The sequence below is a fragment of the Leptolyngbya sp. FACHB-321 genome (assembly GCF_014695975.1).
Taxonomy (GTDB): Bacteria; Cyanobacteriota; Cyanobacteriia; order Leptolyngbyales; family Leptolyngbyaceae; genus Stenomitos.
The window spans coordinates 173014-288356 of record NZ_JACJPI010000081.1; the positions used below are offsets into that span (position 1 = coordinate 173014).

Genomic DNA, 115343 nt, shown 5'->3' on the forward strand with positions numbered 1-115343 from the left:
ATCAGCACATTAACAATTACAGCCGTCCAAGCTTTCTTCATGTCTTTCTGAAAGCATTCTTTCGGCAAAGTCTTGAGAATGTCCTTCAGGCGTAGGGCGGGGCTCAAGGTGGCGGCTGTAAGGCTTTTGGGGCGTACGATCGATACAGTCATGAATAACTTCTTTTTTCCAGATGTAGGTTGTTGAGCAAAAAGGCATGAAAAAACCTGCTACAGACCAGCAGTAAGCAGGCAACGCGTCGTTACGAATGTTGTAGCAGACAACACAAAAAATAGAAGGGGACGATCACAGTCTGCATCTAGCGACAGTATGATTTAGTAACAAACCTCAACATTTATATCATACCCGCCGCTTAGTATGCCCGCTCCCGCTTTTAGCAAATAACCGATGATCTCTCTACTGCTTTCATCATTATTTACATGATTAGTAGCTAGAGCAGCCTTCGTAACTGTAGCTTGCTTCTCATGCGGTAGCTAAAGGCTGACAGCCCTAATACCAGAAATCAGACCTTCTGACTGTCCTTCCAACCTTTACTAAACATCCCTTATCCTTCATCCTTCATCCTCCTTTCTCGAACACCTCTCCAACTGCTAACCGAGTACCGTTGGCAAAGTCCCAGCCAGACTGCGGGCGCTTGCCAGGTAACTGCACGGTTCGCAGCAGCAAGACACCATCACCCGTTTGGACGATCGCGCCTTCTCCTTTAAGGATGCCGACCACTTCACCAGGTTGCGCTGCTTCCGAAGGGTTTGACCAGGCTTGGGCGATCGCGCTCAATTGTGAGGGCAGTTGTGTCTCAAAGGCTTCACTAAGGGGCGCGGTTGCGACGATTTTGATGGCTTCATCGCGAAAGGTGGCGCTACAGGAAGGGAAAAAGCCTCGAATTTGGTTATGAAGGGCGATCGCACTGCGTGACCAGTCCAGCCAATAGTTATCTTTTTTGATCAGCGGTGCGTAGGTTGCCTGAGACTCATCCTGTGTCATGGGCTGAATTGCTCGCTGATCAAGCTGAAGCAGGGTTTCTGGAAGCAGATCTGCGCCAATGTGTGCCAACCGTGTTGCCAGATCTTCAAAGTTGTCTAGCAGTGCGATCGGTGTGCGGGCTTCTAGCAGCATGGGTCCTGTATCCATGCCAGCGTCCATGAGCATGGTTGTGATGCCAGTCTCTGCTTCACCGTGGTACAAACTCCATTGAATGGGAGCGGCACCGCGATACCGTGGCAGTATTGAGCCGTGAGCGTTGACGCAGCCAAGACGAGGCAGGTCGAGAATCGCCTGAGAGAGAATCTGTCCATAAGCAACGACGACAAACGCATCTGCCTGGGCGTTTTTCAGATAATCTAAGGTCGCCTCATCTTTTTTGACACTTTTAGGCTGATACAGCGGCAGATTGTGTGATTGGGCGATCGCCTTTACTGGTGATGGGATCAGTTGACTGCCTCGCCCTCGTCGTTTGTCCGGCTGAGTCACGACTGCCAGCACGTTAAAAGCTGGATGAGACAGCAAGCGTTCCAAGCTGGGAACGGCAAAGTCAGGCGTGCCGAAGAAGATGATGTTCATATCGTTGCGGCTATAAAAGCGAGGAAACAGCAAAGCGAAACAGGCATTGCGTCAGGATTCAGTGACACTCTTGCCTGCCACGTGCTTTTACTGCCCGTCCTTTCTGCTAATCCCTCTGACCGCGCCAGGGGCTAACTTCGAGCTTACCATCCGGCTTGAAAACCACTTTGAACAGAGCGAGTGGATCTTGACCCACTCCAGTATCACCGTCTTCAGCAAGTTTTCCTAAGTTCGGCAAGGGAATTTCCTTAGCGAACTCAGCGGCAACTTCGCTATCGGGCTTATAGTCAGCGATCGTGCCGTCTCCTTTCACCCGTACGCGAAAAACAAGATCTTTTTCAAAGCTTGGCTTGTCTTTCCAGTTTTGATCGATCTGGTCGTAGAGCTTTGGTTGCAGCTCTGAAATTTGGTCAGAGTCAGTAATTTCTGTAATGCCTGTGATGGGGCTTGCCATGGCGTTTTGCCAGGGAGATACGTCAAGCACGCCGTTAGAGGTGAAAACCACTTTATACTGAGCGATCGGTTCTGACGATGGCTGTGAGCCAGCTGCCGGAATATAGAGCAGGTTCAGTAACGGCGTTTGTTGGGTGCTGGTTTCTGCAGCTGGATTGATAGGCTTGTAGCCAACAATGGCACCATCTTTAGCAACGCCAACGCGGTACTCCAGGTCTTGCGTCACAGCTGGACGATCTTTCCATGCCTGGTCAAGCTGCGTAGACAACTTCTCCTGCAACGCTTTGACTTGAGCTGGGTCAGTGATTTCCGGTGCCGCCGTCAGTGCTGCTTCTAGCTTAGTCAAATCAGGCTGGGCAGCCGTTGTTGAGTTAGGAGTCGTAGCGGCACCAGGACTGGTAGTAGGGCTAGGCGAACCACTGGCAGTCGGCGAAGGTGGCGGTGCAGCGGGTGCTGGTGAACCTGTTGTGCTGGAGGTTGTATTGGTCTTAGGCACCAGATCGTCTGGTTGGCGCACCTGAGGTGTAGGAATGAAAAAGAAGGCGATCGCTGCTAGTGCTAAACCAGAAGCGCCGATCGCAGCCGGTATGGCTTGTTTGGCAACCGGTTCGCTGCGACGGACGTAGCGTTTGGCAAGAGGCGCAACCTGAAAAGTTAAATCCGGTAAGGTCTGGGTATCTGCAAAGAACTGATCTACCGCTTCCACCAAATCAAACAACTGCACTGTAGTCAGGTCAACCTGCCGGGTGAGATGGGTAGCGATGCCAGAACCTGGATCGGCATCAGGTGGTAACACGCTCAACCGATGATGGTTATCATCCAGACGCTGTAACTGCACAAGCTGCGACGTGGTCTGAGGTGACTTGAAGGTACGAATGCCGCTCAACAGCTCTTGAGCATAAAGGCTGACAGCAGCAGTTAAACTTTCAAAAAACTCGCGTCCGCCGGACAACGGTTTTTCTTCCCCTACCAGATGGAACTCGGCGCTTGTCAGCTTGGACATAAGGGGACGTGCTTCTGTTTGGTTGGCGACAACCATATCGCCCCATCCTTCCAGTACCAGAGTGCAGTTAGGCAAACTATATTGACGCTGAATACTCATGCCACTTCTCCATCAAACAGGCTTGCCCAAAAGCGCTGCATCCCATGTGTGCCCGTGCAAAAGAGCAGTTGAGTCAGCAGATTGAGTGCCAGTTCATCTAATTTTTCGTCGGAGTTATAGGCAGCCACGATCGCCCGTTTGGGGTTCATGCGCGATCGAAAATGGGCGCGAAACCGCTCCAGATACTCACTAAGCCGAAAGTGGTGTTCCATAGAGAGCTGCTTATCGCTGAGTTGTTGGTATGCCAGCAAGAGCTGCCGAATGAGCACCGTCAGCCGCCGTGCCAGATAGCAACCTACCATTACTAAGGCTTTTGCTTCTGTCAGGGTTAGGGGACGACGCTGGCTGTAGCGCCGCAGTGGGTTTGTACTACGTAACCGCCATAGCGACACTCGATTTTTGATAATACTTTGAAGCTCCAACTCATTTGCCACAATCAGAATCGCTTCTGACCCGCTCAAGTCTAGCGCTTCGATCGCCAGCAGCAGCAAATCAATCTCTAGCCTGGCACGTCTGGGGCAGGCTTCATCCGCGAGCGCTGGGGTTGGCAGGCTCTCAAGAATCAAAGGCGTTGCGGGCGGACTATTTAACTGCATTACACTCACGGAAACATCCATTCCAACTGGCTTAGGTAGTGAATTGAACGCAGCCGCCGACGCTGGCACTGGCTCAACGCAGCAACGCTGGTTCTAGCACTCATGCACGTTCTGACTTTTACTTGTCTGGCTTAATATTCAGCCACATCTTAGCGAAATCAGGATCGTCAAAGCGAACAACCGAACAACAGACAGGGTTTTGGAGAAGTGCGATCGCGCTCTAAAGCGTTATTACACTATCCAGACCATGCGATCTTATAGTGTACGCTTTCCCTGCCTTTTGATACATCACGCTTGAGATTTGTCGAAAGTTCCCAAAGCAGAGGCAGGGGACGGAAGCATAAAGGCTAAAGGAGAAAGGCTAAAGGATAAATCGAAGCCCTTGCTTAAAGGACGTCTCAAGGTTGATGTCTGTCCTAACATTCTCTTCGACTCCTATACCAAAGCGTTCTCCCTTACTTTTCCCCCTTCCCTTTTTCCCCGCTTCCCTTTTTCCCCGCTTCCCTTTTTCCCCGCTTCACTCTTTTACTCCTTCACTCTTCCACCCCTTCACCCTCTAACTACCAATGCCATTCGTCGGCAGTTCAACAATAAATGTGGTCAGCCCTGCCTTGCTTGTGACCCGGATGCTTCCCCCTAGCGTTTCAACGAGCTTTTTTGTTAAGGCAAGTCCTAGACCTGTACCGCCGTGCTTCCAGGGATCATTGTTGGGGATGCGGTAGAACTTCTCAAAGACGCGATCGCGATCACTAGCGGCAATTTCAATGCCCGTATTGCTGATCTCAAACCGCACGTTCGTTGACTCTACGGCGACAACGATAGCAATCTGTCCATGAGCAGGTGTGTACTTACAGGCATTGCTAAGTAGTTCTGTGATAATGCGCTCCAGGTAGGATTGGTCTGTCGTTAGGGGCGCAAGTGTAGTGGGAATAACGACTTCCAGGTGTTGTTGTTGACTGTTAATGCGCTCGCTAAAGGGTTTGACAATATTGGGTAGCCAGCTTTGGAGGGACAGTGCTGTTAGAAAGAGCGGTTCTGTAGCCATTTCTAAACGGGAGAGGTCAAGCAGGTCATTGATGAGCTTAATTTCGCGCTGGCACTCACTATTTAAAATTTGAAAATACCGTGGCAGCGAACCGGCATCAGCATCCAGAAGCTTGTCACGACGCAGCACGATTTCTAACATCTGCGCTGCCATTTTGATGTTTGCCATCGGCGTTCGCAGTTCGTGAGAGACGGTGCTGAGAAAGTCGTCTTTGAGGCGATTGAGCTTTTCTAACGCTTCAACCTGCGCCTGTGATGCTTGATAGAGACGCGCTTGCCGCAGGGCGATCGCGCATTGATTTGCCACCTGCTGCACTAGCCGAATATCTTGCTCGGCGAAGATGCGCTCATTATTGCTGACTAGCCAGAGATCGCCTAATACACCCTGATCATCCAGAATGGGGCAAGCAAACATTGCTGACCTGCCCCGCTCTGAGTTTGGCAGAAGCGAACAAAACTGAAAGTACTGTCCCTGCAAGAGCTGACCGTACCCTTCCTTGAAGTTGTCCATCTGCACGATCCGTCCCTGAATAGGCGCTACGGACGTAGTGTATTCATAGCGAACAGTAGAGGTGCGCTGCGTCAGATCGTAGAGGGCAGCATTACAGCTTCTGACCTTAATCGCGCCTGCTAATTCCCGTACTGCTGTTTGCAAAATTTGGTCTTCGTCGAGACTATCGCGGACGCGATCAGCAATGCGTTTTAATGTTGCTTCAAAATTAAATGCCAGTTGCAGTTGAGCCGTCCGTGTCTGGACCTGTTGCTCTAGTTCAGCATTAAGGCGCTGCACTTCTTGATATAACTCTGATTGCTGGATGGCAATACTGACCTGGGCAGCTAACTGTTTGAGCAAATCTGTTTCCCAGGTTTGCCAGTGGCGGGGTTCGCTACAGTGGTGAGCAATCAGCAATCCCCAGAGTTCATCGTTCTGCAAGATTGGCACCACTAACTCAGCATTCACTTGAAAGCTGGCGAGCATTTCGGCGTAGCAGGATGACTGGTGGTACTCGGTACGGATATTGGAGACGGCGCGCGTGTGCCCATCTCGGTATTTGCAGACGTACGATTCTGCAAAGCAGGGATCTACAATATTTTCGCCTTGAATTGATTTCCAGTCAGTACCGACCGATTCTACGAGGACGATTCCACTCCAGTCAGATTCAAAGCGAAAAAACAGGACTCGATCGGTTTGCAAGAGTCGTCGCACTTCTGTCACAGTTGTCTTTAACACATGAGACAGGTCAAGGTGGCGGCGAATTTCTTGCACGATCGCGGCAACTAAACGTTCTCGTTCTGTCTGTTGCCAAAGCGTTTCTTCTGCCTGTTGTCGCTGCGTAATATCGGTAGTGGTGCCAACGTAACCGCTAAGTGTGCCATCTGAGTCATAGTTGGCTACCACCTGCACGAAGACCCAAACGGTGCTATTTGATCGCTGAAAGCGGTAGCGCGACTGAAAGCACTCTAACGGTACACTCTGCGTTGCCTGCTGCCATTCGGTCGTAACCCGTTCGCGATCGTCCGGGTGAATAGTTTGTAGCCAATCAGAGCCATGGGCTACCGTAACGCCCGTAATTTCACACCAGCGCTGATTAACATACGTTATTTGCCCCTCCCCTGTAGTGCGAAAGATACCTACAGGGGAAGCATGATCCAGCAAACTAAGCCACTCCTCATTAGGTTTCAGTGGCGTAGCAGCGTGAGTTACGCGAGGCTCTAAATCAGTTGGGTTAGGCTCTCTATCATTCAAAATCTGTACATTAAGTTCGATGATGGTAGGCAATTAATGAGTCTGCTTGTATCGTTAAGCATCTGTTACGTTACCTAATGTGCCCTAAATTACTTTCTTTAATTCGTTATTTGTTGCGTGCACCTCAGGTATCGATTTCATCACCGCATAAAATTTGAGTGATTCTCTGTCGGCACTCTATTGATTGACCCCAGCTAGAGGTAGGTGCCTACTGATTGGTCTAAAGCTCGCCCTAGGTCTAAAGGCAGAGGCTAAGTGCTAGTAAAGCGCCGCAGAAGTGAGAGAATAGGTCAAAGTCAGCGCGGGGCGATCGCTGCCCTTGCTGCCTACAAGACGGCTAAGGGGAAATAGAACTGATGCTTAAACGAATTCTAGCGATACTTCTGGTGGTAGTCAGCCTCAGTTTGCAAGGATGTGTGACACCGACTGCTGGCTTAAATATCTATACGGATACTATAGATGGCTACAAGTTTCTCTATCCTAACGGTTGGCTACCAGTCAGCGTTACAAGCGGACCTGATGTAGTGTTTCATGACATTGTGGAGCAAACCGAGAATGTGAGCGTTGTCATTAATCCAGTGACTGACAAGAAGACGCTAGCTGATTTGGGTAGCCCTGGCGAAGTGGGTTACCAATTGGGCAAAAGCGCGATCGCTCCACCTAATTCTGGGCGCAAAGCCGAACTGGTGAATGCCGAAGCCCGCACCGTTGGCACTAAGCTCTATTACCTGCTGGAATACGCTGTTAAAGTTGGCGATCGCGAACGCCATAATCTCGCAAGTGTGGCAATTAGCCGGGGCAAACTCTACACTTTTAATGCCTCTACACCAGAAGCCCGCTGGGCTAAAATGCAACCGTTGTTAGAACGGACGGTCAAGTCATTCTCAGTGGATTAATAAAACAGGAAATTAATAGAACACGAAGCTCATTCAAGACAAACGAGCACCCAAGTCCACGCTCTCTACCCATGTAAAAGGAGGCTAGCGGATGAGTACGCTCACAACGCAGGATGGTACACAGATCTACTACAAGGATTGGGGTACAGGGCAGCCTATTGTCTTTAGCCACGGTTGGCCCCTTAATGCGGATAGTTGGGAAGCTCAAATGTTTTTCCTGGCATCCCACGGTTACCGCTGCATTGCTCATGATCGGCGTGGACACGGGCGATCGAGCCAGCCCTGGAACGGCAACGAGATGGACACCTATGCTGATGACCTCGCAACGCTCATTGAAACACTGGATCTAACGGATGCTATCCTGATCGGCTTCTCTACAGGTGGTGGTGAAGTTACCCGCTATATTGGTCGTCACGGTACAGCACGGGTTGCCAAAGCGGCGCTAATCTCTGCTGTCCCGCCGTTGATGCTTAAAACGGCGGCTAATCCTGATGGGCTACCAATTGATGTGTTTGATGGTCTTCGGGCTGCCTCGCTCACCGATCGCTCGCAGCTCTACAAAGATCTCGCCAGCGGACCGTTCTTTGGCTTCAACCGTCCGGGTGCCAACGTTTCGCAGGGCATGATCGACTGGTTCTGGCTTCAAGGGATGCAGTCTGGACATAAGAATGCGCTCGATTCGATCAAAGCCTTCTCTGAGACAGACTTCACCGAGGATCTCAAAAAATTCGATGTGCCAACGCTGATCCTTCATGGTGACGACGATCAAATTGTGCCGATCGGTGCGGCGGCTCTTGCCTCAGCGAAACTTGTCAACAACGCAACATTGAAGGTCTATCCAGGTGCGCCTCACGGCTTAACTGATACGCATAAAGAACAACTTAATACCGACCTGCTGGCATTTCTCCAGACCTGAAACGGTTTTGCCAGCTAAGGATTTTTGACAGGTGGAGGGAAGTAAACCCCAACTTGGGGGCAAAGCGTCCTACCTCCTTCTTACAAGTAATGAGGGCTATTTATCTTCGATGGGCGTACCACAGTTTATTCTTGCATCTGCGTCTTCGGCACGGTTACGGCTGTTGCGAAGTGTTGGCATTGAGCCGATCGTCTGCCCTAGTGCGTTTGATGAGTCTCAAGTGCAACTGTCTGACCCCGCAGCACTAGTGCAAGCGTTAGCGCTCAACAAAGCAACTACTGTCGCGACCCAGCTCGATCGTCATGCCTCTGTCGATCGCCTGGTTCTAGGGTGTGATTCTGTACTGGCAGTGAATGGCGAGATTCACGGTAAACCCGCTGGCACCGAAGAGGCGATTGAACGCTGGCAACAAATGCGCGGTCAGGTGGGTCGCCTTTACACGGGACACGCTTTACTCGTGATCCCGCCGACACCCCACACTCCAAGCCCTACACCGCTCGTCCGTTGTCAGATTACCCAAGTTTATTTTGCAACTGTGAGCGATCGTCAAATTGCTGCCTATGCTGCAACTGGTGAACCGCTCCACTGCGCTGGAGCCTTTGCACTGGAGGGTAAAGGCGGTTTGTTTGTCGAAAAAATTGATGGTTGCCACAGCAACGTCATTGGTTTGAGTCTCCCGCTGCTACGGCAAATGCTGGACGATCGGGGCTATGATGTAACCGCTTTTTGGTCGATCGATCCGCAGAGGTAATCGATAAGGGAGACGCATTAAAAACGTCCTGTTAAGAACCCCGGCGGCATTGCCCAGAGTTTAAAGATTTCGTTCATGCCCCCAGGTTTATTCTTACACTGAGGACAGATTGGTAACTGAACCTATCCTTACTTGAACTGGTTTTTAGGCGAAGGCTTGATTGGACGATAGACTCCACGATGATCGCGCTTTCAGTTCCAGTCAGCTACCCCTTACCGCTTCTACCGACTCTGCTTTTTCTACCAACTCTTGCATCTACCGTTGTCGGCTTACTGGTATAAATGCTACAAGCCGATCGAAATGTACGTAATCATTTGGCTCTCTGATGAATCGTTCAGTGACTGATCTATCAAACTTTCGTGCTGATGTGCACGAGCAAACGCGCTTGGGGCAGCTGTGCGGGACAGAGCAGCGCTTTTTCGATCGCTATGAAATTCTCAAAATTCTTGGTCGGGGTGGTTTTGGCATCACCTTTTTGGCGAAAGATGTCTTTCTGCCCGGTCAACCACTTTGCGTCATCAAGCAACTTTGCCCAAAAGTGAATGATGCTGCTGCGCTACAACAAGCACGCAAACGCTTTGAGCAAGAAGCTGCCACGTTAGCTAAGCTCGGCAATCACGCCCAAATTCCTCATCTGCTGAACTACTTTGAAACGGCTGGTGAGTTTTACCTGGTGCAGGAATATATTCGAGGCTATACGCTGACAAAGCTGGTCAAGCGCCACGGACCCTTCTCTGAGACTGGGGTAAAGCAGTTTTTGCGCGAATTTTTACCGTTGCTGCAATATGTACATAACAACCGCGTTATCCATCGCGACATCAAGCCACCGAACTTGATTCGCTGCCGCGATGATGGTCGGCTGGTGCTGATTGATTTTGGCGCTGTGAAGGAACATATTGTGCAGGGCAGCGATGCCAGTGCAAAGCCAATTACCACGCAGTTTGTGGGCACGGTTGGGTTTGCGCCACCCGAGCAGCTTGCGTCTCGTCCCATTTACTCAAGCGATTTGTATGCAGTAGGCGTTACCTGCCTCTATCTTTTGTCGGGCAAGCCGCCGCTAGAGTTTGACTATGATTTTTTGACTGGGGATGTACGCTGGAGTGACCATATTTCGGTGAGCGATCACTTCGGTACGGTGTTGAGTAAGCTGCTGCGGGTTTCGCCCCAAGAGCGGTTTCAGTCGGTCGGCGAGGTAATTCGATCGCTCGAGTTAGAGCCATACTTTGACAACCTTGTGCATTGTATGAATATTAAGCCCAAGCCCTTTTTGACTGCTAGCTCTAGCGAACCGGAGGCGGAGGGCTACATTTCGCCAACGACGCGCACAGCGATGGCAATTCGAGACTGGCAAGCCAAACTGAAGGCAAGACGGGTGCGCGATCGCCTCTACCAGCCTCAAGTTACTTACAGTGGTTCGGGCTACTTCCAGTAAGCAAATCGATCAGCAAAACCGGACGCGTTGCCACTTATGGTTAAATGGCATCATGCCTGTTCTTGCGTTTAAACGAAAGACCTTGCCTCAACTGCAAGTGAATGTAGAATGTCATGACCTCTGAATGGTGACCGAACCACCCTCACATGAAGCTGCGCTGCTGATTCGAGTTGCTCAGCGCGACCAGGCGGCACTGTCAGAACTGTACGATCGTTACGCGCGAGTGCTTTACGCCGTTGCTTTCAAAAGTTTGAGATCCGCAGAAGAAAGCGAAGAAGTTGTTTTAGATGTCTTCGCTCAAGTCTGGCGTACTGCTGATCGGTATGACGTTGGCAAAGCACGCGTCGATACCTGGCTATTTATGATGACCCGCAGCCGTGTCCTCGATCGCTTACGTACTTTGCAGCGTGTAACTAAAGTTACGGTCGCCTCAGAGAATTTTGCAGAGATCCAAACCCCCACTCCTGGCGTAGATCCCCTTGAAAACGTCCTGATCTCAGAGCGCCGCGATCGAGTGTTAGCCGCCCTCAGCCAACTTCCCGAAGCGCAACGTCAGGTTATCGAACTCGCTTACTACAAAGGACTCACCCAATCAGAGATTGCAGCGCAAACGAACCTTTCCCTGGGCACAGTTAAAACTCGCATTCGATTAGGTTTAAGTAAGTTGCGGGTTGTCCTCGGTAACTGGGAGCCAAGCTAGGATAGGAATCTAGACCATTTATTAACGTAATGAACGCTGAAGACCGCTGTTTCTGTGAGCTGGCTCCGCTGTATGCGCTCGATCTGCTTAACGACGACGATCGTCACTGGGTGGAGGCGCAGGCGATCGAGTATCCAGAGCTGGCAGCAGAACTGGCAGAGCATCAGTTGACTGTGAATGTGTTACCTTATGCTCTTCCGGCGGCATCAATAGCGGCTGACCTTAAGGGGCGGTTGTTTCAACGGTTAGCACAGGAGCCGCCCGCAGCAGTAGAAACACCGTCACCACTGCCACTGTCGGTATCCGCTCTGCCCGATCGATCGCGCTCCAATGATCGGACTGCCACTGCTGCTCCTGTACCTGTAACGGTTCGCCGCTATCGCCGTACTGTAATTTGGTTCCAAGCGGCTGGTGCGATCGCCGCTCTAGCTGCGATCGCGCTTTTGGCAGACAACTTTCGTCTTCGCCAAACGCTTCAGGCTGATCAGGCGATCGTTGCCACACTTCAGCAACCCGATAGCGTAATCTACTCGCTCAAGGGCACTGAAAACGCTGCGCAAGCCTCCGGTAGCCTGGTTGTAAACCCCGGAGATCAGACTGCTATCGTACTGGTGCAAAATCTGCCCGCCTTGCCAGTTGGTCAAGCCTATCGTCTTTGGGCAGTTGCCAAAGGGGCAACCAAACCTGCCTATTGTGGGCAGTTCAACAATCATCGCACTGGTACGGCACGCTGGTCGTTACCAGAAGGCGTTTGTAGTGCCAGTGTGCCGCAAATGCTGATTACAGCTGAATCCGCAACCGCTCCTCCAGTGCCACAAGGAACATTGGTAATGAAGAGTAAGGGGTAAGGAGTGAGGGGTGAGGGGGGGAAGAGGTGAAGAGTAAGGGGATGAAGGGTTTTTTAGTTCATTCTGCCTTCTGCCTTCTGCCTTTTGCCTTTCTCCTTCTCCCTCCTGCCCTTCTTTACCGCAATGTCCAGGCTAGAAAGCGTTCGGTGTAGTAAAGTGCTAGCTGATTGCTCACGCCATTGAACACTTTGTCAAAAGCGTGTTCTGCCCAGGGAATTTCGAGCCAGACTGCACGGCTACCTGTTGCCTGTAGACGATCGTAGAGCGATCGCCCAAACTTCGCCTGCACCAAATGATCGCGTCCACCATAGACAAGCAGTGATGTAGGCAAAGGCTTGTTGATTAGCTCTGAGGGCGATGCCTGTCGGTATAAGGCTGGAAATTGTTCAGGGCTACCACCGAGCAGAGCCTTCAGTACGGCGCGACTATTGATTGGGTCAGGGTTGGGTAAATCATAGTAGCCCTTCGTCAGGTCAACGGGTCCGTAGTAATTGACGACAGCTCGAATAGCAATGCTGCTAGGTTGATATGCCGCCAGCATTGCCAGATGCGCTCCTGCCGATCGCCCCATTAACGCCAACCGTGTCACATCTACTTCTAACGCTTCAGCGTGCTGCTGGATGTATGTGAGCGCCGATCGCACATCCTCAAGCTGTGCCGGGAAGGGGTAGCGCGGTGCATGACGGTAATCAATCGCCACCACTGTATAGCCCCGCGCTGCCATATAACGGCTAAACGGCGCATCATCATTGGGGCTACCGCGCTGCCATGCACCACCGTAGATGGCTACGATCGTTGGATGTTTGCCAACCTGGGGCGGATGATAGACCGTCAGCGTTAACGGCTCTCCATTCGGTGCAGCGAACTGTATGCCTGCTGTTGTGCGTACTGGCTGCTCTGGAATCCCCAGGAATGCGTCACGCAGCACAAACGGCTTGGGACGCATCTGAGCTTGGAACGTGGGGGCAATTTGCGCTAGATAATTGGTTCCGAGCGCGGCTTGCATACTGGCTTCTGCTCGCTGATTGGCAGCCGGAAACTGGCTCAACGGTAAGGTACTGATGACCAGGCTAAAAAGACTACAGGCAAGCACAATCCGTTGCCAGCGCTTACGAACAAACCGTAAGGCGAGTAGAACCGCGATCGCATTAGCCCCCATTAACCAGGGGCTTACCTCTGGCGCACCCACGCCCAACGGCAACAGTGCAAACGTGGGCGCAGGCACAACAATCCAGGCAGTGAGAAAAAAAGCCACTCCACCAATGAGCAGCGTTAACCCTTCCAGCAAGGCGTTAAACAGGTTGGGCATTTAAGACGGCTCAGTAGGGTGCTAATGCGACCAATTTTGGCTTAAAACGAGTGGTTGAGTTGATCTTGTGTAGTGGTTTTACAGATACCGCTCTCACTTTGGCGCTAAAATTCTGTCGCTCAGCAGATTGATGTAGAGTCATGTCCTCTTTCAGGTTGTGGTGGCGCATGGACAAAGCAAGCGATCGCACAAAAGGTCTTTTTAAGAACGTTACAGTAGCTGCTCTTTGGTGGCTGGCAAGCGGGTCAGCGATCGCGGTTGCTGCCCCAGCAGATGTGTTTATGCCACACCTCGATCGCATCCGTCAGAACCTACCGCCGAACGTTGTTATGCGCCTGCCCTCACAGATTCGGCTGAGTTATCCCGCTGATGAAGAGTTTATTCAAACCTTAGCAGTGCGAATTAGTACGTCAGATTCGCCACCGCGCATTACGGTTGGTCTATTTAGCTGTGAAGATGATTCGCCTTTTTGCCGCATTGGCACTTTTTCGGCAGTCAATACGGCGATTGCTCAAGCGCAGCAAGACTACCAGAAACACATGGCGGCTGCCGCTCCAATCCAGCTTGCCAGGACAATTCGCGGCTATTTGCTCATGGGTACTGCCAAACAACCACCCTCTGAGTTTTCATCCATTATGTGGCAACAAGATGGGATGTTTTATACCGTCAGCCTTGCTAACCCAGAGCGCCAAAATATGCTCTACATGGCAGTCTATATGGCAAATGAGGCTCCCTTTACCAATAACACCGCTTTGAGAAAAGCACCGCTCAAGTCAGCACCCTGAAAAAGACTGCGAGGCAATCGCTTTGATTGCCAATTAAAAGTATAGGCAAGGAGCCTTAAGGCTCGGATCTAGGCATTGCTAGCGCGATCGCTTCTAGCTTCATCCCACAGTGCTTACAAAAAACGGCATCGGCATCATGGAGCGCTAGCTGGCAGTTTGTACAAGTTCTCTGTACCTGATTGGCAGTTTTTACCAGCCGCTTCACTAAATCGCCCAACTGCCAGGGAATAAGCGCAATGCCCGTTAAAATCATGAGCACGGTTAAGAGGCGACCCGCTTCTGAGATAGGCGTGACATCACCAAAACCCACCGTCGTCATCGTGGCAACCGAAAAATAAACGGCATCAAGAAATGTCCGAAAGGCTTGAGCATTCGCTGGATGCTCGACCTGATAAATTAGCCCAGAAAAAACGAAAATGATAATAAACAGCGTCAAAAAGATACGAGCGAAAATGGCGCTGTCTTCTGTCGTGACATAACCAAAGATCGTTCTACCTTCGATAAAGCGAAGGAGCCGTAGAATCCTAAACCAGCGGAAAACACGAATAAAGCTGAGATTAAAAATGCCAATTAAAAGTGGCAAAATTGCTAGCAGATCAATCAGAGAAAGAAGATTGAAGCAAAAGCGGATCTTGTTTTCAGCACACCAAAAGCGCAGCAGATATTCGATCGCAAAAATGACCAGAATGCTTTTGTCGATCGCATCTAACGTCAGCCGTAGTAGCTCTGGAATCGGATACGTCTGGGCAACGAAAATGGCTGACGACAGCAGCACCAAACCTGTAACACTTAAATTAATCGCCTTGCCAATCGGCGTTTCAATGTCGTCCAGGTAAAAGCTGATTTTTTGCTGTAGCGACATGGAACTAAGCAGCAGGTGAGAGGCGGCAGATGTGTTGGAGCGTTTGAGCATTATATCGTTCACTTTAAGCCTTTCGGGTTTACTCTAGCTGCTTGGCAAGGGTTAAGATGCGGTTGTTGGTCTGTCAGGCTAACTCATAAAGATGGTCTAAATGTATGTCCCAAAAGATCTCGATGGGCGATCGCGTTCGTCTCGTTGCTCTTCCTAGCTTCATCAAGACGGCTGATCCCATGCCAATGTTGCGTCCTCCGACAGTGCTATCGATCGGTGCAGAAGGCGTTGTCGTCAACCAGCGTCCTGGCAACTATTGGAGCGTACGCTTTGCTAATGGCACCTTTTTACTCGAGCCGCAGTATTTGCAACCGATCGGTATTGAGTAGTAACCAACAGCAATATTGGCAAACTGCCCTACCTTGCAGTGATTGGCGATTGCCTCTTCTTGACGGCTCAAACCATGACTAGCAGGCTGTTGGTCCTTGATTGCCACCCTGTCGCTTTCACTTTCATAATTGGCATTATGGGCGCAGAACGGTTTGAACTCTAAGCCTATGGTGAGAAAGTTGTCTTGTGGGCGGTGGCTTATCAAGTTGAAGTGATTCAATAGAGAAGAGTGCAACGGCAATTTGCCTGTCGTTTAGAAGTGTGACGATGACTCCCAACGCTCCTGATTCAAATGTGCCACTGAACGAGACGGCTCGTGCTGAGGGCGACGGTCTAGCCACCAGCAACGGTAATGGCTTGGGTCATAGTGCTGCGTCCCCTGTCAATGTTTCTGCGGTGAATCAGTCGGTGCCATCGCTTCTCCCGTCTGTTGTCCCTGGTCCGATCGCGCAGTCCAATCTTTTTGAGTCACCTCGCCGCGTGTCCTCTACCGCGATCGTGCTGGGTGCAACGGCTGTAATGGTCGTGGGTTTGGTGTTTAATCTAAGTTGGTTGGGGTTTATCGGTGCCACGATCGCCCTAGTTACGTCTTTTCGTGTGCTTTGGCTTCCGTTTCTGCGTCCTTTTATTAGTGAGCTGTTCTCCAGTCAGGAAGTTGCGGTGCCGATCGCCTTCGTGGGTGGCTTTATTGCCCTGGTTACGCTATTAAAGTTTATTGGGGTCGATCGCTGGTTTGGCGGTTTGCTGGCTCAGGCAAACTGGGATGCGGTCGGCGCTCTGGGTGAAGTGTTTGGTGCGGTCGGACAAATTTTGATTGCGCTGTTGGCGGTTTACATTGCGTGGCGACAGTACGTGATCGAAAAGGACCTGACCATTCAGCAAAACCTCATTACGCAACAGCAGACGATCGACAGCTTTTTTCAAGGTATTTCTGACCTGGTGCTGGATGAAGACGGCTTGCTAGAAGACTGGCCGCAGGAACGTGCGATTGCAGAAGGACGCACTGCCGCTATTCTCAGTAGCGTTGATGGCGGCGGCAAAGCCAAAATTATTCGCTTTCTCAGTCGTGCCCGCCTACTAAGTCCGCTAAAACGCGACCAACGGCTGGGGCGGGCAATTTTGGATGGTACGGGTGGCTATGAAGAAGATCGCGTGTACGGCGTGCGGGTGATTGATCTGGGTGTAATGCTAGCAGGAGCCGTCCTATCAAATTCCGATCTACGCTGGACTGACTTGAGTGAAACAAACCTGATTCGCGCTGACCTGAGCGGCTGCGATCTGGTTAGAACTAACTTTTCCGGTACGATTCTCTGTCAGGCAAGTTTGCGTGGCTCGGACTTAAACGGCACCCGTTTCTTCTACGGCAAAGCGGCAACAGCTAGCCCCCGTAGCAAAACTGAACTGCCCGATTACCGCACCGGAGCCTATACCGGGGCTGTAGTGGAAAATGCTGATTTCACAGGCGCTGTCCATATGTCTCAAGAACAGCGCGAATATTGTTGTGCTTGGGGAGGTGCCAAAACTCGCAGTTCGATTCCGGGTGGCTGTGAGGGCATTCCAAATAAGCTAGGGCAATAGGGGCAGCGGCTTTGAGCAGATGCTGTGCGTCTAGTAGGTGCCAGGTGTAGAGTAAGTGGACGTGAGCGTTAGGCTAGCGATCGCCTGACAACACACCTTCGCTCTTTTGTTTTTTCAGCCTTCTCAGCCTAAACCTTGTGCGGCACTTAAAAATCAGCAGAATCAGCCTTCTCCTTACCGTTGGCGGCATTGCGGCAATGGCTTTGATACTGTCTGTGCTGGGACGCATTGACATCGTGCAACTTCAGGGATGGTTGCAATCGGCGGGCGTTTGGGCACCGCTGCTTTACATTCTGCTGTATACGATCGCGACCGTTTTCATTTTGCCTTCGACGCCGCTAAATCTATTGGGTGGGGCACTGTTTGGTCCCTGGCTAGGGACGCTGTGGACAAGTGTGGCAGCGATGATTGCCGCGATCGCCACTTTTGCCTTTACCCGTACTATCGGACGTAAGGCGATCGCTCGTAAACTGTCTGGACGCTGGCAAACACTGGATGTCGAAATTCGTCGAGGCGGTCTGTTCTACATGATTGCGATCCGTTTGGTGCCGTTTATGCCCTACGGGTTACTCAACTTTGCGGCGGGGCTTACCTCTGTCAGCTACCGTGATTATTTGCTTGGTACGCTGCTCGGCACGACTCCTGGCATTTTGCCCTATGTGTTGCTGGGTAGTTCTGGTCTAAGAGCCGTCCGCACAGGTGACTTGCTGCCCTTAGTAGGAGCGTTGGCTCTGACTGGTATCCTGATTGGAGGTTCCACCTGGTACCGTCGGCGACGCTCTTCGCGTGCAGCCAGTCCGCCACCTGATGCGCCCTCAAAGCGACTTGATCCGCAGGATAGATAACTATGCAGCCTACCTATTCGTTCATCGTGCCCGTCTTTAATGAGGAAGCCACGCTACCGGAACTGTATCGCCGTTTGAGTGTGGTGATGGACAGTATGGATGGTGCTGTCGAGCTAGTTTTGGTGGATGACGGCAGCAGCGATCGCTCACTGGCAATGATGCGTGAGCTACACGATCGCGATCACCGCGTTTGCTACCTCAGCTTTGCCCGTAACTTTGGGCATCAGATTGCGGTCACTGCGGGACTGAATTTTGTCCGTGGGCAGGCAATCGTGGTGCTGGATGCTGATTTACAAGACCCGCCCGAACTGATTCCTGACCTGGCAGACGAGTGGCGACGGGGCTATGAAGTGGTTTATGCCCAACGAGTGCAGCGCCATCGGGAGGGCTGGTTTAAGCGCCTGACGGCATATGTTTTCTATCGGTTGCTGCGCCAGCTTGCGGATGTTGATATTCCAACCGATACGGGCGACTTTTGCCTGATGGATCGGCGCGTCGTGGATGCCCTCAATGCTATGCCAGAGCGAAATCGGTACATTCGAGGGCTACGATCGTGGTTAGGCTTTCGGCAAATTGCGATTCCGTTTGAGCGCGACGCTCGCTTTGCGGGTGAGGTAAAGTATACGTTCCGTAAATCGCTATCACTGGCGATTGATGGCTTGGTGTCATTCTCTAAAATCCCTCTTCGCATTTCCACCTACGTAGGGCTATTTGCGGCAGTGATGGCGATCGTAATGGCGGCTCTAGTACTCTACTGGCGCTTTTTCTCACCTGTTTCACCGCTTACCGGCTATGCCACGATCGCTGTTGCCATCTTTTTCTTAGGAGCCGTGCAGCTTTTTAGCATTGGTATTCTGGGTGAATACATTGGACGCATTTACGAAGAAGTCAAAAATCGTCCTGTTTATATTCTGAGAGAAGTGAATGGGTTTGAGCCTGTTGCTGCTAGACAAGGAGTGCCCACTAGTTGGAATGCGTCAGCCCGACCCTGATGCAAACTTGCCAGGAGATGCATAATTTACAGTGTGGGATATGCGGATATGAGAGGATGAATTGCTCGATACAATAGCAATTGCTTTCTGATCGATGCTAGTAGAAGCGTTGCTAAATAGCAGGATGTTTTTCGTCCTTGCTACTCTTTTAGGACAGCGCTTTGTTCAGGAACGCTATGAGTGGGTTGGCGCGATCGGGCAGCAGTATAGATTCAGCAGTACAGATTATCGTAGGGAGTGAGAGTGTGCCAAAAGCCGCCAGATACTTATTAATTGGATCGACCGAAGCCTATAGCGGCAAGTCCGCAACGGTGCTTGGCATTGCTCATTACTTAAAAGCACAAGGGCTAGATTTGGGCTATGGTAAGCCGCTAGGAACCTGCTGGAGCAAAGACGCAACCAGCATTGAAGAAGATGTACAGTTTGTTGCTGATGTGCTCCACTTGCCCGCCGATCGCCTGCAACCAACCATTTTGGCGCTGGATGAGCCGACGATTCAAAGGCGCATTCGAGGTGACGATCGCGTTGACTATCCGCAGGCGCTCAAAAAATATCTTCAAATGCGGGGTCCCGATCTGGTACTGCTCGAAGGTCCAGCGAATCTGGAGGAAGGCAGCCTGTTTGACCTCTCGTTGCGGCAGGTGGCAGAAGGTGTGAATGCCAGAATTTTGTTGGTGGCACGCTTTCACTCACTGCTGATTGTCGGCGCACTCATTTCTGCAAGACGACGCTTGGGCGATCGACTTCTGGGTGTGTTGATCAGTGACATTCCTGAAGACCGTTTTGAAGAAGTCAAAACAACTGTACAACCGTACTTAGAAGAGCGGGGTATTCCAGTTTTTGGGCTGCTACCGCGCAGCGCTTTACTGCGTAGTGTCAGCGTAGGTGAACTGGTCAGCCAGCTTAAAGCCGAGGTGCTGTGTCGTGGCGATCGGTTGGATCTAATGGTCGAAAGCCTCAGCATTGGCGCGATGAACGTCAATTCAGCGCTGAAGTATTTTCGCAAAGGGCGCAATATGGCGGTGGTTACTGGGGGCGATCGCACCGACATTCAGCTTGCCGCGCTGGAAACCTCCACTCAATGCCTGATCTTGACTGGACAAATGCCTCCTTCACCAGCCATTCTCAATCGTGCTGAAGATCTAGAGATTCCTATTCTGTCAGTTGATTTAGATACACTGACAACCGTTGAGATTGTCGATCGTGCCTTTGGTAAAGTGCGCGTCAAGGAACCCGTTAAAGTCGAGTACATCTGCAACTCAATGGCAGAAAATTTTGATGCTGCACGGTTGATGACAGAACTGGGGCTAGAACCTGCGGTGACGGTATGAGAGTGGGAAGTGTGAAAAGGTGAATGACTGAAGAGGGAGCTTTTGCCAGCCGTCTTTCTAATTCACCCTTTATCTCTTCCTCCTCACCGTTGTTGCACTGCCATCGTCACAAGACTAAATAACTCCTGCGGATCGCCAGTACTGCCGAAGGCTCCCTGTTCGCGTGCTTCAAACTTTAAGCGGGCTTCATTCGAGCTACCGTAGACGATGACGGGTGTCTTGACACCGAGGCGCTGCAACTCCTGAAGCAGCAGATAGCCCGCCGAGTTGGTGCCTGTTTGCCGCATATCAGAAACGATCGCGTGATACGGCATAAGCCGAATTTTTTCTAGTGCGTCCTGTACCGATGGGCAGATGGTAAACGCAATGCCGAGTGCCTCAAGCGATCGGATTTCGTGGGCATTGTCTGCGGGATGATCGTCAACCCAGAGCACTGAGGCAGTGGCAAGCTGTTGGGCTACTTTGGGCTTCATCGTTTGGCTTACCACTGTAGCGATTTCCTTTGCTTCGTTGGCACCTGGAAGCTGGGGTTGATTATGCGTTGCGTCGCCCGATTTGATAGCGGCGGCTGACCCTAACAACACACCTGCTTCAATGCGCCGTTTTGCTGTTGCTTCTAAACCGGATGCACCGGCTCTAAAGGTGAATTCGCCTAGGTTGTTGACGAAATTCCGTAGTGGCGCACCAAAGTAAACCAGGATGAAGAGAATCAGCAGTTGCCAGCTTAGTGCCTGCACCAGTGAAATCAGCACTTGTAGCAATTTGGTCAGGTCGTCGATCGTCATCAGCGTTTGCTAGCCTTTCGGGCGATAAAGGTAGCCGTTGCGAAGCTGCACTGCTGGATGGTTGGAGAGGCGAATCAAGCTTTCATCATGGGTTGTGACGATCACGGTAATGCCCACTGAATTTAGCTTTTTGAGAATTTTGATGACCTGCCAGGAGTTTTCTGGATCAAGGTTTCCGGTTGGTTCATCTGCTAGCAAGATGGGTGGTGTGCCTACGATCGCCCGTGCAATGCTGACGCGCTGCTGTTCTCCACCCGACAACTGCTCTGGAAAGCAATTTGCTTTATGCGTTAAACCCACCATTTTGAGGGCGGGCTGCAAGCGACGATGAATTTCTTTGCGCGGTAGCCCTTGTGCCCAGAGGACAAACGCTACGTTTTCCAGCACGGTACGACGGGGAATGAGCTTGTAGTCCTGAAAGACAATACCAATACGACGGCGCAGTTGAGACAGACGATCGCCTCGTAATGTTGTTAGATCATAGCCGTCTACCCTTACATCACCATCATTGACACGTTCTTCGCCGTACAGCAGCTTCAGCAGTGTTGATTTCCCAGAGCCAGACGGACCTGTGATGAACAAGAAATCGCCCCGCTTAATTTCCAGGTTGAGATTTACCAGTGCCTGACTGCCGTTGTCATAGGTCTTGGTTACTCCTTGCAGCGTGATGATCGCATCTCGCAGCGTGGCACGATCGCCCCCATTGGCAGGGCTGGTATGGGCTGTGGGGATGGCACTACCTCTGGTAGCTTGACCGTTCAAAACCTGAGTCATATGCTATCAACACTCGCAGAATCCACCTATTACACCACAAAAGTCAAAGGATTGGGCTTTCTCATTGATAGTCCGTAATGCCTAAACCGTGGTGAATGATCTCTGAGCGTTCACTCTAAAGTCTCTGAATTCTATGGAAAGAACAGTAGGTTTGCACCATTGCCCTGTGTCCTTGTTGGTATAGCATGATGCAAAAACTCAGTAGTCCAGATTAATCCAGGTAATCCTGGTCTAGGTGTGTCAAATCATGGTACGCGCTAATCCAGGGTCTGATCTTTGTTTGCCACTTTTCCCGATCGCCGGGTTGTAATTGTTCTGCCTGCGTAATCTGACGATAGGCTTCAATATCTGATGATCGATCCGTTGTTTTCACTAGCTTGCCCTGCTCAAAGGTCAGTTCGTAGACGGTTTGATAGCGCGTAGAAGGGTATGTGCCTCGGTATGGAAGTAAAGCCGGTTTGCCATTATCAAGCACGACGCTAATTGTCATCTCTTCTCCAACGAAGCCGTCACAAAGCAGTAGGCTACCTGTAAAGGGTACTGGTTGACTGCATGTATTAGTCATGAAAGACCATGTTTCAAGGCTTACAGTTGTAGTCCTGGTGATGAGTTCGCGGCTAGTACTGAAGAAGCTAGTTCTTCTGGTGTACGAGTTAAGGACAGTGATCGTAGGTCTCTGCCCCAAAATGCTAGGTGCTGCTATATGGGCTGTTGACGAGTCTTTTTCTAAGACAAGAGCGAGCCTGATTAGAAAAAGCGAAGCCCTCACGATCGTGTAGGTGCAGCGACAGCGACACTCCAAATGCTGAGGGACGATCGTCGGTCTAAGCCCCTGTCTTGTAGGATCGATTAAGCCTGATCCAATCTTGCCTGAGAGTATATAGGTGTGTCCCTGGTAAAGCACTAGATCGCTGTGCTGAATGTCTTCCAGTTCAACCACTGTATTTTCCATTGGCTACTTTCTAAGCATGCCCTTGCGTCACCCGATACACTAGCGATCGCCAGGCAAATTGGGGTAACGCTAGCATCCGTCGCCAGCGCCAAGGTTCTTGATACAGGCGATAAACCCATTCCAAATGATTGTCGCGCAGCCACCCAGGAGCGCGAGTTTTGACGCCTGCCCAGATATCGAAACTGCCACCCACGCCAATCCAAATTGCGTTGGGGCAAAGGTGACGATGTTCAGCGATCCAAAACTCCTGTCGGGGCACACCCAAGCCAACGAGAATGAGTCGAGGCTGAGTCTCCTTTAGCATTTGTAGAAAGCGTGGAGTGTCGTCGGCAGTGAGGTAACCGTGCTGGGTGATGGCGATCGCCAATCCAGGCATTCGCGCCTGCAACTTTTCTGCCGCTTGCTGCGTGACTCCTGGTTTCCCGCCAAAGAAGGCGACCGTACCGAGCGAGGGCGATCGTCCAAACTCGCGCAGCAGTAATTCTGCCAGTTCAATCCCCGGACAGCGTTGCGTCGATCGACCATACAGCTTCAGATACAGCACAATCCCCGCACCATCAGGAATCACCAGATCCGCTTGCCGAATGATGGTTGCTAACGGCAGATTTTGCTCGGCTGCCATCGTCATTTCCGCATTCAACGTCACCACATGACAGCCCTGTTGCTGCTGTGCACATGAAACCAGCCACCCGGCATAATCATTTAGCAAATGAACAGGCAAACCCAATACTGCAAACGGCTCTGGTGCTTCTAATGGAACAAACTTCTGCACAATGCTGCCTCACGCACTTAGAGATAATTTTCAAACACTAGATTTTACCGTAGAAGTTGTTTGCATCAGGCAGGTTTAACTTTTGGGTTTTGACTTCTTCTATCGCTACTGCCCCTGCTTTGCTTGTCGCGTTTACAACGTTATACTCCTGAGTTTTCGCCTTCAGCCCTCAGCCTTTATCCCATCTCCTTCGGCACCATGCCCAGCCGCTGCAACAACTGTTCATCCTGTGTGGTTTCAGGGTTTGGAGTGGTTAACAGCACTGGTCCTGTGAAGATAGAATTAGCTCCCGCTAACAGGCATAGCGCTTGCAGTTCATCGCTCATTTGCAAGCGTCCGGCAGAGAGGCGAACGATCGCCTGTGGAAACAAAATCCGCGTGGTCGCCACCATCCGCACTAGCTCGATGGCATCCACAGGGGGCGTATCTTTGAGCGGCGTTCCGGCAACAGGCACCAGACAATTGATGGGAATCGACTCTGGCACCGGATCAAGCTCTGCCAGTGCTGCTAAAAGGGCGAGGCGATCGCTGACCGATTCACCCATGCCAAGAATGCCACCGCAGCAAACCGAAATACCAGCGGCGCTAACGGCTTGAATGGTTTCCAGGCGATCTTGATAGGTGCGCGTGGTAATCACCTTGCCGTAGTAATCCGGTGAGGTATCGAGATTGTGGTTGTATGCCGTCAGTCCCGCTTCTTTCAAACGTTTCGCTTGATGGGGTTTGAGCATTCCCAACGTGCAGCAGACTTCCAACTCCAGTGCCGCAACCTGACGCACCATTTCTAGCACTCGCTCAAATTGGGCACCATCCTTCACCTCTCGCCAGGCAGCACCCATGCAAAAGCGGGTCGATCCATGTGCCTTCGCGGCTTTCGCTTCAGCCAGCACCGTTTCAATATCGGCTAATGGCTGTGGCTCTAGCTCTGTTTTATTGTGAACGCTTTGAGAACAGTAGGCGCAGTCTTCAGGACACAGCCCCGTTTTGATATTGCAAAGGGTACAAAGCTGCACCGCGTTGGGATTGTGATGCTCTCGATGGACTTGCTGCGCCTTAAAAAGTAAATCGGGCAAAGGTTGGTGATAAAGGCGATCGATCCGGTCATGCAGCGTCTCTGCGGCAGCATTTAAGGGGTTAGACAGCGCTGTAGTCATAAAAAATCCTATACATTCCTGTAAGGACGGTGTAATGTCCCTACGCGATCGCTTTCGTTAGATTACACCGTCTCCAGGATCTGTGGATAGAGAAATTGATAGCCTGCCTCGCGCAGCTTTTGATTCGACACTCTAGCGTTATACGGGCGAGTGCTAGACTGCGACACATTCCACGTCACGTTGGGCAACCCGTGAGTCGCAAACAGCCGCTCTAGCAAGACTCCTGTTGTAGTTGGCACCGTCCCTACCAGGTTGTAGACTCCCGTTAATGACTGCTGCCGCGCAAAGTCGATCGCGCCCACAATGTCATCCAGATGTACCCAGTTGGCGGCATCCTCTCCGTTTCCTGGTCGTGTAGTGCCTGCTGCTCGCCCAAAAATTTTGGTCAACTCGCGCCCCGGACCATAGATACCACCCAAACGCAAAACGCAAACCTTAAGCACATCACTGGCAGCAAGCAAAATTTGCTCTGTCTCTGCTAGAAGCTCACCATTACGGTTTGCAGGCACAATGTCTGAAGTCTCATCGACCCAACCACCTTGCCGATCGCCATACACCGCATAACTGCCCGTATAAATTACCTGCTGCACTGTTGGAGCATCTTTGAGCGCTGCTACCAATGTTTTTGCCGTTTGCAGATAGGTTTCCTCATAGGCATTCGCATTTGGCGCACCGATACTGAGTAGGACGATCGCTTGATCTTGAAGGAGCGATCGCACTCCTGCCTCATCGTTTCCTTTCACCACTTGCACCCGCTGTGCTACTGACTCTAGGTCAGCCACGCGATCAGGCGTTGTCGTCGTTGCCGTTACTGTCAACGTCGATCGCCACCGTTGAGCAACCGCTTTGCCCACATAGCCACAGCCAATAATTGTTGCGTTTGTCAAAAGCGTTACCAGTTATTCAAAAGGCAGAAGGATGAAGGCAAAAGGCAGAAGATAACGGCTGTATGAACTCAAAGCGTCTTTTGCTTCCCCTGCCTCCTTGCTTCCCCTACTCCCTACTCCCTACTCCCCATTCCCTAAACTCCCGACACTTTCCGCTTCGGTGTTAGCAGTCGTGCTGCCAGCACACCACCCAAAAAGCCGAAGAGATGCCCTTCCCAGGAAATGCCCATCTGTGTGGGTAGTACACCCCAAAGGAGGCTGCCGTAAAGGGTGCCGACAAAGAGCGACATGGCGATCGACGTCATGCTGCGCTCAAAATAACCCCTTGCTAACAGGTAGCCCAGATACCCGAAGACCACGCCACTCGCGCCAATGTGGATTGCAGAAGAGCCAAACATCCAGGTGCCTAAACCGCTGACAAAGGCAGAGACAAGGCTCACCCAAAAGAAATCGCTGGTTTCGCGCAGCATAATCAGCCAACCCAGCACCAGAAACGGCACCGTGTTGCCAATGAGGTGTGCAAAGTTGCCATGCAAAAAGGGCGCAAACAGAATGCCTCGCAAACCAACAACATTACGTGGATAAATGCCGTAAATATCCAGCGTTTGGCGAAGCCCCGCCCGAAACACAAACTGATCAAGAATCTCGACTGCCCACATTACGACAACCAAGCCGCCCAAAATCCAAAGCTGAGTCTTGATCTCCTGGGCAATTGCCTTTTCTTCGCCGCTACTGCTCATGCTCTGCCTCTTGCGTCATACGTCTGTAAGTATTCTCGATCGATCTACACCCGTAGCCAACTACTCTCCGCTATTGTACAAACTCTGCCCAACGATCGCTGTGCTTACAAAACACTCTAGATAGTGATGGCACTGGAAAAAGGGCAGTTGAGTTGATTATCGTGTGTACAGCGATTAATCTCTGAGGCATACACATGGCAGGTGAACCAACCGTTACGCTTACGATCGCCTTTAACGACCTGGAACTGGACAGCGAGGAACTAGAAGCACAAGCCCAAAACCTGCTGGCAAATCATTTGCTCACACTACGTTTCTCGATGATCCACCACTGGCTAGGCAAGTTCTTTACCGAAACGCATAAGCGGATCCTAGAAAAACTGTATGCCCTGCTTTTTTGCTGCCGTGATCGCCTTTACCCCAGAGGCTGAGGACACGGACAGACGATCGGTCATAGTAGAGTGGTAAGCATTCTGTCACCGTTTGTGTGATTGATTTAAAGGTGTTCAAAATGTCTCAGCGCGATCGCCAAATGTGGGATGCCGGACGCTTTTGGCAAACCCTCACTTACTTTGAAACAATTCCTGTTGTTAGCTGGTTCCAAAAAATGGTGTTTGGCTCAACTCCGCTTCCCAATCTGCAACCCCAAGCCGATGTGTTGTTTGACTTTCGCCAACCCAATGCTGCCCTTAACCAAACGTGGGGTGCCCTTGATGATGTTGTTATGGGTGGGGTGAGCAACAGTTCCTTTCAGCTAAACGAAGGGGCAGCAAGCTTTAGCGGCATCGTCTCGACCGCTAATTCTGGCGGCTTTGCCTCCGCTCGTACTCGTAATTTTGAGCCACCGCTAAACTTAGCTGCTTATACAGGTGTGGCACTGCGGGTTAAAGGCGATGGACAGCGCTACAAGCTACTACTGCGTGACGAAGATAGCTGGGATAGCCTTGCCTATGCTTATTCGTTTGACACGATCGCCCAGGAGTGGGTGACGATTCAAATTCCCTTCGTGCAGATGGTGCCGGTATTTCGGGCTAAAACTCAGCCCACGGCGCGATCGCTTAACTCGGCTCAGATTCGCTCCTTGCAACTGATGTTGAGCAAGTTTGAATATGACGGAGCATTGAATCCGCACTTTACACCTGGCGCGTTTTGCTTGCGTGTCGAGGCGATCGAGGTTTACAAATAGCCTCAAGGCACTGCATCCATTCCAGGCATGAAAAAGAGCCAGAAGCCAGAACGTTTCTGTAGGCTCTTATTCCAATCCGTTAGTGTTAATCCACTTAAACTAGGGCTGACTTAGCTCAGCAAATTAACGGCACTGGGATTAAATAGGAGCACAATTATTGGCACTTGATACCGATCGAACCCGCCCGCATGACAGTCTCAGACTGCTTTTGCTGGGTAAATTTTCTGTGGGGCGAGTGGTGCGATCAGTCCTTTTCATTTACCTGGCGCTCGGTGCTTATGCCTTCTTTTTTGCTGATCGCCAGATCTTTCAACCGCAGCCTTCGAGCTATCAGGACGATCGGACAACGCTCAAGCTTGCCAGCGCCCCCAATATACAAATCTCTGCCGTCTATCTACCTCACCCCAAGGCAACCTACACTATCCTTTACAGCCACGGTAACGCCGAAGACCTGGGAGATATTCGTCCGCGTCTGACACAGATCCAGGCGATCGGTGTGAATGTTTTTGCCTATGACTATCGGGGCTATGGCACTAGCCAGGGTAGTGCTTCCGAACAGGCTGCTTATCAAGATATTGACGCTGCCTACCGCTACCTCACGACAACGCTAAAGCAGCCACCCAACCGCATCATTGCCTATGGGCGATCGGTGGGCAGCGGTCCTAGCATTGATTTGGCGACCCGTCAGGCTGTGGCTGGGTTAGTGGTTGAAAGCGGCTTCAAATCTACATTTCGGGTGCTTACCCATGTCCCTCTTTTTCCCTTCGACAAGTTTCCCAATATCAACAAAATTGGTGCTGTTCCTTGTCCTATGCTCTTCATTCACGGCACTCGCGATCGCACAATTCCGCTTCAGCATGGGCAAGCACTCTTCGATCGTGCCAATCAACCTAAGACATTTCTCATAGTGGACGGTGCAGACCATAACGATGTCGAGCAAGTTGCCGGAGAGCGCTATACTCAGGCACTACGAACCTTCATCCAAACACTTGATCAGGCTGCACCATACCCAAAAAACTCTCAATAAAAAAGCCCGACGTGAATCGGGCTAGTCACTACTCTCTCATATCCGAAAAACGTTCAGGCAAGTACAGCGTTAAAGCAACTGACACGACTCATTTACAACGTGTGCAGTCAAAAAGCAGGTACTTGCAGAAAGAAAGCTGTTGCTCTAGAGATCGCCACCACTAGCTGCCAGCAGAAAAATTACAACAGGACCAGCGATAACGACCGCGGCTAACATCGCAAGCTGAATGATCGATTCCATGTCCTTACTCCCTATCAGTCACTAAAATAAACTTGATGCGCGGACGTAACTTTTCCGCAACAACCAAATCTTATCTGGCTGCTTATGCCAGTTCTAAGAAAGTTAACAAAAGTTAAAATAGCAATCAAGCTTGAATCGGTGCACTCTCAGGCGCTCGAACCGTTAAGCTCGACGAAGGGCTATGTGGATAGATTGAGTTGTCAACCGTCAGCCTCAACTCCGCACTCAAAACGTGCCAACCTCGAAACGTTCTAACATAAATAGAGGGACGCAAAACCTTACTTTTAGCCATCTTTAGGTACACAAGCCCTCCTTACTCTTCTCCCCTTACCCCTCACTCTCATGCCAACTTGGCGCTGTGTAAAGCAGTGTGGTGCCTGTTGCCACCTAGACCCAACCGATCGACCCGATTTAGAAGACTACCTTTTACCCACAGAACTGGCGCTTTACCTGAGCATGGTTGGTGATGATGGCTGGTGTGTGCACTTTGACAAAGCCACCCGCGAATGCAGCGTTTACAACGATCGCCCCCGCTTTTGTCGCGTTGAACCAGACGTTTTTCAAGATCTGTTTGGGGTGGAACCAACTGAACTGAACGACTTTGCGATCGCTTGCTGCCAAGAGCAGATTGAAGGTGTCTATGGCGATCGCAGTCTGGAGCAACTCCGCTTCGAGCGTGAGGTTGGCATCGGACCCATTAGCAACATTGACCTTTAGCAATAAGTTGAAGATAATGAAAAGAAAATGAAAGCCAATTCCTTTTCTTTTTAGAGTTGCCGTGGAAGTTTCATCGTCTGCTGTTGACATCACTCCTTTGCTAGAAACGACTCATCTGGTTAAACCGTTTAGCAAAGCTTATCTTTTGACGGAACCAGTATTGATCGAACCAGAACCGTTGCCAAAGACTGAAGGCACGCCCCATCATCAACTGACTGGCAGCACGATCGCGCCGACTGTTGCCCCTTCTGCGGTGGCTGCACCCTCGTCGATCGCTAAAGATGGTGCCAACTCCCAATGGAAAGTGTTTGGCACTACCTTTATCACGATCTTTTTGGCTGAGTTGGGCGACAAAACTCAGGTGGCGACGCTCCTGATGTCTGCTGAGTCTCATGCGCCGTGGATTGTGTTTACAGGGGCTGCTGCTGCTTTAGTGACAACAAGCCTGCTTGGTGTTCTCGTTGGTCAATGGCTATCATCCCGCGTCTCGCCCAAAACGCTCGATACCGCTGCTGGCATCATGTTGGCGTTCCTCTCCCTCTGGCTCTTTCTGGATGTTATGAGGATGTAGGGAAGGATTGCGACATGGATTGAAACTCAAAACTTAAAACTTAGAACTCAAAACTTAGAACTCAAAACTCAGAACTTAAAACTTTCTATGGATTGGCATCTTTTAGGCATCAGCTTTATCACGGTTTTTCTGTCGGAGTTGGGCGACAAAAGCCAACTAGCAGCGATCGCCCTCAGCGGCAACTCAAAAGCGCCTCGCACCATCTTTTTTGGCACGGCTGCTGCTCTTTTATTGGCAAGTCTGCTGGGTGTCTTCGTTGGCGAAGGTACTGCTTACTTTCTACCAGCGCGTCTGGTCAAGCTTACAGCAGCACTTGGGTTTGCAATGATGGCAATTCGGCTCCTGTTGCCCAAGTCAGATGCTTCTGAAACGTTAGAACGTGTTCCCGAATAGGCTTAGTCTCTACGTTTTTCATCTTCACGCCCTAAAATGAAGACTGAACGCTGGAGTTGAGAAACCTATGGCTGCTAACGTCGAGATTTATACCTGGAGTACTTGCCCCTTCTGCATTCGGGCAAAAGCACTGCTCGATCGCAAAGGTGTCGAGTACACCGAATATTGCATTGATGGCGATGAACCAGCGAGAAGTAAGATGTCTCAACGCGCAAACGGTCGACGTTCTGTACCGCAGATCTTTATTAATGATCAACACATCGGTGGGTGTGATGATATGACAGCGTTGAATGCACAGGGCAAGCTCGATTCACTCCTACAAGCTAGCTAAACGGCAAGCTAGCTAAACTTGTTACCGTTTCCAGCCTACAGTCCGCCTACTAACCACGGCTCGACTAATGCTGCCATCTGAATCATTGACCACTGACAAAGGTTAAACCCTGTGAAATTTGCATTCATCATCGACCCGATCCAGCGACTTGACCCTGGGCACGATACCAGCGTTGCCTTAATGGAAGCCGCACAGGTGCTCGGGCACGAAGTCTGGATAACGCAGGCAGCACAACTGAGTGTTGTGGACGGCAAAGCCTTGGCACCGTTAGAGCGTGTTGACCTTACACCAGTAACACTTGTTGAGGGTCTGTGGAGCGCGGCTAATCCCTGGTTTAAGGTGAGTGATCGCGCCCTCTTACCATTAGAGGCAATGGATGCCGTTTTTATGCGGACTGATCCGCCTGTGACAGTGCCTTACCTTTACGCCACGTATATTTTGGACTATATCGATCCTGCTAAAACGTTGGTGGTCAACTCTCCCGCAGGCATTCGAGCCGCCAACGAAAAAATGTACGCGCTGCAATTTGCTGATGCGATTCCAGAAACAATTGTGAGCCAGGATAAGCAGGTGATCCGGCAGTTTGTGGAGCGCAAAGGCGTGGCAGTTTTGAAGCCCCTGGGTGGCAAGGCAGGAGAAGGCATTCTCATCTTGGAAGCGGGCGATCGCAACATTAATTCACTGGTCGAAATTAGTACCAATCAGGGGCAAGTCCCTGTGATGGTGCAAACCTATTTGCCAGAAGCAAAAGATGGCGACAAACGCATTATTTTGCTGGATGGTGAACCAATCGGGGCTGTCAACCGGATTCCAACTGGCAACGAATTTCGGGGCAATATGGCAGTAGGCGGCAGAGTTGCTCAAACCACCATCACCGAAAGAGAGCTTAAAATCTGCGCTCAACTTGCGCCCACGCTGCAACGTGATGGTCTGGCGTTTGTTGGCATTGATATTATTGGCGGCTACCTGACCGAAGTGAATGTCACTAGCCCTACAGGTATCCGTGAGATCGATCGTCTGGACGACATTCGCTTGGGGCAACAGGTTATCGAGTGGGTTGTCCGCACTCAACAGGCTAGTAATAAAGCGGTCGCAAAAACGCTGGCGTAAATGCTGCTTAGGCAGCCGAAATTTGCGCGATCGCTGTTGATGTATTCTTTAAGCCCCAAAACGAATCACCTCTCAAAACAAGATGGACAGCAACAAGCCCCCCGTTGCTGTCCATCTCGCTTGTCTCTTGGTGTTGGTGTCTAAGTGACCCAACCTGTTTCTACGGTAGCGAGCGGAAGAGACAAATAGGTAAAGTCGCTATAAAGGGAGGCTAGAAACACGTAAGGCTTTTGTGTCTTTTGCTACTAACTGCTCCTATGTCTGGCGCTAACTAATGCCTGTGCCTGTAAACGGAGTGCCCCAAAAAGCCCAGTTTTCCTTATTGAATGGCGACCGCCACTTAGAAATCAGTGCAGACTCTAAGCGTTGGCGATCACGGGTCTGCGTTGGTGCCAATGACCAAAACGCGATACCTAGCAAGGTTTCGAGCTGATTTTGGTAATGAACCTGCCGATAGTTCAGCAGATAACGCTTGCAATCATGTTCGCCTTTCCATCGCTGTCCAGATTTCACCGTCTCGCCAACGTAGAGCAGAATTGGCAGCGTGTAGTCAATGACAAAGTAAAGTGCTGCTACACCATGATCGCTCGCTTTCCAGCGCCAGAATTCTGTATTCTGCTGCGACAAGCTAAACGGATCAAGACTATCTGGGTCTGCCTTCGGAGCAGGCGCGTCAAATAACGTGCCTTGCTGTAAGGGTGGCGAGATCGTCACCTGCTGCTGATAGTGAAAAAGCCGCTGTTTCCATGTCTGCAAGGCTTCAGCGCTAATTTTCAACCCTTCTGCTGGCTGGGTAGCGTAGCCCAACGTCTTTTGCTCAGACACTGAAAAAAGCGAAAGCTGCTCACGATACTTTGTCAAATCAACTGCTACCTATAGCGTTCTTCTTGTTAAGGGTACGCTACTAGTGAAAAAAAGGCACGCAAAGCGCCAAATTTACGTCAAAGTAGGAGCCTTCGCTACACAAGGAAAATTTGAAAAGCTCCTTTTTCGTTAGAGTATGCCTATTTCCCAAAGAGAGTTCTGCAAAGCCATTGCTACGATCGCTCTGCTTAACAGTACGCAAACGAAAACAGACTGCCCAAATTAAAGCAGTCTGCGGCTGTATGATTCCCAGCAAAACAAGTTAACCTAACTCGCAATGCCTCTCGGTACGCCTTCTAGTGCCTCTTGCTCAGTTTCAAAAATCTCAAACACCGAGTCCATCATCGTCACTTCAAACACTAACTTCGCTTCAGGATGGACGTTGCAAATGCGGAAGCTGCCGCGTACTTTGTCGGCATCGCGCATTCCAGCAACAAGCGATGTTAATCCAGAGCTATCAATAAAGTTAACCTGACCCAGATTGACGACTACATGGTGGCTGAGCTTAGAAATAGATTCCTGTAGCTTTAACCGAAACTGCCATGCCGTTGTAATGTCAAGCCGCCCCGTAGGCGTTAAAACGATGACAATCGTCCCGTCTTGGGTCGTATGGGTTTTTTGCTCCATGTGAATTGATTTTTGCTCCATAGGGAACACTTACCCTCTCCTAAGAACGGTGGTTATGTTGGCGATTTTAACCGAAGCTTTGCGCTGTGTCTCGACGATCAAGGTCTGTATCAAGCTACATAACCCCTTCAAGCAATAGTTCCCTAGAGAAAGGCAATAACATCGCCCTTTAAGCATGACCTGACACACATTACAGGCGTAAACGAGTTAAGTGTGACCATCACACAGCTTGCAATATGGGTGCAAAAAATATCCTACCAGTAGTTTATCCTAGACTTCTTGGGATGGTAATGTCCAGTTGACCCAATCTTGTGGTTTCAAGAAGGTTTCGTAGAGGGTAGCTTCTGGAGTGTTGGGTTCTGGGGTATAGCCATATTCCCAACGTACAAGCGGGGGCAGCGACATCAGAATCGACTCAGTGCGTCCGTTAGTCTGCAAGCCAAAGATGGTGCCCCGATCGTACACGAGGTTAAATTCGACGTAGCGTCCACGCCGATAAAGTTGAAAATTGCGTTCACGTTCGCCATATTCGTGTGAACGCCGCCGTTCAACAATTGGCAAATAAGCAGGCAAAAAGGCTGTACCGCAGCTTTGGATAAAACCAAAGAGATCGTCCCAGTTGCGGTTATGGACTGTACCAACAGACTGGCTATGGCGAGCTGCTGCCGTATCGCTTTGAGAACCGGGGTAAGCAACTGGGTAGAGAATGCCCTGCGTATCTTGGTAGTCAAAGAAAATACCGCCAACGCCACGTGTCTCCTGACGATGCTTCAAGTAGAAGTATTCGTCGCACCAGAGCTTGAATGTGGGGTAATACTCTGGATGGTGGCGATCGCACGCTTGCTTCAGCGTTTGGTGGAAGTGAACCACGTCTTCCGCAAAGGGATAGTAGGGTGTGAGATCAATCCCCCCTCCAAACCACCAAACAGGACCAGCTTCAAAGTAGCGATAGTTGAGGTGAACTGTGGGGATGTAGGGATTGCGTGGATGTAAGACCATCGACGTGCCCGTGGCATAAAACTCATAGCCTCTGGCTTCGGGGCGCTGCATGACGATCGAGGGCGGCAGATCTTTGCCCCATACTTCCGAAAAATTGACGCCACCCTGCTCAAAAACGTCGCCTTCTCGCATCACGCGCGATCGACCACCACCGCCATCTTCACGTACCCAGCTATCTTCCTGAAACGTTCCTTTGCCATCAACTTGTGCTAAACCCTGACAAATCTGATCTTGCAAGCTGCGAAGAAACTGGCTGACGCGCTCGCGCGAATCGGAGGGTGGAAGCGTGGTCGAGGTCGCCGACTCAGAGGTGGAAAAAGCAGTCATAGTCAATTTCGATCGCTCTAAATGCTTTCTTAGCGTACCGTGAATTGTACCTGTAACCAAGACAGTTGAAGATGTGTGAATTAGTGTGAAGGAAAGCGGGAGAAGGATGAAGCGGTGGAAGGGCAAAGAGCAAAGAGTGGAAGGGAAAGCAAAGAGGTTTTTGAGTTCATTCTGTCCTCTGCCTCTACCTTTCGCCTTCTGTCTTCTACCTGCCTTCCCCGCTCAGTTCACTAAGCGCTCTAAGTACCGCTCAATTAACAAAATGGCAACGATGTCGTCGATTGGGCGTGGGATGGTACGAAATGATTGGGGAATGAGACTGGTTAGCCCCTGAGCTGGGTACATTTGCCAGTAACGATCACGGGCTTCTAGGCTGCTGTGTCGTTCATCCACCATGATGATGCGAAGTGGATCGGTGAAAGCCTGACCGAGTTTTTGCTTCCAGTCTTTGGCAGTGGTTTGGTCGCCCATAATCAGCAGTGAAATCGGAAATTGGCGACGCAGTGCTTGAATGGTGTCGATCGCTGTCTCTGCTTCAACGACTTGATGGTAGCGCAACGTGCGATCGACACCAAGCACAGCTAGACCACATTTGCGTCGCCCTGGATCAAAGCCCAAGATCACGGGTTGGTCAGACGCAGGTGGTTCAGTTGGCGCAGAGGAGCTAGAGTGCATGGCATTGTGGAACGACAGAAGAACATCAAAGCAGAGCATTGCAGCACTAGGCGTTAGGGTTTTTGCCTATCAGTCGTTGGTGTATCAGTCGTTGATGTACCAGTCGTCGGTGTATCAGTCGTTGGTGTATCAGTTGTCGGTGTTAAGTTTTTCGTGCGGAGTATCACTCGCCCGTTTTGAACGGCAACTAACTCAAGGTTAAGTGGTCCAGCCGTATAGATTACGTCTGCGGCAACTGCCTTTAACTCAACTGTTTGTTTGTACTGCTTTAACTGCTCAACAAAGGTAATGACATCTTGAATGCGCCCGATTTGCACCGAATCAGCTAAAATTCCGAGGTTGCGAGCACGGAAATTAGCACTGGCAAGGAGTTGGTTGATTCGCTGTTGAAGCTCAGCATCGGGTGTCGCTGATGGATTAAGTGAGGTGCCAGCCACAACGTCCCCAGCTAAAAAAACAACCCGATTACGCACGGCATCGGCAAAAACCTGAATCAACTTTTCACCTACCAGGTAGTTTGCGCTTGAGTAGATGCGAACAATGTAATCTTGTCCATCATCAATTTGTTCAATTAGTTGTTTAACCTCGGCATTCGTAATTTGCACTACTTGTTCGGAGGCTCCTGGTCGCACGGAGCGAAGCGCTGCCTGGTTTGCCTCTCGTAAGATTTGATCAACCGCTTGTTTGGCGGTCGCTGAGTTTGTTGTCCGAATGGCGACAGACGCAAGCACTTGACCACGCTGAATCGCAACATTGCCGATGCGTAAGCCCTCTGCCGTTAACCGCAACCGTTGGACATCTTGGACTAACGCTTCTTGCTGCTGTTCAAGGTCTTTAAGGCGGGCTTCACGCTGTTGAATGATCTGGTCTCTTGCTCGCACTTCTTGTTCACGTTGGCCAATGACCTGATCGCGCTGTGCCTGCAATTGGCTAATTTCTGACCGCAGTCGGAGTGCCTGTTGTGAGACGATCGTCAGCCGACTTTGGGTGCTGCTAAGTGCAGCCTGCGTTTTGGCTGTTTCTGCCTGGGCACGCGATCGCTCAGTGATCGCCCCTTTTAGTGATTGATTGGTCTCGGTCAGTTGCTTCTTTGCCGTGGTCAGTTGCTTCTTTGCCGCTTCGCGATCGGTACGCGATTTTGTTAGTTCGCTCTCAACTTGCCCTTTCTGGCTTCTAGCTTGCTCTAGCTCAGTGCGAGTATTTCGCAAACGGCGTTGAATAGTGCCAAGCTCAAAAAGACCGGTTCGCAGTTGGTTGCTGGCAGCAATCAAAACCCCTAGCGTAGAAGCTGAAATGAGAATACCCGTCATGATAGTAACAAGCGTGGCGGTCTTTCGAGGACGCAGCTTGAATAAACTAAGGCGAGCTTTGCCCACACGAGTACCGATGCGATCGCCCAATGTGGCAATTACCGCACCAAGTATCAGCACTGCCACAATCAGAATTTCGCCGCCGGACACACTTATACTCCCACAAGCCCCACTTCTACAGCACTATGAAGCTGTTGGGACGAATTCACATACAGCGTACCTTAACTCGTTAAATTCTGTAGCGCGTTGTGAAATTCGTAACTGTGAAAGATGTGAGGAGCAAGAAGTGAGGAGGAAGGTGATCATGAGGTAAAGCAATGAGGGTTACAAGGCTTAAACAAACACCTATCAGTCCTCCCGTGCTGGTCTTTCCCTGCAAATCGATCGCTTCTGACAGGTTGACTCCTCTGCTAAGAACTAAGTAAATTGCTGACTCAGCGTCACTGGGTTATGCACCGTGATTTTCTTCTTGTGGATTGAAATCATTTTGTCTTGTCGCAGATCTCCGAGTAAACGAGTCACTGTTACGCGGGTTGAACCGATCGCCTCTGCAATCGCCTGATGGGACAATTTGAGGTCGATCGTAATGCCATCATTTGTTGGCATACCAAAATCGCGGCACAGAATCAGCAAAAAGCTCACCAAGCGAGACCCCATATCTCGATGTGCCAGCGTTTCAATCATCATCTCCGTTTGCAGGATGCGTGAGGAGAGGCCACGGAGCAAAATCATGGATAGCTCAGGGTTATCCTTTAGCGCTTTCTCGACCTGCTCGATCGGAACTGAAAGCAGTTCTACAGGTGTAAACGCAACAGCATGATAAAAGCGATCGGACTTATGCCCCGTGATGAGCGACAGCACACCAAACACGCTATTTTCTCGTAGCAACGCGACCGTGATTTCCTCACCCGCTTCGTACACTCTAGAAAGCTTGACCGCACCGCGCACCAGAAAATACACACGCTCTGCCGGGTCGCCTGGAAAGAAAATAGTCTTACCCCGTTCAAATGTTTCAACAACGGGTGGAAAAGCACCACCACCCATTTGTCGAAATACTGATGCCAGCGGTCTATCTTGCGTCACTACCATATCCCCTTACCTGGTGCTCCCACATTACCCGCTCACACTGTCCAGCCCATGCCGTCCAGCCCACACGACAGAAGACAAATTGAGACGATCAAGAGTTTGTAACTTAGAACACTTAAACTCACTCCAGTCGGCTTTTTTGTGCCTGATGTTACACATTCTTCTGTAGGCAGTCACATTAAGCGCCTGATAGCCACTTAGCGGGCTCCCTACGCCAGTGTGAACGCAAAAGCAGCGATCGCTTCAAATTACCCTAACAAGAACAAAATAACTCAACAAATTTCAGCGATCGACGACCGTTCAGCGGCTCACTACCCTTGATGCTCCATCTTTGAGTATTCTTGAAGCACTCGAAGTTGCTGTTGAAGATAGATCGCCATGCTAGACCTGACCGGAAAAAATGCCCTTGTAACTGGCATAGCCAACAATCGCTCGATCGCCTGGGGCATTGCCCAACAGCTTCACAAAGCAGGCGCAAACATTGGCATTACCTACTTACCCGATGACAAAGGACGCTTTGAAAAGAAAGTGGCTGAGCTGGTAGAACCATTGCAGCCCAGCCTCTTTGTACCTTGCAACGTTCAGAATGATGCTCAAGTCGAAGAAACATTTGCCACTGTCAAAGAGCAATGGGGCAAACTCGATATCCTCATTCACTGCCTTGCCTTTGCCAATAAGGAAGACTTAACTGGACATTTCGTGGATACGTCTCGTGACGGCTTTGCTACAGCGTTAGATATTAGCGCTTACTCATTAGTCAAGCTCTGTGCAGCAGCAAAACCATTGATGACAGAGGGCGGCAGCATCGTCACGTTGACTTACCTGGGCGGCGTGCGGGTTATCCCAAACTACAACGTGATGGGCATTGCCAAAGCCGCGTTAGAAATGAATGTGCGCTATCTTGCTGCTGACCTTGGCGTTCATAACATTCGTGTCAATGCCATTTCAGCCGGACCTATTCGCACCCTTGCCTCCTCAGCCGTGGGTGGCATTCTCGATATGATTCACCATGTTGAGCAAGTAGCCCCCCTGCGCCGGACGGTTACACAGATTGAGGTTGGCAACGCTGCCACATTCCTTTGTAGCGACTTGTCAAGCGGCATTACCGGGCAGATTCTTTATGTTGATGCTGGCTATGAAGTGATGGGAATGTCGGAAGCCAAGGGCTAGGCAAGCAAAGGATAAGGGCTGGAGGCTAAAAATTAGCCCTTATCCTTCAGCCTTCAGCCTTTTTTCTAAAACCCCATTGCCCGCGCTACTGTATCCAACACTGGCTCAATGCCCAGACGAAGCTGGTTTTGGCTATGCTTGATGGCAGTATCAGGATCTTTGAGTCCATTGCCTGTAAGAACGCAGACGACCGTAGCGCCAGAGGGAACTTGCTCTTTGACCTTTAGCAGTCCAGCTACCGAAGCCGCGCTAGCAGGTTCACAAAAAATACCTTCCTCAGATGCCAGTAGGCGATAAGCGTCCAAAATTTCAGCGTCAGTAACGGCAGCAAAACTGCCCTGGCTCGCGTGCTGTACCGCGATCGCCCGATCCCAGTTCGCTGGATGCCCAATCCGAATGGCAGTAGCAAGAGTGTCTGGTTGTTCAACAGGCCGCCCAGTGACAAAGGGCGCAGCTCCAGCAGCTTGGAACCCCATCATGCGAGGTAACTTGGCGCAGCGCTGTGCCTGGTGATACTGGCAAAAACCCATCCAGTAAGCAGTGATGTTACCTGCATTGCCAACTGGGATACAGAGCCAGTCTGGTGCGTCTCCCAACGCATCCACAATTTCAAAAGCGGCAGTTTTTTGCCCTTCTAAGCGATAAGGGTTTACCGAATTGACCAACGTAACGGGATAGTGCTCAGACATCGTTCTCACAATGCTCAACGCCTGGTCAAAATTGCCCTTAATTGCTAATACCTCTGCACCATAGAGTAACGCCTGCGCCAATTTTCCTAGCGCTACGTAGCCCTCAGGGATCAAAACGAACGCTTTCATGCCACCGCGACGAGCGTAAGCAGCAGCAGCAGCGGAGGTATTGCCTGTGCTGGCACAGATCACCGCTTGCGCGCCTGCTTCTTTTGCTTTAGAGATCGCCATTGTCATGCCCCGGTCTTTGAAGCTCCCGGTGGGGTTTAGACCGTCGTACTTTACGAGAACCTTTACTTGCCTGCCAATTTGGGCCGCGATCGCAGGCGCAGGGATCAATGGTGTATTGCCTTCATGCAGTGTCACTACGGGCGTTTGGTCAGTAACAGGCAGATAGGGGCGATATGCTTCAATTAACCCGTGCCAGCCTGCTTTTGCTGCTTGAGCAACAGGTCCAGAGTGAGCAGATGGCTGTGCGGGAGAGCGATGGGAGTCAGCAGGCAAAACAGTGGTCACAGGCTTTACGCGATCGAACTAAGCGGGTTTGCAGATGACAATCCTAGCGGCTGTTAACCCTACCTATGGCGATCGACGTTGCGTTGATCGAGTATGGTTTGGTCAGTCGAAAGTGACGTCAATCTCAGTTTACCCCGAACGCTCCTTTTACCTCGATCGCTAGCGTTCGTGGTTACGACATCTTCCTTTCAGGCGGGGCGGCACTAGTGCTTCTGCAATGGTTTTTGACTGTTAGGCAATTGTCAACTGTCAAAGATGTGCCCAGCAGTAAGCTTAGACGTCTTCCAAAAAAACAAGGGTTGCAGTTGGTGTCGTCTCTGCTAACATTTTGTTTCCGTAATTTTGCCAGTTTCAAAACTGACTCCTGTGATTACAGTTTGCGGAGGGCATTGCTAAAATTTTGTAAAGTTTGGGTTAAGATTATACCTGCGGTGTGAGTAAGTACAAATGACTAGCCAAATTCTAACTAGCAACAGTTCAATACGTGTGCCTGCCTCCGAAGCAGAGCAACTTCAAGCACAGAAGGCTGAAGCAGCCGTTGTCGATCAGCATCGTTCACGCTTGATCGAAGCAATGAAGTCTCAGTACCAGTTGGACCAGCAAGTTGAGTTTCTTCATCTTCAAGCAGAAGCCGATTTGCTTTTACAGCAGCTACAGGCACTTAAGCAGAAACGTGCAGCATCCTCAGCACAGTAGTTTGCTTGGTGCAGTAAAAGATTTTTTCAGGAGCAACCTATCCCTAAAGTGAGTTGTAAACCAGGCGGGCTAGAAAGGGATGGCGTGCTTCAGCGATCGCCCCATTCTCTAGCAATCGCTGAAGCAAATAACACTATGAATTAGCAACGCAATCGGCGATCGTACTGTCAAGTCTTTCAAGTTTGCCGTGCGATCGTCCTATTACCAGACTCGTTACTCAATTAACGGCTCTAGGCAAACAGCGCTTTGCTAGTACGTCCAGGCTTTCATTTCCAAAGCTTAGGTTGCGTCAAGCTTTATACTTGGCATGGCTTCATCGGTTGACGTTGCTTATGCGCTCTTTCTGGTTTGACCCTTACCTTTGGATACACCTTGCGGGGTTAGCAGCACTCCCCATTTTTCTGGAGATCTGTTTGGTCGGGTTCGCGATTGGTGATCCACTCCTACCAGTGTGGCTAGAGGTCCTGCTGGTAGGAGTAGTGGGTGCTGCTCCTGTCTTGTGGATGCAATGGCAGCGTCCGTTCTACATTTTTAGTGTGATGGCAGTAGCAGTGAAGCCAGAGCAACTCACTGATGACCAACGGCGGCTGTTAGTTCTGTTTAAATCGCAGCGCAATCGTGTGTTGGCAGCAGTGGTGCCAGTCTTCTTAGTTTTTCTGTTGTGGAAGATCTACGCTATTGCTCCGATCGCCGCACCTGGTGTTTCGTTTCTTCCTAAATGGCGTTTCTTCGGGCTACTGCTGGCTGCAGGTGCCTTTCTTGGTAGCAATCTCTTTATGCAGGTGCCTATCAGCGTCGCTAGCGTCATGTTAACCACTGAATCAGCATTTGCCGCTACGCCCCCTTATCCGTTGGAGTCAATCCGACGTAGTTTTACACTGGTGGGTTTACGGGTCAATCGGTTTTTGCCGCCTCTTCGTCCTGACGTAAAGCTAGCATTGGTCGAAACGGTGCCATTAACCGCTACTCAAGCTACGCCTCCCCCTTCGCAAGCGTCACCTGGTAATGATCCCCTTGCTAGTGATTTATGGGTAGAGTCAGAAACCCCTGTGGTCACAGCATCGGCAACCGACAGTGATGCTGTGACATCCGTTGCCAGCGATGAGGCAACAGGCAGCAATGCAGATAAGCTTGCATCAGAACAAATAGACTCTTAGTCAGTAGATGTTGATACTGGCAATCTCTTTGGGGATCGCTGTTCTCCTTGGCTCTTGCTAGAGGCTCAAACTTCACGCCTACAATAGAGTGAGTACCCTTTGGCTTTGCTATGAGTAATGATTTAGGGTCGCCCCAACGCTTTCCCAGGGTGCCGAATGATCGCCGGGTGGCAGCTTTTGCGATCGACTTTGGCGCAGCATCTCTATTAAGTACTCTGGGTGGAGCCAGCGCTGTTATTCCTCTCTTTATCTTGAGCTGGTATGGGCTACGAGTCATTCTTGTTGTCAAAAACCAGGGGCAAAGTTTAGGACGGTGGGCGCTAGACATGAAAGTGCTTGACCCGAAGTATCGGGCTTTGCCAGGTTTGGTTGAGCTAACTAAACGAGAAGCACTGACGGGCGGCGGTAGCCTGTTACTGTTGCTTAGTATTGTGAATCTCAGCCCCACCAATGGCTTAATTTTGATCGCGCCGATCCCGTTGCTGGTGGATTGTGGTTTAGCATTCCTGGATAACGACTTTCGGCAAGCATGGCACGATCGCATTGCCCGCACCGTAGTGATTCAGACCCGCCGGGGCTACTCACTCGACATCAAGCTTAAAAAGATGTTTGCTCAAGTGAGCGATCGTGTGAAATAATGGATGTTTGTGTATATTTCGTCCTTCTTCACTGATTTGTAGGATTATGGCTAAGGGTAAAGGTGTTCGCATTGTAATTACGCTGGAATGTACCGAGTGTCGCACCAATCCCGACAAGCGATCGCCAGGGGTCTCCCGCTACACATCCACCAAAAATCGTCGCAATACCACTGCGCGGATTGAGCTAAACAAGTTCTGTCCTCACTGCAATGGGCATAAGGTTCACAAAGAGATCAAGTAAATCGCTATCAATAGCGTCTAGTCGGCAGTCCGAATTATTATGACGCTGACCTTTACTAACCCTGTAATTTACTGACCACTGACTACCGATCAACTACCATGACTTACTTCCGTCGCCGGGTTTCGCCCGTTAAGCCCGAAGATCCCATTGATTACAAAGACGTTGATCTGCTCCGCAAATTTATTACCGAGCGCGGTAAGATTTTGCCACGCCGGATCACGGGTTTGACTGCCAAACAGCAGCGTGCGCTTACACAGTCTATTAAGCGTGCCCGCATCATCGCCTTGTTGCCCTTCGTGAACCAGGAAGGGTAGGTTAAAGCATAGGGTATAGGGTTCAGGTCTTTTAAGGTTTAGCCTCGGCGGCTTGAAGATTTTGTCTCATTCTCTTCACCTGCATCCTGTACCCAGTTTTAACCGTATACCCCCATACTTTAATGGAGAAGGGCACCCTTGTTGAATTTCGGCTTGGCAGTGAGCGTCGCCTTGCTGTTGTAGAGCGTCCAGAAGGCAAAAAACACTGGATTGCCACTGACAATCGCGGTCAGTCACACACGCTTCACCCCCGCCAAATCACTTACGAAGTGGAGGGGACCTATAAGCCAACAGATATTACTCCTTTTTTAAAGGAAATTCAGCCTTATTTAGACCCGTCTAACCTGGAAATTGCCTGGGAATTTCTGGCTGAAGACGGTGAAGCCGCTGATCCTGCGAAGATGGCACTGTTGCTCTTCTCGGATCAAGCGCCACCTCTGAGCTATGCCGCTCATTGTTTGCTGAGTGAAGATAAGCTCTACTTCAAGCTGAAAGGCGATCGCTATGAGCCTCGCCCTCAAGCTCAGGTGTCGGAGCTGAAGCATCAGTTAGAAATGGAGGCACAACGTCAACAGGAATGGCAGAGCTTTTTAGCACGGGTAGAAGAATCTTTAGCAGGAAAGCCTGTCGAATGGCAGCCTAGCGATCGCCCTCGTCTTGATGCCCTTGAGCGCTTTGCTACGTTTGGTGAAGAAGCGACCCACCGCGCACCCGCTTTGGAAACCTTGTTACACTTGAAGCGATCTGAGACATCTCAGGCTGCGTTTCAATTACTGGTCGAGATGGGGCTGTGGAGTGCCCACGAGAACTTGGCGTTGCGGCGTAGCCAGATTCCAGTTCATTTTCCTCCCAGGGTATTGGATGTGGCACATCATTGTTTGACCTCTCCGCCGCCTGACCTCAACGCCGATCGCCTGGATTTAACTCATCTCAAGGTTTATACCATTGACGATGAAAGCACACTTGAGATCGATGATGGTCTCAGTCTGGAATATCTCGAAGATGGTGTGCAGCGATTGTGGATTCACATTGCCGACCCAACTCGCTGGCTGTCACCTGGTGATGAACTAGATTTAGAAGCCCGTCGCCGCATCACAACGCTGTACCTGCCGACCGGCATGATTTCAATGTTTCCGGCAGAGCTAGCCACTGGACCGATGAGCTTGGTGCAGGGGCGGGTTTGTTGTGCACTAAGCTTTAGCGTTATTTTGAGTCCAGAAGGCGCAGTGCAGGACTATAGCATTTATGCCAGTCTCATTAAGGCAACGTATCGCCTTACCTATGATGATGTGGATGAAATGTTGGAGCTTGGTGTACAAGCGGAGTCAGAATTAGAGGCGATCGCACGGTGGGCAAAACGCCGCCAAACCTGGCGGCAGTCACAAGGTGCGATCAGCATTCATATGCCAGAGTCGTCCATTAAAGTCTATAACGACGAAATTACGATTCAGGTATTGAACGATTCGATGGCACGCCAGTTGGTAGCCGAGATGATGATTCTCGCTGGTGAAGTTGCTGCTCGTTATGGTCAGGCACATAACTTGCCCATCCCTTTCCGCAACCAACCACAGCCAGAATTACCGTCTGAAGAAGAGTTGCTGCAACTGCCATCGGGTCCGGTGCGCTCGTGCGCGATTCGGCGATGTATGCCCCGTAGTGAACTGAGTATTACTCCAGCTCGACATGCCAGCTTAGGATTAGATACGTATACTCAAGTTACGTCACCCATCCGACGCTATAGCGATCTGCTATCGCATTTTCAGATTAAGGCGCATCTTCGTGGTGCCCCCCTTCCCTTCTCGGCTGAAGCCGTAAAGGAGCTAATCCTTAGCATTAGTTCTGCTGCCTACGAAGCCGTTCTCGTGGAACGTCAGACCAACCGCTATTGGGGGCTTGAGTTTCTACGGCGCAATGCGGATGAAATTTGGGATGCCCTCATGCTGCGTTGGCTAAGGGAACATGAAAATCTTGGGCTGGTGCTGCTAGAAGATCTGGGTATGGAGCTACCGATGCGTTTTACCCGACCAGTTACTCCGGGCGATCGCCTGGAGCTTAAGGTTAGCCACGCTGATCCTCGTCAGGACATTATTCATTTTCAAGAAATGATGTATCAAGAAGCCCAGGCAAAAAGTTAGAAGAGAGGCCGTCGGTGGCTTTTTAGCCCTTACCTACTGCCTCTCGATAACAACTGCCTGTATCTATCCCACCTGTGTCTCCTGGCAAATAGGTTTGTGTACCCCAAACCCAGAGATAAAGAACTCAAAGCGGGTATAGCTCAACTCCACTAAATCGCCATCGTTTAGAAGCCGTTGTTCTAACGCAGGCAAGCGTCGACCGTTGAGGAATGTACCATTGCTACTGCCTACGTCCATAATGTAAAAGCCGCGATCGGGACAATGCCCAATCACTGCATGGCAGCGAGAAATGGATGAGCTTTTAATAGAAATAGCACATGTACTGTTGCGACCAATCAACCAGCTTGCACCGACTGATGTTACCTGGGTTGCACGATCGTCCGGTAGATTAGTAGTTAAAAAAGCGGTACGGCCCGTACTGACTGCCTGAATATAGAAAGAACTAACTTCACAACGGCTAGAAGCATTTAGAACAGGTTCAATAATGGTTGCGACTTGACTAAGATTTGGACCACAGTCGTCAAGCAAGCATTGGGAGAGGGACGGATTTTTCTCCAAAAAATTAAGAGTGCGTCGATCAGAGTCACTAGAGGGCTTCAGATTCAACATAATTCCTTTCTGGATTAAACAACTTCTTTGCGAAAATAGTCAAAGCCTGAGCCGTCTACTACTTGAAGCACTGATTACGGCAGAGTAATCATTACAGCAGCAGTCAACGCTCAAGGGAAACACAGGCAACACGAAGGTTCTGAGACTAGATGCTTACTTATCTATTTAGTTACAAACTATTTAGTTGCGGAATGCTGTGCGTAAACGATGTAGCCTATAGCACTGCTATCCTGGGTCGTTGGCTGTGCTCTACAGTTGATGTTGCCTCCTCAACTTCGGTTAGTATTGCCCCTGAATCCTGATTAATAAACGGTTATAGCTGCTGGGCTTCCAGTGGTATCACCCTTAGGGGGGATGCACGTTGCTATGTAAACTAAACAACACAGTCGAAGCTGATGACAACCGTGAACTAAAACAACTTGTCAGATGCTTTACATAGCTACGTAGGTTTACAGATCTTCTTGAAGGTGATGTTAATTTTTCTTTACGTAGGTTAAAGTCGAACGCTTTATAAAGCGTCGATGACAGGCGGCAGTGAAAAGCGCTCTAGATGCTTGGAACGCCAGTGATAGCACTTCCTGCACTCATACCTCACAGAGTTTTAGGAGTGGGTTGAGGCGGACGATCGTGGCGTTGTAGAGGTTGGAACACTCGTGTCGTAACATCAACGCAGTGGAGCGCTGGTTTCTGATACCGCGAGGTGGCGTTACAGGCTTTTTGAGAAAGTCGTACACGGCGTTCCAGTTTTTAGTAGCGCTACAGTCTACGCCTTTAGGAAAGATGATGTTTAAGCCAAAAGGCAAGTAACGGCATCGTGATGCGATAACCGTAATCTGGTCCATAAACCAAACCTTTTTGTTCTAGGCTGGCTAAAGCACCCTGAAGTCCACCGCCTCTCGACAGCTTGTGTTTCTGAATATACTCCCGTGAGTGTGGGCTGTCTGTGGGGTCAAGCGCTAAACTCTCAAGCACCCGTACCTGACTAGGCGGTAGCAGCAAAATGAGTGATTCAAAGGTCAAGGATAAGTCTTCCACCAGTGCTAGCGTGCTGCGGTAAACATGATGAGGATAAACTGTGTGTGCTTTGAGCTGTTTTGAGGCTGGCTGGTCAGTGCTAGAAGTCGCTGCTGAAGTGCATCCATTCTCAAACATATGGTGATCGAGCCAAAGACGACGTGCAAGGGCGATCGCGTCTCCCACATGCCCTTGAACAACGGTCAAAAACAGTTCCAGAGCCTCACTTTCAGGTTCAATCTGTAGCCCTTCGGTTGCCATTGCTGCCACAATCCAAGGGCGCAAGGCTGCATCCTCAAGGGGACCCAGGAAGACAACCTGTACGTTGCTGTCTTGCACCCAACTCTCTGCCACAGTAGCTATGAGGGCGTAACTCACCTGTGTCTGCTGCTGAATTTCTTGCCGTAGGTAGCGCTGCCACTTGCCTGACCGATCCCAGGAACGAATATGGGCAAAGTTGAGAAAAACAAGCACCACGCGGCAGCCAAGCCCTTCTGCCATTGCTTGTGGCAGTGCCAGCAGACTTTGAAACAGTAGCCATTCATCTTTCGGCGCAGAATGCCAAACAAGCCGTGCTTGCCCACTAGAGAGTGTCTCTAAAATAATGGGTTGCTTTTGGCTCCACTGTTGCAGCAGTGCTCGATCGGCTGCGGCCTGGAATGCTACGGCAACACCTTCGGCTAGCAGTTGAAGAAACCGATTACTATCGGTCGCACGCAAACAGTCAATCTCAATTACTCTAGCCCCAACGATTTGGGCTGCATGACGCAGCAGCGTCTGCCGACCGCTGCCTGGTACTCCTGCAAGCAGCAAATCACCATCTGTAGCCAAAATTTGACTGACCTGTTGCAACTCCCTTTGTCTGCCAAGGAGCGTTTTTGGCGTAAACGGATTCACAACCATTGTGAAGAAAAAAGGGGGCGTGAGAAAGGGTTTAGGTGGTGTATGATCGCTTCACACTATTTAATAGTGCCGATAATTTGCTTTAGGCACTATGATCAAGTGCTGTAGGTGTTATAGCATTCTCTGCCATTCACTATGACTGTTAAATCCTCTTCACCCGGTCCCGCATTAACCTGGCATACTCTTGGTGTGCGGCAGACTTTAGAACAATTTCAAACCGATCGCCAGTCTGGCTTGACTTCTCAGCAAGTGACCGCCCAATTGGAGCAATACGGCACCAATGAACTGATTGAAGCGGGTGGACGTAGCACTTGGGAGATCTTATTAGACCAATTCACCAACATCATGCTGCTGCTGCTGATTGCAGTGGCACTGATTTCTGGAGTGCTAGATTTCTTTGATTGGCGAGCCGGTAAGCTTAGTCCGGGCGAAATTCCCTTCAAGGACACGATCGCCATTATTGCGATCGTTATCTTAAATGGATTGCTGGGCTACTTTCAGGAGAGCAAGGCAGAAAAAGACCTGGCAGCTTTGAAGAAACTGGCATCGTCAAGGGTGCGAGTGATTCGGGATGGCAAGACGATCGAAGTAGACTCGAAAGAGTTGGTTCCTGGCGATGTCATGCTCTTGGAGGCGGGCGTACAAGTGGCAGCCGATGGTCGCCTGATAGAAGCTTCCAACTTGCAAATTCGGGAGTCGGCGTTAACGGGTGAGGCGCAAGCAGTCAGTAAGCGCGTCGAGACGGAATTGCCAGCAGAAACGCCGCTGGGCGATCGCATCAATCTGGTGTACCAGGGCACGGAAGTACTACAGGGTCGGGCAGCAGCCATTGTTACTGGCACAGGTATGCAGACTGAGTTAGGGCGTATCGCCACCATGTTGCAGTCTGTAGAGGCGGAAGCCACACCGTTACAAAAGCGCATGGCACTCCTCAGCAAAGTACTGGTAACGGGTGCGTTGCTTTTAGTTGCCCTTGTAGTCCTTGGCGGCATTGGTTATGCCACCTGGCAAAGTGGAAAGAACTTGCTGGAAGTGGCGCTGAGTGACGTCGGCAAAGAGTATCTGGAAGTATCGCTCAGTATGGCAGTAGCGATCGTTCCCGAAGGTTTGCCAGCCGTTATTACAGTCACGCTAGCGTTGGGAACGCAGCGGATGGTTAAACGACAAGCGCTGATTCGTAAGCTGCCTGCCGTTGAAACCCTTGGCTCGGTAACCACCATCTGTTCTGATAAAACAGGGACGCTGACGCAAAATAAAATGGTCGTGCAGTTGCTCCACACCAGCAGCACCTCTCTCCGCGTCACTGGGGATGGCTACAGCCCTACTGGTGCGTTTGCGCCTGTTGAAGCCAACGCTGCCACAGTTGATCCGCAAGAGCAACCAGAACTATTGAATCTGCTGACTGCCTGCACAGTTTGTAACGATGCTGTTTTGCAGGAAGAGAAAGGCTCATGGATTATTTTGGGCGACCCTACTGAAGGGGCATTGCTGACCTTAGCAGGCAAGGCAGGGTTTGAAAAAGATCAATGGGCGAGCAAACTGCCGCGCGTTGCTGAGTTCCCCTTTTCTTCTGAGCGCAAGCGTATGAGCGCGATCGTCGAAGTGTTGGACACTGATCCTACCCTCACTAGCGACGGCTCACACTACATCATGTTCACAAAAGGCTCTCCTGAGCTGATTCTAGAGCGTTGTACACAGATTCAGGTGGGTGATGCGGCACAGCCGATCGCCGAGGAGCAGCGCCGCAAAGTTCTGGAACAGAATAACCAGATGGCAGGGCGTGGGCTGCGCGTTTTGGGTTTTGCCTGCAAGCCGTTAACTGCCATTCCTCCTGAGGGGTCTGATGAAGTCTCAGAGCGTGAATTAGTTTGGCTGGGGCTGGTAGCCATGCTGGACGCTCCCCGTCCAGAAGTGCGTGATGCCGTTGCTCGTTGTCGCTCTGCAGGGATTCGCCCTGTCATGATTACTGGTGATCACCAACTGACGGCACAAGCTGTAGCAGAAGATCTAGGTATTGCTAAACCAGGCGATCGTGCCCTTACTGGCAACCAATTAGAGCATCTTAGTCTGGAAGAGTTGGCGAATGAGGTGGAAGATGTGAGCGTCTATGCCCGTGTCGCCCCTGAGCATAAGCTGCGGATTGTGCAAGTGCTGCAACGCAAGGGGCACGTCGTAGCCATGACAGGTGATGGTGTAAACGATGCGCCAGCTCTTAAGCAAGCCGATATTGGTATTGCGATGGGCATTACCGGTACGGATGTGAGCAAAGATGCCAGCGATATGGTGCTGCTGGATGACAACTTTGCCACGATCGTCGCGGCAACTGAAGAGGGGCGCGTCGTTTACACCAACATTCGCCGCTTTATCAAATACATTCTGGGTAGCAACATTGGTGAACTGCTCACGATCGCAGCCGCACCGCTTCTTGGTCTTGGTGGTGTACCGCTATCACCCTTACAAATCCTCTGGATGAATCTGGTGACAGATGGTTTACCGGCGCTAGCGCTGGCAGTCGAACCGGCAGAGCCTGACGTAATGAGGCGTCCGCCCCACGATCCGGGCGAGAGCATTTTTGCGCGTGGGCTAGGCGCTTACATGATTCGGATTGGGATTGTGTTGGCTATCCTGGCGATCGCGCTGATGTCATGGGCTTATGGCTATACACACGCCAATCCTACGGCTGAAGATCCGAGTGGCGATCGCTGGAAAACGATGGTTTTTACCACACTCTGTATTGCCCAAATGGGTCATGCTCTGGCAATTCGTTCGAATACGCGCCTGACGATTGAACTCAATCCGTTGACTAATCCCTTTTTGTTAGGAGCGGTGGTTGTAACTTCACTGTTGCAGCTAGCATTGGTCTATGTCCCCTTTCTACGTAGCTTCTTCAACACACATTACTTAAGTGGTTTTGAACTCGGTGTTTGCCTGGGTGTCAGCGTACTGATGTTTGTGTGGGTAGAGTTAGAGAAGCTCGTGTTTCGGTGGTATGCCAAGACGAAGAAGTAGCAAATTTTGAGTTTTGAGTAGCGCTTTGCGCCGCTACGCTAGAGAGTTTTGAATTGCATCTTTAACTCAAAACTCTTAATTCGTAACTCATTACTCTACCCATGTACCTCAAAAGGCTTCACCTTCGCCAGTTTCGCAATTACCTGGATCAGACAGTAGAGTTTGATGCGCCTAAAACTATCCTTTTAGGCAATAACGCTCAGGGCAAATCTAACTTGCTGGAGTCGGTGGAGTTACTCTCAACGTTGCGATCGCACCGGACGTCTCGCGATCGCGACCTCATCTACACAGGCAAATCGAGTGCTCAAGTCGCGGCACAGCTAGAACGAGATGTTGGCTCGATCGACCTCGCGTTTACCCTGCGCCTTAATAGCCGTCGTACTGTTGCCATTAATAGCGAAACGGTACGACGGCAACTTGATTTTCTGGGCATTGTGAACATGGTTCAGTTTTCGAGCCTGGATCTCGATCTGGTTCGTGGTGGTCCGGAGCAGCGACGCAACTGGCTGGATGGTCTGTTAATTCAGCTAGAACCTGTTTATGCTCACATCTTGCAGCAGTACAATCAGGTGCTGCGACAGCGCAATGCGTTGCTGAAAAGCAAGCAGCGCTCAACGTTCAATGGTCAGCAAGCAGGACAACCAGAACAGCAATTTGACTCAAACCTGGCACTCGAGATTCAACCTACTGACCCATCCCCAGCACCTGACAACCAACCTCCCCAAGACGAACTTGCCCTTTGGGATGCTCAGCTTGCCGCAACTGGTACGCGAGTAATTCGGCGGCGTGCCAGGGTTTTGCAGCGACTGGCTCCACTGGCACAGCGCTGGCATCGTGAAATCAGCGGTAGTACAGAAGAGTTGACCATTAACTATGCGCCCAACGTTGCGTTAGAGCAAGATGAGCCAGCCTTAATTCAGCAGGCATTTCTGGCAAAAATTCAAGAACGGGCGATCGCCGAGCAGTACCAAAACACGACGCTAGTCGGACCCCACCGCGATGAAGTTGCCTTCACCATCAACGAAACCTCAGCACGACAATATGGTTCTCAAGGACAGCAGCGTACTTTAGTGCTGGCGCTGAAACTCGCCGAACTCAAGCTGATTGAAGAAGTTATTGGCGAACCGCCCCTGCTGCTGCTTGACGATGTGCTAGCAGAACTTGACCTCAGCCGCCAAAACCAGCTTCTCGAAACGATTCAAGACCGTTACCAAACGCTGATTACAACGACGCACCTCGGTTCTTTTGACGCACAATGGCTGTATTCTTCACAGATTTTTTCGGTCAAGCAGGGGCAATTAGCAGAAAGGATTTAGGCATTAGCTGTTCGCTAATTTTTCAATGTCCAATGCTTTGTCTCAGCCGCCAGCCACCAGCGTAGGATTCAAAGCTGATAGCTGACCGCTGAACGTTAAGAGCTAGGCGGCATCTTTCAACTCAGCCGTTTGTACAGGCAACTGTTTGGTGATGTCACCGCGCAGCACTTTAACCTGCAATGTTTGACCCAAGCGGCTGTTTTCCACGATCGTCTGTAGCTGTTCTGCTGTCGTGATTGCCTGCTCGTCAATCTGAGTGATCACATCCCCACGCCGTAGCCCTGCTTTAGCGGCAGGTGTATTAGGCAGCACCCGCACGACAATAACGCCATTGACCTCTGGCACTACAAAGGCAGAATTGGGATCACTGTTGTTCTGTCTGGCAAGTTCCGGGGTCAGCAGGGTCATTTGCACACCCAGGTAGGGGTGGATAATGCGCTCACCCTTTGCCAGTTGATCTTTAATTGCCTTCGCTTTGTTAATGGGGATAGCAAAACCAATGCCCATTGCGTCGGCTCGGATGGCAGTGTTGATGCCAATCACTTCACCCTGATCGTTGACTAAGGGACCACCAGAGTTCCCAGGATTAATCGCAGCGTCTGTTTGAATAAAGTCCAGGCGCTTATCAGGAATACCAACTTGAGCGCTTGAGCGCTTAAGCGTGCTGACAATGCCCAGCGTGACGGTGTTGTCTAAACCTAAGGGATTGCCAACAGCGATCGCCCAGTCGCCTACTTGAATCTGGTCAGAATTGCCGAGCGAGGCAACAGGTAGACTGCCACCGTCGATTTTTACAACTGCCAGATCTGTGACGGCATCGGCACCGCGCACCTTGCCTTCAAAGATTCGTCCATCTTTTAGTGTGACTGTTACTTTGTCAGCACCATTCACCACATGGGAATTGGTTAAAATAACCCCGCCACGGTCAATAATGAAGCCCGATCCTTGTCCCCGCAGATGTTCTTCACGAGGCGCTTGGGGAAAGCCATCTTCACCAAAAAAGCGACGAAAGAAGGGGTCTTCTAGCATGGGGTCGGGGCTGCTGCGGCGAGTCACCGTTCGCTCTGTATCAATACGGACGACGGCTGGTCCTACCAGGTTCACTGCCTTTGCTACAAAGCTACCCTTGCCAGCGGCTTCTGGTATCTGTTCTGGTTTAATCGCGGTGACGGATGGCGACAAGGTACTTGCCTGAGCTGGCAATATGGGCAGCGCCAAAGCAACCATGAGTATGATCACCAGAACATCCACAAAAAATGGGCGTAACAAGCGGGAAGTTGAGAATCTCATAGCACCGACCTACAGGTATCAAATGTAGCTGTTTTGTTTCTTCACCTATTTTGACAGGCTAAACTCTAAACTGTAGCTATCATACGGACCAAGCTTTAACCTGGGCTAGAATCAGGAGTACATATAGTGGATAAGCCAACTTCAATGGCAACTTCTGAACGCCCCCAGAACCGAGAAAGCAATCGCTTGGAAGAACCCCACCTCCACAGCCATGAGCATGACGCTTCTACTCACCCTCATGTGCATAGTGATGAATCGCTCAAGCGTGTTGTCAATCGCTTGTCTCGCATTGAAGGGCATATTCGAGGCATCAAAATGATGGTACAGGAAAGCCGTCCTTGTCCTGATGTGCTGGTGCAGGTGGCGGCTGTACGTGGAGCGATCGATCGTGTTGCCCGCATCATTCTGGACGAACACTTGACGGAGTGTATCGGTCGAGCTGCCAAAGAAGGCAACATCGAAACGGAGATTGAAGAATTAAAGGCAGCCCTTGATCGCTTTTTGCTTTAGCAATGCCGACGGACGCCTTAGATAGGTGTTAAGGCACTAAATCATCAATCGTTCTAGAGCATGCGGGTCGGGAATAGTGAGGGTATCGCGATCGCGCATGATCAGTCCCTTCTTCTCTAGCTTGCTCAACACACGTGTCACTGTCTCCCGTGCTAGACCGCTGAGGCTACTCAACTCACGGTGGGGCAGATTGGGAATTTCAGTGCCAGTTGAAACCTTCTTGCCCTGTCCATCTGCCAGAAACAAAAGAATGTCTGCCACTCGTGAGGTGCTATCAGACTCACGTAACCGCAACCGACGATTGACCTGACGCAGGCGACGCGCCATGAGCTGTGCTAGCCGAATGCCAGATTGCGGCTCTGTATGCAGTAGGTTGACAAAATCTTGCGCAGGCATATTGCCAATAACAGTTTGTGCGAGGGTGATCACATCGGTCGATCGTGGCACTTCGTCTAGGGGTGCCATTTCACCAAACAACTCGCCTTTGCCCAAGATATTAAGCGTGATTTCTTTGCCATCAAGGTTGTAAGTGCGAATCTTCACCCAGCCATTCAGGATGAAGTATACCGAGCTACCCCAGTCATTCTCCAGCAGAATGACCTGATTAGCTGGATGGCTCCGCATGACAACGTGTGCAGTGGCTTTGTCAACGGCAGCTTCCGGTAGCCCTTCAAAAAAAGGAGCCGAACGAATCGATATATTGGCGTGCGTATCTCTAGGACTATACCGATCTTCCATGTGGCTGCCACGTCATAATGCTCGATTCAGGGTAAATGATAGTGCAAGGGTGAAAATCTGGTTGACAATCTTGGAAACGAAGTCGCTAGCTGCAAAATTGGCTGTTTGCTGTAAACACTAAACTTTTGTGCTTAAGAGCGCTCTTCTTACCAACTATCAAGCTCTAAAATGACCAAGTGTCTTTATCAAACCCCTAGCAGGTAGGCTCTTAGCTGCTAGATTCGTGCCTTAATTTCATGTTGCTAGAAAGCCGGAAAGTGACCAGAACATACCCTTGAAGGGCAGATATACTGAGACTAGATGCACAGAAACCATAGTCATAATACCCTAAAGCACTTCTGACTTAGTTATGATTGCCTAGTGATTGTAACGGCATTGCCTCTTAACCGTTAGAAGCATCAGGTTGCTGGTCTGCCATTGTATACTTGCTATCCACTGCTTTGGTTTAAGTTCTAGGGCTGGGATTTTGGGGAATTTGTCACTCTTTACAATTTCCTGACGTACACTTTACTTTGTCCAGATGTGGTGTTCGTTAGCGATCGCCATTTCCTGGAAAGGAGGTAACGTGTTAGCACAAACTGCTTTTCGATGAAGGCGGCATAGCCTCCTTGCTGAAACTGAGAATCATCAAGAAGAAAGCAGTTAGTCCTTATTACTGCTATGTCTTCTCAAGCTGTTTATTCTCAAGTTGCTAAACGTTAAGGCTGTCTCTGAGACCTTAACTTAGACAAGGTAATGCGCTAACCGCTCCTCAGTCTGGTTTTCAGGGCGATCGATACAACTGCTCAAACCGCATTCTTATAAGCTTTGTCAAAGCTCAGTGAAGCTGTTTTAGGAAGCTTCACTATATTAGATGTGGTAGTCATTTTCTGGGCTGCTTCTGCTTAGTACTCGTCAGGGGTTACATTGTGACTTCTCAGAAGGATCAAATTCAAGCGCTGATTACCGATATTGACGGTGTCCTCCAAAAGACAACGCCTCGTCTTCCGTGGGTTGTCTCTGGAGAAATCACGCAACAGCGCCAGGTACTTGAGCGTGTGCGTAATTATCTTGTGGCGTTTCAGCGGCGACAGTTTGCGGGTGAAGGCTTTGGACAAGCAGAAGCCAGACCAGATTTGCTGGCGCATGACATTTACTATCAAGCGCCACCGTCCTATTCTCCGACAGAGTCTCAGCCGACGCAGCAGGCATATGGGCAGAATGAAGCGAACGCCCAGCAGATGTTACAGGCGATCGTTCAGGAAATGGGTTCTTTGCGCTCTAACCTGATGCAGCCGCTCCAAGCAGATCTGGAGGTTTTGCGCCAGCAGCGAGAAGCGTTGACACAGGAAATCCGTCAGCTTGAAGCACAGCGTCAAGGCTATGCAGGGCAAATGCCTGGGCAGCAGCAGTTAATTGCAGAGTTTTTGCAGGCGTTGATGAGCCGGCTGCAAGAAACGTTGCCACAGCAGGTCGCGCAGACACTAGGTAGTAGTAACCAGCAGGCTTTGCCTTACGCCAATAATTTGGCTTTAGCAGGGGCAGCACCCTCGGTCATCTCCACTTCTGATGCGCCGTCGCAAGGATTGGGCAACATACAGGTGTCGCAAGCCTCATCCGATGAGCTGCTGATCCGACTCGACTCGACGTTGAGCATTGTGTTTGAATCGCTTCAGCGCAATGTGCAGGCATATCAGGAGTCGCTGTCTCAGGGGCTGGATAAAATGCACAGCATGGGGCAGCAGGGCGAGGTGATGTTTTCGGCGCTGATTAGTCACCTGGCGCAGCAGCTTGGACGTGAAACGTCGTCTTACTTACAGCCTGCGGCGGATCAGGCACTTGGACGATCGCCAAGCATCCCCTCATCAAAGCAGCAATCGCCTACGCCAGCAGTGAATCCGGCTCTGTTTGGTCAACCTGATGCTGATGCGGCATCGCAGCCCTTTGCGCTACCGTTCCCTGGTACAGAAATCTCTGATAGCTTTGGTGATGTCAGCACTGTCTCGTCTACCAGTGTGTCCGTGCCATCGGTGGATTCGGCGATCGACTCTTGGCTGCGTTCTGCCAGCGGTGCTAGTGATCCGTCTGACGTTGCTTCAGACGTTGACGTGGAGCTTGCCGCCTTAAATCTGGAAGGCTTTGACCTTAGCCAGTTAGCGGCTCAGGATGTGAATGCTTTACTGGAGTTGGATGCAAATTTGCTCGGCACTAACCTGCCACCCCAACCCCTTTTGTCACCAGTAGTGCCTGCCGCTCCAGAGACACTTTCTAGTAATGCGCCAACGGTGGAAGACACGGCTGATATTGATGCGGCGCTTAAACTGCTGGAGCAGCTAAGTTCTGAACTCCAAGAGCAGCCGTCCTCTGTTGCTGATGCCGATGCTCAGATCGATCGGATGCTAAATAGCCCAACAGCTTCAGCGGAAGATGCCTCAACCGTCAGCATTCCTGATGATGCCAGGGATGAACTGGATGAATTCTACGAGAGTTTGTTTGGTACTAACGCGATCGCAGCATCAACGGAAGAGGCATCCGGCTCAGTTGCTTCCAGTGCCACTGAAGTTTCGTCTCCACGAACGGCTGAACCAGTTGCTGAATTTACCATCGAGCCGGAACCCGCGATCGCGCTGCCGGATACTCAGCCCTTTGATGCTCAGCCATCAGACGTTTCACCCATTTCTACACTTCCGGCTGAAGCCCAGGCTCCGGCTGACACTCTAGCTGAACCCACTGTCCCCTCTGTGCCATCTGCTTCTACGGCGTCTGATCCGACGTTAGGCTGGTTGCCAGTAGCACCTTTGGATACACCAGCAGCAGAGCCAGAGATTCCGGTAGCGTTGCTAGAAGACGAACTAGTGAACGGCTGGGATTTCGCTGATGCTGAGAGCGCTTTGTCTGAACCTGCGACCACTCCCGTTACCGATAATCCACCCGCTACTGATGATCTACTGAGCGGCTGGGATCTTGTGGTAGACGATCGTGCCCCCTTCCAATCCGATGCGTCGCCGTCCCTTTCAACCGATACGTTGGCAGACTTTTTTGGCGAGAGTGAACCATTGGCAGCAGCGTCTAGCTCAGACGTTTTGTCTGAATCTACGACCGCTCCCGCTACCGATAATTCGCTCGCTACTGATGATCTATTGAGTGGCTGGGATCTTACGGTAGACGATGCGGTAGATGCTCGCGCCCCCCTCCAATCTGATGCGCCATCGTCCCTTTCAACCGACGATACGTTGGCAGACTTCTTTGGTGAGAGCCAGCCAATGGCAGCAGAGGGTAGTGCAGACGTGTTATCTGAACCTGCGACGGCTCCTGCTACTGATGATGATCTATTAAGCGGCTGGGATCTTGCGGTAGACGATCGCGCCTCTCTCCAGTCCGATGCGCCGTCGTCCCTTTCAACCGATACATTGGCAGACTTCTTTGGTGAAAGCCAGCCATTGGCAGCAGAGGTTAATCCAAATGTTGCTTCGCCGTTGGTTCTTACACCAGCTAATCAACAAGACAAGGTAAGCGAGGATATTACCAGGCTGGACGATGTGAGCGAGGACGAGATTAGCTCCCTTGATGATTTATTTGGGGAATCAGAGTTCGGCTCAGATATGCCTGCTGAAGGGCAGCCTCTGGAACCTACGATCGCCGCTGCTTCTACAGCTTCAGCGCCACCGCAGCCTCTGGTTACTCCGCCAGCTAGCTCTAGACGGTCTTCTGAGGGCAGTTCGACTCAGACTCCGCCTACTGATTTGGCAGAAGGCTACCTCTCTGACGATCGCTACACCCCTGCCTCGCCTGAGGAAGATTTACTGTCGCTTGCTGAACCGGTTGAAGCACTCGATTCAGAACTATGGCTTGATGAAAACACGCTGAGTCGTCTGAGCGAAGACCTTTTCAACTTAGAGGAGGTGATTAATGAATCTTCACTGTCTTTCAGTAGTGATTCTGATGCCAACACCTCTTCGCTCTTTTCAGATGCGGTAGCGCCGTCTGAGCCAGCTCCACCCTCTACTGAAGCCACCAGCACTGTAAGCGAGTGGAGCGATGGTTTACTAGACGATTTTGCAGTTGATGAGTCGGCTTACAACGACGTTGTGCGGGACGATTTTGCTCTAGATGAGTTTTCTGCTACACCGTCAGCTACGCCCCCAGCCACCTTCCCCCTTGAATCTGAGGCTCTCTCGATCGCTGCTGATCCACCCGGCACTTTCGTTTTAGAGGGCATGGATGATTTGTTCGCCAATACGCCTGTGGCACCGCCCGTTAGTCCAATTTCGCCTCCAGTGCCACCGATCGCGATGGAATCGCCAGCGTCTTTTACGTTGGAAGGGATGGACGACCTCTTTGGGGATGCTCCGACTGCCGATCAGCCCTTTACTACTGACTCGGCTTCAACAGCAGAGCCACCCTTCACCCTAGAAGCCTTTACGCTGGAGGGCGAGGAAGATTTGTTTGCTGATGCGCCTGGGGCTAGCACTGGCTCCTTGCCTATTGACTCGGCTTCAGCCGCAGAACCAGCTTTCACGTTGGAAGGTGTGGATGATTTGTTTGCCGATACGCCTGTGGTAGATACGCTCCCTGAGGCAGCTCAACCGTTACCCTTCACGCTAGAAGGCGTAGATGAACTGTTTGCTGATATGCCGCCAGTGCCTGCTAAATCACCAGCGCTTGATGTGCCGCCAGCCGTTTTAAGTGCTGGTAGTCTGCCAGTTCCGTCTGAAGCCACAACCGGAGCCCCGATCCAAGCTGACCCTGTTGCTGCTTTCACCTTCGAGCAAGTGGGTGATCTGTTTATAGAACTGCCAGAGACTGACGCATCAACGGTCGCAGCTCCAAACGTTTTACCGACGGAAAGCCCTGCCTTAACTGATCCCTTTACTCTAGAGCAAATCGGTGATTTGTTTGTGGAAGTGCCGACTGAAGAGCCCCTTCTTGATGGGCGATCGACCGAAACCCCAGCCGTTTCACCGGAGCCATCTGCTGCGCCCTTTACCCTGGAGCAAATGGGTGATTTGTTTGTGGAAACGCCTGCATCGCCAGAGCCAGCCCTGGAATCATCTGCTGCGCCCTTCACCCTAGAGCAAATGGGTGATTTGTTTGCTGAAACGCCGTCTGAAACGTCTGAAGCTCAACCAGTTGCCGACCCGCCCGCTATACTGCAAACCTCGCAGCCAGCGGCAACGTCTGAGCCGTCGGCGCTGGAGCAGGCATTTGCTAGCCTGATGGGTTCGTTTGATGATCCGCAGGCACCCTTGCCACCGGCACCTGGCACAACAGAATCGACCACGGAGACTCCCGAAAAAAAAAAGGGGATGAGTTAGTTAATCTGCCCTGGCAGACAGTCGATCGAGCCGCATCACCTGAGTTAACGCACGATCTGCCGGATGTGCCTGCCGATGAGTCTCCGATTGCTGCTGCTACCTTTGGACCAGATGCTCTGTGGTGTCTCGGTATTGATGTCGGAACGACTGCCCTCTCAGCAGTCTTGTTGCACTACCAGACAGGACAAACGTATCCTCTCGTTTGGCAAGAAACAGAAACCTCCGAGCAACCCCTAGCTAGCCTGCCTGCGATCGCCTATCTGTCTGCCTCACAATTGCAGCAGGCACCCGAAGCCCCTGACGCTTTGGGTTATCAGGCATTAGAGTTAGCACTCAGCACCCCAAGCCAAGCAGAAATGCCGTCTGGTCTGCTGTTAAGCAACATTAAACCCTACTTGAACGCTGCCACGCCTTACGTGAATGAGCCGACTCAGACCTGGGAGCCTGTACTTCAGTGGTCTGACCAACAAACACTGGCGCTGCGTTGGTATCACCAGGCGCTGGTAGCGCTGCTTGAAACTTTACAGGGCAAAACGGCGGGCTTAAGGGTTATCGCACCTACGTTGACAGTAGAAACGTTTCAAGCGGCACTCGCCAACCTGAGCAGTGTTGTTGTTGGTTGCCTAACCGGATGGTCAGATACTTACTGCTTCAATGTGCGAGAAGCGGTGCTGACAGCAGGGCTAGTCGAGCGCGCTGAACAAATTTATTTCATTGAAGATGCGATCGCTGCACTGCTTGCCACTCTGCCCCAGCCAATTACCCCAGAGCGCCAGTTCAATGACTTCCCGCTTTCTAACAAGGCAGAGGTATCGTTACAGGGTGGCACTCTGGTTGTAAGTGCAGGCGCAACTACTACTGAACTGCTGCTGGTTGATGTGCCTGCTGATGTCACCTTACTGAACCGTGAGGCGCTGTATTTACGCAGCCTTGCCTATGCCGGTGATGCGCTCGACCAGGATATCATCTGCCAAATCCTCTACCCCTCTGCTAGTCATTGGGATGAGCTAGCGTTGCAAAGCCTGGATCTACCGCTTCCTGGAGAACCCGATCAAGAAGCCCGCGATCGCTTACAGCAGCGGCTCCGCAGCAGTGAATTAGGAACTCATTTGCTGAATGCGGCTAGACAGCTCAAACTCGCTCTTCAGCAGCAAGACTCTGCCACTTTTACGCTTAACAACCAGCAGTGGACGGTGAGCCAGCAAGAGCTGCACAATCAGGTCGTCACACCGTATCTTCAGCAGTTGAACCGAGAGCTGAATGTATTGCTGAATCAAAGCGGTATTGTAGTACAGGCAGTGCGGCAGGTTATTTGCACAGGAGGTACGACAGCGCTCCCCGCGATCACCCACTGGCTGAAGCAAAAGCTCCCCAACACGCGCCTCATTCAAGCTCTAGAGCCAGACGGTAGGGATGGTCATCTCATTGCCCGTGGTTTGGCAACCTTACCGCATTACCCACAGGTGTTAGATGACGTGCGCCATCAGTACAGTGATTACTTTCTGCTGCATGAGTTGATGCGGATCTTGCCCGATGAACCACTCTTTGTGGGACGCATTCTGCAACTGCTAGAAAACCAAGGTATTAATACCTCTTTTTGCCAGCGCCCAATCCTTAGTTTGTTAGAAGGACAACTGCCAATCGGTCTGGTGCCGTCGAATGATAACTCAAGCCTGCTTACAGCGTCGTCTCGACAGAATCCTGATTATCAGTTTCTCCTTTCAACACCACTTTTTCTCAGGGGAGGGAATCAGCTTTACGGGTTCAATCCAGAAGGACGCGATCGCCTTCAGCGCTATCTGGCAGCACTCCTGACAGACACACACCAAAAACTGACAGAACCATTGCCGATCGAGTTCGGTGCTGCTGTAAGGGCGGGAGGCTAAAGGCTGCGAGTGTGTCCAGACGAAAGAGGTTTAACAACTCTTAGATCTAGCGCCTACTTGTGTCGCTCGCGAAACTGCTTGACGACCTGATCAAGCCCAACGGCACGGGAGGCTTTAAAGAGGATGCGATCGCCGGGTTGCACCAGTGTGTGCAAGCGTTCAACGACTGCGGCGTGGCTCGAAAAACATTCTGATAGCAGTGGATCTGCCCCTGCTGCGATGGCATTTGCTTCGGTTGCGTCTGCCAAAATCAACAGGCGATCGAGCTTAAGCTCTCTTGCCGCAACACCAATGCGATGATGGAATTCGGGCGATCGCTCTCCCAGTTCCTTCATCGTGCCCAGCACAGCAAGCCGACGGGTTCCTGGCGTTTGCGCTAGCAACTGTAGCGATGCCAGCATTGATTCCACTCCAGCATTGTAGGTTTCATCTAGAAGCACCACATCGTTGAGCAACTCATAGCGTTGGGCGCGTCCGTCTGGTAGTGTCACAGCAATCCCCTGTGCCAGGGGTGCCCAATCAACACCTAATGTTTTTGCTACTGCCAGGGCTGCCAAATAGTTCAAGGCATTATGACGACCGGGCAAGGGTAAGGGCAATGCCCAGCCTGCTACATCTAATGTTTGGGGATCGGTCAACTGCCCATGCAGATCGCCACCGTCTAAACCATAGGTCAACGTTTTGCCCTGCCAGACAGTCGCAGCCGTTTCCATCAGTAAGGGCAAGTCCTGATTAAGAATGGCGATGCTGTCGCTGGGCATTTCTGCTAAAAGCTCACACTTTGCCTGAGCGATCGCCAGTTCAGACCCCAACCGACCAATGTGCGCCGTCCCAACGTTAGTAATAACAGCAATATCAGGACGTGCAATCTGGGTCAGCAGCGCAATTTCTCCGCGAGCGCGCATTCCCATTTCAATGACTGCAAACGTATGCTCTGCGCCCAGTTCAAGTAAAGTCTTAGGCACACCAATCTCGTTGTTGTAGTTTGCCTGACTTTTAAGAACCGTTCCCTGCTGCGAAAGCACCGCTGCAATCAATTCTTTCGTCGTAGTTTTGCCGACGGAGCCTGTAACCGCAACCACGGGAATGGTGAACTGGTTGCGCCACCAGTGCGCGATCGCCTGGTACGCCTGCAAGGTATCTGCTACAGGCAGCAGTGGCAAGGCGCTAGTGTCACTATTTGCTGCCGAAGCATCATGCCAGAGTTGATCCACGATCACCGCGATCGCTCCCTTCGCGGCAGCCTGCTCAATAAAGGCATGACCGTCAAACGTCTCACCCCTTAATGCCAGAAAGACATCACCAGCTTTAAGCAATCGGGTATCGGTGGTGATTCCTGCAGCGAGAGCCGTTAAGTCAGCAGTTGCGGGGTTAGTTGGTGTTGTACCCAGGATGTCGCTCAGTTGAGCGATCGTTGCACGGAAAGACATACTAAAAAAGTCAGCAAAAAGGGATTGCTGCCATTGAACGCTAACCCTACCCCTTTGGCAAGCTTTAAGTAAATTTGTTTGGCTATGTCAGTGCCAGCAATTGTGCTTTTACCCTGCTTCTACGAGGCACTTGCTGTAGCGTCCAGGCTACATACCACTAGCAGGCTGATCATCTGGTTGTGGATCACTGCTGACAACGACCTCTTTCACTTTGCGAGATTCTAGCCAGAGCGGAATGGCAATCCACGCGATCGCAATCAGCAGCATCACAAAGGCAAACTGACCCGCCCAGGCAACCATGCTCTCTAACGGTACAAATTGACCTGCAAAGTAAGAAAGGCTCACAACTACTGATGCCCAGGTAACTGCCCCCAGCGTGTTGTAAACAGTGAACTGGAGATAAGGCATCTGCACAATACCAGCCAGCGGACTAGCGAACGTTCGCAACAGGGCGATAAAGCGGCCCAGAAAGACCGTCCGAGGCGCATTCTCTCCGAACTGGCGCTTGAGCGATTCCAACTGTTCTTCCCGGATACGAAATATGCGACCAATGCTTAAGAGCAGAGGCCAACCACCACGTCTGCCAATCCAGTAGCCCACGTTTCCACCGAAGATTGCTCCTAGTGAGGCATCTGCCAGCACAATCCAATAGTTCAACTGATCGTTACCAGCTAAAAAGCCACCCGCTATGGTGACTGTCTCTCCAGGAATCGGTAGCCCAAGACTTTCCAGGAAGATGCCTGAAAAGACTGCCCAATAGCCATACTGCTGCGCAATTTCTTGAATCGTCTCGATCGAGATAAAGTCCAGTGTCATGCAATGTGGCTACTAAGAGAATGTCATTCTGTATCAATTTTGACGCGATTCTTGAAAATCTGTCAATGAAGCCATCTTCAACTGATCTTATGCCTCGTTTTTTAGCCTGACCTCAGTTCAATTTCTAGGAAATGACTTAACTGAACATTGAGTGTTGCAGCTTACACTGTAGAGCTTGCAGCGAATCCATGAAAATTAGCTTGTTAGCTTGAACTTGTTCACGAAATCCTGGGGTGCTTGAAATCATTGCTCGCAACATGAAGCTGATTGAGCTAAGAACGCAAAATTCATGTCTATCGATCGCTGCTTGAAGGAACTGAGGCTACCCAGCTTTAACAGCGGCATTGTAAAGCGTTTCATTAGCGGCTGCAGACTTAAACAGATCAACTAGCGGCTGAGGATAATCGACACCAAGCCTCATGCCAAAGCGTTGCTGTTCCACAGGCAGCAGTTTCCAGGGTTCATGTACTTTGCTATCAGGGACTTTGATGAGTGCTGGAAGCCAATGTTTTACATACTCACCATTAGGATCGTAGTCTTTAGACTGTTTGAGAATGTTGAAAAAGCGAAAGCCACGGGCATCGTTGCCTACACCTGCGGTGTAGTTCCAGTTGCCCCAATTGCTGCACACGTCGTAATCAAGCAGCAATGATTCAAACCATTCTGCACCCATCCGCCAGTCAATGCCCAGGTTTTTGGTGAGAAAGCTAGCCACATTCTGCCGACCACGATTGGATATAAAGCCCGTTGCTGCTAGCTCTTGCATATTGGCATCAATCAGGGGAAAGCCCGTTGTACCGTTACGCCAACGATCAAAGCGCTGCCAGTCTTGCTTCCAGGCGATCGCAATACCTTGCAAGCCTGAGCGCCGAAACACGCGGTCGCCATGCTTGGCGCAGACAAAGCGAAAATAATCTCGCCACAGTAGCTCAAACACGAGCCAGTAAGTAGAGTCGTTTTGCACTCGCTCAGTTTCATACTGCTGTATCTGCTCGTAGATGTAGCGAGGCGATAAACAGCCTAAGGATAGCCAGGGCGAAAACTTGGAAGAGTAGTTTGCTCCCAACATCCCGTTGCGTGTCTCTTTGTAGACCTTCAGGCAGTCCTGTTGCCAGATGTAGTGCTGTAACCGTGCCAGCCCTGCTGTTTCGCCGCCTTTAAATGCCAAAACGGCACGATCGTCATGGGCGGGTGCTGCTAACCCTAAGTCTGCTAGTTGAGGCAGATCGCCTGATTCTACTGCTGGTAAAGGGGGTAACTGAGTCGGCGATCGAAGCGCTGGGTTGACCGTGGACTGCTTCTCTACCTGCTTGCGAAAGTGGGTAAATAATTCTGGGAGCTGGCAAAGCTCAAAGGGTAAATCATCAGGATGGTAGAGCGTGTGCCCCCAAAACGGTGTAAACGTGACACTTAAAGCTTTGAGAGCCTGCTGAAGCATGGTCTCAACTGCTGTCTCCTCAGAGGTAATCTCGCGATGATAGTACACCGCCGTAATGCCCAATTGCTGTACGAGTTGAGGGATGATGACTTCTGGTAACCCCTGACGTACTACTAGATCGCTGCCGATCGCCCGTAGCGATCGACGCAAATCAGCAACGCTTTCTAGCAAAAACTGGGCACGAAAGGCTCCCGTCTTAGGAAAACCAAACGACGTCTGACCAAACTGTCGCGGATCGAAGCAGTAAACGGGCACAATTTGTGCAGACATTGCCTGCATTTCTGCTACTGCTGTCTGTAACGGTTCATGGTCATGCAGCCGCAAATCCGCACGATACCAAATAAGAATCTTTGCCTGAACCATACTCTGACTACTATTTTCTCTGCTTCTGTTTGTCTCTACATGCTGTTGCTTTGTCAACTTCTAATGCAGGTGGTAATCATGCATACTCTCTTACAGTATTAACCAATTCTCTACGTTTCGGCTCTGAAGCATCAATCAAAAAGCCTCCGCACATGCGGAGGCTTTTTGATTAATCAACTCTTATTCTGTACTGTCCTAAAGCTAGCCAGAGCCAACCTCTTAGTAAGCGCGTCTAGAAAGCTGGTAGTACAGGAAGATAGCAATAATAGAACCCAGCACTGCAACCACAATACCAGAAATACTCAGACTCGCACCTGCAAGAGATAGTGTTCCAGTTGTTAACAGGCTGACAACTGCACCGCCTATAAAGGCACCAATAATCCCTAGAACCATCGTTGATAAGATGCCACCACCCTGGGCACCGGGATAAATAGCTTTAGCAATGGCACCAGCAATTAAACCCAAGACGATCCAAGCAATAATGTTCATCTTTTAACTCCAGTATTTCAAAGTAAGTTTGCACGTAACCGAACCAGGCAAACCTTTTTACTGAGCCATCCCATTACAATGTCAATGTTTTCTCAAGTTGTCGGCAGAACAGGCATTTTACTCAACGCATTGCATAGGGATAATTAGATTGAGAGATGGCTTGATGCCCTGTTCTTGTCGCTTTTTGTTATGTGAATAAGATACTCAAAGTACTCCTTTGAACCTGACTACCGCGAGTAAGAGGTTGTTGTCTGGCAAAAGGAAGAGTCTTTTACCCGCTCCACCTGTGCTTCTTATAGAGAAATAAGGATTTCCGGCGAGCGAGAGTCAATACATCTAGCCTTAAAGATGGTTTGAAAAGGCTCTAGCAGTTAAAACCGTGACTACATCAACAAAGTCTGCCAACGTGGACTATCGAAAGTCAAGGGTTTTACAACCTGCGGCGGCAGTCTATAACCCGTTGGGTACAGCTGCACTAATGTCTCTGTAGCTGCGACTTAAGTTGCCAAGGCTACAAGAATTTAGACTCTTAAAACATCCTCTTAGCAACCCTTAGCCCTTACCCTTCTTGCCATACATAGGCTCGAAGTCCTGCTATCGCTCTGATAGCAGGACTTCGAGCTAAATCTACTTCTCCTCAGGATGCAAGAAGGTTCAGAGGATAAGGGCAAGTTGCAAAACTGAGACTCACCTGTCATGGCTGGAGTGCTGCCTCATGCCTACTGATTCTTGGTAACAGTGTCAAATGTCTCTGAGCCAAGGGGGCTGGGTACCCACCCGTCGATCGCTTTCCGTTTTGCTAACAAGGGCTGGGAGTGAACGATCGGCAGGCGTAAAATTTCGCGATGGAGTATGGCATCAACTTGGCTGTACAGTTTTGCTCTGGTTGCTTTGTCGCTTGCTTCTCGTGCTTGATTGAGCAGTTGGAAGAGGCGATCGTCCTTCCAATTACCTAAATCCGCCGTGCCGCCTGGACCAAAATGATAGTAGAGAAAGTTGTCGGGATCACCATAGTCTCCTGTCCAGCCCATCATAAACGACTGGTAGCCAGGTGGCTTCAGACGATCAGCCTGGTAGGCTGCCCAATCTTTGGTTTGTAAGGAAACCCGAATACCCACAGCGCTAAGGTCGGCGGCGAATGCTTCTGCGATCGGTTTTGGTGTTGGGTAGTATGGGCGCGAAACAGGCATATACCACAGATCTAGGTCGAATCCGTTAGGGTAACCAGCAGCAGCAAGTAACTGCTTGGCTTGTTCTGGGGCAAAGGGATAAGCAGCTAGCGTTGCGTCTTGTGACCAGCTAAGTGTTGGCGGCGTAAAGTGGGCATCATGCACACCCAGATCACCCCAAAAGGCTTTGACGATCGCGGGGCGGTTGATGGCAAGGGCGATCGCTCGGCGCACGCGCACATCTGCCAACGGCTTGTAGCTAGGGTTCAATGCCAGAAAACCAACATTGAAAGAGGGACGCATCACCGCATCCAGATTGGGATCGCTGGTCACCTCGTTTTTCTGGTCAGGGGCAAGGTCTACCGTGAAGTCGCTTTGTCCAGCCCGGAGTTGTGCTAAACGAGCCGCAGGATCAGTTACGAAACGCACGACTAGCTGATTGACTTTTGGTAAACCCGTTTGCCAGTAGTTTGGATTTTTCTCCAGTACGATGCGATCGCCTGTGCGCCATTCTTTAAACACAAAGGGTCCAGTGCCAATCGCCAGCGAACCCGGCGTACCGTAGCTGGCACCTGCTTTTCTAATTGCCGCCGGACTAGCAATGCCAAAATAACCAGAGGCAAGCGCATTAGGGAACCCTGCAAACGGCTGTTTTAGCTTGAACTGGACGGTTGCTGGATCAAGCACAGTGACACTCTGCAACAGTGAATCAGGGCTACCCTTAAACCCGCCAAATAAGCCTGCCCAGATCTCGTAGCGTTTGCCAGCATTCCGGTAGCCATTGGGATGTTGCGGATCCCACCAGCGCTCCACGTTGAATTTCACAGCGTCTGCATCAAAGGCTGTGCCGTCATGGAAGGTTACGCCTTGGCGCAGTTTGAACGTCCAGGTTGTTGGATCAGTTGTGCGCCATTCGGTCACTAGAGACGGTTTCAGGTCAGTAGTACCAGGTTTGAACGTGATGAGGCGATCGTAAATTTGATCCTGCACAATGATGGAGTTGCCATCAGTAATGTTGCCTGGCTCCAAATTGATCGGTTGCCCTTCAGAGCCATAGATCAGTGCGTTGCCTGGAGCACCCGTTGAGCCAGTTGGTGTTACTGCTTTCTGCTGGTTGCTACTGGTGCAATTGGTCAGAGCGATCGCGCAAACAAACGCCACGGCTAGCCAGAGTGATCGCCACCGATAAAATGCCGCTTGTCGCATGAGTGCCGTTCCTGTTATTTGCCTGTCTGCCTTGCTTGCTTCACCAGATCAATTAGCGTGTGATGTGCATCTTCTGCATCTTGCAGCGTGTGATCAAACAAAATTCGGGTCGGTGTGGCAGTGCCATCCACTTGCGCCAGCAAATCCATGCCATGCGCGTCGATCGCGACCATCTCGGCAGCGGTTGCAGTGGTCGTCTTGCCAAACACTTTGGCGTACATCAGCACAGCCTCGGCATGGTCTTCGTTCATGTGGCGACAGATGCGATCGCTAATTTGCGGTGAAAATGATTCAGACATAATGAAGGGTTCTCAGCTTTTCGTGCGGATGAAGTATTCAGACGTGTTCTGAGTGGGCGTGCGGTAGAGGAAGAGTTCATTCCCGTCGGGCAGGCTATAAATACGATAAACCGCTTCTATTGTAGTCAACTGACGATCGCGTGGAATGCCACGATTTTCAGGGAAATAACCGCCCCGGTTAACAACGGTATAGTCATCAAGAATCGTTGCTGCATCGTTAACGATGGTTTGGAACGAACTGCTTGCGAAGTTGGGGTCTGTTTGCAAATTTGCTAATGTGCCGCCCGAAAGCGTCGTCGACCGTGTGGCTAGTTCTCTGACCTGGTTTAGCAAAAGCACCCCACCACGAATTCTAGTTTGAGCGGTGGCAGGTTGATTGAGGCTGGCAGCGAGTGTCGCTGCGATCGCAAAACTGACAAGCCAACGAAAGCGCATCATTGTTCAGTCCTCTGTCTTAGTAAGTCTTAGTAAGTACTTGCGTCGATACTCTGGTTTGCTGGTTACTCAGTAATAACACTAGGGCAGCGAAGTTCTTTTAGTCAGTTTCTCCTGTCACTGGCGCGATCGACAATACTTGCAGCATAATTTGGCTAAGAGCCTAGCTAATGGAAAGCTAGGAAAACTGCCTAAACTGGCAGCAAGGTTTGTGAGTGGTAGTACAATTGAACCAAAACGGCGTTTGCCTGGGAGCTTTATGAGCTACGACGATCGCAACGAGCGCTATAGGGGTGGCTCTTTACTCCAGAGCGTTGGCTGGATGCTAGCAGGAGGAATCGCAGTGACAGCGTTGAGCGTTGGGCTTGGGGGCTGGCAGCTCGGCGATCGGCTCCTGGCAAGCGTGCAAAATCTTTTTAACCAAGCCCAGCCTGCACCCAAAGTAGACGTTCAATCCGTTGTGATTCAGCAGATGAAGGATGTGAGTGAACTCACTACTGCTGTCTTCACGATGCAGGCAGTGGTGCCGACTAGCCAGGATGCAACCCTTAATGGCTTTGTACTCGGCACAACGAAACTTCTTTATATTGCCTATGGCGAGGTGAAAGCGGGCGTTGATCTGCAACGTTTGACGGTTGCCAATGTGCAGGTGACAGAAAACGGTCTGCAAATTCAGTTGCCCCCGCCGCAACTGCTCGATCGCAAAATTGATGTGAATCGTTCTAGCGTCTACGACTACAACCGTGGCACGTTCGGGTTAGGACCTGATGCCGCACCCACACTACAGGTACTGGCACAACAGGAAGCGCTACAAAAAATTGTTGAAACCGCTTGCGCTGATGGTGTGCTAGAAAAAGCCAACGATCGCGCCAAGCTAGTCGTAACGCAATTGCTGACCACCACTAGCTACAAAAACGTCGTTGTGACGACACAGCCACCTGCACCAGGTAGTTGCCCTATTGCAGCACCCGTAGGTAAGTAGTGATCGCACTAAAAACTGTGTATGAGATGTGAAACGTTGTGCAAGCAATTTTTATTTCTTAAGACGAAAGCTTAAAAAACTAAGTCCTGAGGAATTAAGCTGTTTGTAGCTATTTAGTGCGATCGTTTTGGGCACCTTAGATGGGTATTTAAGGCTGTAGCTGCGTGATTGCTTCATTGCTGAGGCATTGCACCGCTGCTACGCGCTGATGTTCCCAGAAGCAGTTGCCCCATTCCACCTGCCACTCAAATTTTTGAAGCTACACAGTTAAGCCCCCTACTGCACTAGCTGCTTCCTTCGAGAGGAAGTGAATTGACAAGCAATTGGTTACTTTGCTTGCCAGCACCTCACAACGACAGGAGCTAACTCATGCAACTTCGGGTAAAGTCTTCCTTAAGCGCTGCTTCGTCCTGCCAAACGTTTAAGCAAATTGAGCAGACGTTCGGTACTGGTAAAGTGCCACAAGTTTTTAGACTGCTGAAATCACAGCCAGTTCTACTGGCGCACCTTTGGGGGCAGTTTCATGCCCTTGTGCTTCATGGTGATTTGCCAAGAGTGTTGAAAGAACTGGTGGGGCTAGTCGTAGCGGCTGCAACTCACTGTGATCACATCCGTGTGTTTTTACTGCACCATCTGTCGCAGCAATCTGCCGAGCCAGAGATTTTAGCGGCGATCGTGCAGGGCAACTATGACGCGACGGGGCTCAGCCATGCGACACGCGCTGTCCTCCAGTATGCTGCAATCGCGATCGCCAACCGTACTGCCTGTGGGAGCGTAGCGAAGCAACAATGGCAAACATTACATCACCAAACCATGCAAGCGCTTGAGGACACTGGTTTGGAAGAAAGTGAGCGGTTAGAACTTATTGCAACGATCGCGCTCTTTGAACAACTTTGTACAGTTGCCAATCTGCTACACCTTGGCTCAGAGTCGCTGTAAGAGCAGCCAGGAGCATGACAGCAGGCTTTAAGTCAGACAAATTTGCTCTAGCGTCGTGACAAAATCTGGATACGAGACTGCGACTGCTTCAGCACGATGGATGGTGGTGGTGCCAGTAGCGGCAAGGGCAGCGATCGCCAGGCTCATGGCAATCCGATGATCGGTATAGCTATCGACGGTGGCTCCAGTTAAAGGTGTGCCGCCTACAATTTCCATGCCGTCGGGCTGTTCTGTGATGCGTGCGCCCATCTGGTTAAGCTGGTTAGCCATGACAGTAATGCGATCGCTTTCTTTAACGCGCAGTTCGGCAGCATCTTGAATCACCGTTGTCCCCTCAGCAAACGTAGCCGCAACTGCTAACACTGGAATTTCGTCAATCAAGCGGGGGATGATGTCTCCAGCAAGCGTACAGGCGCGGAGCGGGGGACGATCACCAGTGCCTGCATAGCGCACCCGCAAATCGGCAACGGGTTCGCCAGCGACTAGACGTTGCTTTTCCTGGGTAATGTCTGCGCCCATGAGCGTCAGAGCTTCCAGCACACCAGTCCGGGTCGGGTTAACGCCTACATTCTCGATCGTCAGATCGGCACCGGGCACGATCGCCCCAGCTACCAGCCAGAAGGCGGCAGAGCTGATATCCCCTGGTACAACTACAGCCTGACCGTTGAGTTTAGTTGGTCCGGTGACGGTAACGCTATGGGTATCGGGATCGACCGTCAGATTGGCTCCGAAGGCTTTGAGCATTCGTTCGCTGTGATCGCGTGAAAGAGCAGGCTCGGTAATAGTGGTTTCGCCTTCAGTCATGAGTCCGGCTAGCAGCAAGCAAGATTTGACCTGGGCAGAGGCGATCGGCGAATGGTAATGGAGCGGTCGCAGGGTTGTTCCCTGAACGGCTAACGGCGCAAAAGCGGCATCTTTTCTTCCCCAAAGCTCGGCTCCCATTTGCCGTAAGGGTTGCACGACGCGAGACATGGGGCGCGATCGTAGTGAACTGTCGCCTGTCACGGTGAAAAAGCATCCAGGCTGCGATGCCAAAACGCCCAACATTAACCGGAGTGTTGTGCCAGAGTTGCCTGCGTTGAGTACGTCCTCTGGTTCTAGCAAACGCCCTAAGCCGATGCCTTGCACTGTTACGTGTTCTGTATTGAGCGCTGAGATCTTGGCTCCCATGGCGCGAAAGCAGGCGGCAGTACTGTGCGGATCTTCTCCCAACAGTAGTCCGGCGATCGTTGTTTCCCCTTCTGCCAGCGCGCCCAGCATGAGCGCCCGATGCGAAATGGATTTATCCCCCGGTACTCGAATCCGTCCGTTAAGCACCAGTTCAGTTGGTGGTGGTGCAATTGTAAGTGCGTGGTGAGGCTCAGAAGCATTAAGGGAAATCACGTTCGGCAGTGGCATGGGGATCAGATAGACTGTAACGGCATTGCGTAGCGATCGTACCCTCTTTCACGCCGACTTATTCATGCAGACTCATCATCAAAAGCCTGTCTGCCTGCTGTTTACCTCAACTGATCTGCCCGTTTGGTCGGGGCTAGAAACAGTTGGCACGCTCTACCAAAAAGATCAAGAGCAGTTTCATCTGTTGATGACTGAGCCAGCCGTGAGTGATCGCGACGTTTGTGTGGGCAATCAAGATGTGACAACGCTGCCAGCCGTAACGACACCCCGCCTATTATGGCTGGAGTTTTCGCCGTATCAGGTTACGTTGACCATGCAAGGGCAGGGGCAGTTTAGCTATCGCCATCTTTGGCGGCAGGGTATCTATGGCTCAAGCCGTTACTGGTTGCATGATGCAGCCGATCAGCGCATGGGGCAATTCCAGCTGCGAAATTTCACCCGTAGCTTGACGCTAGAAGGTAGCCCTCTACCCACGTTTTTGCGCGTTGAGTATGAGCTGTGGGCAGCAAAAATGCAGCTTGGACACTACGTACTCAACCTTGAAATTCGTCACTAACTGCTAGCGATCGCCCCAGATCCCCGATTCCTAACACCAGGTTTAGCCTTATCAGGATGGTACAAAGAAGTCGAGGATCTAGGCTCTCTAGCTAAACCCGTTAAAAGACAAAGGTGGTGCGAATGACACCGATGACAATATCGCTGTTAGCGCTGTTATGGTCAGGTGCCGTTAGCCAGATGATGCCGGGCGTAATGGCAATATTATCAGTGAGTTGAAACTGATAAAAACCCTCAACGTGCAACGACGTATCCCTGTCTTCTAAAAAGTTGAGTTGAGTGCTGGCTCGCGTTACTTTTGGCTCCATCCCAACAATGATGCCTGCCACGCTACCTTTGCGGAAGAGATCTGGAAAGGCAAGACCGACTGCCCAATTCCAAATATCGACGCTGCCTCTGGTGCCGCTCAAGACGTTGGCGCTTGTGTAGCCGATGGAGCCGTTGATCACAATTTTAGGGCTAAGTTGGAACGATGCTTCTAACCCAAAGGAATCGCTATTGAAGGCAGAGTCTACAAAGTTTGCGTTGAGAAAATTAGCATTATTGCTGCCACCACTGCCATTTGCTTGAAAGTTGTTGTTGTAAGCACGGATGTAGGTCAGACCGATCGCCAGCGGCTCAAAGGGTGTAAATGTGAGTTGAGCGATCGCGCCAAAGGGACCATTAAACAGACCGCTACCAGGTGTCGGTATTTCCGGCTCGTTTGCGAGATAACCCAGGCTCAACTCAAGGTTGTCACTGAACTTATGTGTAATGCCAATACCCGCACCATTGACCAGATAGTAAATTGGGTTACGGGTGCCAAACTGAGAGAGCGCACCGCTGCCGCCATCACCATCCAAAAAAGGGTTAACGGTATTGGTAAAGTCGTCGATCGCGCCAGCATTCGCTTCAAGCACTATGGTCGTTTTTTCGCCTACCTTGAATTGATACAACAGGGCATCAATCTCAACGCTGTTGCCAGAGTCGGCTGCAAGGCGCAAATCACCTTCGGGCGTGAACGTTGCATTAGAGGAAAAGGACGCTACGTTACCTGCCTGTAACCGGACGCGCAGCAGGTCTTCGCCGTTAAAGCTCGTGTCCACATCCAACCGGATGCGATCACCCAGAATCGTATTCTTTTGAACGTCATTACCGTTAACTGTATTGCCTGCTGCCACGCCTGCCAGGGCAAAAACCACCTCGCCGCCCAGCTTTGTCGTAGGGGAAAACTGCTGCTTTTCTAAGGTGGCAGTGCGAGCCTCTAAGCCATCTACACGACCGCGTAAGGTCACTAATTCGGGTGCAAAATATTCCTGCAACTTCTGCAAGATTGCCAGGTCTTCTTTTTTCACCAGATCAGCCGTACCCGCTGCGATGAGTTCATTCACGCGATCGAGGCACGCATTCAAACCAGCCGCAAATTCGTAGCGAGTCAGTGCCCGATTGCCTCGATAAGTTCTGTCGGGATAGCCCACAATACAGCCGTACCGTTCAACCAATGATTGCAATGCTTGAAAAGACCAGTCTGTTGGCTTTACATCCGTTAGCTGAGAAACAGATGTCACCTGATCAAGCTCGTCAACACTGTTAGTCGCTCCATCTGCCAGTTCATTTGCTAGGTCACTGGACTGAAGGCGATCGTCCCCGTCTGGTCGTACCGCAAGTGGTTGATTGATCCTGGCAACCGTGAGATCTGCGATCGTGGACGCAACCGTTGCAGACTCTGGTTGAGGGACGTTGAGCGTTGCCTGGGGCGCTTGCGCTGAAGCAGCCAAGACCGCCGTACTCAAAAGGGCAGGACTCAGCAGCAACGAATGAACAAACCGTTTGAACATGAATACACTTCCTCACACAATTGAAAGACATAACCCCTACTCCCAGGTAAGCCACGGCACACAAGACGATCGCCATTAGCTGGGACTCTACTGTCTCGTCAATTATTGCACTAAAATAGGAATGATAATCATTCTTATTCGTTTGCAGCCGCTCAAAGAATAGACTAGAGCGTCTGTCCTCCGCTTACTATCCCCCCCTCCCCCTTGGTGGAAGAAGCAGGCAGAGGGATCTAGTCCTTCTTGAGCAGGCATGGTGCTGCCTTTAAAATTAGAACGTAGGATGCAGCGTACACTTCTGCTGAGTAAGAACCGCGTCGCTAGCGGTTGTAACTGCCTTTCCCTCATGTTCGGTGAACACAATCTGGTTAGTCCTTATAGCAGCAGCTTTGCACAATCACCTATTGCCAAGTAGGGATTGTAAGCGCCTTTCACTATTACGAAGAGGCTCCAGATTAGAAGGCCTGCGTGCTCTAAATGACAATAATTGACAGTAAGCTTTTTTAGCCTTTATACTCTGTGTTTGTCGGAACCTTTTTGAAATTCATTTTCAAGAAGCTGTCATTTCAACTACACCTCAGGAACGGCTGGTTTCGTTATGCCCGATCGCTATGCTCTTGATCTCGAACGTTGGAGTCGGCGTAGCGTGTTGAAGGTCGGGTTAGCGGGAGCTGGGTTAGTGGGGGGCGCGATCGCGCTGCGGACGCTTTGGCAATCACGATCGCAGCTTGTTCACGTACCAATGTCCGAGCCGGCGATCGCTGAGCCAAAAGGGTTTACTCCGCTTACTACATTGCGGCAGTTTGACTACGGTAGTGTAACGACGGAAAACGGGCGTACCGTGCGCGAGTTTCGCGTGGAAGCACAAACTTCGACCGTACAGCTGAACAGTGCGACCTCCTTTATCACCTGGAACCTAAATGGGCGGGTGCCAGGACCTACATTTCGCGCGACTGAGGGCGATCGCATTCGCGTCATCTTCTACAATCGCGCTGGGCACTCCCACTCACTGCACTTTCATGGTGTACACAAATCAGAAATGGATGGCATCAAACCTGTCCGCAACGGTGGTGTGTTCATCTACGAATTTGATGCTGAGCCGTTTGGTGTGCATCTCTATCACTGTCATATTGCTCCTGTAACGCGGCACATCGGCAAAGGCTTATACGGGATGTTTATTATTGATCCGCCGACCCCTCGTCCCCCAGCCGATGAAATGGTGCTGATCATGGCTGGGTATGATGTAAATGACGATCAGAAAAACGAGCTTTATGCGTTTAATGGGATGCCACACTACTACATGAACCATCCCATTCGCATTCAGAAAGACCAACTTATTCGGCTGTATGTGCTGAATATGATTGAGTTTGACCCGGTTGCCACGTTCCATCTACACGCCAACTTGTTTCAGGTGTATCGCACGGGACGGCATTTACAACCCGATGACGAAACAGATGTCATCACGATGGGGACGGCAGAGCGGCACATTCTAGAGTTTGCCTACCGCTACCCTGGCAAATTTATGTTTCACCCACACCAGGACGACATTGCTGAAGCAGGCTGTATGGGTCTGTTTGAAGTGGTCGATCGCACTGCGTCTAACCCTTCGTCTAACACGACTGAAGCCCATGCTATGTAACCAGTTCAAGCACGTCCTCTAAAGTTACTCTTAAGAATAATTCTCAGAGATTTAGGGAATTTTGTTGACAAGCATTACAGCAAGCCATCAAAATATAGCTCACAAAGATTACTGGTAATTAGTTGCAATAAGAACAATGTCAGACTGCTGCTTATCTCCCAGAATGAGTGAGCTTCAAGCCTGGAACTTCAGCGCTGATTCGCTGCAACCCAGATAAAGCAGTGCTTTTGCATTTTTTGCTGCCGCTTTACCCTCCTGATTCTGAACCAGCTTCGGAACATTTTTTGCCGTCTTCTTGCCAATCTTAAGTAAAAAGTGAAAACGTATGTCCTTTTTCAAGTTCTTTGCTTTGCTGTTTGCCTCAATGAGTTTGACGGTGCTGATTTCGTGCAGTACGCCACCATCCGATACGGCTTCTGCACCCGCTAGCCCGTCCCCTGCCCAGAGCAGCATGGCGATGGATGGCATGGCTCATGGTGGCAAACCCAAGATCAATATCAATACTGCCATTCTGTCTGAGCTCGATAAATTTGAAGCGCAGCTTGGTGTGCCAGCATTGTCCAACAAAATTCAGGCAAGCCGCCCCTATGGTAAGCCCGAAGAGTTGGTGTCAAAGAATGTCATCACTCAAGCACAGTTTAACCAGATTAAAGACATGGTGACGATTGAAGACATCGTGCTGACTGGAGAAGCGAAAGATGTCGATTACATGACCAAGCTGGGTTTGATGAAAGGGCACTTACTGGTTGCTAAAGAACTACTGGATCTGCAAAAGTCCGACCAGGCAGAACCGCACATTGGGCATCCTGTAGAAGAAATTTATGCGGATGTTGAAGACCAGCTTACAGAACGCAACGTGAAGGAATTTAAGACAACGTTGATTACGTTTCAAGATTTGGTAAGAGCTGGCGCGAAGGATACTGCCAAAATCAACAGTGAGTTCAAGACCTCAATGCAGGCTGTAGATGACGCGATCGCCACCTTACCTGCCACGCAACGTCAGTCACCAGCGTTTGTAATGCAAGTGATTAATGGGTTGTTGGATACCGCCAATGCTGAGTATGGTGCCGCGATCGCAAACGGCAAAATTACCCAGGCGATCGAATACCAGGATTCACGCGGGTTTATGGCATATGCCAATGAACTCTATAAGGGCATTGCGACTCAAGTCGAGAAACAAAGCCCTGACACGCATAAAGCGATTCAGGAAACCATGGCTGAACTGACAACCGTTTGGCCTGCACCCATTCCACCTGCGGCTGCGGTCAAAACACCGACTCAAGTTTCACAATTGATCAAAACCGTTGAGACAGACACTCGCAAAGTAGCCAAAGCCTCTTAGGTCATTGCGACCAGAGACTGATTTGGTAGTGGGCAGATCTGGCAGTGGACAAGTCTGGGTAGGGGCGAACGGCTGTTCGCTCCCACTGCATGGAGATTTTTTTGTAAAAACCGCTTTAAGCTGGTAAGGGTCTATCGTTTCTTTTTATGAAGCACAGGGGATAGGACGAGTGAAACTCAGCCCCTTGCTGCTCACTGTCATCCTCTCAAGCGCCGCCCTATGGACTTTACCTCTGCCTTCCCGTCTTTTATCATTACCCTGCGCGAAGGGGTAGAAGCCGCTCTCGTCGTCGGCATTGTGCTTGCCTACCTCAAAAAAGCAAAGCAGTCACACCTCAATTCCTGGGTCTATGGTGGCATTGCGGGTGGGCTGGTAGTCAGTGCGCTCGTCGGTGTTCTTTTTGGCTGGGTAATCCAGTCTTTGGGGTCGTCGAACCAGAAGTATGCCCCTGTCTTTGAGCCTTTGCTGGAAGGGGTCTTTAGCGTGGCAGCGATCGTCATGTTGAGCTGGATGCTGGTTTGGATGACGCAGCAGGCTCGTTTGCTTAAAGGTCAGATTGAAGGCGCGATCGATGCGACTCTAACAGGTGGCACAGCAGCCAGATGGGGCATTTTTGGACTGATCTTTTTCGCTGTTTTACGGGAAGGTTTTGAAACCGTTCTGTTTGTTGCCGCCAACTTTCAGCAGGGGCTAGCCCCCGCACTAGGGGCACTGGCTGGGCTTATGTGTGCAGTTGCGATCGGTGTACTCCTGTTCCGGTTAGGCGTGAAGATTAACCTCCGTGCGTTTTTTCTGGTTATGGGCGTTTTTCTGCTGCTGATTGTGGCAGGGTTGGTTGTCTCTGCTTTAGGGCATTTAGATACGGCTGTCAGTACACTTGCCCAACTTGATCGCCAGTCTGAACGTCTTTGCTTTTACTACGAACGCTTTGCCAAGTTTCCCTCTTGCATTCTGGGTCCAATGGTATGGAACACCAGTAAAGTACTGCCTGAGAGGCAGTTTCCAGGCATAGTTCTGCATACGCTGTTTGGCTATGAAGATAAGCTCTACGTTGTGCAGGCTGTTGGCTATATTCTCTTCCTTCTCACCATTGGCAGTATCTACCTCAAAAGCGTGACGGGATGGATGCCGTTTGCGAAACGTACTTCAGTGGAGTCGACGGCTAACAAATGATTATCCCGATGAGCGATCGCGATCGTCTTTGTTTTGGGCAGAGCTTACTAGAACAGACGTTACTCTTAATATGTCTAGTTGACGACGCTTAAGCAGCTAGAGAGAGGCGTTGACACGACATGGGCTGAGTGCTGCTAGAGCCTCATGCTGTGATGTGTTCTATTATACATTGCTTAATAAAGAAACTACGTTCTCTATGTCTTGAGAGAGAAAACAGATTCCTTTAACCATATCTTGGTTAAGCCCAGGTTAAGATAAGCGCACACTGCTGCATTACGCCATCAGCAGGGAATGCTAATGCTTAGAAGCAAGGATGCCTGAAGATGAACCAATCTGATTTTCTCTACCCCAAAGCGCGTTACCGGGGCGTCGTCAAGCCCGAAAATCTAGTATTCAACGCCAACCTGCAAGAGTTTTCGCAACGAGTGAGCTATATTTCTTGCCTTGAGTCAGGTGGCAAACTTACGCCGGAAGAGTCTTACCAAGAGATTAAGTCACTCTGGAAGCAACTCAAGCAAAGCAAACGTCAGCTTGGGATCGGCAAGTCTGAGCAGCAGCCATAGTCGTTCTGTAAAGTGGGCAAGTGCAAACAGCGTCAGAATCAGTTAGCCCCTTCACGTTCAGCATGACCGGCTTGATGAAGCAATGCGTACTGATTCCTGATCATCCGCTGACTTAGCCCATTTAATACCCGCTTACTATTACTACTGATTAGTGATTAGTAGTAATTAGGGGGGTGGCAGAAGCGTCTTTGAAAACATTGATCGCTGAACCCGATCGAAATTTTCTCGTCCTCAAGCCGCAACAACAGACTGGTAGTAATTACGAAGTTGACGCGTTGCGGCTTCCCAACTCCAGCGTTCGGCTTCACGACGGGCATTACGACGGAGCATTTCGCGCTCTTCAGCGTTTGCCAGCAGGCGTTGGGTGGCAACGATCGCCCCTTGCTCATCCATCGGATCAAACAAGTAACCGTTCACGCCATCCTGCACAATATCGGGAATGCCGCCAGAACGAGCTGCGACGACTGGACAACCCGCTGCCATTGCTTCTAACAACACTAAACCGAGCGTTTCAGTGCGCGACGGAAACACAAACGCATCTGATGAGGCAAAGGCAGATGCCAGGTCTCGTCCTTGTAAATAGCCAACAAAATGTGTGGCAGTGCCTGCAAAATGTTGTTCTAGCGCCTGCCGATGCGGACCATCACCGACCAACGCAAGCCTCGCATTGGGGATGGACTCTAAAACAGGCTTGATACGATCGATTTCTTTTTCTGGCGACAGGCGACCGACATACAGCAGCAGCGGGCTTTCGGAATGCCCCTGACTCAGGCGCGATCGCATCTCCGGGTTCACCAGGTATGGCTGAAATGTCTCCGTATCCACACCACGCTGCCAGACATTGACGCGCTCAATACCATGTTCGGTCAACGCTTGCCGCATAGCAGTAGAGGTACAAAGGTTTAACCGCGCCTGGTTATGCCCTGCTTTAAGCAACTCCCACATCAAACCCTCTAGCATTCCCAAGCCATAGTGCTGGAGGTACTCTGGCAAATGGGTGTGGTACGACGCTAGCAATGGAATACGAAGCGTTTTACTGTAAAACAGTCCTGCTAACCCTAAAACTGCTGGGTTAACAACATGAATCAGATCCGGTTTAAAACGCTCGACCGCATAGCCAATGGAAGGACGCGGTAGCGCCAGCTTTAACTCTGGGTAAAGCGGTAGTGGAAAGCCTGAAACCCCATGAATCTGCGCGCCCTTGTACTCGGTTAGCCCACCATCGGGTGAAATGACCAGCACCTGGTCGCCCAACCGCTGTAAATATTCCACGGTGTAGCGCAGTCGCGTTACAATGCCGTCCACTTTGGGTAAAAAGGTTTCGGTGAACAGGGCGATTCGCATAGGTGCAACAGTAAGTGAATGGGATAACTTGCAAGTAGCAGCGATCGCGTCTGCTTAAAGCTCCTATGGTCAGGGCAGTATGCAGATACTATGAATGTCGATCGATGTGATGACTCCGCCTAGCAATACACCCCCGCCTTCAGCAAAGCAGTCCAGTCGGTGACAATTTTCGGCGACCTGTGCCACGTTGAAGTCGCCCACAGATACCGTCGACCTTTGAGCAAGCGTCTGGTCGTCCTGGTAGCTAGTGTCCAAAACGACCCATTCGGGAAACAGATGATGGGTGCTAACCGCTGTAAACATGGCACCCGGAAGCACGACCAAAACCAGAAGCGTGAGCACGCGACTGCTCATAGCAAATGACCGTTCCCTAGCGCCGCCATTTTACCTTTGGTAAGATTTGAGACTCGTCTACCCGATCTTTGTACTTCATGGCGACATTCAATAAGGAATCGAGCAAGGAACTCGAAAGGAAATGGGGTTGCAATCCTAGATCAAGCAAGTTGGTGTTTTTAGCATTGAAGTAGTGCTCTTCGCGCTCAATACGTGGGTTCTCTGTGTGTTGTACTTCCACCTTGAGACCGATCGCGCTACCCGCTTTTGCCACCATTTGCGCCAGGTCGCCCACGCTAAAGAGTTCTGTAAACTGGTTGAAGACGCGGAACTCTCCAGGGTTGGCGGGGTTGGCGATCGCCAATTCTACACAGCGCACTGTATCCCGAATGTCTAAAAAGCCTCGTGTTTGACCACCCTTACCATAGACCGTCAGTGGATGCCCAACGGCTGCTTGAATACAGAAACGGTTTAGTGCTGTGCCGAATACGCCATCGTAATCAAGGCGATTAATCAGCAGTTCGTCCATGCCTGTTTCGTCGGTTAGCACGCCGTAGACTACACCCTGGTTCAAATCTGTCGCTCGTAAGCCCCAGACTTTGCAAGCAAAGTGAATGTTGTGGGAGTCGTGCACTTTGCTCAGGTGATACATACTGCCGGGTTGTTTGGGGTAGGGCAGTGTATCTTTGCGACCGTTATGTTCGATCGTGATGTAGCCTTCTTCAATATCAATGTTGGGCGTACCGTACTCGCCCATCGTCCCCAGCTTGACGAGGTGGCAATCGGGAAAACTCTCTTTCATTGCATAGAGCAAATTGAGCGTACCGACGACGTTGTTGACCTGCGTCAAAACAGCGTGCTCACGATCGATCATCGAGAAAGGAGCCGATCGCTGTTCGCCAAAATGGACGATCGCACCAGGTTCAAACTGGTGCAACACCTTGTCTAAAAACTCGAAATTGGTGATGTCGCCGACGAACAGATCAATAGTCTTGCCTGTGAGGTCATGCCAGCGTTGTAGTCGCTGCTGAATAGGCGCGATCGGAGTCAACGTCTCGACACACAGCTCCAAATCCCAGTGTCGCCGCACAAAGCTATCTAAAATTCCAACCTCATAGCCCTGCTTGGAAAGATAGAGCGCTGTCGCCCAACCACAATAGCCATCACCGCCGATAACAAGGACTTTCATCTTGCTAAATCTTGTTGCAGATACTCCGCTCAATCTACCATTCCTCTGTCCCTTCGGAGCATCAATTTAACTTAGGGCAGAATTGGCATCTGTTGACATTAATCACTAGTGCAGACGAAACGGCATCTATCCAATGAAGCACCTTCTCACAAGGGTTATTTAACAGGTAGTACTATTCGCTTCACGTAAGGAAAGCTCGCTATTCAGATCCCTAACGCTTTGCTAAAGCCAGGACGCTTGCGTTCTTGATTGAGTTGGAGTTGCTGGTTAGAGCGCGATCGTCTATCAGTGCCATGCTGACCACTGTTCACCCCCTCAAAACTATGCCTTGATCCGTCAACGACCCCTTAGAATCTAGAAGATCACTCATCCTATTGGTTGCATGACGTATTGCCTCGGCATCCTTTCTCACGCTGGCTTAGTTATGGCTGCCGACTCTCGCACCAATGCTGGGGTTGATTACATTTCCACGCACCAAAAGCTTTTTGATTTTTCTAATCCCGGTGAGCGAGTCATCCTCATCTGCACAGCTGGTAATTTGTCCACGACACAGGGTGCACTAACGTTGCTACGGCGCGATTTGCTTGCTAACGAAGCGGTCAATTTACATACCTTACCGACTCTGTACGAAGTGGCACGGTATGTCGGTAGTAAAGCGCGACAGATTCAGGAACAAGACCGTCCCTGGTTGGAAAAAGATGGGATTGATTTCAAGTGTACGTTTCTTGTTGGTGGGCAGGTGCGTGGCGAAGAACCCGCCCTGTTTTTGGTCTATAGCCAGGGAAACTGCATTCAAGCTTCGAAAGAAACCCCGTTTTTGCAAGTTGGGGAAGCAAAGTATGGTAAGCCAATCCTCGATCGCATTCTTGACTTTAATACGCCCCTTGAAGCGGCGGCAAAATGTGCGCTGCTGTCGATCGACTCGACGATGAAATCCAACATTTCGGTCGGACCACCCATTAATGTAGTGATGTATGAAACGGATACATTCAAGATCCGCTATGAACTCAAATTAAGTTTGGGCGCACCGTACCTGGCGCAAATTCGCAAAAAATGGGAAATCTCGTTAAACGAAGCCTTTGATCGAATGCCCAATATCGACTGGGAACATTACCAGGAGCTTCCAGTCGATCCTGATGCTACCGATTGATGTTTTGTCGCCTCATGTTTTACCGAGTGATGTTTGACTGAATGATGAATGTTGAAGCATGGCGATCGCGGTTGGTCATTGCGGGTGCGGCAGCCTTACTGCTGGGTCAGGGTGCCGCGAGGGGGCAGGCGATCGTTATAACTCCCTTACCGCCGCCCGCGTTGCTGACAACCTTACCGCCCTTACCTGCACTTAATTCCACTCAAGCGGATGCTGCTCTTGCTGTCCGTTTGGTGGTGAAACTGGGTCAACGACGGGTCTATGTTTATCGCGGTGAGCAAGTGTTAGCAAAATACCAGATTGCGATCGGGAAGCGCGGCTGGGAAACACCAACGGGCAATTTTCAAGTCTTGTCAAAGGAGAAAAACCCCGTTTTTAAGAGCTTTAGAACGGGTAAGCTGATTAAGCCGGGACCAGAAAATCCGTTAGGTGTGCGTTGGATTGGCATCTGGACGGATGGCAAAACACAACTTGGCTTTCACGGCACCAATCAGGAAGAACTGTTAGGTCAAGCGGTTTCCCACGGTTGCATTCGGATGCGTAACCGAGATGTGACAGCCATGTTTGATTTAGTCAGCCTTGGCACAGAGGTTGTTGTGGAACGGTGAAGGGGTGAAGAGGTGAACGGCTACCAAAGCTGGAATTCTACATGGTGGACGTATTGTGCGTTAGCTGATTTCGCCCAGCGATTGGATTTGGCGATCGGTATAGCCAGCGGCTTTTAACGGCTCAATGATATCAAGCTGTAAGTCAGGTACATAGCAAACGATTAGACTCGCTTCAGACTCTGGTACTAGTCGCACCTCACCGATGCCAGCAGGTAGAATGCAGGACTCTCCCTGTTGTAGCTGTTCGGTACCGTTCGCAAATTCTAGCTGCACTGGAGCACCCACATTGGATAAGGTGACGCAGCGCTGAGGATGAGAGGATTCAATGTAGGGTTCGGTTAGCGTCCAGCGTTCTAGGGCAAAGTAGGGTCCGGCACAGCAAAGAGTCCGTTGATTGCCGCCCGTCTCTAATGTTAAGCCTGGGTTAGGACGCGGTTGATAATGAGTTTTGAGTTCGTCTAATGCAGCGTTGATGTTGGCATACCACTGCTCCTGGTCATGCTGCTGACCGTATAAATCAGTAGGCATTACCATTTGACCGAGATCGGAGGTTTGCTGCACTTCAAACACGAGAGCGTCTGGTCCAAACGAATGAATAATGCCACCAGGAACGTAAATTGTATCGCCTGCTTGAATCGGGTAGCGTGACATCACCGCGTCGTAATCCTGCGCGACGAAGGCGTCAAAGAGCTGCTGCCGCGAAAAATCGGCTTTCAGCCCTACCAAAATAGTTGCGCCGGGCGCTGCCCAAAGAATATGCCACGCTTCCGTTTTGCCATTTGGTTCGTGATGCACTCGTGCTGCCGTCTCATCATCTGCATGGAGATGCACAGGCAGCATATGAGACGCATCAATGAACTTCTCAAGTAGGGGGAAATGAGGACCACGCCAACCCTTGCCTACAAGTTCATCGGGATACGTCAGCGTTAAGTCATGTAGCGATCGCCCCACCAATGAGCCGTTCGTCACTGTCCCCGTAGTGTCACGATAATCGCTGATTTCCCAGGTTTCGGCAATAATGCCATCGGGCAGCCCCGGCTTATGAAGATGCTCTGGAATCAGCCGATCGCCAAAAACATAGTGTCGTATATGTGCCGTGAGTTTAAGTGGATACCAGTGCATTTGCATTGTCTGCTATGAACGATCGGGACTAAAGATAGCCGCTCACTTCAGGCTATCTTACGCCTTGCTAAAGGTTTCATCGCGAGTGCGGATGGCTTCTAATCTATGCCTTTTGATCGAGACGAATTGCTTGTTCCAGTGCCGTTTTTTCTCTTGTTCTAGCAGCATAGGGTTGCAGCTTGACAGCATCCCAGCCAGTAAGTAGCCGTAGATCGGTCAAGCTGATGCCTCGCATGAGTAGATCGATGCACCAGGTTTGCTGGGCTTGCTCGATCACAGGCGGTTTGCCATCTGGTGCCAGCAAGCCCTCCGCGACCGTTTGCCAGAGTTGGCGCAGTTCACTTTCTGCTAGTGGCTGCTCTGCCTGGTTCAAGAACATGGCTGGCTGATTGTCCTTGCGGCTTCGGAGCCATTGAGTCAGGGGGTTGCGCGTGTAGGAGCCGTAGCGTTTGCCCATAATCCATTGATTGACAGGCACCTGGCGCATTGCTCCTTGAGTGATGTGCAGGCTTTGCTGATGCGGATCGCTGCTGTGGTGCGATCGTTCCAAGCGGCTTACCTCTGCCGGACTCAACCCAGCACCAAATAGAACGTAGACGATCGCATACTCCTGTAGCCCTAGCTTTTTGGCACGCTGCAAAAGGGCATGGACTAAGGGTGCAGGTAAATCGGCGATCGGTTCGGTGGCTATTGCAGGCTCTAGTACCTCTAGGCTTGCAAAGGGGACAAGGCCTGAAAAGGCTGGCGTTAGGTCTGATGAAGGCGATACTGCTCCTTGCAAAAACAGGGTCACCAAATTCTCTAGAAAATCGTCCCGATCGTGCCAAAGCTGGTGAAATTCGCTGGTGAATTCAATGACGGCATAGCCCAGCAGCATACCATTAAGTAAACTTGCTAGCTTTTCAGCGGGAAGATGGGTGTTGAGCTGTCCCCGCTTGATTACCGTCTCAAAATATTTGGCAACATAGCGATTTGCCTGGGTAAAGCCCCGCCCGATCGCCTCTCGGTTTTTAGCGGGATATTGCCCTGCTTCGCCAACGACCGATCGCACTACCGCAGGCACCTGATCGATCGCGGCTAAACAGGCAGTTGCGTAGTCTTTGAGCGCCTGATAAATGCTACTAGTCTGATTTGCCTGCCGGATCAACGTTTGTCCTAGATCGGCGAAAACGCCAGCATCTTCAATCACTGCCAGCAGCAGCCCATGCTTGTTACCAAAATGGCGGAATAAGGTCACTTCATTGACTTCCGCCAATTCCGCTATTTGGCGCGTGGTGGTATCGGTTACACCCTGAACGGCAAACAACTCTAACGCGGCATGAATTAAACGCTGTCGAGTTGGGTTTCGTTGAGCAGGCATGGGCAAAATGTAAGTAACACTTGCAATATTTAGAGTTCGCTGTTAGGCTACAGGTGTAAGTAACACTTGCATTCTTCTACTGTAATCGTTTCTTTGGCAAACGAGCCACTGGCTCATCGTTGCGGAGCGTCTCGCTACTGGAGGACCGTTGTCCTGAAAGACAGTTGCTAGAGAGCTAGCCTGCCAAGATTGCCTCGTCGGAAACTGGTTTGTTTTGGTCATCTCGCAAAGGACTTTCATGACTTCTACTTCTCTTGAAACTGCCGCCGAAAGTAAGCAACCGCTAGCCCTCAGTTGGGTAAATGTGGTGTTTTTTGGAGCGTTTCACGCACTGGCTCTATTGGCACCGTGGTTTTTCTCCTGGTCGGCATTGGGGACGGCTATCTTTCTCCACTGGCTGTTCGGTAGTATTGGCATTTGCCTGGGCTACCACCGTCTGTTAACGCACCGTAGTTTCCAGGTGCCCAAGTGGCTGGAACGGACGATTACGCTCATTGGTGCCCTGGCGCTACAGGGTGGTCCAACCTTTTGGGTCGCTGGACACCGGATGCACCACCTGTACACCGAAGATAACGAAAAAGACCCCTACTCTGCTCAGAAGGGTTTTTGGTGGAGCCACATGATGTGGTTGTTCTACCCGCAAGCGCGCTTTTTCGATCGCGAGTCGTATCGGCAGTTTGCACCAGACATTGATAAAGATCCGTTTTACCGCTTTTTAGATCGCTACTTTTTGTTGCTTCAGGTGCCTGTAGGCGTAACGCTTTACCTGTTGGGCGGGTGGTCGTTTGTCATCTACGGTGTGTTTCTAAGAGCGGTCTTGCTCTGGCATAGTACCTGGTTAATTAACTCAGCAAGCCACATGAGCGGCTATCGTACCTTTGAGCCTGAAGATAACTCTCGCAACCTTTGGTGGGCAGCCATTCTGACCTATGGCGAAGGCTGGCACAATAACCACCATGCTTACCCCAATGTGGCAAAAGCAGGGCTGAAATGGTGGGAAATTGATATGACCTGGTGGTCGATCGCTGTTCTCAAACGTTTGGGTCTGGCAAAGAGAGTTGTCATGCCGCAGCAAACTAATTGATTCAGTCGGCTTCATTCAGCAAGTTAATTGGTTGATGATGCCAAAAGAGAGAGGGCGATCGTACTGCGATCGCCCTCTCTCTTCGTTTATGCCGTTGTGCCATTAATGGACAGGTTCTAGACCGTTGCCAACTCCGGAGTGGGGCGCTTGCTGTTACGGATGCCTGCGATTGCTTCAGCGTAATCGGGTGCATTGAAGACAGCAGAGCCAGCGACGATCGCATTCGCTCCTGCTTCTATAACCTGCCAGGTATTGTTAGCTTTCAAACCACCATCAACCTCAATCCAGGGATCAAGTCCGCGTTCATCGCATATTTGGCGCAGCTTGCGGATTTTGGGCAGAACACCAGGGATAAAGCTCTGTCCGCCAAAGCCAGGGTTGACGCTCATGATCAGCACCAGATCGCATAGATCCAGCACATGTTCGATGAGTTCGAGCGGGCTGCCGGGGTTCAGTACAACGCCTGCTTTCTTGCCCAGTTCTTTGATTTGTCCCAACGTGCGGTGCAGGTGCGGCGACGCATTGTGTTCGCAGTGGACGTAGATGTGGTCAGCTCCGGCTTTCGCAAAGTCCTCAACGTACTTTTCTGGTTCCACAATCATCAGGTGGACATCGAGCGGCTTCTGCGTCACAGGGCGAATTGCTTCTACAATCAACGGTCCGATCGTTATATTAGGAACAAACCGACCATCCATCACATCGACATGAATCCAATCTGCTCCGGCAGCGTCGATCGCGCGAATTTCTTCACCTAAACGGCTGAAGTCGGCTGATAGAATCGAGGGAGCAATGACAATCGGTTTTTGACTGGATGGCGTTTGGGTCATGGCTGGGTGGTTCTCCTAGCAGCGCTGTATTGTAGTTAGTTTAACAAACTGTGATTCAAGTCCCTCATCTTGTGGAGAAACCTTCGTGATGCGGCGGCAAGTTTTGAGGCAACCTGCTCTTAGCCAACACCTTCTGAGACCGCTAACCTGGGTTGCTGGAGGCTTCAGCACGATCGCGCTAAGTACGATCGCACTAAGTGCAACAGCAGGAACCGATGACTTTTTGCAGTCAAGCTCGGTTGGTGCTGCTGGTATTGATGCACTGCGGCTGCACGCTCCCCCTTACAACTTAATTGGGCGCAAAATTGCGATCGGGCAGGTAGAAATTGGTCGTCCTGGTCAGTTTGGCGTTGACAAAGCAGTAACCCAAAATCAGGCTGTGCCGTTGACGCGGGTGTTTTTTCGCGATGCGCCTGCCCGTATTAACACGAATGTTGACAGTCATGCGCAACATGTTGCCAGTATTATGATTGGCGCTGTGAAAGGTCTGCGGGGTGTGGCTCCGGGTGCACGGCTGTATTCATCAGCGGCAGGCACGCCTAAGCGCTACGGTCAACCCGAAGAATGTCTTTCAGCGCAGTACATAGCGGAGCAGAATGGCGGTGATGTCCGGGCAATTAACTTCAGTTTTGGTGAAGCGCTACGTCAAGATCCACGCCCCAACCCACTGCTAGACGGCAACGCACTGCTGACTCAGTGCATCGACTGGTCTACCCGCATTCACAACGTGCTGTATGTTGTTGCTGGCAACCAGGGCAAGGGCGGCATTTCGATTCCAACCGACAACTTTAACGGCATCAACGTTGCATTTACGACGCGGCTGGAAGGGATTTTTCGCAAGCTGGATTTTGCCAATTTGGGCGATGCATCAGGGTCAGGGGCGGCGATCGCAGGCATTGAAACAAACGTGGGTGCTCGACGCGCGATTGGGTTAGTGGCTCCTGGCAATGATGTAAGTCTCGTGGCGCTAAATGGGAATTTGACGACCTCCAGCGGCACCAGTTTTGCGGCTCCCCATGTAACGGCAACGGTAGCGCTGCTGCAAGAGTACGGCGATCGTCAGCTGCGCGTTAGCTGCAAACAGCCTGGATGTAGCCTACCCTGGACGCTAGATGCCCGGCGGGCACAGGTAATGAAAGCTGTCTTGCTTAACTCAGCCGATAAAATTCAGGATGCAGGCGACGGTTTAGCGCTTGGCATGAGCCGTACCATTCTTGACAAAAACAATCGTAGTTGGGTCGAGTCGGATGCGTACCGCGATCGTAGCCTGCCGCTGAACACGCAAATGGGGGTCGGGCAACTCAATGCTTTTCGCGCTTATCAGCAGTTTAGCCCCGGACAATACAGCCCAGAAACAACTGTTCCGGCGATCGGGTGGGACTATCGCACGGTCGGAGTAACGGTTCAAGGCGAAGGGATGAAGGCTAACAACGTAGAAGCAGAAGCACCACTGTTTCAGGATTATGTGCTGGAGAAGCCGTTACAGAAGGGCAGCTATGTTTCAGCGACATTAGTGTGGCATCGCCTGGTGGAACTGGTAGACAAAAACAACAACGGGGAGTTTGATTTGGAAGAGAGCTTTCGCGATCGTGGTTTAAACACGCTGACTCTCTACCTGATGCGTGCCGATGACAACGATATCAAGCAAAGCCTATGGTCATCCATTAGCGATGTCGATAGTGTGCAGCATCTCTTTCATCCAGTGCCCGCTACGGGACGCTACAAAATCCGCGTCCAGTTTCAGCGCCAGGCCAATGACCCAATCCAGCCCTATGCCGTCGCCTGGTGGACAGTACCAGCGCGGTAAAGCCTCTTTTCAACCGGTCAGCCGTTTTTGTCAACAGCGAAGGCGATGTCAACCTTAAGGTGATGTAACCCTGGTCAAAGCTCCAAAAGAAGCTGCTCTCTTAGTGCTGAGCGGAATTACTGATACCGGTTAATGACTCTGTGGTAAAACCGTTGCGAGATTCAAGTGCGGTTCAACGGCATCTGCCAGGGCATTCAGCATCAGTTCGCGCTGTTCTCGGTAATTGGGTACGCCGGTTGGCAGCGACTTTAAGCCGCGCTGCTGGCGTAAACGGTTGAGCCAGGCACGTCGCCAGGGACCGTTGTCAAAGATGCCGTGCAGATACGCACCCCAAACTGACTGGGTTTCATCCACTACGCCAAGATTGGGATCATCAAAGAGCAACTGGATCGTTTCGCCTTCAATGAGGCGCGTCCTGCCCTGGTGAATTTCATAACCTGCGACCGGTAGCCCTTCTTGCGGAAAATTGGAGGTCACCTGTCGCTGGCGGGCAATTTTTTGTCCAGCAATGACGGTTTTCAGCGGAAGTAGCCCTAGCCCTTTAAAGCGTCCTTCCTGCCCTTCGATGCCTTCTGGATCTGCCAGGATTTTGCCCAACATTTGGTAGCCGCCGCAGATGCCCAGCACAGTGCCGCCTGCTGCGACGTAGTTCTGAATTTCTTCTGCCATGCCAGCTTTATGCAGCACGATGAGGTCAGCGATCGTCGTTTTGGAGCCAGGAATAATCACCGCATCAGGGTAACCCAACGGTTGTTTCGGGTTGATGTATTTTACTGAAACTGTAGGTTCTGCCTCCAGTGGGTCGAAGTCAGTAAAGTTTGAAATGCGGGGCAAGCGGATGACAGCAATATTGAGGTCGGCAGTGGGATTGCTGGCACGACCGTCAATGATGCTTAACGAATCTTCGGCTGGGAAACTCTGATCTAACCAGGGAATCACACCAATGACGGGAATACCCGTGCGCTCTTGCAGCCAGTCGATGCCAGATTGGAGCAACGATCGCTGTCCCCTAAACTTGTTGATGACAACCCCTTTGATCAGGGCACGCTCATCGTCATCTAACAGTTCCAGCGTGCCTACAACGTGAGCAAAGGCACCACCACGATCGATATCTACAACCAGAATCGTGGGCGCATTCAAATGCTTGGCGATCCGCATATTGGTGAGATCGCGATGCTTGAGGTTAATTTCTGCCGGACTGCCAGCACCTTCGCAAACCAACAGATCAAACTCTTCACTTAAGCGACGCAGAGATTCTTCGATCGCCTGCCAGCCCATGTCAAAATATTCTTCGTAATACTCTGCGGCTCCTACTTTGCCAACGGCTTTGCCTTTAATGATGACTTGGGAAGTCATATCGCCCTGGGGCTTCAGCAGAATGGGGTTCATTTCAACCCAGGGAGAAATCCCAGCCGCCCATGCCTGCACTGCCTGAGCGTGACCAATCTCACCACCGCTAGCAGTGACATAGGCATTAAGCGCCATGTTTTGCCCTTTAAACGGCGCCACTCGCCAGCCGCGACGGTTGAGAATACGACAAATGGCAGCCGTTAACAGCGATTTTCCTGCGTGAGACGTGGTGCCCACGACCATAATGGCTTTCATGCAAGATTCCCTTGAAACGTTGTGAAGGATAAAGGATGAAGGCTGAGGGATGAAAAACTACTAGAGTTGTTTTGTTTAGATCTTCGCAACGTATAAGTGGTCAGCAATGCGTTCAGGTCCTCCTTCATCTCTCAGCCTTAAACTTAAATGGGCAGCCGAAACCAACGATTCCAGGCATGGTGTAGGCGATCGCTAAACGTCGGTGTCATGCGTACAGATCCTTGCTCCTGCCATTTTTGTACCAGTTGGCGACCCAGCGGTGTGACTCGAAAACTGTCTGTTAACCCCTGTCCATCCACTTCTCGCCGTAGTAGACCAACCTGAATTAACCAGAGCAGCTCTGCCTCTGCAATTAGCTCAGAGAGAGGAGCCTGGGTGTAACCATGTTTCAGCCCAGCCTGCCCCGTGATTGCGTTTAACGAAACACTTTGCTGCACCATTGTGTTGTACAACGTGAGCTGAAAGGGCGCACATCGCATCGCTCGTTCTGCTCGCAACACGGTGCGATCGGGGTAATCAATTGTTTTGCGAGTGCTAGATGTGGCAGTCATCGCAGTTAAAGCTCCTTGCTGTTAAAAATCCAGGTAGGAGTAGGCGCATCCTAAAGTAAGCAAAGGTTTAACGGTTGCTTGCTGTCTCCATAGTATGCGTTTTATTTGCGTCCCGCATAGATATACAACTAGAGGTTGCTGTCTAACACAAGACCTGGCTGAACTTAATCAGTGAGAGTTCGGGGAGCGATCGAGGCAATTTAGTTACCTTTGATACATCTTTTCTTAATCTGCATTGCTAAAAGTAAGCTCATGGCTTTGCTATTGGCATTGAGCTTTCAGCAAGTGGCTCTGTGTTGACGCGATTGATGGGGGCATTAACTGACGGTTTTCTGAGTGAGCTGGAGTACTTAGAGCAACGGTTTAGTCAGGTAGCAAGTGATCAGGGGGCTAAACAATTTAACCGCCTCTAGGGTTCCAGTCTAAGCACCTCGCTTAGATGATCGGTCTGAGAGAGGCAAGCTGCTGAAAAGGCATCTTTTGATAAAAGTTGTCTGGTAGTTACACGGCGGGATCAAAGCCCGGGAGAAACAGGTAGCCAGGTGCAATGGCGACTGTACTTCTGGGCTTTTTGCTGATGTTGCCTTTTTTCTGGTCGAAAATAATTTGTCAATGGTTAGTTTTTCTGTAAGGAATGAAATGAAGTTACGATCGCTGCTTTCTAATCTTGGACTTTTTCTCGTCAGCCTAGTGTTGATTGTGAGCTGTAGTAATCCTGCTAGCCAGATGTCTACCCAATCTGACAGCACGCCAGCACCATCAGGCAGTGCAGCGAGTATACGTCTAGGCTTTAGCGCGTGGCCTGGTTGGTTTCCCTGGCAGGTGGCTCAAGACGAAAAAATTTTTGAGAAAAACAAAATAGCAGTTGATCTTAAATGGTTCGATGGCTATACAGAATCACTTAGCACCTTGACTGCTGGACAAATTGACGCGAACTCGCAAACGTTGAATGACACTATTAGCGCTGTCGCTGGTGGTGCTGATCAGGTTGTGGTTTTGGTGAATGACAACTCGACGGGCAACGACAAAATCATTGTGCGAGAAGGTATTAACTCGATCGCTGACTTAAAGGGCAAAAAAGTTGCGGCGGAAGAAGGCACGGTAGATCACTTCTTACTGCTTTTGGGGCTAAAGAAGGCAGGCTTGGGACCGAAGGATATTAACTTTCAACCACTGGAAACAGGCAAAGCCGCCGCCGCTTTTGTTGCAGGGCAAGTTGATGCTGTTGGCGTTTTTGCACCCTTCACCACCCAGGCGCTTAAACGTCCTAACAGCAAAGAGCTGTTTAGCTCAAAGGACTTTCCAGGAGCGATTCCCGATCATCTTGTCTTTACCCGCCAATTTGTGAATACAAAGCCCGATCAGGTGCAGGCGCTAGTAGACTCCTGGTTTGAGACACAAGCCTATATCAAGGCAAATCCTGCTAAAGCGATCGAAATTATGGCGAAGCGAGGCGGGGTTTCTGTTGCTGAGTACAAGGAGTACGCAAACGGCACCAAGATTTTTACTGTTGAAGACAACTTAAAAGCGTTTCAGCCCGGTAAGGATATGGGTTCTCTTACCTTCGCAGCGCAAGAAATGACTAATTTCCTCAATGAAGCTGGTTTGGTGACAACAAAGCCGGACTTGAGCAAACTGTTTGACGATCGCTTTGTCAAGGCATACGCCGCTAAAGCCAAGAAAGCCTGAAGAGTTGTTAGTTTTTGGTTTTTAGTCTTTAGGCGGCTGCCTCTGATTAACAATTAACAACTAACAACTAGAAACTAACAACCAACAACCTCCCCATGAGCCACCCCAGCACCCCGATCAACTCTGACCGCTCTAGCAGACCCGCAAAATCGCTGCGATCGACTGTTTTTTGGCGCTTGGCTGAAGACATTCCATCCTCCATGACCTGGAGCTTGATGACGGTTTCGATTCTGTTGCCACTGGTGCTGTGGTGGCTGGTAACTGCCTTTGGCGTGATCGATCCAAAGTTTTTGCCCTCTCCCGCAAATGTCATCGAAGCGTTTCAACGACTTTGGAGTACAGGCGATCTGCAAAAGGATACGGTCGCCAGTCTGTGGCGGGTTGGAGTTGGCTTTTCCCTGGCGGCACTCTTCTCCATTCCTCTTGGCGTGTTAATGGGCAGCTTTGCCAGCATTCGCGCTCTGTTGGAGCCTCTCTTTGGGTTGGTGCGTTACATGCCTGCACCAGCGTTCATTCCACTGCTGATTTTGTATCTAAGCATTGGTGAAGAGCCGAAGATCATGCTGATCTTTATTGGTGTCTTTTTCTTCAACTCTCTCATGGTGATGGACACCGTGAAATTTGTGCCCAAAGAGTTGATCGAAGCCACGTATATGTTGGGCGGTAACCGCTTACAGACGCTGTTACAAGTGATTGCTCCCTACGTGTTACCGGGCATTATTGATGCTTGCCGAATCAACCTTGCAGCCGCGTGGCAGTTAGTGATTGTTTCTGAACTCATTGCGGCAACCGAGGGCATCGGTCGTCGTATTAGCGTAGCCGGTCGCTTTTTGAGAACAGATGAAATCTTTGTCGGGCTGATTGTCATTGGAGTCATCGGCTTGGTGCTGGATTTGCTGTTTCAGTATGCACTTCGGGTTTCCTGTAGTTGGGCAAGCCAGAAGCGGTGATTTGAAGGCAAGAGGTAAAAGGCAAAAGGGAAAAGGCAGGAACGTGTAGCGCTTAACCTTAACCTCTAAATTTTTTAACTCAAAACTCTCTAGCACAACGGCACGAAGTGCTACTCAAAACTTTCTTTTCATCCTTCCCCTTTAGAGGTTTAATCCATGTACTTACAAGTCAACAGTCTGTATAAAAATTTTGAAACTAAACAGGGCACTTTGGTTGTGCTGAAAGATATTAATATGCTGATCGAGCAGGGTGAGTTTATCTGTGCAGTCGGTGCATCAGGATCGGGTAAATCAACGCTGCTGCGACAAATTGCGGGATTGGACAAGCCCACTACAGGCGAAGTTAAAATCGACAACCAGATTGTCAAGGGACCAGGACCCGATCGCGGCATGGTGTTTCAGCACTATACGTTGTATCCATGGATGAATGTGCAAGAGAATGCTGAGTTTGGGTTGAAGCTGCAAGGGCTGTCGAAAAAAGCGCGGCGAGAAAAAGCCAGCACTTATTTAGATGTTGTAGGGCTGTCAAAGTTTGCTAAAGCGTTGCCCAAGGAATTATCAGGTGGTATGAAGCAACGGGTGGCGATCGCCCGTGCGCTTGCCTCTGAACCAAAAGTATTGCTGATGGATGAACCCTTTGGCTCGCTTGATGTGCATACCAAAGAAGCCATGCACGAGTTTATGCTTGATCTCTGGCAGCGTACCCGCATTACCGTTTTTATGATTACTCACGATGTGGAAGAAGCGGTCTTCTTGTCGAACCGGATTTATGCGCTAGGGGCGCGTCCTGGTACGGTACGTAAGGAAATGGTGATTCAGTTGCCCGATCGCAGTCACGCGGTTAAACGCCACGCTGTTTTTCACGATTACCGGGATGAACTGATGGAACTGCTACGTAAGCATGGACAGGAAGCGGTGGAAGCGGTAGCAGTTGCCGTCTAGCGATGGCACTTGGTAAGCGTCGGGCGCAGTAAAGGTTTTGGAAGAAACATAGAGGACACAGATGTAGTTTTTTGCGTCAAAATAGATTAAATTTCTCGCCACTATTGTTTTATCAGTGTCAAAAAAGCGCATGGCTGATTCTACGATCGCGAAGGACGAAGCCTTTGGTATTGTCCCAATTCTGCATACCGATACGACCGATCAGTTTCTCCTCATTCAGCACCACGCCGGACATTGGGGCTTTCCCAAAGGGCACGCCGATCCGGGTGAATCGGCTTTGCAAGCAGCGTGCCGTGAATTTCTAGAAGAGACGGGTATTGCAGACTACAGCCTGATTGATGGCGTATCGTTCTCCGAGCAGTATCCGTTCACACGCGGCAAGCAGAAGTTTGAGAAAACGGTGATCTACTTTCTTGCCTGGGTGCAGTCGGCAACTGTCCACTGCCAGGAAAAAGAGATTCAGGCATACGTCTGGGCTGATTACGAGCAGGCGATCGCCCGGCTGAGCTTTGATGGCGCGAAGCAAGTGTTGCGAGAAGTCCAGCAGTATTTAAAGAGTGGTTCTTAAGAGGGCAGAAGGAAACTCAAGACTCCATCTTCTCACCCCTTACTCAAAAAGCGGTTCAAATTGTTCCGACTCCAGTACGATTTCGCCGTGGTCAGGCACCCAGGCAAGCCATTGGTTGTCAGCGGTTTGGCAGAGCAAGAGAGCCTCATCTGAGCTGTAGGCGCTAGGCGGTTGCAAGAGCTTCACCCATACTGAGGCTGCGATCGCGGGTTGATTAACAAGCGCCGCAGACGGTAGAGCAGAGCGATCGATGGCATCTCGCCATAGCCGCTCTAGCCCTTGTCGCTGTAAGCAAAGTCGAAATTCCGTTTCAAGTCTCATGGTTCTTCGTTGGCATCTGCGCCAGAGTGAGGAGGCTGAATTCAGAGGCACTCAGACATTGCTAGTGCCAAAAAACACGATCGCAGTAGCCATATTGCTTCAACCACTATCAGTGCTAGCGCTAAACAACCCCTTTGCGGCGGAATCAAGGCGCAGAAAATTGAATCCGTATCTTATGCTACAGAATTTTTCGCAAGCTGTGGTGATTTTGTTTTAGAACGTTATATGCCACCTGGTACGCACCAAAGCAGCACGATCGGTACTACAATCCAAAATGATCCTGTATCAGCAAGGAATGTAATCGTATGCCTTTATCTGTGGGTGATACCGCTCCAAATTTCACCGTCAAAGATACCATTGGCAAAACTGTCACTCTGTCTGAATATGCAGGCAAAACTATTGTCTTGTACTTCTATCCCAAAGACGACACGCCCGGCTGTACGAAAGAAGCCTGTAGCTTTCGAGATAACTACCAGCAATACCTGAGCCAGGGTATTACTGTCTTTGGGGTCAGCATGGATGATTCAGCCTCGCATCAGCAATTTACCGAAAAGTTTAACCTGCCGTTTCCGCTGTTGGCAGATGTGGATGGGGCTATCACGAGAGCGTACGATGTATTGGGCGATCGCAACGGGACGCTTTACTCTCAGCGTGTGACTTACATCATCGGCGGCGATGGCAAAATTGCTCAGGTTTATACCTCCATCCAAACCGAGAGCCACGCTAGCGATATTCTGTCTGCGATCGGGGCTTAAACGGTGTTAGGCAGCTATTAGCGATCAGCAATCAGCCGTCAGCACTAGAGCAGAATATACCGGTGCCGTAAAAGGCTTTAGCTGTAGCATTCAGGCTGAGCTCTTTCTTGTGTTATGAACTGCCAGATGTGTAGCCTTGATGGCTGATTGCTGACGGCTGCTTGCCAAAACTACTTTTCATCCCCCCATGCACGCTCTTTCTATTCCTACCTGGATCATTCATATCTCTAGCGTCATTGAATGGATTGCTGCCCTCTGGCTCATCTGGACGTATGGTCAAGTCAGCCGGAATCCTGCCTGGTATGGTTTATCGATCGCCATGCTGCCTGCTCTCGTCAGCGCGATGTGCGCCTGTACCTGGCACTTTTTTGACAATCCTGCCTCGCTAGACTGGTTGGTGATGCTGCAAGCCTCGATGACAGTAGTAGGCAACTGTACGCAAATGGTAGCGGCTTGGTGGATCTGGCGATCGGCAGAAGCACAGCGTTCAGCAGCTAAACCGTCGTCTCTCAACGCTATACTGCCATTGCCAATATTACTGCTGCTGCCCTCTGTCTTTCCGATCGCTAAAGAAACGCTGTTTGCGGTTTCGCTCTTCCCCTATCTTGGCTTTCTCTGGTTTCTCACGCGCTCTGGTCAAACGCCTCGGCTAGCCTTGATTGGCTTCTACGCGCTGCTAGTGTTTGTAGCCATTACCATTCCAGCAGGGCTTTACGCTAAAACGGCTTACGGTGCCAATTTAGCAGATGTCGATTGGCTCCATGGTGGTGCAGAATCGTTTCTTACACTGTCGAATATTCTCGTGGTGTTGGGCTTTCGGCAGGCTATTCTCGATCGACAATTGTCGCCAATGCTTGAACCGTAGGACTTGGAGAGCGGTCAGCAGCCATTAACCGCCAGCCCTGGACTCATTACTGAAAGCTGACAGCCGAAAGCTGAAAACTGTCAGCTTCATAACGCCTAAAATCATCCCATCACGCTTCTAGCCTTGAAATTTGACTCCGCACAGTACGGTTTAGCAATTCATACAGCCAGCCCAGAGTTAGGGTTGGCGATCGACAATTTTGTGGGTGATGCGCGATCGCAAGTCTGGGATCTCGGACGCGACCTGTCTACCCATCTACACGTACACCTTGCTGCCTTTTTGCAACCTCAAGCTTGGGCAGATCTAGCATTTGTGGCGGTTGCTCAGGGACCTGGCGGTTTTACTGGCACACGGTTGGGTGTTGTCACTGCACGTACTCTAGCGCAGCAGCTAGAACTTCCCTTGTTTGCTGTTTCGACGCTAGCAGCAGTGGCACATGCTCAAGCCATCCAGGTAGAGAGCCTACAACACACTAACATTGCCGTGCAAATGCTGGCACAACGGGGTGAAGTGTTCGGCGCTATCTACCAGTCGTCCCCTGACGGACTGCACACCCTCCTTCCAGATGCCGTGATGAGTTTAGAACACTGGCAACAAACCCTTGCAGCCTGGACAAGTCCATACCAGCTCATTCAAGCAACGGGCGGCTTGGGCACGTCTGTCTCTAGCGTTCTAGCACTGGCACAGCATGATCGACAACAGGGGCTAAAACCCCATTGGTCAGAGGTACTCCCCTTTTACGGGCAGCATCCTGTCGTGAGCCATGCCCCGAAGTCTTAGCGCGACACACTCCGTGGATCGAGGGCATCGCGTAGCCCATCGCCCAACAGGTTAAATGCCAGCACTGTCAGGATGATCAGCAACGTCGGGGGCCAAATCAGCCAGGGTTGCAGCACCAAAATGGAGGCATTCGTCGCCAGTGAAAGCATATTGCCCCAGGATGGATCGGGCTGTTGAATACCCAACCCAATCAGGCTCAGAATCGACTCCGCTACGATGAAGTCTGGAATGGAAAGCGTTGCTGCAATGACAATATAGCTAGCTGTTTGGGGCAACACATGACGGACAATGATGTAGAGTGATCGTCCACCCATTGCCCGCGCTGCCTGCACAAACTCGCGCTCCTTGATCGACAGCACTTGTCCTCGAATCACCCGCGCCAAGCCAGCCCACCGGATGAACGACGTAATCAAAATAATTAACAAAAAGCGTTGAGCGCTACTAAGTCCTGGCGGCAACACAGCCGCTAAAGCGACCAGCAAATAAATGCTGGGAATCGTCATCAGCACTTCAACTAAGCGCATTAAGCCGCTATCAACCCAACCGCCAAAGTAGCCAGAAATGCCGCCCACTAGCATCCCCAGCGGAAAGGCAATAATGATGCCCACTAGCCCGATGCTGAGGCTGATGCGTGCGCCGTAAAGCAACCGACTGAACTGGTCCCGTGCCCCTTCGTCCGTGCCCAGCAAATTAAACTTGCCTGGTCCAGCCGTACCAAACAAATGCCAATTGCCTGGAATGCCTGGAAGCAGTTCTACCTCATCAAACTTAGGGTCTGTGAGAGAAAAGCGCGTGGGCAGCGGTAGCTTGAGCTGAAACAGGCGATAGGGGTCTCCTGCTACAAACAGCCGCAGCGGTGATGGTTGGCTACGATCGACCAAAAGCTGTCGATCGCCTGTTTTCAGATCCACTGGACCTTGAGTGGTTGGATAAACATGAGGACCAACAAACGCACCAGACTGATCCCGCCAATAAATCTGGGTCGGCGGCAACAGTGCGCCATCTTTTTGAGGAGTGCACGCACGTAGTTGTATGGATGCACTATCGCAGGGGCTGTAGGGAGCAATGAATTCGGCTGCAATTGCGGACACATAAAAGACAAGCAGCAAAATCGCACCCAACCGAGCCAGAGGATTCTTCTTAAGGCGTTGCCACCAATTCATATCGCAAAGCTAAGGGCTAAGGAACCTGGAGCACTGGCTAAGAAAACCTCAGATGGTAATCAAGCTTTGTAGAATCGTACTCCGAATCCGTTCAAACTTAGCACAGCGGGGGAGAAGGACGGGAGTCAGGGAAAGCAAAAAGTAGAAGCGAGTGAGAGTAATACAGCGGAACGTCTTCTTCTCTCCTTACTAAAAAACTCAAAAAGTTCCGACTTAACTACTTTTTGCAATTCTTATCTTTGGGCGGAGTTTTCCCCATTGATTCCACAGGCTTTCCACAGATTTGGGTGGTTTTTCCACAGGTAGGCGCTCGTTTTCCACAGCCAGTAGCGACAGAATCAGACTTTAACGTCTTGAAGTTCGCCTCAAGGAGTGCCTTCTGTAGAACGAAGAAAATGTTCTTGAGGATGAAGCAATGTTGCGGGGATCACGTCTAAAGTTTGTTGTTGGCATGAGCATTCCTTTTCTGCCTTTGCAAAGGGAGCCGGGCAGCATTGACAAGGCAGCCTGCCTCTAGGCACAATGAATCACTCACCTGCACAGGCGCTCTGAAACCCAAATCGACAAGACTTTGACTGGGAGAATCGAGCGGTTGCTGCTGTTGGTGCCTCAGTTTTAATGCTGTAGCACCCAATTCTTGGCGGCTTACTTTTTATCAGGGTGCAAAGTTGAACCATTTTTTGATCGCTTCACTGCCAACTTGCTCCCGCATCTCCTGAGGTTCTTATGCATACAACTGTTAGCATTCTGGCTGAAATCCCTGAAGAACTTCACAACGCACTAACTCTCTACCTCGAAACACATCCTGATTGGGATCAAGATCGCGTCTTTGCGGCTGCATTGTCCCTCTTTTTGTTGCAAAATGGAGAGTGCGATCGCCGCGCCGCACGGGTTTATTTAGATGCTCTGTTTAACCATGCTGTGTAGTAATAGCAAATTTGTGATCGTAAGTTTGAGCTTGCAGCTTTAAGTTTGCAAATTTGCGATCGAAGACTTTATTAAAAAGCTCAAAGCAGAAGTTGAAAGCAAGAAATTAAGAGGGCTGATTCATGGCGTATTACTGGTTTAAGGCGTTTCATCTTGTTGGCATTGTGTGTTGGTTTGCGGGGATGTTTTACCTGCCCCGTTTGTTTGTCTACCATGCTGAAGCAAACGAACAGCCAGAACCCGCTCGTAGCATTTTGAAAAGCCAGTATCAGATCATGGAGAAACGCCTCTACAGCGTTATCATGACACCCGCAATGCTGTTAACTGTGGCAATGGCGATCGGGCTAGTTACAACCGAACCCGATGTGCTTAAGCAGCCCTGGATGCACGCAAAGCTTGCCTGCGTGGTGCTGTTAATTGGCTATCACCACTACTGCAAGCGACTGATGAAGCAGTTAGCAGCAGATGAATGCAAGATGACCGGGCAACATTTCCGCTGGTTCAATGAATTTCCGACGGTGTTTTTTATCGTTGTCGTCATGCTGGCAGTGTTCAAAAACAATTTGCCCACTGACCTAACCGTATGGGGCATTGTAGCGATGGTAATCAGCTTTGCGATCGCCATTCAACTCTATGCGCGCAAGCGCCGCCTAGCTAAAGAGCGGGCAGCAGTAGAGTCGGATGGTTTATTGGGTAATGCTAGTTCTTAATGCAGGTGCTTGATTACTGGTTGCGTTTGCACTTTGCAAGAAAAAGAAATTTCTAAAAGCAACAAAAAAAGGGGAGCGATCGCTCCCCTTTTGACTTTGAACTTACATGGATTAAACAAACGTAATAACGACGTTTCTAATAAGCCAGACCCATGCTACGGGTTGTTTCAGCACCCAGGTAAACCCGAATACTTAAGAAATCAGTAGGGCAAGCAGTTTCGCAACGCTTGCAGCCTACACAATCTTCAGTTCTTGGCGACGAAGCAATTTGACCTGCCTTGCAGCCGTCCCAGGGAACCATCTCCAGAACGTCGGTCGGGCAAGCGCGGACGCATTGGGTGCAGCCAATGCAAGTGTCATAGATTTTGACCGTATGAGACATATTATGAATCGCTCCAAATGAATGCTTGACACTTTGCAGTATCGGTCAGCCAAACTGGCGGTAGATTCATCCGCTGAAGGCTTTCAGAGTCAACGCCCAGTTTACATCACCGCTGGAAGCCTCTCTGGCAAAAGACTCTAAAACTTCAAAGAATGTAATAGTCGGCGACTGAAACCTGAAAAACGATACTGCACACTGCGTTCTACCCTACTACTTTTCGATTAACCTAATACTTCTCGCTTAAGCGTTAAACCGAGTCAAGGGCAAAGCATACGTTGCTTCTGTTAGCTTTTCTGCTTAAGAGGATGCTTTAAGGACCGCCAGTTGTTTTTAAAGCAACCAGGGAAGTTGTTTCTTTACAACCCCTTACTCCCCAACTTCAGTAAGACACTGTTCCGCAGGGCATCGAATAGAAGGTAGGGGGGATCCGCATCTGGTTTGCGCTGAACGGCTCGTCTCACTCTCCATAAAGCCAAACTTAATGACCAGGAAAGATCGGCCAAGGCGGCGTATAGAAAACCGTGATTCTTCACGAAATAGCGTCGGCGAGAATCAAAGAGATACTGTGGCAATCGCTTAGGAGTGTCATCTCTGGTTGTTACCCCAGTACTGGCTCCTGCAATATGCATAACGCTGCCTTCAGGGACATACCAGCAAGACCAACCTTTCCGTTTAGCCTGGAGGCAAAAATCTGTCTCTTCGTAATAGAGGAAATATCCTTCATCCATCAAACCTGCCGACTCAAATACCTCCCGCCGGATCATCATACTTGCCCCAGGCAACCAATCTACCTGCTGTGGCTCGTTGGTCATTGTTTGGGACACAACCCACTTAGCTAAGAGCTTTGACACAATTCCTAAGCGCATACCACTCTCTAGCTCACTCAACAGAGAGGGAAAGCGAAAGGCTGTAGACCAGTTCGTCCCATCTGGATTTTCAAGCTTGCTGCCGACAATGCCAACCTCTGGATGTTGCTCCATAAAGCTTGTGAGAGCCTTAAATACACCAGGACGCGCCTGCGTGTCTGAATTGAGTAGTAGGTAATAGGAGGGTGGGTTAGGAGCCTGAAGTGTTGGGCGAATTGCCAGATTATTGCCATAGGCGAAACCACCATTATGGTCTGAGGGCAAGACTGAAGCCCATTTTCCCCAACCATTGGTTTCAATAGCTGCATCAATTAATTCTGCGGAGTGATCTCCAGAGGCATTATCCACCACAACAACAGAGGTGTCTGGACGCGATCGCACTTCACTTTCAAGCGAGCGCAAGCAGTCGATGGTTAGACGGGCGGTGCGGTAGTTAACGATGACAACCAGTAAAGAACCTGAATTAGTGTTTGGATGGGTCATATCTATAGAGTAGAAATTTAGTGGGTCATGACTGAACCGTTCACTCAGTTTTAGTTAACTGATCTGGGCTTGGCTGGGGAAAGGCTCTATGAAGCAAGGGTCTTTTCTGGCTGTTGTGCAATACTCGGCAACGGTTGAGTTTTGGCTATCTTTGCAAGTGCCGCATCAATGTAAGACTGCATGTTTTCAGCCATGACCTGGACATTAGGTTCTTGCAACATACTGGAATGACCACCGGGGCTATGGTAAACCTTCACCCCCTCAGTTGAACGATTGCCCCATCCCAACAGCGGATCACTGTACATATCTGCATAGGGGGTATCGTCAATGAGAGTGCCGTCAAAGCTACTGCTTTTCTGCGTCGCTAAGGTAAGAAACACTTCTCCTTGATAGGGAGCCTGAGGAATATATTCTCTTTCAGCAAACTTTAAGACAATCCGAACGGAGAGGTTATGCAGGAAGGACGGGATGGGTAGATTCCGATCCAGACAATACCTGAACAGCTTGATCTTGGTTTGATTTTGAACCTTCTGAAGTTTTGATCGGACTTCATAGGTGATCACGTTGTAAATCTTCTGACTAGCTTTGCCCAGAATACGGAGTAGCTGCTGCGGGTTCAGTGGTTGTCCTTGGTTTAAGGATTGCGAAAAGCTGCTTAAACGTTGATTGGCAATCAAACCACTCCGCATCGTTGCTTCTACATCTGCCGTGTCAAGCAGCGCTACCATTGCAATGGTTTGACCCTGATTTTGCAGTTGTCGAGCCATTTCAAAGGCTAAGAAGCCACCGACGCATAAACCACCTAGTAGGTAGGGTCCTTCTGGTTGAACTGTGCGGATTTGTTCGATGTAGTAAGCTGCCATCTCTACAACGCGAGTGTGCAAAATGGGATGATGCTCTTGGCTGTAGGGTTGGATGCCATAAACGGGATGCTCTGGCTTCAAGCAGTACGCCAGATTGCGGTAGAGCAAGGTTTCGCCCTCGCCATCATGGATGAAGAACACTGGGGGTTTGCTTCCACCTTTTCTAAGTAAGACAACCGAGTTGGGTCTATCCAATTGCCCTGGTTGACTGAGTAAAGCCGCTAGTTGGGCGATCGTTGGCTCGGTCAGTAGGGTGCTCAGGGGGAGCGTTTGACCGAACACTGCCTCGATTTGAATCATCAGAGAGGCAGCTAGTAGGGAATGTCCTCCTACTTCAAAGAAATTGTCATGGATGCCGATCGGGCTGACGCCCAGCACCGTTTCCCAAATAGTTGTCAATTGCTGCTCCCACTCGTCTCGCGGAGCAACGAATGCTTTGTAACCTGCAATGTTTTCAGGCGTTGGCAGTGGTAAAGCACGCCGATCGACTTTTTGATTGATGTTGACTGGCATCGCATCTAGCACTACAAAGGCAGATGGCACCATGTAATCTGGTAGTTTTTCTTGCAGTAGGCTGCGAATATTCTCGATCGGCGGTTTCTGAGCTTGATCAAGCACTACGTAAGCGACCAAGCTCTTTTCACCCTGTTCCATTGCACGCGCGCCCAGTTCCCGTGCCATGACAACGCCTTCACGTACACCGGGCGCCTGACGCAGTGTTGCTTCGATCTCGCCTAGCTCAATCCGAATGCCGCGCAATTTGATCTGAAAATCAGCCCGCCCCAGCATTTCTAGATTGCCATCCATGTCAAACCGTCCAATATCTCCAGTGCGGTAAAAGCGGCAGCCATCGATCGTGACAAATTTTTCCTGCGTGAGCGCTTCCCGCTGCAAATATCCCTGCGTAACGCCAGCTCCACCAATATAAATTTCACCGGGAATACCGATCGGCACGAGATTTAGGTGCGAATCATAGAGGCGAACAGAAACATTTGTAAAGGGTTTGCCAACTCGACTTTTTACCGGTTGATCATTGACTACCGGGTAGCTGCAACCCATACAGCTCACCTCACTACAGCCATAGATGACATAGACTTCTGCTGACTGAAAGATACGCTTCATCGTTTCAAGTAACGCGGTAGGCACCATGTCACCGCCTGTAGAAACGTGTTTGAGCTGCTGGAATGATTGAAGATCCAGGTTGTTGTCCTGGACGTAGGTCAGAAGCTTTTGCAACAAACTGGGTGATGTGTGAATGACAGTTGCCTGTTGCAGCGTTTGCACCATGCGCTGGAAATCTAAGATATGCTCTCGTTCCAAGATCACAAGCTTGCCACCTGCCACTAACGGTGACAGTAGCTCAAACATGGTGATGCTAAAGGTGAAGCGCGCGATCGCTGGCATAACATCGTGGCAGTCAAAACCAAAGCGCTCCTGTGCCGACAAAATGTACTGCACCAAGTTGCCGTGGCTTGTTATGACGCCCTTTGGCTTACCCGTTGTACCGGAGGTGTAAACCAAATGAGACGTTTGCTCAAGGCGAACCTCAATTTCGGGGTTGTGCGTGGGGAATTGGTGTAGCAACGTCCATTCTTGGTCAAGGCAAAGAATGTGGTCTGTGATCGCTGGTAAGCGCGGCAAAAGATGGGACTGCGTTAGCAAGACCTTGGGTTGAGTCTCTTCCAGAATAGTGGTCAGACGCTCAATGGGATGGGTTGGATCAAGCGGTAGATAAACACCACCAGCTTTGAAAATACCCAGCAACGTTACTACAATTTCCAACGATGGTTCTACACAAACTGCCACTCGTACGTCAGCACTGACACCAGCTTGAACCAGGTAATGAGCGACCTGGTTAGCGCGTTGGTTTAGCTCTACGTAGGTAAGTTGCTGGTTATTGAATGTGAGCGCGATCGCCTCTGGTTGCTGAATAGCATGAGCCTCAATCAGTTGATGGATTAGAGTTTGAGGATACGAAATGGTGGCGCTTTGCCATTCCACCAACAGTTGTTGTATTTCTACCTGGGTCAACAATGGCAGTTCCGCGATCGTGCAGTCCTGATCGTTGACGATGCTTTGGAGCAGCACTTGTAAATGACCCGATAACCGCTGAATGGTCTCTGCGTGAAAGAGGCTAGCGTTGTACTGCCAAACTCCTGTAACGCTTCCTTTTCGCTGGAGCAAGATTAGATGTAAATCAGGACCATCAGAGGCTACGGATGCTTGCAATGGAAAGTCTGCCAGCCATTGTTCTTTACCGCCAATGCGTAAAAAATCTTCTATAAACGTAACAGCGACTGGTAATGAGGAGCGATCGTTGGATGGCTTCTCTAACTGAGCTGGAACCACTGGCAGTGCCATTGCTTGAACAGCACTCAGTGCGGTGGAGATTTGTTTAATTAAGGCATGAACCTTTAATTCGCTGTGAATCTGAGTGCAGGTTTCTGTTTTGCGAGTGCCACTGTTTGCATCGGTTGAAATGGTTAGCGCTAAGTCAATGGTTTCTTGCTGAGTGTAGCGATATAGCAGAGCGTTAAAAGCTGCTAACAAAAGCGATCGTTCATCAACACCGTCCTGCTGTGCTTGCGCCTGTAACGTCTCTACCAGGCAATCTGGCAGGGTGAGCGCACAATATTTGGGCTGGTAGATAGTAGCAGGCGTCTTCAGAAAATCACTTGGCAATGCAAAAGTAGATAGTTCTAAATTAGCCGTTGACCCTAAGCCCGCGTTCTCTAGCAATGGGGTTTGTCGATTTGCTGTCGTTAAATCTGCTCTTTCTGCCGTTGCTTTAGCGCTGCTAGTTGCATCTTCAGTAGAGGAAAGCACGTCTTGATTAATGGCAACCACGGTAGAACTCCTACGTTTAGAGAGCAGATTGATTTAAGTTTGCTGTCATGAGTAACTTGCCTGCATAGTCAAGAGCAACAGCAAGTTACCAACGATTGTGAAAAGAGAAAGCAGTTGGTGTTGCTAGATAGAGCCAGCGCTCAAAATGCTTAAGAGTTCATACGGCTTTTATCTATACAGGTTCAAAGCTGAAGAAATCTGTAGCCGTTTGAATCTCTAAGTTAGGTAATCAAATGAATTTGATCGCCGCCAGAAAGAGCAGTTAGCAGTTAACGTTTTGCAGTGACTAACGTTCTGTATTGACACTTGCTTAACTAAAAAACTGCCGTTACTTGCTCCTCTGAATCGATCGCCTTGAGGAACACCAAGCCCAATTCATCTGGAAGCTAACACGGCTTTATCTGCTGTAACTAGCGTCTGTTCAAAAAGTTCACTGGGAAAACACATACTACTGATGTCATGCCAGGACTTACGGCATAGAAAACAATGGCGATGCCTGGTTTCGCAATGTTTTCACGGGCTTGCCAGTAAAAATAAGGAGAAAGATGGATTTAAACTTTCTGTGAATTCTCGGAGAAAGACGTCCTAAATTAAGGAAATCTCGTCCTACACCTGTAGCTGGGTGAGCCTCTAAGGGCTTCCAGCACTGACCAGATGAATCTTCACAAACTCCTGCTTTTTGATGAAGACTAAGTGGTTCTACTTGTTTTTCTTTCCCTGCCTTAAATAGAGTGAGCTAAATCTAGCTAAGAACTCGTTGCGTGCCTTAAGGCTTGGTTTATTCGTTCCATTATTAGTACTAGAGGCAATAGGATGAGTGATATCTATTCAATCAAAGGTGTTGACCATCTGGAGTTTTATGTTGGTAATGCCAAGCAAGCGGCGATCGTTTACGCTCAGTGCTTTGGCTTTACAACAACTGCCTACCGAGGGTTAGAAACGGGCGATCGCAAAGTAACCTCTTATGTCTTAGAGCAGGGAGAGATTCGCTTTGTTTTGAGTTCAGCATTAAGCCCAGAGTATCCCATAGCGCAAAGCGTTTTGAAGCATGGAGACACCATCGCTATCATTGCTTTGCAAGTTTCAGATGTCGCTACTGCCTATCAGCAAGCAATTGCTTGTGGTGCGATCGGTGCGATTCCACCAACAGATCATGAAGATGAGCATGGTGTTTTACGCTATGCCGCTATTCGTTCGTTTGGTGATGTGCTAGTTAAATTTGTTGATCGCAGCAATTACGGCGATAACTTTGCACCTGGCTTTGCTGCACGCGCCAATACACCTAGCAATGCCGCTGGGTTAAAACGCATTGATCATATTGTTGGAAATGTTGAATACGGCGCAATGGATCAATGGGTCAACTTTTTTGTGAAGACAATGGGCTTCGATGTGCGAATGCATTTTGATGATCAGGCGATCTCTACTGAATATTCAGCCTTGATGTCAAAAGTGCTAGAAAACGGTAGCAAAACTATTATTAATATCAATGAGCCAGCACCTGGTCGGCGTAAATCGCAGATTCAAGAATATTTAGATTTCCATTATGGGCCGGGAATTCAGCATCTTGGTTTGGCAACCGATGATATTGTCCAAACTGTCATTTATTTAAAACAGGCTGGCGTTGAATTTCTGCCGATTCCCAAAACGTATTATGACGGGTTAGAAGCTTGGGTGAAGGAGCTTGAAATTCCCGTTGAGCAGTTAGCAGCGTTAGGGATTCTCGTTGACCGCGATGAAGACGGTTATCTCCTGCAACTGTTTACAAAGCCAATGGGCGATCGACCCACCCTATTTTTTGAAGTTATTGAGCGTCACGGCTCACGAGGCTTTGGAGCCGGAAACTTTAAATCTCTGTTTGTGGCACTAGAGCGCGAACAAGCACTCCGAGGCAATCTCTAACGCAACAACGCTTGAACCTAAGAGCATTCATTGCTGGTGCCTTCAGGAACGATCCCCTTTTTATTGGTAGTCATCATGCCCACACCTGAAAAACTTCAACAGCTTGACCAGACATTAATTACACTGCTAGGCGAACGGCTCGCTCTCTTAGCAGCGCTAGAAACGCCCTCTATGCAAGAGCAACTCACCCGCTACCAAGCTCAACTGGCAGTGGCTGGTATTCCAGAGCATCTCTGGAGCAGCGTCATCACTGGCTGCATGGCAACGTTAGCCAAAAAAACGTCACTTAGCGCGATCGTTGAACCACGTAAGATTACGATCGTGGGTGGTCATGGCTTAATGGGACGCTTTTTTGTCGATCGCCTGTCTAATGCCGGGCATGATGTGAGAGTGCTGGAATATGACGGCTGGGGGCAGGCTGAAACTTTACTGGGCACTGCCGATCTGGTGTTGCTGTGTGTGCCGCTGAAAGCAACTCTCGCTGTGATTCGGAAGGTTGCTCCTTACCTTTCCCCCACTACTACGCTGGCAGACATCGCCAGTACCAAAAGTGCGGCGGTGCAAACGATGCTGGACAGTCATCCGGGACCTGTTGTTGGTCTTCATCCCATGTTTGGTCCAGGCGGAAAATCCTTTTTGGGGCAAAAAGTAGTTGTCTGCCCAGGGCGCAAGCCTGCCGCCTACCAGTGGTTGCTGCATTTGATTGAGGCAGATGGTGGCAACCTAATTCACTCTACGCCAGAAGAACACGATCGCATGATGGTAGCAGTGCAGGCAATTCGCTTCTTTTCTAATTTCACACTGGGAACGTTTCTAGCAGAAGAAGGCATTGACATTGAGCGTAGCCTGACATTCGCCAGCCCGCTTTACCGCCTCGAAATTAATACAGTGAGCCGCCTCCTGGCACAAGACGCAGCACTCTATATCGACATTCTATTGGCATCAGAGGAGCGTTGCGAAGCCATAGAGCGGTTAGTAAATGTGTACGATCGACTTTCTAAACTGTTGGCTCAGGGCGATCGCGCCGCTTTAATTGCTGAGTTTGAAGCTGCTCGTGAGGCATTCTCCGGTCAAGCAACGCGGGCGCTAGAGGAGAGCAACCACGTTATCAATCATCTCAGCACCTTTTTAGCGGCAAACGAAAGCAAGGCTAATGTCGTTGAGCCAAGCGTTACATCGGAGCCGAGCGTTACACCAGCCTACGTACAAGTACGCGCGGCATGAGCTTTCCCACTCCGCGATCGTCATTAGCTCTTTGATTCATCTTTGATTCAAACGAGGACAACCCTGATCCTGTTTAAGGATTAAGCGTTTCGATTAATCGACGGAGGTTAGACCGCGCTTGCTGCTCATACTGATGATGAAAAAAGTCTGTCTGAAACAGGCGCGATCGATCAAGAAACTGCTCTAGAATATCGGCTCGCTTTGCCCGATATAGTGCCTCTGGCACCCAATTGTACTCATAGCGAATGTTGTCTTCGTAGCGATCGAACTCAGCGATTGGACTACCCAGAATGGCTAGATCAATGTCGACTAACAGCACTGCATCCTCGTCCTTCGGTGTCGTGTCGTGCTTTGTTGCCAAAATAAGCTGACTCACTGCTTCTACTAACGACTGGGATACCTGTCCACACTGCAACCATTGCACTGCCAGCGCCGCACTACGCTCCTCGTTATCAGAGGCACGCGGATCGTAAATGACATCATGAAAGTAGAGTGCCAGTTCTATAGCATTGGGTTGATGAGCCAGCGATCGCACGGCTTCCCATTTTGCAAAGCAGTCCTCAAGATGTGCCAGCGTATGGTACGCCCGATGCGGTTCGCAATAGGCAGCTACAATCTGCTCAAAGAGTGGTTCAGGTATAGATCTTGCTCCTACTTCCTGCCACAGCTGGCACCAACGCGGCAATATGTCTAATTGCTGTATCAAAGCTGTCTGCGCTCCCGAGAAAGAGTCCTCTTAACTCTAGGCATGGCAAGATTCTAGCCAAGGGCTGTACGTCAGCAGCACAATGAGATCACTAGCATAATCGTGGCTATGGGGTGAAGATAAAATTTCTTGCGTATGGACAAAGCCCTCCAAACTTTCTTTCTCCTAAACTTAAGCACTGTTGAACGAGATGGTAAGCAGCACAGTGCTAACGTTATTTAATCTCGCTCTTTCAGCATAGTAAAATGATAGAAATTGTTGTCTAGAATACAACCTCTGAGGGAGGACTCAGCCTTACGCATTCCGTACTATCAGAGCATGAATAGGAAATACGCTGTACGTCCTATCCAAACTTCATAACTTTTAGAAACGGAGTACGAACATGGGTTTAGATGAAAAAGCTAAGGCTGCCGCTAAAAACGTTGAAGGCAAAGTTCAAGATGCTGTTGGCGATGTGACAGGTGATCCTCAAGCCCAAGCTGAAGGCAAAGCAAAACAAGGGGAAGCCCAAGCCCGTAACGCCAAAGAAGATCTGAAAGATGGTGTTAAGCGCACTCTCGACAACGTTTAGAAGAACGACGATTCTGAATCACGGCTAATAAAATCTAACCGCTCAAAAAGCAAAAGGGACATCACGCGATGTTCCTTTTTTGTGACGATTCGGTAGTCGGCAAGAGTCGGTCTTTTAAGTGAGCTATTGCGTTGATACTAATTTTTACTGGTAGTGATTGCTTGCAAGGTTACACAGCAGCTTTCTTCTCTATGGCTACATCTTGCAGTTAAGTGTTCTATTTCATCTCAGTTTGAAAGCGCTCTCTAGAGGGGTTTCTGCTGTTGTCTGCTGACTACTAAACACACCTCTACATTGCTAAGCCTCTTCAAATTGATGCTGCCATACTTTTTCTAAACCAAAGATTGATTTTGTGACTGAGCAGATTTTTAGTACGATGCTGTCTAGTGACTTAGCGTTCTGTGGTTTTTTGTGGCACAAAGTACTGACCTGAATTTGAATACACCAGTTGCCTTGCTTAAAGATTTCGGTGAGTGGTCTGACTTGCTTCAGCAGTTGCTCGATCGCCAATCGCTATCAACAGAACAGGCATCACTTCTGATGCAAGGCTGGTTAAGTGAAGCCGTCCCGCCTATTTTGGCAGGTGCAATCCTGATGGCAATTCAGTTTAAGGGAGTGTCCGCAGACGAGTTAGTTGGCATGGCGCGGGTGCTGCAAGGGCAAGCGTCTCAGCTTTCTGCATCCTATAAGACGGTATCAACGCCCGTCATCGATACCTGCGGCACTGGTGGTGATGGAGCAGGCACGTTCAATATCTCGACGGCAGTTGCTCTTGTAGCAGCAGCGGCTGGAGTTCTAGTTGCCAAACATGGGAATCGTTCTGCTTCTAGTCTCGTTGGTTCTGCAGATGTCCTTGAAGCCCTAGGCGTTAACTTAGCAGCGCCATTAGAAAAAATTCAAGCCGCTATCCATGCAGTTGGCATTACTTTTCTCTTTGCACCGGGTTGGCATCCTGCATTAAAGGCTGTGGCTCCCATGCGTCGATCGTTGAAAGTGCGGACAGTTTTCAACCTGCTGGGACCGTTGGTTAATCCTATGAGTCCAACAGGGCAGGTGTTGGGGGTTTATGACGCTAGCTTGCTTAAAACCGTGGCGGACGCATTACAGCAGTTGGGTGTACGTCGTGCGATCGTGCTGCATGGTCGTGAAAAATTGGATGAGGCTGGGCTAGGAAACTTGACTGATCTGGCGGTGTTGTCCAATCAGACTGTAAGTTTAACCAGCGTAAATCCTGTTGCACTGGGTATTGAGCCTGCTCCACTGAGCGCGATTGCGGGCGGTAACGTACAGCAGAATGCTGAGATTTTACGTGCAGTGCTGCAAGGTAAGGGAACGCAAGCGCAGCAAGATGTAGTGGCACTTAATGCTGCCTTCGCACTCCAGGTTGGTGAGGCGTTGCCGGAGACTGCTACCGCTTATGCGGATGGTCTTGCTATTGCCAGAGACATTCTAAGTAGTGGCGCTGCCTGGAGCAAACTAGAGCAACTGGTAGAGTTTCTTCAAAGCGGTTAACGGCTGTGTGCCTCAATCACTGCTTACTATTCACTAGGGAAGCCTTCTTAGAATTAGTAGGGGTGTTGCATTCCCTCGATCTAAACCTTTACCGTTGCCTAAATTCAACTACATTTCGTTTGACGGTGACATCATAATCAGCAAAAAAGTCATGCCCCAGCAAACCTATATCAAGTGCTGAGTTGCCGATCGCTACAACAACGCCTTTAACCACGGCACGACCGACTGCGATCGAGTCGAGGTACGCTAGGGGAACTTCTACACCTCTCTCACTAGCAGTATTTACCTTTGCTTTGCCAACAATGCCGAGACCCAAAGCGGACGCCATTTCACGGGTAATGACAGTGCCACTGGCTCCTGTATCAACAATCATTTCAAAGGTGCGGTTGCCATTGAAGGTGACATCAATAATTGGTGTGCCACCAGCGCGACGCTTGATTCTAGCTACGTAGACACCACTAGCACTGGGAGGGGGATTTGTAATGACTGCTGCTGGCTTGTTGTCAAACGTGCTGTAACTACGGGGTACCATCGGTAACACACCAGTGTCAGCCACAATTTCACCCACTCCAGCACGGGCTGCCTGTTTTTTAGCGGCAGCAAGGTTCCGCTGATACTGCGTGAGCTTTGTTTGAGCGGTTGATCGATAGGGGCTAGAGCGTGGTATCGATCGCATGAGTTGAATAGCTTGCTGCCAGCGACTCACAACCAGATTCCAGTCATCCTGGGACTGCGCTGAAATAGCAATGTTGCCAGCACTATCAGCTTTTTCCAAAGCAAGCTTGTAAGCATCAGCCCTGGACGTAGCTGCGGGTGGCTGTGTGGTTGGTGAAGGTTTTACTGGGCTAGCAGCCGGAACTGGGGAAGCGACAGCAGCAACCTCTGTGCTCTCAGTAGCCGCTTTGATTGTTGTAGTGCGGCTACAGGCTGTGCTACCCAGCACAACCACGCTCGTTAGCATGAGCAGCATGGCATTAGAGCAAGAGAACTTTAGCATGGGCTAAGAAAACTCACAAAGAGCATGGGCTAAGAAAACTCATGAAAAATATACGAGTGCAAGCACGGTACAAAGCTAAAAGCGCGATCGCCCACTTGCTGGAAATAAATTCACGCTTTTACCATAGGGTTCCGCACTAAGGCTGCTGAACTAACTCACTCTACGAAAATAACAAAGAAAAATTGGATTCGTTGTGCCGTCCTACGCCATCACCCTTAACTCTTTCACCTCCTCACTAACTGAGATCAACTGCCGTCTGTTTGTGCTGAACTCCTGGCGCTGATTGAGCATGGCATAATAAACGATCAGTATCCGATTGCAAAAGTGATTATGGTTTCTCCCACTCAGCCTGCGTTGCTGGTCTTGGCGGATGGTACGTCTTATCAGGGGTTGTCGTTTGGGGCAACTGGCACCGCGATCGGCGAGGTTGTGTTTAATACGGGTATGACGGGCTATCAAGAAGTGTTGACCGACCCAAGCTATTGTGGTCAGATTGTGACCTTTACGTATCCCGAA

The 115343-nt window shown here is 50.4% G+C and carries 109 protein-coding genes and 1 pseudogene (2 of these 110 only partly in view); 59 read left to right on the plus strand and 51 right to left on the minus strand.

Going from position 1 to position 115343, the window contains the following annotated elements; genetic code table 11:
* The 5 genes from H6F76_RS24195 to H6F76_RS24215 all read right to left on the minus strand — a co-directional run.
* Window positions 1–152, minus strand: the 5' portion of a protein-coding gene (locus H6F76_RS24195; protein WP_190512098.1) for a fatty acid desaturase. It extends 898 nt beyond the left edge of the window; the window shows 152 of its 1050 coding nt (coding positions 1–152); it begins with the start codon at window positions 150–152; the stop codon falls past the left edge of the window.
* Window positions 153–558: 406 nt separating this feature from the next.
* The gene (fmt, locus tag H6F76_RS24200) at window positions 559–1560 is read right to left on the minus strand and encodes a methionyl-tRNA formyltransferase (RefSeq protein WP_190512099.1); all 1002 of its coding nucleotides are present in this window, start codon (window positions 1558–1560) and stop codon (window positions 559–561) included.
* A gap of 106 nt (window positions 1561–1666) precedes the next feature.
* Window positions 1667–3115 (minus strand): DUF4335 domain-containing protein, encoded by a 1449-nt coding sequence (locus H6F76_RS24205; protein WP_190512101.1) that lies wholly within the window; start codon window positions 3113–3115, stop codon window positions 1667–1669.
* Window positions 3112–3732, minus strand: coding sequence for a DUF3038 domain-containing protein (locus H6F76_RS24210; RefSeq protein ID WP_190512104.1), 621 nt, complete (start codon window positions 3730–3732; stop codon window positions 3112–3114). The genes H6F76_RS24205 and H6F76_RS24210 overlap by 4 nt, the downstream gene beginning before the upstream one ends.
* Before the next feature lie 535 nt (window positions 3733–4267).
* Window positions 4268–6535, minus strand: coding sequence for a GAF domain-containing protein (locus tag H6F76_RS24215; protein ID WP_190512106.1), 2268 nt, complete (start codon window positions 6533–6535; stop codon window positions 4268–4270).
* Window positions 6536–6858: 323 nt separating this feature from the next.
* On the opposite strand from H6F76_RS24215, the gene psbP reads away from it, so the two are divergent.
* The 6 genes from psbP (at window position 6859) to H6F76_RS24245 (ending at window position 12045) form a co-directional block, all read left to right on the plus strand.
* Window positions 6859–7398, plus strand: coding sequence for a photosystem II reaction center PsbP (psbP, locus tag H6F76_RS24220; RefSeq protein ID WP_190453900.1), 540 nt, complete (start codon window positions 6859–6861; stop codon window positions 7396–7398).
* 91 nt (window positions 7399–7489) lie between these two features.
* Complete coding sequence (locus H6F76_RS24225; protein WP_190512108.1) at window positions 7490–8314, plus strand: alpha/beta hydrolase; 825 nt, start codon at window positions 7490–7492, stop codon at window positions 8312–8314.
* Window positions 8315–8423: 109 nt separating this feature from the next.
* The gene (locus H6F76_RS24230) at window positions 8424–9065 is read left to right on the plus strand and encodes a nucleoside triphosphate pyrophosphatase (protein ID WP_190512336.1); all 642 of its coding nucleotides are present in this window, start codon (window positions 8424–8426) and stop codon (window positions 9063–9065) included.
* A 325-nt stretch (window positions 9066–9390) separates the two neighbouring features.
* Window positions 9391–10497: a serine/threonine-protein kinase gene (locus tag H6F76_RS24235; protein WP_190512110.1), complete on the plus strand. Its 1107-nt coding sequence runs from the start codon at window positions 9391–9393 to the stop codon at window positions 10495–10497.
* A gap of 124 nt (window positions 10498–10621) precedes the next feature.
* Window positions 10622–11197: a sigma-70 family RNA polymerase sigma factor gene (locus H6F76_RS24240; RefSeq protein WP_190512113.1), complete on the plus strand. Its 576-nt coding sequence runs from the start codon at window positions 10622–10624 to the stop codon at window positions 11195–11197.
* A 29-nt stretch (window positions 11198–11226) separates the two neighbouring features.
* On the plus strand, window positions 11227–12045 hold the full coding sequence (locus tag H6F76_RS24245) for an anti-sigma factor (protein WP_190512115.1): 819 nt from the start codon (window positions 11227–11229) through the stop codon (window positions 12043–12045).
* 115 nt (window positions 12046–12160) lie between these two features.
* Here the strand turns inward: H6F76_RS24245 and H6F76_RS24250 are convergent, their stop codons facing one another.
* Entirely contained in the window at window positions 12161–13354 is a 1194-nt protein-coding gene (locus H6F76_RS24250; protein WP_190512117.1) for an alpha/beta hydrolase, read from the minus strand.
* Window positions 13355–13494: 140 nt separating this feature from the next.
* On the opposite strand from H6F76_RS24250, the gene H6F76_RS24255 reads away from it, so the two are divergent.
* On the plus strand, window positions 13495–14139 hold the full coding sequence (locus tag H6F76_RS24255; RefSeq protein WP_190512119.1) for a hypothetical protein: 645 nt from the start codon (window positions 13495–13497) through the stop codon (window positions 14137–14139).
* 55 nt (window positions 14140–14194) lie between these two features.
* Here H6F76_RS24255 and H6F76_RS24260 read toward each other — a convergent pair whose 3' ends face one another.
* The gene (locus H6F76_RS24260) at window positions 14195–15052 is read right to left on the minus strand and encodes an ion transporter (protein ID WP_242036829.1); all 858 of its coding nucleotides are present in this window, start codon (window positions 15050–15052) and stop codon (window positions 14195–14197) included.
* A gap of 104 nt (window positions 15053–15156) precedes the next feature.
* Here H6F76_RS24260 and sipA point away from each other — a divergent pair, with 104 nt between their 5' ends.
* From sipA to H6F76_RS24285, 5 genes are all read left to right on the plus strand, one after another.
* Entirely contained in the window at window positions 15157–15381 is a 225-nt protein-coding gene (sipA, locus tag H6F76_RS24265; RefSeq protein WP_190512121.1) for a regulatory protein SipA, read from the plus strand.
* Between the two features lie 268 nt (window positions 15382–15649).
* Window positions 15650–16960: a pentapeptide repeat-containing protein gene (locus tag H6F76_RS24270; protein ID WP_190512122.1), complete on the plus strand. Its 1311-nt coding sequence runs from the start codon at window positions 15650–15652 to the stop codon at window positions 16958–16960.
* Window positions 16961–17157: 197 nt separating this feature from the next.
* Window positions 17158–17805 (plus strand): TVP38/TMEM64 family protein, encoded by a 648-nt coding sequence (locus tag H6F76_RS24275; protein WP_190512340.1) that lies wholly within the window; start codon window positions 17158–17160, stop codon window positions 17803–17805.
* A 2-nt stretch (window positions 17806–17807) separates the two neighbouring features.
* Window positions 17808–18797: a glycosyltransferase family 2 protein gene (locus H6F76_RS24280; protein WP_190512123.1), complete on the plus strand. Its 990-nt coding sequence runs from the start codon at window positions 17808–17810 to the stop codon at window positions 18795–18797.
* A gap of 245 nt (window positions 18798–19042) precedes the next feature.
* Window positions 19043–20128: a DRTGG domain-containing protein gene (locus tag H6F76_RS24285; protein WP_190512342.1), complete on the plus strand. Its 1086-nt coding sequence runs from the start codon at window positions 19043–19045 to the stop codon at window positions 20126–20128.
* Between the two features lie 83 nt (window positions 20129–20211).
* Here H6F76_RS24285 and H6F76_RS24290 read toward each other — a convergent pair whose 3' ends face one another.
* From H6F76_RS24290 to H6F76_RS24320, 7 genes are all read right to left on the minus strand, one after another.
* Entirely contained in the window at window positions 20212–20913 is a 702-nt protein-coding gene (locus H6F76_RS24290; protein ID WP_190512124.1) for a response regulator, read from the minus strand.
* 9 nt (window positions 20914–20922) lie between these two features.
* A complete protein-coding gene (gene ftsE / locus H6F76_RS24295) occupies window positions 20923–21687 on the minus strand; it encodes a cell division ATP-binding protein FtsE (RefSeq protein ID WP_190453853.1) in 765 nt (254 codons plus the stop codon).
* A gap of 211 nt (window positions 21688–21898) precedes the next feature.
* The gene (locus tag H6F76_RS24300; protein ID WP_190512125.1) at window positions 21899–22177 is read right to left on the minus strand and encodes a hypothetical protein; all 279 of its coding nucleotides are present in this window, start codon (window positions 22175–22177) and stop codon (window positions 21899–21901) included.
* Between the two features lie 472 nt (window positions 22178–22649).
* Window positions 22650–23411, minus strand: coding sequence for a WecB/TagA/CpsF family glycosyltransferase (locus tag H6F76_RS24305; RefSeq protein ID WP_190512126.1), 762 nt, complete (start codon window positions 23409–23411; stop codon window positions 22650–22652).
* Window positions 23412–23587: 176 nt separating this feature from the next.
* A complete protein-coding gene (bioB, locus tag H6F76_RS24310) occupies window positions 23588–24565 on the minus strand; it encodes a biotin synthase BioB (protein WP_190512127.1) in 978 nt (325 codons plus the stop codon).
* A gap of 62 nt (window positions 24566–24627) precedes the next feature.
* Window positions 24628–25452, minus strand: a complete 825-nt coding sequence (locus H6F76_RS24315; protein WP_190512128.1) for an NAD-dependent epimerase/dehydratase family protein — start codon at window positions 25450–25452, stop codon at window positions 24628–24630.
* Between the two features lie 134 nt (window positions 25453–25586).
* On the minus strand, window positions 25587–26192 hold the full coding sequence (locus H6F76_RS24320) for a rhomboid family intramembrane serine protease (protein WP_190453837.1): 606 nt from the start codon (window positions 26190–26192) through the stop codon (window positions 25587–25589).
* 194 nt (window positions 26193–26386) lie between these two features.
* Between H6F76_RS24320 and H6F76_RS24325 the strand changes: the two genes are divergently transcribed.
* The 3 genes from H6F76_RS24325 to H6F76_RS24335 all read left to right on the plus strand — a co-directional run bounded on the left by H6F76_RS24325 (window position 26387) and on the right by H6F76_RS24335 (window position 28402).
* A complete protein-coding gene (locus H6F76_RS24325; RefSeq protein ID WP_190512130.1) occupies window positions 26387–26620 on the plus strand; it encodes a hypothetical protein in 234 nt (77 codons plus the stop codon).
* 80 nt (window positions 26621–26700) lie between these two features.
* Window positions 26701–27375: a CIA30 family protein gene (locus tag H6F76_RS24330; RefSeq protein ID WP_190512132.1), complete on the plus strand. Its 675-nt coding sequence runs from the start codon at window positions 26701–26703 to the stop codon at window positions 27373–27375.
* A 157-nt stretch (window positions 27376–27532) separates the two neighbouring features.
* Complete coding sequence (locus H6F76_RS24335) at window positions 27533–28402, plus strand: alpha/beta hydrolase (RefSeq protein WP_190512134.1); 870 nt, start codon at window positions 27533–27535, stop codon at window positions 28400–28402.
* Between the two features lie 144 nt (window positions 28403–28546).
* On the opposite strand, the gene H6F76_RS24340 is transcribed toward H6F76_RS24335, so the two are convergent.
* Complete coding sequence (locus tag H6F76_RS24340; RefSeq protein WP_190453822.1) at window positions 28547–28642, minus strand: photosystem II reaction center protein Ycf12; 96 nt, start codon at window positions 28640–28642, stop codon at window positions 28547–28549.
* A 342-nt stretch (window positions 28643–28984) separates the two neighbouring features.
* On the opposite strand from H6F76_RS24340, the gene H6F76_RS24345 reads away from it, so the two are divergent.
* The 5 genes from H6F76_RS24345 (at window position 28985) to gshB (ending at window position 31764) form a co-directional block, all read left to right on the plus strand.
* Window positions 28985–29359 carry a YkgJ family cysteine cluster protein gene (locus tag H6F76_RS24345; protein ID WP_190512136.1) on the plus strand — a complete coding sequence of 125 codons (375 nt, stop codon included), beginning with the start codon at window positions 28985–28987 and terminating at the stop codon, window positions 29357–29359.
* Window positions 29360–29420: 61 nt separating this feature from the next.
* Window positions 29421–29930: a TMEM165/GDT1 family protein gene (locus H6F76_RS31180; RefSeq protein WP_347276110.1), complete on the plus strand. Its 510-nt coding sequence runs from the start codon at window positions 29421–29423 to the stop codon at window positions 29928–29930.
* 87 nt (window positions 29931–30017) lie between these two features.
* Window positions 30018–30323 (plus strand): TMEM165/GDT1 family protein, encoded by a 306-nt coding sequence (locus H6F76_RS24355; protein WP_190512138.1) that lies wholly within the window; start codon window positions 30018–30020, stop codon window positions 30321–30323.
* Between the two features lie 67 nt (window positions 30324–30390).
* Entirely contained in the window at window positions 30391–30654 is a 264-nt protein-coding gene (gene grxC / locus H6F76_RS24360) for a glutaredoxin 3 (protein WP_190512141.1), read from the plus strand.
* Window positions 30655–30765: 111 nt separating this feature from the next.
* Complete coding sequence (gshB, locus tag H6F76_RS24365; protein WP_190512143.1) at window positions 30766–31764, plus strand: glutathione synthase; 999 nt, start codon at window positions 30766–30768, stop codon at window positions 31762–31764.
* Between the two features lie 267 nt (window positions 31765–32031).
* Here the strand turns inward: gshB and H6F76_RS24370 are convergent, their stop codons facing one another.
* The 6 genes from H6F76_RS24370 to ntcA form a co-directional block, all read right to left on the minus strand.
* A complete protein-coding gene (locus H6F76_RS24370) occupies window positions 32032–32625 on the minus strand; it encodes a GIY-YIG nuclease family protein (protein WP_190512144.1) in 594 nt (197 codons plus the stop codon).
* Between the two features lie 270 nt (window positions 32626–32895).
* Window positions 32896–33276: an STAS domain-containing protein gene (locus H6F76_RS24375; protein ID WP_190453800.1), complete on the minus strand. Its 381-nt coding sequence runs from the start codon at window positions 33274–33276 to the stop codon at window positions 32896–32898.
* A gap of 249 nt (window positions 33277–33525) precedes the next feature.
* Entirely contained in the window at window positions 33526–34581 is a 1056-nt protein-coding gene (hemF, locus tag H6F76_RS24380) for an oxygen-dependent coproporphyrinogen oxidase (RefSeq protein ID WP_190512146.1), read from the minus strand.
* A gap of 222 nt (window positions 34582–34803) precedes the next feature.
* The gene (locus H6F76_RS24385) at window positions 34804–35256 is read right to left on the minus strand and encodes a pre-16S rRNA-processing nuclease YqgF (RefSeq protein ID WP_190512346.1); all 453 of its coding nucleotides are present in this window, start codon (window positions 35254–35256) and stop codon (window positions 34804–34806) included.
* A gap of 53 nt (window positions 35257–35309) precedes the next feature.
* Entirely contained in the window at window positions 35310–36716 is a 1407-nt protein-coding gene (locus H6F76_RS24390; RefSeq protein ID WP_190512148.1) for a DUF3084 domain-containing protein, read from the minus strand.
* A 267-nt stretch (window positions 36717–36983) separates the two neighbouring features.
* Window positions 36984–37655 carry a global nitrogen regulator NtcA gene (gene ntcA, locus H6F76_RS24395; RefSeq protein WP_190453787.1) on the minus strand — a complete coding sequence of 224 codons (672 nt, stop codon included), beginning with the start codon at window positions 37653–37655 and terminating at the stop codon, window positions 36984–36986.
* 375 nt (window positions 37656–38030) lie between these two features.
* On the opposite strand from ntcA, the gene fabI reads away from it, so the two are divergent.
* Complete coding sequence (gene fabI / locus H6F76_RS24400; RefSeq protein WP_190453784.1) at window positions 38031–38822, plus strand: enoyl-ACP reductase FabI; 792 nt, start codon at window positions 38031–38033, stop codon at window positions 38820–38822.
* Between the two features lie 65 nt (window positions 38823–38887).
* Here the strand turns inward: fabI and thrC are convergent, their stop codons facing one another.
* A complete protein-coding gene (gene thrC, locus H6F76_RS24405) occupies window positions 38888–39925 on the minus strand; it encodes a threonine synthase (protein WP_347276116.1) in 1038 nt (345 codons plus the stop codon).
* Window positions 39926–40061: 136 nt separating this feature from the next.
* Here thrC and H6F76_RS31185 point away from each other — a divergent pair, with 136 nt between their 5' ends.
* The 7 genes from H6F76_RS31185 (at window position 40062) to H6F76_RS24435 (ending at window position 45208) form a co-directional block, all read left to right on the plus strand.
* Window positions 40062–40190 (plus strand): hypothetical protein, encoded by a 129-nt coding sequence (locus H6F76_RS31185; RefSeq protein ID WP_277881275.1) that lies wholly within the window; start codon window positions 40062–40064, stop codon window positions 40188–40190.
* 284 nt (window positions 40191–40474) lie between these two features.
* Window positions 40475–40723, plus strand: coding sequence for a hypothetical protein (locus H6F76_RS24410; RefSeq protein ID WP_190512152.1), 249 nt, complete (start codon window positions 40475–40477; stop codon window positions 40721–40723).
* Between the two features lie 332 nt (window positions 40724–41055).
* Entirely contained in the window at window positions 41056–41880 is an 825-nt protein-coding gene (locus tag H6F76_RS24415; protein ID WP_190512154.1) for a low-complexity tail membrane protein, read from the plus strand.
* Window positions 41881–41990: 110 nt separating this feature from the next.
* Window positions 41991–42518, plus strand: a complete 528-nt coding sequence (locus H6F76_RS24420) for an RDD family protein (protein ID WP_190512156.1) — start codon at window positions 41991–41993, stop codon at window positions 42516–42518.
* Window positions 42519–42564: 46 nt separating this feature from the next.
* Window positions 42565–42759 (plus strand): 50S ribosomal protein L33, encoded by a 195-nt coding sequence (rpmG, locus tag H6F76_RS24425; protein ID WP_190453767.1) that lies wholly within the window; start codon window positions 42565–42567, stop codon window positions 42757–42759.
* A gap of 98 nt (window positions 42760–42857) precedes the next feature.
* Entirely contained in the window at window positions 42858–43073 is a 216-nt protein-coding gene (gene rpsR, locus H6F76_RS24430; RefSeq protein ID WP_190453764.1) for a 30S ribosomal protein S18, read from the plus strand.
* 122 nt (window positions 43074–43195) lie between these two features.
* The gene (locus tag H6F76_RS24435; protein ID WP_190512158.1) at window positions 43196–45208 is read left to right on the plus strand and encodes a ribonuclease R family protein; all 2013 of its coding nucleotides are present in this window, start codon (window positions 43196–43198) and stop codon (window positions 45206–45208) included.
* Between the two features lie 63 nt (window positions 45209–45271).
* On the opposite strand, the gene H6F76_RS24440 is transcribed toward H6F76_RS24435, so the two are convergent.
* The 3 genes from H6F76_RS24440 to H6F76_RS24445 all read right to left on the minus strand — a co-directional run bounded on the left by H6F76_RS24440 (window position 45272) and on the right by H6F76_RS24445 (window position 47734).
* Window positions 45272–45817, minus strand: coding sequence for an FHA domain-containing protein (locus tag H6F76_RS24440; protein WP_190512160.1), 546 nt, complete (start codon window positions 45815–45817; stop codon window positions 45272–45274).
* A gap of 584 nt (window positions 45818–46401) precedes the next feature.
* The gene (locus tag H6F76_RS30050) at window positions 46402–46551 is read right to left on the minus strand and encodes a hypothetical protein (protein WP_206754410.1); all 150 of its coding nucleotides are present in this window, start codon (window positions 46549–46551) and stop codon (window positions 46402–46404) included.
* Between the two features lie 37 nt (window positions 46552–46588).
* Complete coding sequence (locus H6F76_RS24445; protein WP_190512162.1) at window positions 46589–47734, minus strand: ATP-binding protein; 1146 nt, start codon at window positions 47732–47734, stop codon at window positions 46589–46591.
* A gap of 135 nt (window positions 47735–47869) precedes the next feature.
* On the opposite strand from H6F76_RS24445, the gene H6F76_RS24450 reads away from it, so the two are divergent.
* The gene (locus H6F76_RS24450; protein ID WP_190512163.1) at window positions 47870–50743 is read left to right on the plus strand and encodes a cation-transporting P-type ATPase; all 2874 of its coding nucleotides are present in this window, start codon (window positions 47870–47872) and stop codon (window positions 50741–50743) included.
* Between the two features lie 101 nt (window positions 50744–50844).
* A complete protein-coding gene (gene recF / locus H6F76_RS24455) occupies window positions 50845–52059 on the plus strand; it encodes a DNA replication/repair protein RecF (RefSeq protein ID WP_190512164.1) in 1215 nt (404 codons plus the stop codon).
* Between the two features lie 102 nt (window positions 52060–52161).
* On the opposite strand, the gene H6F76_RS24460 is transcribed toward recF, so the two are convergent.
* On the minus strand, window positions 52162–53349 hold the full coding sequence (locus H6F76_RS24460; RefSeq protein WP_190512165.1) for an HhoA/HhoB/HtrA family serine endopeptidase: 1188 nt from the start codon (window positions 53347–53349) through the stop codon (window positions 52162–52164).
* A gap of 144 nt (window positions 53350–53493) precedes the next feature.
* Here H6F76_RS24460 and H6F76_RS24465 point away from each other — a divergent pair, with 144 nt between their 5' ends.
* Entirely contained in the window at window positions 53494–53859 is a 366-nt protein-coding gene (locus H6F76_RS24465; RefSeq protein ID WP_190453741.1) for a metal-sensitive transcriptional regulator, read from the plus strand.
* Window positions 53860–53895: 36 nt separating this feature from the next.
* On the opposite strand, the gene H6F76_RS24470 is transcribed toward H6F76_RS24465, so the two are convergent.
* Entirely contained in the window at window positions 53896–54597 is a 702-nt protein-coding gene (locus H6F76_RS24470) for a Crp/Fnr family transcriptional regulator (RefSeq protein WP_190453738.1), read from the minus strand.
* A gap of 908 nt (window positions 54598–55505) precedes the next feature.
* Here H6F76_RS24470 and H6F76_RS24475 point away from each other — a divergent pair.
* Both H6F76_RS24475 and H6F76_RS24480 read left to right on the plus strand, forming a co-directional pair.
* The gene (locus H6F76_RS24475; protein WP_190512166.1) at window positions 55506–59891 is read left to right on the plus strand and encodes a hypothetical protein; all 4386 of its coding nucleotides are present in this window, start codon (window positions 55506–55508) and stop codon (window positions 59889–59891) included.
* A 65-nt stretch (window positions 59892–59956) separates the two neighbouring features.
* Window positions 59957–61777, plus strand: a complete 1821-nt coding sequence (locus H6F76_RS24480; protein WP_190512167.1) for a hypothetical protein — start codon at window positions 59957–59959, stop codon at window positions 61775–61777.
* Between the two features lie 53 nt (window positions 61778–61830).
* Here the strand turns inward: H6F76_RS24480 and murF are convergent, their stop codons facing one another.
* The 7 genes from murF to H6F76_RS24515 all read right to left on the minus strand — a co-directional run bounded on the left by murF (window position 61831) and on the right by H6F76_RS24515 (window position 69425).
* Window positions 61831–63207: a UDP-N-acetylmuramoyl-tripeptide--D-alanyl-D-alanine ligase gene (gene murF / locus H6F76_RS24485; RefSeq protein WP_190512168.1), complete on the minus strand. Its 1377-nt coding sequence runs from the start codon at window positions 63205–63207 to the stop codon at window positions 61831–61833.
* 147 nt (window positions 63208–63354) lie between these two features.
* A complete protein-coding gene (locus H6F76_RS24490; protein ID WP_190512169.1) occupies window positions 63355–64023 on the minus strand; it encodes a DedA family protein in 669 nt (222 codons plus the stop codon).
* Between the two features lie 322 nt (window positions 64024–64345).
* Complete coding sequence (locus tag H6F76_RS24495) at window positions 64346–65824, minus strand: DASH family cryptochrome (protein WP_190512170.1); 1479 nt, start codon at window positions 65822–65824, stop codon at window positions 64346–64348.
* A 219-nt stretch (window positions 65825–66043) separates the two neighbouring features.
* Window positions 66044–66313: a GlsB/YeaQ/YmgE family stress response membrane protein gene (locus H6F76_RS24500; protein ID WP_190512172.1), complete on the minus strand. Its 270-nt coding sequence runs from the start codon at window positions 66311–66313 to the stop codon at window positions 66044–66046.
* A 719-nt stretch (window positions 66314–67032) separates the two neighbouring features.
* Window positions 67033–68688, minus strand: a complete 1656-nt coding sequence (locus H6F76_RS24505; protein ID WP_190512174.1) for an ABC transporter substrate-binding protein — start codon at window positions 68686–68688, stop codon at window positions 67033–67035.
* A 14-nt stretch (window positions 68689–68702) separates the two neighbouring features.
* A complete protein-coding gene (locus H6F76_RS24510) occupies window positions 68703–68987 on the minus strand; it encodes a DUF2470 domain-containing protein (RefSeq protein WP_190453711.1) in 285 nt (94 codons plus the stop codon).
* Between the two features lie 12 nt (window positions 68988–68999).
* Window positions 69000–69425 carry a hypothetical protein gene (locus tag H6F76_RS24515; RefSeq protein WP_190453708.1) on the minus strand — a complete coding sequence of 142 codons (426 nt, stop codon included), beginning with the start codon at window positions 69423–69425 and terminating at the stop codon, window positions 69000–69002.
* Between the two features lie 208 nt (window positions 69426–69633).
* Here H6F76_RS24515 and H6F76_RS24520 point away from each other — a divergent pair, with 208 nt between their 5' ends.
* Both H6F76_RS24520 and H6F76_RS24525 read left to right on the plus strand, forming a co-directional pair.
* A complete protein-coding gene (locus H6F76_RS24520) occupies window positions 69634–70404 on the plus strand; it encodes a DUF4230 domain-containing protein (RefSeq protein ID WP_347276112.1) in 771 nt (256 codons plus the stop codon).
* A gap of 369 nt (window positions 70405–70773) precedes the next feature.
* On the plus strand, window positions 70774–71343 hold the full coding sequence (locus H6F76_RS24525) for a carboxymuconolactone decarboxylase family protein (RefSeq protein WP_190512176.1): 570 nt from the start codon (window positions 70774–70776) through the stop codon (window positions 71341–71343).
* Window positions 71344–71370: 27 nt separating this feature from the next.
* On the opposite strand, the gene aroA is transcribed toward H6F76_RS24525, so the two are convergent.
* Window positions 71371–72741, minus strand: coding sequence for a 3-phosphoshikimate 1-carboxyvinyltransferase (gene aroA, locus H6F76_RS24530; RefSeq protein ID WP_190512178.1), 1371 nt, complete (start codon window positions 72739–72741; stop codon window positions 71371–71373).
* Between the two features lie 64 nt (window positions 72742–72805).
* On the opposite strand from aroA, the gene H6F76_RS24535 reads away from it, so the two are divergent.
* Window positions 72806–73297, plus strand: coding sequence for a hypothetical protein (locus H6F76_RS24535; protein ID WP_190453699.1), 492 nt, complete (start codon window positions 72806–72808; stop codon window positions 73295–73297).
* Between the two features lie 100 nt (window positions 73298–73397).
* On the opposite strand, the gene H6F76_RS24540 is transcribed toward H6F76_RS24535, so the two are convergent.
* Complete coding sequence (locus H6F76_RS24540) at window positions 73398–75113, minus strand: iron uptake porin (protein WP_190512179.1); 1716 nt, start codon at window positions 75111–75113, stop codon at window positions 73398–73400.
* Window positions 75114–75708: 595 nt separating this feature from the next.
* On the opposite strand from H6F76_RS24540, the gene H6F76_RS24545 reads away from it, so the two are divergent.
* The 4 genes from H6F76_RS24545 to H6F76_RS24560 all read left to right on the plus strand — a co-directional run bounded on the left by H6F76_RS24545 (window position 75709) and on the right by H6F76_RS24560 (window position 79827).
* Window positions 75709–76749 carry a multicopper oxidase domain-containing protein gene (locus tag H6F76_RS24545; protein ID WP_190512181.1) on the plus strand — a complete coding sequence of 347 codons (1041 nt, stop codon included), beginning with the start codon at window positions 75709–75711 and terminating at the stop codon, window positions 76747–76749.
* Between the two features lie 325 nt (window positions 76750–77074).
* Entirely contained in the window at window positions 77075–78091 is a 1017-nt protein-coding gene (locus H6F76_RS24550) for a helix-hairpin-helix domain-containing protein (RefSeq protein WP_190512183.1), read from the plus strand.
* Between the two features lie 219 nt (window positions 78092–78310).
* Window positions 78311–79264 carry an FTR1 family protein gene (locus H6F76_RS24555; protein WP_190512185.1) on the plus strand — a complete coding sequence of 318 codons (954 nt, stop codon included), beginning with the start codon at window positions 78311–78313 and terminating at the stop codon, window positions 79262–79264.
* A 323-nt stretch (window positions 79265–79587) separates the two neighbouring features.
* Complete coding sequence (locus H6F76_RS24560) at window positions 79588–79827, plus strand: hypothetical protein (protein ID WP_190453685.1); 240 nt, start codon at window positions 79588–79590, stop codon at window positions 79825–79827.
* 231 nt (window positions 79828–80058) lie between these two features.
* On the opposite strand, the gene H6F76_RS24565 is transcribed toward H6F76_RS24560, so the two are convergent.
* From H6F76_RS24565 to H6F76_RS24575, 3 genes are all read right to left on the minus strand, one after another.
* Window positions 80059–81171, minus strand: a complete 1113-nt coding sequence (locus tag H6F76_RS24565; protein ID WP_190512187.1) for a glycosyltransferase family 1 protein — start codon at window positions 81169–81171, stop codon at window positions 80059–80061.
* Between the two features lie 69 nt (window positions 81172–81240).
* A complete protein-coding gene (locus tag H6F76_RS24570; protein WP_190512189.1) occupies window positions 81241–81525 on the minus strand; it encodes a hypothetical protein in 285 nt (94 codons plus the stop codon).
* 16 nt (window positions 81526–81541) lie between these two features.
* Window positions 81542–82693: an NAD-dependent epimerase/dehydratase family protein gene (locus H6F76_RS24575; protein ID WP_190512191.1), complete on the minus strand. Its 1152-nt coding sequence runs from the start codon at window positions 82691–82693 to the stop codon at window positions 81542–81544.
* A 382-nt stretch (window positions 82694–83075) separates the two neighbouring features.
* On the opposite strand from H6F76_RS24575, the gene H6F76_RS24580 reads away from it, so the two are divergent.
* Together H6F76_RS24580 and H6F76_RS24585 are read left to right on the plus strand one after the other, a co-directional pair.
* On the plus strand, window positions 83076–83843 hold the full coding sequence (locus tag H6F76_RS24580; protein WP_190453672.1) for a proteasome-type protease: 768 nt from the start codon (window positions 83076–83078) through the stop codon (window positions 83841–83843).
* Window positions 83844–83884: 41 nt separating this feature from the next.
* Window positions 83885–84451, plus strand: a complete 567-nt coding sequence (locus tag H6F76_RS24585) for a L,D-transpeptidase (RefSeq protein ID WP_190512193.1) — start codon at window positions 83885–83887, stop codon at window positions 84449–84451.
* 60 nt (window positions 84452–84511) lie between these two features.
* Here the strand turns inward: H6F76_RS24585 and H6F76_RS24590 are convergent, their stop codons facing one another.
* Both H6F76_RS24590 and H6F76_RS24595 read right to left on the minus strand, forming a co-directional pair.
* Window positions 84512–85573 (minus strand): class I mannose-6-phosphate isomerase, encoded by a 1062-nt coding sequence (locus H6F76_RS24590; protein WP_190512195.1) that lies wholly within the window; start codon window positions 85571–85573, stop codon window positions 84512–84514.
* Window positions 85574–85676: 103 nt separating this feature from the next.
* On the minus strand, window positions 85677–86933 hold the full coding sequence (locus tag H6F76_RS24595) for a TetR/AcrR family transcriptional regulator (protein ID WP_190512197.1): 1257 nt from the start codon (window positions 86931–86933) through the stop codon (window positions 85677–85679).
* A gap of 238 nt (window positions 86934–87171) precedes the next feature.
* Here H6F76_RS24595 and H6F76_RS24600 point away from each other — a divergent pair, with 238 nt between their 5' ends.
* Window positions 87172–88017 (plus strand): fatty acid desaturase, encoded by an 846-nt coding sequence (locus H6F76_RS24600; protein WP_190453658.1) that lies wholly within the window; start codon window positions 87172–87174, stop codon window positions 88015–88017.
* 116 nt (window positions 88018–88133) lie between these two features.
* Here H6F76_RS24600 and rpe read toward each other — a convergent pair whose 3' ends face one another.
* A complete protein-coding gene (gene rpe, locus H6F76_RS24605; protein ID WP_190512199.1) occupies window positions 88134–88844 on the minus strand; it encodes a ribulose-phosphate 3-epimerase in 711 nt (236 codons plus the stop codon).
* Window positions 88845–88932: 88 nt separating this feature from the next.
* On the opposite strand from rpe, the gene H6F76_RS24610 reads away from it, so the two are divergent.
* Window positions 88933–90651 carry a S8 family serine peptidase gene (locus H6F76_RS24610; RefSeq protein ID WP_190512351.1) on the plus strand — a complete coding sequence of 573 codons (1719 nt, stop codon included), beginning with the start codon at window positions 88933–88935 and terminating at the stop codon, window positions 90649–90651.
* 129 nt (window positions 90652–90780) lie between these two features.
* Here H6F76_RS24610 and cobQ read toward each other — a convergent pair whose 3' ends face one another.
* Complete coding sequence (gene cobQ, locus H6F76_RS24615; protein ID WP_190453652.1) at window positions 90781–92256, minus strand: cobyric acid synthase CobQ; 1476 nt, start codon at window positions 92254–92256, stop codon at window positions 90781–90783.
* Between the two features lie 143 nt (window positions 92257–92399).
* Complete coding sequence (locus H6F76_RS24620) at window positions 92400–92807, minus strand: Npun_F0494 family protein (RefSeq protein ID WP_190512201.1); 408 nt, start codon at window positions 92805–92807, stop codon at window positions 92400–92402.
* Window positions 92808–93446: 639 nt separating this feature from the next.
* Here H6F76_RS24620 and H6F76_RS24625 point away from each other — a divergent pair.
* The 4 genes from H6F76_RS24625 to H6F76_RS24640 all read left to right on the plus strand — a co-directional run bounded on the left by H6F76_RS24625 (window position 93447) and on the right by H6F76_RS24640 (window position 96956).
* On the plus strand, window positions 93447–94496 hold the full coding sequence (locus tag H6F76_RS24625) for an ABC transporter substrate-binding protein (protein ID WP_190512203.1): 1050 nt from the start codon (window positions 93447–93449) through the stop codon (window positions 94494–94496).
* A 95-nt stretch (window positions 94497–94591) separates the two neighbouring features.
* Window positions 94592–95446, plus strand: a complete 855-nt coding sequence (locus H6F76_RS24630; protein WP_190512204.1) for an ABC transporter permease — start codon at window positions 94592–94594, stop codon at window positions 95444–95446.
* Between the two features lie 156 nt (window positions 95447–95602).
* A complete protein-coding gene (locus tag H6F76_RS24635) occupies window positions 95603–96388 on the plus strand; it encodes an ABC transporter ATP-binding protein (RefSeq protein WP_190453643.1) in 786 nt (261 codons plus the stop codon).
* A gap of 130 nt (window positions 96389–96518) precedes the next feature.
* A complete protein-coding gene (locus H6F76_RS24640) occupies window positions 96519–96956 on the plus strand; it encodes an NUDIX domain-containing protein (RefSeq protein ID WP_190512205.1) in 438 nt (145 codons plus the stop codon).
* Between the two features lie 39 nt (window positions 96957–96995).
* Here the strand turns inward: H6F76_RS24640 and H6F76_RS24645 are convergent, their stop codons facing one another.
* On the minus strand, window positions 96996–97277 hold the full coding sequence (locus H6F76_RS24645) for a hypothetical protein (RefSeq protein ID WP_190512364.1): 282 nt from the start codon (window positions 97275–97277) through the stop codon (window positions 96996–96998).
* Between the two features lie 305 nt (window positions 97278–97582).
* Between H6F76_RS24645 and H6F76_RS24650 the strand changes: the two genes are divergently transcribed.
* The 4 genes and pseudogenes from H6F76_RS24650 to tsaB all read left to right on the plus strand — a co-directional run bounded on the left by H6F76_RS24650 (window position 97583) and on the right by tsaB (window position 99677).
* On the plus strand, window positions 97583–98032 hold the full coding sequence (locus H6F76_RS24650) for a peroxiredoxin (RefSeq protein ID WP_190453637.1): 450 nt from the start codon (window positions 97583–97585) through the stop codon (window positions 98030–98032).
* A 187-nt stretch (window positions 98033–98219) separates the two neighbouring features.
* Window positions 98220–98507 (plus strand): annotated as a pseudogene (locus tag H6F76_RS30715) (DUF2499 domain-containing protein); the annotation flags it as partial.
* A gap of 51 nt (window positions 98508–98558) precedes the next feature.
* Window positions 98559–98897 (plus strand): DUF3593 domain-containing protein, encoded by a 339-nt coding sequence (locus H6F76_RS24655; protein ID WP_347276117.1) that lies wholly within the window; start codon window positions 98559–98561, stop codon window positions 98895–98897.
* A 123-nt stretch (window positions 98898–99020) separates the two neighbouring features.
* Window positions 99021–99677: a tRNA (adenosine(37)-N6)-threonylcarbamoyltransferase complex dimerization subunit type 1 TsaB gene (gene tsaB, locus H6F76_RS24660; protein WP_190512206.1), complete on the plus strand. Its 657-nt coding sequence runs from the start codon at window positions 99021–99023 to the stop codon at window positions 99675–99677.
* On the opposite strand, the gene H6F76_RS24665 is transcribed toward tsaB, so the two are convergent.
* Window positions 99674–100840, minus strand: coding sequence for an ABC transporter permease (locus H6F76_RS24665; protein ID WP_190453632.1), 1167 nt, complete (start codon window positions 100838–100840; stop codon window positions 99674–99676). The genes tsaB and H6F76_RS24665 overlap by 4 nt on opposite strands.
* A 726-nt stretch (window positions 100841–101566) precedes the next feature.
* Here H6F76_RS24665 and H6F76_RS24670 point away from each other — a divergent pair.
* Both H6F76_RS24670 and hemJ read left to right on the plus strand, forming a co-directional pair.
* Window positions 101567–101767: a DUF2811 domain-containing protein gene (locus tag H6F76_RS24670; RefSeq protein ID WP_190453629.1), complete on the plus strand. Its 201-nt coding sequence runs from the start codon at window positions 101567–101569 to the stop codon at window positions 101765–101767.
* Window positions 101768–101889: 122 nt separating this feature from the next.
* Window positions 101890–102477, plus strand: coding sequence for a protoporphyrinogen oxidase HemJ (gene hemJ, locus H6F76_RS24675; RefSeq protein WP_190512207.1), 588 nt, complete (start codon window positions 101890–101892; stop codon window positions 102475–102477).
* A 136-nt stretch (window positions 102478–102613) separates the two neighbouring features.
* On the opposite strand, the gene psaC is transcribed toward hemJ, so the two are convergent.
* From psaC to H6F76_RS24690, 3 genes are all read right to left on the minus strand, one after another.
* Window positions 102614–102859 (minus strand): photosystem I iron-sulfur center protein PsaC, encoded by a 246-nt coding sequence (psaC, locus tag H6F76_RS24680; protein ID WP_009556083.1) that lies wholly within the window; start codon window positions 102857–102859, stop codon window positions 102614–102616.
* Window positions 102860–103215: 356 nt separating this feature from the next.
* Window positions 103216–104208, minus strand: coding sequence for a glycosyltransferase family 2 protein (locus H6F76_RS24685; RefSeq protein WP_190512208.1), 993 nt, complete (start codon window positions 104206–104208; stop codon window positions 103216–103218).
* 86 nt (window positions 104209–104294) lie between these two features.
* Window positions 104295–107918, minus strand: a complete 3624-nt coding sequence (locus H6F76_RS24690) for an amino acid adenylation domain-containing protein (protein WP_190512226.1) — start codon at window positions 107916–107918, stop codon at window positions 104295–104297.
* Window positions 107919–108731: 813 nt separating this feature from the next.
* Between H6F76_RS24690 and hppD the strand changes: the two genes are divergently transcribed.
* Window positions 108732–109817: a 4-hydroxyphenylpyruvate dioxygenase gene (gene hppD / locus H6F76_RS24695; protein ID WP_190453616.1), complete on the plus strand. Its 1086-nt coding sequence runs from the start codon at window positions 108732–108734 to the stop codon at window positions 109815–109817.
* 75 nt (window positions 109818–109892) lie between these two features.
* On the plus strand, window positions 109893–111041 hold the full coding sequence (gene tyrA, locus H6F76_RS24700) for a bifunctional chorismate mutase/prephenate dehydrogenase (RefSeq protein ID WP_190512228.1): 1149 nt from the start codon (window positions 109893–109895) through the stop codon (window positions 111039–111041).
* Window positions 111042–111114: 73 nt separating this feature from the next.
* Here the strand turns inward: tyrA and H6F76_RS24705 are convergent, their stop codons facing one another.
* Window positions 111115–111747, minus strand: coding sequence for an N-methyl-D-aspartate receptor NMDAR2C subunit (locus tag H6F76_RS24705; RefSeq protein ID WP_190512230.1), 633 nt, complete (start codon window positions 111745–111747; stop codon window positions 111115–111117).
* Window positions 111748–112129: 382 nt separating this feature from the next.
* Here H6F76_RS24705 and H6F76_RS24710 point away from each other — a divergent pair, with 382 nt between their 5' ends.
* Both H6F76_RS24710 and trpD read left to right on the plus strand, forming a co-directional pair.
* Window positions 112130–112318: a CsbD family protein gene (locus tag H6F76_RS24710; RefSeq protein ID WP_190453609.1), complete on the plus strand. Its 189-nt coding sequence runs from the start codon at window positions 112130–112132 to the stop codon at window positions 112316–112318.
* A gap of 435 nt (window positions 112319–112753) precedes the next feature.
* Entirely contained in the window at window positions 112754–113830 is a 1077-nt protein-coding gene (gene trpD / locus H6F76_RS24715) for an anthranilate phosphoribosyltransferase (RefSeq protein ID WP_242036849.1), read from the plus strand.
* 88 nt (window positions 113831–113918) lie between these two features.
* Here trpD and H6F76_RS24720 read toward each other — a convergent pair whose 3' ends face one another.
* Window positions 113919–114827 (minus strand): retropepsin-like aspartic protease, encoded by a 909-nt coding sequence (locus H6F76_RS24720; protein ID WP_190512233.1) that lies wholly within the window; start codon window positions 114825–114827, stop codon window positions 113919–113921.
* Between the two features lie 330 nt (window positions 114828–115157).
* Here H6F76_RS24720 and carA point away from each other — a divergent pair, with 330 nt between their 5' ends.
* Window positions 115158–115343, plus strand: partial view of a glutamine-hydrolyzing carbamoyl-phosphate synthase small subunit gene (carA, locus tag H6F76_RS24725; RefSeq protein ID WP_190512242.1) — the beginning only. 969 nt of this gene lie beyond the right edge of the window; only the first 186 of its 1155 coding nucleotides appear in the window; it begins with the start codon at window positions 115158–115160; the stop codon falls past the right edge of the window.

Coding starts and splice junctions, on each gene's coding strand:
- fmt (WP_190512099.1), bottom strand. CDS start 1,560: ATGAACATCATCTTCTTCGGCACGCCTGACTTTGCCGTTCCCAGCTTG.
- H6F76_RS24205 (WP_190512101.1), bottom strand. CDS start 3,115: ATGAGTATTCAGCGTCAATATAGTTTGCCTAACTGCACTCTGGTACTG.
- H6F76_RS24210 (WP_190512104.1), bottom strand. CDS start 3,732: ATGGATGTTTCCGTGAGTGTAATGCAGTTAAATAGTCCGCCCGCAACG.
- psbP (WP_190453900.1), top strand. CDS start 6,859: ATGCTTAAACGAATTCTAGCGATACTTCTGGTGGTAGTCAGCCTCAGT.
- H6F76_RS24225 (WP_190512108.1), top strand. CDS start 7,490: ATGAGTACGCTCACAACGCAGGATGGTACACAGATCTACTACAAGGAT.
- H6F76_RS24230 (WP_190512336.1), top strand. CDS start 8,424: ATGGGCGTACCACAGTTTATTCTTGCATCTGCGTCTTCGGCACGGTTA.
- H6F76_RS24235 (WP_190512110.1), top strand. CDS start 9,391: ATGAATCGTTCAGTGACTGATCTATCAAACTTTCGTGCTGATGTGCAC.
- H6F76_RS24240 (WP_190512113.1), top strand. CDS start 10,622: ATGGTGACCGAACCACCCTCACATGAAGCTGCGCTGCTGATTCGAGTT.
- H6F76_RS24245 (WP_190512115.1), top strand. CDS start 11,227: ATGAACGCTGAAGACCGCTGTTTCTGTGAGCTGGCTCCGCTGTATGCG.
- H6F76_RS24250 (WP_190512117.1), bottom strand. CDS start 13,354: ATGCCCAACCTGTTTAACGCCTTGCTGGAAGGGTTAACGCTGCTCATT.
- H6F76_RS24255 (WP_190512119.1), top strand. CDS start 13,495: ATGTCCTCTTTCAGGTTGTGGTGGCGCATGGACAAAGCAAGCGATCGC.
- H6F76_RS24260 (WP_242036829.1), bottom strand. CDS start 15,052: ATGCTCAAACGCTCCAACACATCTGCCGCCTCTCACCTGCTGCTTAGT.
- sipA (WP_190512121.1), top strand. CDS start 15,157: ATGTCCCAAAAGATCTCGATGGGCGATCGCGTTCGTCTCGTTGCTCTT.
- H6F76_RS24270 (WP_190512122.1), top strand. CDS start 15,650: ATGACTCCCAACGCTCCTGATTCAAATGTGCCACTGAACGAGACGGCT.
- H6F76_RS24275 (WP_190512340.1), top strand. CDS start 17,158: ATGGCTTTGATACTGTCTGTGCTGGGACGCATTGACATCGTGCAACTT.
- H6F76_RS24280 (WP_190512123.1), top strand. CDS start 17,808: ATGCAGCCTACCTATTCGTTCATCGTGCCCGTCTTTAATGAGGAAGCC.
- H6F76_RS24290 (WP_190512124.1), bottom strand. CDS start 20,913: ATGACGATCGACGACCTGACCAAATTGCTACAAGTGCTGATTTCACTG.
- ftsE (WP_190453853.1), bottom strand. CDS start 21,687: ATGACTCAGGTTTTGAACGGTCAAGCTACCAGAGGTAGTGCCATCCCC.
- H6F76_RS24300 (WP_190512125.1), bottom strand. CDS start 22,177: ATGACAATTAGCGTCGTGCTTGATAATGGCAAACCGGCTTTACTTCCA.
- bioB (WP_190512127.1), bottom strand. CDS start 24,565: ATGACTACAGCGCTGTCTAACCCCTTAAATGCTGCCGCAGAGACGCTG.
- H6F76_RS24320 (WP_190453837.1), bottom strand. CDS start 26,192: ATGAGCAGTAGCGGCGAAGAAAAGGCAATTGCCCAGGAGATCAAGACT.
- H6F76_RS24325 (WP_190512130.1), top strand. CDS start 26,387: ATGGCAGGTGAACCAACCGTTACGCTTACGATCGCCTTTAACGACCTG.
- H6F76_RS24330 (WP_190512132.1), top strand. CDS start 26,701: ATGTCTCAGCGCGATCGCCAAATGTGGGATGCCGGACGCTTTTGGCAA.
- H6F76_RS24340 (WP_190453822.1), bottom strand. CDS start 28,642: ATGGAATCGATCATTCAGCTTGCGATGTTAGCCGCGGTCGTTATCGCT.
- H6F76_RS24345 (WP_190512136.1), top strand. CDS start 28,985: ATGCCAACTTGGCGCTGTGTAAAGCAGTGTGGTGCCTGTTGCCACCTA.
- H6F76_RS24355 (WP_190512138.1), top strand. CDS start 30,018: ATGGATTGGCATCTTTTAGGCATCAGCTTTATCACGGTTTTTCTGTCG.
- grxC (WP_190512141.1), top strand. CDS start 30,391: ATGGCTGCTAACGTCGAGATTTATACCTGGAGTACTTGCCCCTTCTGC.
- H6F76_RS24375 (WP_190453800.1), bottom strand. CDS start 33,276: ATGGAGCAAAAATCAATTCACATGGAGCAAAAAACCCATACGACCCAA.
- hemF (WP_190512146.1), bottom strand. CDS start 34,581: ATGACTGCTTTTTCCACCTCTGAGTCGGCGACCTCGACCACGCTTCCA.
- H6F76_RS24385 (WP_190512346.1), bottom strand. CDS start 35,256: ATGCACTCTAGCTCCTCTGCGCCAACTGAACCACCTGCGTCTGACCAA.
- ntcA (WP_190453787.1), bottom strand. CDS start 37,655: ATGGTAGTGACGCAAGATAGACCGCTGGCATCAGTATTTCGACAAATG.
- fabI (WP_190453784.1), top strand. CDS start 38,031: ATGCTAGACCTGACCGGAAAAAATGCCCTTGTAACTGGCATAGCCAAC.
- H6F76_RS31185 (WP_277881275.1), top strand. CDS start 40,062: ATGACAATCCTAGCGGCTGTTAACCCTACCTATGGCGATCGACGTTGC.
- H6F76_RS24410 (WP_190512152.1), top strand. CDS start 40,475: ATGACTAGCCAAATTCTAACTAGCAACAGTTCAATACGTGTGCCTGCC.
- H6F76_RS24415 (WP_190512154.1), top strand. CDS start 41,056: ATGCGCTCTTTCTGGTTTGACCCTTACCTTTGGATACACCTTGCGGGG.
- H6F76_RS24420 (WP_190512156.1), top strand. CDS start 41,991: ATGAGTAATGATTTAGGGTCGCCCCAACGCTTTCCCAGGGTGCCGAAT.
- rpmG (WP_190453767.1), top strand. CDS start 42,565: ATGGCTAAGGGTAAAGGTGTTCGCATTGTAATTACGCTGGAATGTACC.
- rpsR (WP_190453764.1), top strand. CDS start 42,858: ATGACTTACTTCCGTCGCCGGGTTTCGCCCGTTAAGCCCGAAGATCCC.
- H6F76_RS24435 (WP_190512158.1), top strand. CDS start 43,196: ATGGAGAAGGGCACCCTTGTTGAATTTCGGCTTGGCAGTGAGCGTCGC.
- H6F76_RS24440 (WP_190512160.1), bottom strand. CDS start 45,817: ATGTTGAATCTGAAGCCCTCTAGTGACTCTGATCGACGCACTCTTAAT.
- H6F76_RS24445 (WP_190512162.1), bottom strand. CDS start 47,734: ATGGTTGTGAATCCGTTTACGCCAAAAACGCTCCTTGGCAGACAAAGG.
- H6F76_RS24450 (WP_190512163.1), top strand. CDS start 47,870: ATGACTGTTAAATCCTCTTCACCCGGTCCCGCATTAACCTGGCATACT.
- recF (WP_190512164.1), top strand. CDS start 50,845: ATGTACCTCAAAAGGCTTCACCTTCGCCAGTTTCGCAATTACCTGGAT.
- H6F76_RS24460 (WP_190512165.1), bottom strand. CDS start 53,349: ATGAGATTCTCAACTTCCCGCTTGTTACGCCCATTTTTTGTGGATGTT.
- H6F76_RS24465 (WP_190453741.1), top strand. CDS start 53,494: ATGGCAACTTCTGAACGCCCCCAGAACCGAGAAAGCAATCGCTTGGAA.
- H6F76_RS24470 (WP_190453738.1), bottom strand. CDS start 54,597: ATGGAAGATCGGTATAGTCCTAGAGATACGCACGCCAATATATCGATT.
- murF (WP_190512168.1), bottom strand. CDS start 63,207: ATGTCTTTCCGTGCAACGATCGCTCAACTGAGCGACATCCTGGGTACA.
- H6F76_RS24490 (WP_190512169.1), bottom strand. CDS start 64,023: ATGACACTGGACTTTATCTCGATCGAGACGATTCAAGAAATTGCGCAG.
- H6F76_RS24495 (WP_190512170.1), bottom strand. CDS start 65,824: ATGGTTCAGGCAAAGATTCTTATTTGGTATCGTGCGGATTTGCGGCTG.
- H6F76_RS24500 (WP_190512172.1), bottom strand. CDS start 66,313: ATGAACATTATTGCTTGGATCGTCTTGGGTTTAATTGCTGGTGCCATT.
- H6F76_RS24505 (WP_190512174.1), bottom strand. CDS start 68,688: ATGCGACAAGCGGCATTTTATCGGTGGCGATCACTCTGGCTAGCCGTG.
- H6F76_RS24510 (WP_190453711.1), bottom strand. CDS start 68,987: ATGTCTGAATCATTTTCACCGCAAATTAGCGATCGCATCTGTCGCCAC.
- H6F76_RS24515 (WP_190453708.1), bottom strand. CDS start 69,425: ATGATGCGCTTTCGTTGGCTTGTCAGTTTTGCGATCGCAGCGACACTC.
- H6F76_RS24525 (WP_190512176.1), top strand. CDS start 70,774: ATGCAACTTCGGGTAAAGTCTTCCTTAAGCGCTGCTTCGTCCTGCCAA.
- aroA (WP_190512178.1), bottom strand. CDS start 72,741: ATGCCACTGCCGAACGTGATTTCCCTTAATGCTTCTGAGCCTCACCAC.
- H6F76_RS24535 (WP_190453699.1), top strand. CDS start 72,806: ATGCAGACTCATCATCAAAAGCCTGTCTGCCTGCTGTTTACCTCAACT.
- H6F76_RS24540 (WP_190512179.1), bottom strand. CDS start 75,113: ATGTTCAAACGGTTTGTTCATTCGTTGCTGCTGAGTCCTGCCCTTTTG.
- H6F76_RS24545 (WP_190512181.1), top strand. CDS start 75,709: ATGCCCGATCGCTATGCTCTTGATCTCGAACGTTGGAGTCGGCGTAGC.
- H6F76_RS24550 (WP_190512183.1), top strand. CDS start 77,075: ATGTCCTTTTTCAAGTTCTTTGCTTTGCTGTTTGCCTCAATGAGTTTG.
- H6F76_RS24555 (WP_190512185.1), top strand. CDS start 78,311: ATGGACTTTACCTCTGCCTTCCCGTCTTTTATCATTACCCTGCGCGAA.
- H6F76_RS24560 (WP_190453685.1), top strand. CDS start 79,588: ATGAACCAATCTGATTTTCTCTACCCCAAAGCGCGTTACCGGGGCGTC.
- H6F76_RS24565 (WP_190512187.1), bottom strand. CDS start 81,171: ATGCGAATCGCCCTGTTCACCGAAACCTTTTTACCCAAAGTGGACGGC.
- H6F76_RS24570 (WP_190512189.1), bottom strand. CDS start 81,525: ATGAGCAGTCGCGTGCTCACGCTTCTGGTTTTGGTCGTGCTTCCGGGT.
- H6F76_RS24575 (WP_190512191.1), bottom strand. CDS start 82,693: ATGAAAGTCCTTGTTATCGGCGGTGATGGCTATTGTGGTTGGGCGACA.
- H6F76_RS24580 (WP_190453672.1), top strand. CDS start 83,076: ATGACGTATTGCCTCGGCATCCTTTCTCACGCTGGCTTAGTTATGGCT.
- H6F76_RS24585 (WP_190512193.1), top strand. CDS start 83,885: ATGATGAATGTTGAAGCATGGCGATCGCGGTTGGTCATTGCGGGTGCG.
- H6F76_RS24590 (WP_190512195.1), bottom strand. CDS start 85,573: ATGCACTGGTATCCACTTAAACTCACGGCACATATACGACACTATGTT.
- H6F76_RS24595 (WP_190512197.1), bottom strand. CDS start 86,933: ATGCCTGCTCAACGAAACCCAACTCGACAGCGTTTAATTCATGCCGCG.
- H6F76_RS24600 (WP_190453658.1), top strand. CDS start 87,172: ATGACTTCTACTTCTCTTGAAACTGCCGCCGAAAGTAAGCAACCGCTA.
- rpe (WP_190512199.1), bottom strand. CDS start 88,844: ATGACCCAAACGCCATCCAGTCAAAAACCGATTGTCATTGCTCCCTCG.
- H6F76_RS24610 (WP_190512351.1), top strand. CDS start 88,933: ATGCGGCGGCAAGTTTTGAGGCAACCTGCTCTTAGCCAACACCTTCTG.
- cobQ (WP_190453652.1), bottom strand. CDS start 92,256: ATGAAAGCCATTATGGTCGTGGGCACCACGTCTCACGCAGGAAAATCG.
- H6F76_RS24620 (WP_190512201.1), bottom strand. CDS start 92,807: ATGACTGCCACATCTAGCACTCGCAAAACAATTGATTACCCCGATCGC.
- H6F76_RS24625 (WP_190512203.1), top strand. CDS start 93,447: ATGAAGTTACGATCGCTGCTTTCTAATCTTGGACTTTTTCTCGTCAGC.
- H6F76_RS24630 (WP_190512204.1), top strand. CDS start 94,592: ATGAGCCACCCCAGCACCCCGATCAACTCTGACCGCTCTAGCAGACCC.
- H6F76_RS24635 (WP_190453643.1), top strand. CDS start 95,603: ATGTACTTACAAGTCAACAGTCTGTATAAAAATTTTGAAACTAAACAG.
- H6F76_RS24640 (WP_190512205.1), top strand. CDS start 96,519: ATGGCTGATTCTACGATCGCGAAGGACGAAGCCTTTGGTATTGTCCCA.
- H6F76_RS24645 (WP_190512364.1), bottom strand. CDS start 97,277: ATGAGACTTGAAACGGAATTTCGACTTTGCTTACAGCGACAAGGGCTA.
- H6F76_RS24650 (WP_190453637.1), top strand. CDS start 97,583: ATGCCTTTATCTGTGGGTGATACCGCTCCAAATTTCACCGTCAAAGAT.
- H6F76_RS24665 (WP_190453632.1), bottom strand. CDS start 100,840: ATGAATTGGTGGCAACGCCTTAAGAAGAATCCTCTGGCTCGGTTGGGT.
- H6F76_RS24670 (WP_190453629.1), top strand. CDS start 101,567: ATGCATACAACTGTTAGCATTCTGGCTGAAATCCCTGAAGAACTTCAC.
- hemJ (WP_190512207.1), top strand. CDS start 101,890: ATGGCGTATTACTGGTTTAAGGCGTTTCATCTTGTTGGCATTGTGTGT.
- psaC (WP_009556083.1), bottom strand. CDS start 102,859: ATGTCTCATACGGTCAAAATCTATGACACTTGCATTGGCTGCACCCAA.
- H6F76_RS24685 (WP_190512208.1), bottom strand. CDS start 104,208: ATGACCCATCCAAACACTAATTCAGGTTCTTTACTGGTTGTCATCGTT.
- hppD (WP_190453616.1), top strand. CDS start 108,732: ATGAGTGATATCTATTCAATCAAAGGTGTTGACCATCTGGAGTTTTAT.
- tyrA (WP_190512228.1), top strand. CDS start 109,893: ATGCCCACACCTGAAAAACTTCAACAGCTTGACCAGACATTAATTACA.
- H6F76_RS24710 (WP_190453609.1), top strand. CDS start 112,130: ATGGGTTTAGATGAAAAAGCTAAGGCTGCCGCTAAAAACGTTGAAGGC.
- H6F76_RS24720 (WP_190512233.1), bottom strand. CDS start 114,827: ATGCTAAAGTTCTCTTGCTCTAATGCCATGCTGCTCATGCTAACGAGC.